Source organism: Halobaculum sp. D14 (assembly GCF_051195135.1).
GTDB lineage: Archaea > Halobacteriota > Halobacteria > Halobacteriales > Haloferacaceae > JBNTKA01.
In genome coordinates, this window is record NZ_JBNTKA010000002.1 from 330217 (window position 1) to 441672 (window position 111456).

Below are 111456 nucleotides of genomic sequence, written 5' to 3' on the forward strand. Positions count from 1 at the left end.
TTCGGCGCGCGCTACGGGCGCGTCGCTCGCCGGCGCGTCTCCGACATCGAAGACGAGATGAACAGTGCAACCGTCGACGGCGACTCCGTGAAGCGAGTCGGCACCGGCGTCTGGGTGAACGAGGAGACCGGCGAGAAGTTCACGGGCGGCGCGTACCGGCCGGAGACCCCGGGCGGCCGCAGCGTCAAGCGCAGCATCCGCGCGGCGCTCGAAGAGGAAGGGGACGCCGACGAGTAACCCAAGTACCTCCGTTACATATCTCCACCAGATGAGCTACAAGTGTTCCCGGTGCAAGCGCGACGTCGAACTCGACGAGTACGGCGGCGTTCGCTGCCCCTACTGCGGCCACCGCGTGCTCCTGAAGGAGCGCGCCCGCGACGTGAAGGAAGTCGACGTCAGGTAGCGCGCCGATGCCCGCGCCGACCGACCGCGGCGCCGACGACGCCGACGACGCGGACGTCGACCCCGCCGACTACGACCACCGGACCGTTCTCACGTTTCCATACGCCGACGAGCGGCGCGCCCGCACCGTCCACGACGCCGTCGCGGTCGAGCGCGGCGAAATCGACGACGACCGGTCGACCGCAGAGGCCGACCGCGTCGGCGACGCAGTCGAGGTGACCGTCCGCGCCCGCGACCTCGTCGCGCTCAGGGCGGGGACGAACACGTGGCTCCGACTGGTCGGCGTCGCGGAGGCGGTCGCTGACGACGCAGCGCCCCCGGATTCGCCGGCCGGGGGCGGTGCGGACGCCGCGGATTCGGCAGACGACTGAATAACCGGGTTTTTCACGCCGAAGCACGTCGGCCCACGTATGCAGGGTAATCTGCCGCCGGAGGCGCAGGAGAAGATCGAGGAACTGCAGGATCTGCAGGAGCAGGCCCAGCAGCTCGCCGAGCAGAAACAGTCCACGGAGTCGTCGCTGGCGGAGGCCCGGACGGCGCTCGACGCCATGGACGAAGTCGACGAGGACTCGACGATGTACCGAGAGGTCGGCGAGGTCCTCATCGAGACGAACTACGACGAGGCGTACGACGACCTCGAAGAGAAGGTCGACACGCTGGAGATGCGCGCCGAGCGCTTCGACAAGCAGGAGTCGAACGTCCAAGAGCAGTTCGAGGAGCTCCAAGAGGAGCTGCAGCAGATGCTTCAGGGCGGTGCGGGCGGCGGTCCGGCCGGCATGGGTCCGGGCGCCGGCGGCGCGTAAATGGCAGGCGACGACGCATCGGCCGACGACGAGCCGAGCGACGAGGAGGTCGTCCGGACCGCCGCGGAGGCGGCCGAGGGCGTCATCCTCTCGCGGTACAAGCAGGCTGATCTGCGGGACTTCGACGTCACCGTCACCTTCGAGGACGGCGTGCTCGACGTCGACGTCTACATCAATCCGCCCGAGGACGCCGACGCCGACGCGGACGCCGTCGCCGAGGAGGCGGCGCAGACCGCCGGCGACGCCGTCGACGACCTGTTCGACGAGGCGTAGGCGTCCACCTGCGTTTCTCGGCGGCCGCTTCTCGCGTGACTCATCGAGGAGCGGCGGCGCTGCCGGACGGCCGGTCGCCGGAACGCCTCGAATCCGGTCCGCGTCCCGCCGTTGAACGGTACTAGAGACTTTTGCCGGTACAGGACTATGATAACATATGGCAATACGAGGTGACGGGCCGAGCGCACTGAGCGGCTACCAGGAGCGGCTCCGGAGTCGCGTGCGCTGCGTCGAATGCGGCCGGGTCGACGTCGGCGCCGACTGGACGACCGGCTTCCGCGACGGACGCGTCGTCTACCGCCACGTCTGCCCGCGGTGCGGCGCGGTCGCCCGCCGCGAACTCAGCATGCTGGAGTGACGCCGACCGCGACCGGCTTCCCGTCGGTCACGGGGAGTCGGCGATGAGCGTCTCGTCGACGAGTTTGCCGACGGCGCGGCGGATGAGTTCGGAGACGGACTGTGGGGCGACGTCCAGTTGCTCCGCGAGGTCGGCCTGCGTGGCCCGCCGCGGGACGTCGAAGTAGCCGGCGTGGTAGGCGGTGGTGAGCGCCGCGTGCTGCCGGTCGGTGAGCGCGTCCGCGAACGGCCGGCCGTTCGGGTCCGCGTCGGTCCTGGCGACCCGCTGGACGTCGACGTCGACGTCGTGCGTGACGCAGTCGGCGAGGAACGACGACAGTTCGGTGCCTTCGGCGAACCGGACGGTGAACTCCCAGCCGTCCTCGGAGCCGCGGCCGGACAGAATCGTTCCGTTGGCGTCCCGAATCGGGCCGAGCACGCCGCCGTCGACGGACGACCAGGTGACCCGGTAGAGCGCGTCGTCGCTGTCGGCCGCGAGCCGCTCGACCGACGCCACCGACGGGTCCTCGTCGGCGGCGGCCTCGAATGCTGCGGTCGACGTATCGGTCACGTGAACGGTGGGAACGATCTGGTCTGCGGTCGGCACCAGTTCTTCGAGAACGACTTCGGCCCCGGTCGCGCGGAGCGTCGAGGTCAGCATGAATCCGGCGCTTGCTGTCGCGATGTCGACGACTCGGGCCATGCGGCGCGAATTGGTGCGCCGTGTTATAACACTCTCGCCCTTCGCTTCGGGAAAAATACCCGGTGTGAGCAGGTTTGTGGCGGGTTCGCCGGCGGCGGCTGCCGCTAACCCGGCCCCGAACCCGGCGCGTTCGCCGCGGCGACGCCCGAAATTATATGCGTGAGTGAGCGAGAGAAGGGGCATGGTCGAGGCGTTCGCCGTCGCGAGCGGGAAGGGCGGCACCGGGAAGACGACGAGCACGCTCGCGCTCGGGATGGCGCTCGCCGACGAGTACGACGTGACGGTCGTCGACGTCGACACGGGGATGGCGAACCTGCTGTTCCACGCCGGCCTCGACGACGCGCCGACGACGCTGCACGACCTGCTCGTCGCCGGCGCCGACGTCGACGTCGCCGACGCCACCTACGACCGCTACGGGATGCGGGTCGTCCCGTGCGGGACGAGCCTCGCCGCCTTCGAGCAGTCCGACCCGGCGCTGCTGCGCGACGTCGTCGCCGACCTCGCCGCCGACGCGGATGTCCTGCTGCTCGACTCGCCGGCGACGCTCGCCTCGAAGTCCGCGGTGCTGCCCGTGGTGCTCGCAGACCGCGTCGTCGTCGTCTCCCAGCCGACGATTCCGTCGCTGAGCGACGCCCTGAAAGTGCAGGAGTACGCGGAGTCGTACGGCACCGAAACCGCCGGCGTCCTGTTCAACAAGGTCCACGGCGACCTCGGCACGGTCGCCGAGCAGGCGGACCGCTACTTCGGCGGCGGCACGCTCGGCGTCGTCCCGGACAGCGACGCGGCCCGGCAGGCCCGCGACGCCGGCGAACCGCTGCTCGCGCACGCACCCGACAGCGAAGCCGCCGCGGCGTTCCGCGACGCGGCAGCCCGAATCGATCCGCGGCCGGGCCGCGCCGGCGACGTCGCCGACCGCTTCCGGAGCGCGGTCGTCCCGGAGCGGCCATGACCGAGCGACCGGGCCGCGCCGGCGACGCGCTCGCCGCCGAACCCGGCACCGTGCCCGACGCGGCCGTCAGCATCCCGGTGGGCGACGTCGTTCGCGCCCGCGTCGCCGCCGACGTCGCGGCGCCGCTGGAAGCCGCGCTCGACCGCGGCCTCACCGGCTACGCCGTGTTGCGCCCCGCAGAGGCGATGCTGTTCGGCGCGGACCGCCGCGGCGTCCTGACGTTCGCCGACGGCGTTCCGGTCGTCGCCTACGAGGCAGCCGCGGACGTCGCCGGCCCGGAGGCGCTCGCGGCGCTCGCCGGCGTCGGCCCGGTGCGCGCCGAACTGTACCGGCTCCCGGCGGCGGCGCTCGCGGCCGCGCACGACTGCGACGCGCTGCGCGTGGCGCCGGACGCGCCCGCCCGTGACCTCGCCGGCGACGACGACCTCGCGGCCCGCACCCGCGACGCCGCCCCGGACTCGCGGTCCGGCGCCGGGAGCCACGACGCGCTCGCCGCGTTCCTCGCCGACGAGGAGCGCGTCGCGGCCATCCAGCGGGAGGCCCGCGCCGAAGCCGAGGCGCGCGCCGCCGAGTGGGGACTCACCGACGAACTCGCCGACAGCGGCGACGGCGGCGACTCAGGCAGCGCCGGCCGCGCCAACGGCGACGATTCACGCCGCTCCGACGGCGGAGCCGACGGCTGACCGCTCGGCTGCGACGGCCCCGCCGCCGCTGTTCGGCGGCCGCCCGGGGGTCGCGTGAGCCACAGGACACAGGTGGCGGGGGCGGTAACCGTGGCGCATGGACTCCGCGCTGCCGGACCGGTCGCGTGCCGGGTGGTGGGCGGCGCTGCTCGGGGCGCTCGCGACGGTCGCGCTGTTCCTGTACGCGTTCGTCGGGACGCTCGTCGTCGGCCTGTTCGTCTACTACGCGGTCCGGCCGCTGCACGACGCGATTCACCGCCGGCTCGGCCTGTCGTCGTCGGGCGTCGAGGCGGCGCTGACGATGCTGGCGGTGGTGCTGCCGGCGCTCGCGGTCGTGGTCTACACCGGCGTCGTCGCGTTCCGCGAGTTCGCCGCGGTCGCCGGCGGCGACGCGGTGTCGGTGCTGCTGTCGATGCTCGGCGCGGAGCCGTCGTCGCTGCTGACGGCGGTCCGCCGCCCGATTCGGTTCCTCAGCCGGCTCGAAGACCCTCAGCGGTTCGGCGAGCGGCTCGCGGCGGCGCTCTCCACGGTGGCGACGGCCGGCAACGCCGCGCTGCACCTGTCGCTGTCGCTGACGTTCGCGTTCTTCCTGCTGCGCGACGGCGACCGGCTCGACCGGTGGTTCCGGGACCGGGTCGCCGACGGCGACAGCGGGCTGTGGGAGCTGCTCGCCGGCGTCGACGCCGACCTCGAACGGGTGTACTTCGGGAACGTCGCGACGGTCGTCCTCGTCGGCGTCGCCGCCGTCTGCGTCTACAACGGCTACAACGCCGTGGCGCCCGCGGCGGTCCGGCTGCCGGCGCCGACGCTGCTCGCGCTCCTCACCGGGCTCGCGACGTTCGTCCCGCTGGTCGTCGGGAAACTGGTGTACGTGCCGGCGACGGGCTACCTGCTCGGGGAGGCCGTCCGAACGGACGCCGCGGTCGCGTACCCGGTGACGTTCCTCGCGCTCTCGTTCGTGCTGCTCGACGTGCTGCCGCAGGCGGTGCTCAGGCCGTACCTCTCCAGCGGCTCGCTCCACACCGGACTGGTGCTGTTCGCGTACGTGCTCGGCGCCGCGTTGTTCGGCTGGTACGGGCTGTTCCTCGGCCCGCTGCTGGCGGTGCTGGTCGTTCGCGTCTCCACGCACAGCCTCCCGGGGCTGCTCACCGACGGCCCGCTTCGCGCGGGCGACGCAGACGGGGCAGCCGACGCTGACGACTCGGGCGACGCCGAGGGCAACGCGGACGCCGAGGGCAACGCGGACGCCGCGGGCGACGCGAACGACTCGGAGCAGGACTGACAGGCTTCGTCGCGGTCGACGAACTCCGCCGCGACCGACCCAGTGTCGTGGTCGCCGGTCGGTCGAGGACGGAAGAAGCGGTGGAACGGCGAGCGACGGAGCCGCGGACGGAGCGAACCGGTGGAGAGCGGAGGCGGTCGGAGGACCGTCGGAGGGACGGTGGAGGGAATCGGAGGGCGCGTGCGACTCGGCTCGGTCGCGTCCGGAACCGCGCCGTTACGGCTCGTAGTCGTGGCCGGCGACGGCCGCGACGACGTTGACGGCGACGAGTGCGGCGAACGCGGTGGTGTGCGAACCGGCGACGCCGGCGGCGAGCAGCGGGAGGTACGTCAGCGGGAGCAGCGACGCCGTCCAGAACGCGGCGGCGCGGGCGGGCTGCAACAGGCCGGTCTGTGCGGCGTCGCGGACGACGGCGGGGGCGTCGGTTGCGTGGCGAGCGAGCCGGTCTGCGGGGGACTGATTGGAGGTGGACATGGGTTCGTTCCAGTTCAGCCATGGACGGCCGACCCCATATACCGTCCAGACCGTTGGCGCCCCTTCGGCTCCGTTCACGCGGACGCCGCTGGTTTTACACGGTTTTCGCTGGCTCCGCGGACGGTTTCTCACGTTTTACGAACCGCTGAAAACAGACGAGACAGTTTATCGGACTATTTGAGCGCGTTTCGGTGGTTCGGCTCAGTCTTCGATTTCGGGGCCGGCCGAAGACAGCTCGATTTCCACGTCGCGGTCGTCGTCCTGCTCCGCGTCGCCGCCGCGCCGGAGCCGGCGGACCACGGCGCCCGCCCCGACGAGGAACGCGAGCCCGACGACCGGCGCGAGCCACGCGGCGCGCGACCGCCCGCTCGACCCGGATGCGACGCCCGGAGCGGCCGTGTCGCCGCCGCGGTTCCCCCCGAGTTCCTCGTCGTCGGGTGCGGGGAAACTGACGTCGCTGCTGAATTCGGGGTTGTCGACGTGGAGTTCGAAGAGCGTGAATCGGTCCATGGCCGAGAGACGCGCTCCGAGTAGATATAGCCGTAGTGAGCCGTGTCGACACGGCGGCACGCCGGCGTCCTGTGGCCGTCGACTGCTCCGGTGTCCTGGCGTCCGGTCGCGCCCCGGCGTCGTCAACGGCTTCTGGCGGGCGGTGTGTGAGCGGTCAGCGCGCTTTCCGGCGACCGTCGCCGGAACGCGAGCCTACTCACCGCCCCCTACGTTTCGAAACGTATGACCTCGCTCCAGCGGCCGCGTCTCGACCGGGCCACCGGGCTCGTCGGGCTGGCGGCCGTCACGCGGACGCTCGGCGGGGCCCTCCTCGGGACGTCGCTCGCCGTCTACGTCGGCCGGAACGGCTCGCCCGTCGCGGTGTCGCTGCTCGCCACGGCGTTCTCGCTCGGCATCATCCTGTTCGCGCCGGTGTGGGGCGCGCTCGCCGACGTCACCGGCCGGCGGAAGCTCATCCTCGTCGGCACCGGCGTCGGCGCGACGCTCGCCGTGACGCCGCTGCTCGTCGCGCCGTCGTTCGCCGGCACCGTCCGCGTCGGCCCGGTCGGAATCGCGGCGCTGTTCCCGGTCGCGATTCGGGGGCTGTACGCGGCGTTCATCGCCGGGTTCGGGCCGCTGATGCTGACGGTCGCCAGCGAACGCGGCGGCGCCGACGGCCGCGGGAAGTCCGTCGGGTCGTTCAACAGTTTCCGCGCCGCAGGCGCCGGCTCCGGCCAGTTCGTCGCCGGCCTGCTGCTCGGCGCGCTCGCCCCGACCGAACTGTACGCGGTTATCGCCGCGGTCTCTGCCGCAGCCACCGTCGCGGTCGCGCTCGTCGACACCGGCGACTCGCCGCCCGACCCGGACGCCGACTCGCTCGCCACCGAGGTCAGAACCCGGCTGCTTCCGCCGGCGGGCGACCGCGGCCACCTCCGGACGAACGGCCTCGGCTGGCTCTACCTCGGGCTCGGCGTCCGGCAGGCCACCGTCTCCGGGGTCGGCGCGCTGATGCCCGTCTACATCGTGACGACGCTCGCGCTGCCCGAGGCCTGGATGGGCGTGCTGCTCGCGTTCAACCCCGTCTCGCAGACGTTCCTCATGTACTACCTCGGCGGCGTCGTCGACGACGCGGGGCGGAAGCCGCTCATCACGCTCGGCATGGCCGGCTCGGCCGGCTTCGGGCTCGTCGTCGCCGCCGCGGTGTTCGCGCCCTCGCGGCTGCTCACCGCCGCCGTCGTCGCCGTCGGCTACGTCGTGCTCGCGGTCGCCTACTCCGCGATGTGGACCGGCGCGGTGGCGTTCGTCGGCGACGTCGCCCCCGAGAACCGCGAGTCCGAACTGATGGGGCTCGCGTCGACCAGCCGGTCGGTCGGCGGCGTCGTCGGCCCGCTGCTCGTCGGCGGCGCCGCCGAACTCGCCGGCTACCCCGCCGCGTTCGCCGCCGGCTCCGTGCTGGCGCTCGGCGCGTCGCTGCTCGTCGGCCTCCGCGTCACCGAATCCGCGCCCGCCGCGGTCCGCGGCGGCACCGCCAGCAGCGCCGACTGACCGCTCGCCGCGGGTGCCGTCTGCCCGGAGGGGAATCCCTTTGCCGGTGCCGCCGTAGCCCACTGGTATGCAGGACATCGACGGCGACACGGTGGTCATCACCGGCGCGAGCAGCGGAATCGGCGCGGCGACGGCACGCAGCCTCGCGGACGCGGGCGCGAACCTCGTGCTCGGCGCGCGCCGCGCGGAGCGACTCGAGACGCTGGCGGCCGACCTCGAAGCCGAGTACGGCGTGTCGGCGTCCGCGGCGCCGACCGACGTCACCGAGCGCGAACAGGTGGACGCGCTCGTGGAGGCGGCGGTCGAGCAGCACGGCGGCGTCGACGCGCTCGTGAACAACGCCGGCGTGGGGCTCGAGGGCGACGTGGAGTCGATGTCCGACGAGGACTTCCACACGATGATGGACGTGAACATCGACGGGATGTTCTTTGCGACGCGGGCCGCGCTCCCGCACCTCCGCGAGTCCGAGGGGACGCTGGTGTTCCTCGGCAGTTTCGCGGGGCAGTACCCGCGCCCCGGGAATCCGGTGTACGCGGCGACGAAGTGGTGGACCCGCGGGTTCGCCCACAGCCTCGAGGGCGTCGTCGGCGAGGACGGCGTCGCGGTCACGGTCGTCAATCCGACGGAGGTCCGCACGGAGTTCGCCTCCGAGCAGGGCGCCGCCTTCGAAGAGCAGTACGGCGAGGACGAAGCCACCAGCCCGGACGCAATCGCCGACGCCATCCGGTTCTCGCTCCAGCAGGACGCCACCGACACCGTGAGCGAACTGAACCTGTATCGGCGCGACAAGTTCGCCGGGTTCTGACCGGCTCGGCCACCCGACCCCGTTTAAGTAGTTCTCGTCACAACGGGTAGATACGAGGCGGAACGCGGCGCGACCGCGAGGGGACGTGCGCCGCACTTCTCGACTCCTCAACTCGACCACACCGCGAGCCACTGCGCCATCAGTCGTTTCGGACTGCGACGCCAGCGACACTTTTCGTTCCGAGAGCGTCGTGCCCGCTCGGTTTGGAATCTGAAGAACTCGGGCCGTCCTGTCGAACCGCTGAAAGGGAAATCCACGTAACCGAGTAGCGCGTACGGTCTCCCGTGCGACAGTTCCAGAGCCGAACCGACTGTCGGTCGCGGAGCCGACGAGGAACCGACGGGCGGAGCCGTGACGGCGGATTGCTACCCCGCGGCAGCGGGAGCCGCGGCGGGAGACGGGGCTGCGGCGAACCGGGAGGTGAGCGGCCGTGACGCTCGCCGACGCGGCGGTCGAGGGGCTTCGGCTCGCCGGCGAGATGTTCTGGGAGACGTGGTGGGCGCTCGTGCTCGGATTCACCATCGCTGGCGCCGTCGAGACGTTCGTCAGCGAAGAGCAGATGACGGCGGCGCTCGGCGGCGACGGCCTGCGCGAACTCGGCCTCGGCACCGCGTTCGGCGCCGCCTCCTCCAGCTGTTCGTTCGGCGCGGTCGCGACGACGAAGTCGCTGTTCAAGAAGGGGGCGTCGCCGGTCGCGAGCCTCGCGGCGTTCCAGTTCGCGTCGACGAACCTCGTCATCGAACTCGGGCTCGTCATGTGGATTCTGCTCGGCTGGCAGTTCGTCGTCGCGGACTACGTCGCCGGCCTCCTCCTCATCGTCCTGCTCGCCGCGACGTTCAAGTACGTCGTCCCGGCGTCGTGGTTCGAGGCCGCCCGGACGCACCTCCAGTCGACGGAGGGCGTCCGCGACCCGAACTGCGGCATGGAGGTCGACCCGACCAGCGACGACGTCGTCACGCTCGACACCGACGACGGCACCGAGTACTTCTGCTCGGAGTCGTGCCGGTCGGCCTACCGGGAGAGCCACGAGAGCGACGAGTCAGGCGGTCGGCGGCTGCTCACCGCGCAGGGCTGGCGGCTCGCCGCGAAGAACGCTATCGGCGAGTGGGACATGCTCTGGAAGGACATCGCCGCGGGCTTCCTCGTCGCCGGGCTCATCGGCGCGCTGGTGCCGCGGCAGTGGTGGACGACGCTGTTCGGCGTCGGCGCCGAAGGGACGCTCGGCTGGGTCGTCGCGTCGGCGGTCATCGGCGTCGTCGTCGGCGTCGTCACGTTCGTCTGCTCGGTCGGCAACGTCCCGTTCGCCGTCATCCTCTGGAACAACGGCATCGCGTTCGGCGGCGTCATGTCGTTCATCTTCGCGGACCTCATCGTCCCGACCATCGACGACGCCTACCGGCGCTACTACGGGCTTCGGCTCGCCGCCGTCCTGTTCGTCAGCATCTTCGTGACGGCCGTCATCGCCGGCGTCGCCATCCACTACGCCTGGAGCGGCCTCGGGCTGATTCCGCCGCAGGGCGAGGCCGGCGGCACCGCGCCGTCCGGCTACACGCTCTACTTGAACGCCGCGTTCACCGTCGTGTTCGCGGTGCAGGCGTACATCACGTTCGCCGGGGACGACGCCGACGACGGCGCCGGCCCCACCGACGCCGAGTCGGCGCACGCGCACTGACCGGTCCGGCGGGGAGTCGGCTTTTGTGCATCCGCGTGAAACCCCCGTCTAGACGCGGCCGTCACGAGACTCGGCCGTCGGCGCACGACCCGAATTCGAACCGACCCGGACTCGAATCGGACCTGACCCGAACCACGACGCTCCCACACACGACACAATGGTTGACCCAGTCCTCGCAAGCCGGCTTCAGTTCGCGCTCACCACGATCGTCCACATCATCTTCCCCGTGATGTCGATGGGGCTGGCGCCGTTCCTCGTCTACTTCACGTGGAAGGAGGTGCGCGGCGGCGACCCGGTGTACGAGCAGCTGCGGCGGTTCTGGACGAAGGTGTTCGCGGTGAGTTTCGTCGTCGGCACCGTCACCGGGCTCGTGTTGGAGTTCGAGTTCGGGACGAACTTCGCGGCGTTCTCGGCGTTCGCCGGCGACCTGTTCGGCGGGCCGCTGGCGACCGAGGGGATGATGGCGTTCATGCTGGAGGCGACGTTCCTCGGCATCTTCGTGTACGGCCGCGACCGGGTGTCCGACAGGCTCTACTTCGCGTCGAGCGTCGCCGTCGGGCTGGGGACGTGGCTGTCGGCGGTGTGGATTCTCATCGCGAACTCGTGGATGCAGACGCCGCGCGGCTACGAGGTCGTCGTGGAGAACGGCGAGCGCGTCATCCACCTGACGGACCCGATGGCGGCGTACTTCACGCCGCGGTTCACCTACATGTTCGTTCACATGCAGAACGCCGCCGTGGAGTCGGTGGCGCTGTTCATGGCGGGCGTCGCCGCCTACCACGTGTTCCGGCACCACGTCTGGGGCTACCCGGTGCAGCAGGTCGACTTCTGGGAGTCGACGCTGAAAATCGCGATCGTCGCGCTGGTCATCACGGCGCCGCTGCAGGTGCTCCACGGCGACGCGTACGCACGGCACGTCTTCGAGACGCAGCCGCAGAAGTTCGCGGCGATGGAGGCGGTCTGGGAGACCTCGTCGTACGTCCCTGAGTACATCGTCGCGTTCCCGACGAGCATCTCCGGGCTGTTCACGCCGCGCGCCAAGCACCTGTTCGGCATCGGCATCCCGGGCGGCGCGTCGTGGCTGGCGAGCGGCGGGAACCCGCAGGCGACGATTCGCGGCCTGAACTCCTTCGAGACGCAGGCGCCGCCGGTCGCCATCGTGTTCTGGTCGTTCCGCATCATGGTCGCGCTCGGCACCTGGTTCATCGTGCTGGCGTTCTGGGCGGCCTACCGGTGGTGGCGCGGCGAGCTCGTCGAGGACGACCTGCTGCACAAGGCGCTGATGGGGTCGTCGCTGCTCGGCTTCGTCGCCGTCGAGGTCGGCTGGATCGTCACCGAAGTCGGGCGGCAGCCGTGGGTGATACAGGGCGTCATGAAGACCTCCGCGGCTGTGTCGCCGGGGCTGACCGCCGCGGAGGCGACGCTGACGCTCGCCGGCTTCGCCGCCGGCTACCTCGCGCTGCTCACGCTGTACGTGTACGTCATCCTCCGCATCCTCCGCGGCGGCCCGCCGTCGCTCGACGAACTCGGCGCGACCCCGCAGCCGGACGCCGGCGGCACGACCAGTGACGCCGCCGCGGGCGACGCCGCTGCTGCCGGCGCCCCCGGCGACGCTCCCGAACCGGATTCGGCCGGGGGTGGCGACGATGACTGACGCTGCGCTGTTCGGCGCGCTCGCCGCACACCTCACCGGACTCGCTGCTCTGCCCGACGCGCTCGCCGCGCCGCTCGCGGTGTCGCTGTCCGACGGGCCGCTGTTCGGCCTGCCGCTCGCGGACCTGTGGTTCGCGCTGCTGTTCTTCCTGCTCGGGACGTTCCTGTTCCTCGACGGCTTCGACTTCGGCGCGGGCGCGCTGTTCGCCACCCGCGAGGACGACGAGCAGCGCGAAACCATCCTCGCCGCCATCGGGCCGTTCTGGGACGGCAACGAGGTGTGGCTCGTCGTCTTCGGCGGCGCGACGTTCGCGGCGTTCCCGCCGGTGTACGCGAACCTGTTCAGCCGGCACTACCTCCTGATGTTCGCGATTCTCGCGGCGCTGTTCCTCCGCGGGCTCGCCCCGGAGATGTACGAGCAGCGGCACGACGACGGCTGGCAGCGCTGGTGGGGTCGGTCGTTCGTCGTCGGCAGCGTCGCCGCGCCGTTCCTGCTCGGCGTCTTCGTCGGGAACTGGCTCGTCGGCGCCCGGAGCACGGTCACGCTCGTCGGCGCCGTCGTCGGCGTCGCCGTCGTCGCGCTCACCGTCGTCACCGGCGCCGCGTTCCTCCGGCTGAAGACCCGCGGCGCGCTCCGCGACGACGTCAGATGGTACGGCGAACGCGCCGCCGCGGCGTATCTGGTCGCCGTCGTCGCCGCGCTCGCCGCCGCCGCGGCCGCCGCTCCCCGCGTCGCCGCCGCGGTCACGGCCCCGGTCAGCGTCGCGCTCGTCGCCGTCTCCGTCGCCGCCACCGGCGGCACCGTCGCGGCGATGCGGCGGGACGCAGACCTCGTCGCGTTCGCGGCCAGCGGCGTCGTCGTGTACGCGCTCGCCGCGCTCGTCTGCGCGCTGCTGTCCCCCGTCGCCGACCCCGCCACCGACCTCACGGTCCAGGAGGCCGTCGTCTCCACCATCCCGCTGAACCTCATGTCGGTCGCGGCCGCCGTGCTGCTGCCGCTCGTCCTCACCTACTTCGGCGTGCTGTACAGCGCCTTCAGCGGCCCGATCGAAGCCGGCGACGCCTACTGACGCCGCACCGCGACGACCGCAGACTCAGGCGTCCGCGCCGCCGGCCGCGCCGCAGTCCGAATCGCCGCCTGCAGCGTCGGCGTCGGCATCGGCGTCGGTGTCAGCGGCCGCCGCGCCGCCGTCGACCGCCGTGACGCCGGTGAACTCGAAGCGGGCGCCGCCGGCGTCGCTGTCGGTGACGGCGACGTCCCAGCCGTGCGCGTCGGCGATGCTGCGGACGATGTTGAGGCCGAAGCCGGTGCCGTCGGGGTTCGTCGAGTAGCCCGCCTCGAACACCGACTCGCGGTCCGACTCGGGGATGCCGGGGCCGTCGTCGGCGACGTAGAAGCCGTCGGCGTCGTCGAGGCCGCCGACGGAGACGGTGACGTCGTCGCCGGCGTGTTCGACGGCGTTCCGGAACAGGTTCTCGAACAGCTCCCGGATGCGGCTCTCGTCGCCGGACACCGCGCCGAGCGACGGCTCGGTTTCGAGCGTCGCCGCCGCGGTGCCGGTCGTCGCCCAGGCGTCCGCCGCGACCGCAGCGAGGTCGACCCGGTCGAACTCGCTGACCGCTCGGCCGGTCCGCGCCAGCGTCAGGATGTCGTCGATGAGTTCGTTCATCCGGTCGAGCGCGTCCGCCGCGCGGCGCAGGTGGTCGCTGTCGCGGCGCTCCAGTTCGAGCGACACGAACCCCTGCGCGACGTTCAGCGGGTTCCGGAGGTCGTGGCTGACGACGGACGCGAACTCCTCGAGGTGCTTGTTCTGGTTCGCCAGTTCCCGCTCGCGCCTGCTGAGCTGTTCGCGCGCCGCCAGCGACCGCACGGCGTGGCCGATGGTTTCGCCGAGCTCGGTCAGCACCTGCCGCTCGGCCTCGTCGAAGACGTACGGCCGGTCCGCATAGAGGCTCAGGATGCCGAACACGTCGTCGCCGTCGACGATGGGGACGACGGCGACCGACTCGACGCCGTGCTCCGCGAACAGGTCGCGCCACGGCTCCATCGACGGGTCCGTCGTGACGTCCTGTGAGCACTGAATCTCGCCGCTCCGAATCGCCTTCCCGCCGGCTCCCTGCCCGTGTTCGTCGTCCGCTTCGACCGTGATGACGACGGACTCGTAGTACTCGTCGTCGAGCCCCGCCCACTCGTCCGGCCGGACGACGTCCGTCTCCGGGTCGTACCGCCCGATCCACGCCGACTCGTACGGCTCGGACTGCTGCAGCCGCTCGCACACCCGCCGTTCGAGTTCGCTCCGGCTGTCGGCGTCCACGATTTCCTGCGTCGCGATGCGCAGCGTGTTGTTGATGCGGTTCAGCTGGTCTACCTGCAGCTGCTGCTGTCGTCGCCGGGCGTCGTACACGCCGACGAGCGTCCCGAAGAGCGCGCCGAGCGTCGCCGCGTTCAGCAGCGTCAGCGTCGCGTCCACCGGCAGCGGCCCCCTCGTTAGGGCGTGCGAAACCAGCCACCCGGCCGCCGCGACCAGCACCGCCGCACCGACGGCGGTCCACGCCAGCGCCCACCCCACGAACTGGTCGGGGACCAGGGCGCCGCGCGCCATCCGCACCCCGGTGAGGACCAGCATCGCCGACAGCAGCAACGGGAGCACGCCGTCCACCACGGCCAGCGTCGGCGCGTCCCGCAGCACCACCGAGGTCCGCAGGTGAAACGCGGACAGAGCGACGCCGAACGCGGCCAGCACGAGGCCGCCCGTCCGAGCTGAGATGCGGTTCACTGTCAGGGTTATTTGTCGCATTCCCGGAAGAATCTACTCCTCCTTCTCGTCGCTTCGGCGGTATCTTCCGTGGAATCTGTATCACCTCCCGCGAATCCGCGCGCGGCTATCGGCGAACCGACGGGCCGGGCCGACCGGGGCGTCGGGTCACGGAACCGTGACGACGACGGTGAGTCGCGAGACGCCGCGCGGCTCGGTCACGGTCACGGTCACCGCGACCGCGACGACGTGAACGTCGCCGACGCGTCGCTGCGTGACGACGCCGTCGGTCGCCGCACAGCCCCCGAACTCGCGGTTCGGGCCGCCCGGGCAGTTCGTCGCCGACCACGTCGCGGCCGCGGAGGCGTTCCGGGCGACGTCGACCGCGACGGATTCGCGGAGCCGCGACCGCTCGATGGCGCGAAGGTCTCCGGCGGCGGCGGCGTCGAACGCGTCGAGCGCGGCGCCACGGTCGGACGCGGGATACGACCCGGAGACGCCGCGGGAGGCGTTCGCGACGGCGCGCTCGACCGCCGGCACCGTCGACGCCCCCGGCCGGGACGCCGCGTCGGCGTCGACGTCGGGGTGCGCGCTCAGCGACAGATACGCGAACGTCATCGGGACGAGCGCGACCGCGACGACCGCCGCGGCGACCAGCACCAACTGCCCGCGACTCCGGCCGCCGCCCGCTGGTTCGCCGGCGGTCACGCGAACCACACCTCGATGGTCACCTCGCCGCTTCCGGTCGGCACCACCGCTCGACCGATAGGGACGCGGCGCAGCCGCTCGAAGCCGACGGCACCGTACGCGGTCTCCACCCGGAACATGAGGTTGTCGCCGAGGATGCGTTCGACTCGGTGCCGCAGCGCGTCGCGCTCCCGGTCGAACGCGGCGGCCGACGCTCCGGCTTCCGCGAGCCGCGACGCGTCGACGTGCCGCGGTGGTTCCTCGGCGAGAACCGTCGCGGCGTCGGCGGCGTACGCGTCGAGTTGCGCCTCCGCGGTGCAGGCGTCGGGGAGCGCCACGCCGAACCCGGCGGTGACGGCGAGCAGCAGCGCGACGCCGACGGCGGCTTCGAGCGCCGGCAGCGAGAGCTGCCCCCGGTCCCGGTCAGGCATCGACGGTCACCTCCAGGGTCGCCTTCACGGTCCGCTCCGGGTACGACGACACCCGGATCGTCCCGGTCGCGTTCCCATCCACCGTGATGCGAGCCGTCTCGAACCGGGAGACTGCGACGGATTCGGTGCCGGCGAGTCCGCCGTCGCGGTGGAGGACGACGCGGCCGTTCACCCGGACCGTCTCGACGTCGGAGTCCGTGAAGTCGAACCGGAGCGTCCCGGTGCGGCGCGGGAGCGTCACGGCGCCGGCGGCGGCGTCGATGCTGCGGGTGCGTTCGGCGTCGGCGGCGACGAGGACGATGCGGCGGAACGCCGTGCCGCCGACCGGGTCGCCGCGTTCGACGACGGTTCGGCCGCCGAGCCGAACCCGGAACGCCGCGTCGGCGAGCGGCGGGACGAGGTCGACGAGCGCGTCCGCGGTGAGCGCGTCGACGGCGCCGCGGTCGAGGACGTTCGCCCGACGCGTCAGCGGCGAATCCGGCGCGACGACCCGGTCGGTGGCCGTCACCGCCGCGCGGCGCTCCACCGGGGAGCGGTCCGCGCTCGCGAGCGCCGCGTCCGCGAACGCGACCGACAGGCCGATTGCGGCGGTCAGCGCGACGAGCGCCGCCGCGAGCGCGAGCAGCGACGCCTGCCCGCGGCCCCCGGCCGGGAATCCGACGGCGGAGCGCTGCCTGCTCATCTGCTCACCAGCCGGACGCGCAGTCGGTTCGCGGACGATTCGACTGTGACCACCGTCTCCGCGCCGCTCTCCCACGTCCCGTCGACGACGACTCGGTCGGGGAGCGCGAGCGGCGTCGACGCCGCGACGCCCGGATTCGGGTGCGAGAGCGTGAGCCGTCCGCCGTCGGCGACGACGCGGTACGCCGCGCCGGCAATCGTCGGCGGCAGGTCGACGCGCCGTTCGACGCTGACGGCGGACGCGTCGACCGGAACCGGCACCGCGGCCTCGACGTGCGTCGCCGCGGCGGCGACGACACGGCCGGCCGCCTCGTCGCCCGCGGCGGCCCGGTACTCCGGCGCGACGCCGCCCACCAGCGACGCGGAGACCGCGCCGATGAACAGCAGGACGACGCCGAGTTCGAGCGTCTTCGCGACGGCCGGCGTGACGGCGCGTCGGTCACGCACTGCCGTACACCTCCAGGCGGAGCCGGTGGACGACGAGGTGCGCGCGCCGCTCCCCCGGGAAGGACGCGACGACGCTGGCGTCGCCGTCCCCGTCGAGGTCGCGCCGGTCGACGGACGCGCCGAACCGGCCGAAGTAGCGCTCCCACGCCGCCGGCGTCGCGGTTTCGACGGCGACGCGCCAGTTCCCACGCGGCATCGACGTCCGGTCGTGGCTCACCCGCGTGGAGAGCGTGAGTCGGCCGTCGCCGGACACGTCGACGCGTTCGCCGCCGAGCGCCGCGACGCCGACCACGACGGTGCCGGCAGAGACCGCGACCGGCGCGTCGCCGGTGACGACCGCGTTGCCCGGGCGGCCGCGGACCATCGCTCCGCCGAGGAACGCGACCCGGTGGGAGCCGGCGTCGTACACCAGCGCGTCCGCCGGTACCGCGGCGACGACGCCGGAGTCGTTGAGCAGCCGAACGGTTCGCGGCTCCGTGTACAGGCGGCCGGCGGTGAACGCGACGCGGCCGCTGTGCGGCCCGGTGACCGCCGCCGGTGCGAGCGCCGCGTCGACGTCGGCCGCGACCCGGTCCGCGTCGACGCCGGCGGCGTTCTCGTCGACGATGGCGCCGATGGTGGCGGTCAGCGCGGCGAGCGACAGCGCCGTGACGCCGAGCAGTAGCGCGACGCCGACGACGTGCGACTGCGCCCGCCGGTTCATGCCAGCCCCGCGCCCGCGAACCCGAGGTAGCACAGGACGACCAGCGCTCCGGAGTGGAGCAGCATCGCGTAGCCGCCGCGCTCGGCGGCGCCGGCGAACAGCCCCGACGCCAACACGGTCGCCTGCGTCACGACGTAGAACCGCCGCCGGGCGCGCGCCGGGTCGACGGCGTCCGGGTTCAGCGACCCCGCGCCGCCGACGCTGGCGAGCCCGGCGAGGTCCGTGAAGCCGCCGATGACCGTGACGTCGAGCCCGACCACGATAGCGACGACGAGCAGCGCCGTCGTCCAGCCGACCGCGACGTACACCTGCATGTTCCCGCGGAGCGCCTGCTTTTCGTGGTGCAGCCGGCCGATTTCGGTCTGCAGCGTCTCGAAGACGGCCTCCGCGTCGCTGCCGGCGTCGAGCGCGCCCGTCACGAGCCCCATCGTCTGCGCCGCCAGCGGCGTGCCGACCCGGTCGACGAACCGCTCCAGCGCGTCGGTCCTGAGGTCGCCGCCGGCCCGCCCGGCGAGCGTGAGGTTGAACGCCAGGTCGGCGACGTCCGGGTTCAACGGCCCGAGGTCGATGTCGCTGGCGACGTGTTCGACGGCGGCCGGCAGCGGCCGACCGAGGCCGACGTGGCCCGCGACGGCGTGGACGAAGTCCTTGATTTCGCGGTCCTTGGCGTCGTCGAGCCGCGCGCGCCGCACGGACACGAAGCCGACCGGGAGCGCGTACGCGGCGTAGCCGAGCAGCAGCGCGTTCACCGGGTCGTCGAGCGCCGACCACAGCGCGGCGGTCGCCGCGACGGCCGGCACCAGCAGGACCGCCGCGGCCGCCGCGGGGTTCGACGGCGCCGCGCGAAGCAGCGCCGCCGGCGTCCGCGGGGCGCGGTAGGAGACGTGCTGGTCGGACGGACGGAGCCGGCCGACCATCGCGGCCGCCCCGGCGCCGACGGCGAGCACGAACGCGGCGGCGCCGTACACGACGAGCGCGCGCAGCGTCGTCGTGCCGAGCGGCGTCACGACCGCCTCCGACAGCCCCGGCGCCAGCACGCTCAGCACCGTCAACACGACGACGAGCAGCGCCGGTAGCACCAGCATGACCACGAACAGCTCCGCGACGAGCTCCATGAAGTCCGCGTTGCGGTCGCGGGCCCGTTCGCGTCGGTGGCCGAGCATCCGCGACTCGAGCCGGAGGTAGTTCGACAGCGCGTCGTCGCCCTGCGTGGCGTGTTCGCGGAACTTCAAAAGGAACGGCGCCAGCGCGTTCCGCGACGGCGTGTCGCGGGCGACCCGGCCGAGCCCTGCGCGGAGGCTCCCGGTCAGCGTCGTCGTGTTCAGCGCCGCCCGGAACGACACCGCGGTCTCGCCGTACGCGTCGTTTTCGGCGATGCGACGCAGCATCTCGCGCGGTCCGTCGCTGCCCGACGAGAGCGCGTGCAGGTACCGCGCCGCGCCGGGAAGCGTCCGGTCGATGCCGGTCCGGCGAGCGGAGACGCGCAACCGCAGATACGTCCCGGCGAGCCGAATCGTCGCGCGTTTTGCGGCGAGCGCGACGCCCGCGGCGACCGCGCCGGTCGCGTACAGCCGCGGCATCGCCGGCACCGGGACGCCGGTCGCAGCGACGACGTCGGCCGCGGCGGCGAGCGTCGCCGCCGGCAGCGCCGACAGCACCACGAACAGCCACGTCGCCACGGCGAGACAGACCAGCCACGACAGGCCGTACGTCCGCGCGAGGAACACGTCGAAGCTCGTCCGCATCGCCGCGCCGCGGGACCGCTTCCGGTCGACGGCGTGCCGCCCGGCGTCCGCGTGCCGAGCGAACAGCGCGTACAGCGCCCGGTCCGGAACCGAGAGCCGGTAGCTCGCCGCGTCGCCCCCCGACTCGACGGCGCCGCCGGCGTGCTCAGTCACCGTCCCCCTCCGGCTCCGACGAGTCGCCGTCTCCGGGCAGGCCGCCGTCGGTGGCAGCATGGTCAGTGTCCGGTTCCGGACCCGTGTCCGTCTCCGGGTCTGCCCCCGGACCTGGGTCCGCGTCCGCGCCCCCTCCGCCCCGCTCGGCGAGCGTGCGGCGGACCCGTTCGACGGTCGCGGCCTCGTCGGTCCGGAGGTCGGCGAGGAAGTCGAACGTCTCCTCGAAGTCCGTGACGCCCGCCTCGACGAGGTACCTGACGTACCGGTGTTTCCGGCGGAACTCGGCTTCGACGTCGTCGACGGCGCGGTCGGTTCGGCGCGCGAGCCGGTGGAACACGCGGTGGTCGACGCGGCGGACCGCGTCGCCGAGTTCGGGGTGGCTGTACGCGTGCGAGAACGACCCGTCGGGGCCGCGGTCCACGACGCGGTTCCAGTAGACCGCCGTGTCGTTCTTCTCGACGACGCCGCCCGCGCCGCCGCAGTCGTCGAACGCCGGCGTCGACGCGAGCTCGACGGCCTCGCTCACGTACCGGTCGCCGTCGACGTGGTGCGGGAACACCACGAGGTCGATTTCGCCGAGCAGGTACGACGGGAGCCCCTGCTCGATGACGCGGTTCACCAGCGTCTCCACGGTCTCGGCGTGCGTCGTCCCGAGCACGCCGTGGCCGGTGTTCAGCGTCTCCGCGAACGTCCGGAACGACGCCGGCGTGTTTATCTCCGCGATGACCTCGACGTCCGGGTTGAGGTAGTTCGTCTCGGTCATCAGGTCCGCCATCGTCACGCGCTTGTACTCGTTCTCGTGGTCGCGCGTCGTCAGCGACACCCCGGTCTCGTGCGGCAGCCGCACCTCGCGGCTCCCCTCGTCGATCGAGATTGGCCGCGAATCGAACGGGATGAACGGCGTATGGGCGTTGAGAAGCGTCGTCTTGCCGGCGCCGGTCGGCCCGGAGAACAGCACGACGCCACCGTGTTCGTACAGCAACCACAGCAGCGTCACCAGCTCCGTCGACACCGCGTCGTCGGCGACCAGGTCAGCTGGCGTCAGGACATCGCTGGACTGCTTCCGCACGGACAGGTGCGGGCCGCCCTCGGAGATGACGGGGAGCGCGACCGCGGCGCGGATGGTGTCGGAGACGCCGGGCAGATTCAGGTTGACTTTCCCGCTCGGCGTCGACGCGTTCAGCTCCGTCCCGTCCATCGCGGCCAGCTGCGTGACGACGTTCACGAACTGCGCCTCGTCGTCGAACGCGAGGTTCGTCGGGACGCGGCCGTCAGCCGCGACGTCCCGGCGCGGCACCACCTTGACGCGCTCGCCGACCCGGTTCGCCTCGACGTCCTCGAGGTGCGGGTCGCGGAGCGGCACCGTCAGGATGCCTTCGCCGACGAAGTCGCGCATCACGTAGTACGTCAGGTCGTCGAGGCGGTCGGCGGCGAACCGGGAGTCGACCGGGGGCACCGACAGCCCGTACTCCGAGAGCGCGTCGCGGACGCGGTACCGCGCGGCGGCCAGCCACGCCCGCGTGTTCCGGGCGGTGAGGCGCCGCGAGAGGAACCGACGGGTGCGTTCGTCGACGAGCGCCGCCCTGTCGTCGACGACGGAGTCGACGTTGGCCTCCCAGATGCGCTCTTTGCACTCGTCGATGAGCGCCGCGTCGCCGGGCAGCAGCGGCGGCTCCCGGACCGCGTACTTCGTGGTGAACCGGTCGTCGCCGAGCAGGTGGTCGCGGTACACCTCGACGTCGACGGCGAACGCGTCGAACCGGACGGTGTACAGCCGGAGCCGCTCGCTGGCGACGCGGCCGGCGTACGGCGCGTCGACGGAGACGTCGGTGCGGACCGGCGCGAAGTCCGCGGTGTGGACGACGAGGGCGCCGTCGTCGGCCGGGCCGCCCGCGTCGGCGACCTCGATTCGGTCGTCGAGCGCGAGCGGCGTCACGTCGTCGAGCAGCCGGAACTCCCGGAGCGCGTGGTAGTCGATGCGGCGGCGGAGCGCCGGCGAGGCGTCGACGAGGCGGTCGATTGCGCGCTCGTACTTCGGCTCGAAGCCGCGCGCGGCGCGGTCGACGGCGCCGGCCCGCGTCAGCGGCCGGCGGTGCTGCCCGGCGTCGAAGTGAGCGGCGACGCGCCGCGTCGCGGCGTCGCCGACGACGCCCAGCGTCGGCTCGCGGGTCTCGTACCGGAACGTCCGGCCGGCGCCGCGGACCACGTCGCCGGCGGTTTCTGCGTCGCTGTCGCCGCCGCCGTCTCCGTTCGCGTGTGTGGCGACTGATGCGTCGGCGGCTGCGTCGTCGGAGCGAACCGTCGCGACGACGCCCGGATGCACAGCGTACTGTTCGTGCACGTCCGGCGCGTACCACGCGTCCGGGTCACCGGGCGGCGGTGGCGGCGGCACGTCCCGCCGGTCGGTCGATTGCATACGCCGTCTGTCACCTACCACACTATAAAATTTCGTATGTGAACAGGATTGATTCTATTTGGGGAGGCGCGGCCGAAGCCTCAGCCAGCCACCGGGCCTCATCGGAATACCTATCGAATATTTATCTCTATACCAGAACACAACGAAATCTGAGGTTTCGTCTCGGTTTTCGCGGATTCGAACGCGGAATCTTAAATATCGAGAATATCGGGGGTTCAAGCGCTAAATCTGCGTCTCTGGAATATTTCTCCCGGCTCGTTATGAGGATGCGCCTGTCGTGGCGTACTCGTTCAGCAGGCGGATATTTGGGTTATGTGGCTCCTAAACGACGAGTCGGTAATAACAGGTAAACTCTCGATAGCTAAAAACTATATTAATTCTGTTATATACTGCTCGTTGTTGTGTCTGGCCTCGCCACGTGGATTCACGGACCGCTCGTGCGACGCAGGGTTGGCGAGTGGCGCTTCGAGGTCAGCGGCGGCGGTCGCCGTGAGCGTGGGCCGGTTCGGTTCGCCGTCGCTCGATTCTCCTGCGGAACTATCGCGAATTTTCACCACAATACATATTTAGGTGGAACCAGAGCCGAGTGGTATGGTAACGTTAGACGACGTGTTCGTGATCGACGCGGTCACGCACGCGTACAACCAGACCGAGTCGAACTTCCGGGTGCCGCGGTACGCCGAGCAGATCGCGGAGATCGGCGTCGGCCTCGAACAGCAGATGCCGGCGGGGTACGAGCGCACCAGGGAGTCGTTCCTCGGCGACTGGCCGGTTCAGAACACCGAGAACGCGCTGTTCCGCGAGAGCCAGACGGACTTCGCGAACTTCCACCCGCAGTCGATTACGGTGTTCCACGACGGGCTGACCGCCGAGGAGAAGGCGAAGCAGTTCGTCGAGCGGAACCCGACGCGGGCGTCGGCGCTGGCGAGCATCGACGCCATCGGGATGGACGACCCGCAGGCGGAACTCACGCGGCAGGTCGAGGAGTTCGACCCGCACGGCGTCAAGGTGTACCCGTCGTACTGGGAGCAGGACGGCGAGCACCACGGCTTCAAGATGGACGACCCGGAGGTGGCGTTCCCGCTGTGGCAGCACGCGGCGGACCTCGGCCTGGACGTCGTCGCCGTCCACAAGGCGTTCCCGTTCGGCGCCGTTCCGGCGGAGTCGTACGAGGTCGGCGACGTCGAGGAGGCGGCGGCCAGCTTCCCGGAGCTGAACTTCGAAATCGTCCACGGCGGCCTGACGTTCGCCGAGGAGACCGGGTGGCAGATCGCGCGCCACCCGAACGTCTACGTGAACCTGGAGCTGACGCTGACCGAGATCGTGACGACGCCGACGTCGTTCGCGGACGCGATGCAAGACCTGCTGTTCGGCGGCGGCAAACAGGCCATCGACAAGATCCTGTGGGGGACCGGCGCGCCGCACTTCCACCCGCAGCTGCTGCTCGAACGGTTCTGGGAGTACGACTTCCCGGAGATGGAGAGCTTCAGCGGCAGCTTCCAGATTACCCAGGAGGACAAACGGAAGATTCTCGGCGAGAACTTCGCGGAAGCGCACGGCTTCGACATCGACGAACTCGAACGGCAGACCCGCGACGACGAGTACAGCGACGTCGAACTCGCGGACGAGCCGTGGTCGACGACGGAGTTCGAGGTGGCGGAATGAGCGCCCCGGCGTCGAACCCCGACGTGGACGGCGACGGCACCGGCGACGATGACGGCGACGCGGCACCGGGCCCGGACCGCGTCCGCGAGGCGCTCGAATCGGTCGTCGACCCGTGCAGCGCGGCGACCGGGTCGAACCTCGACATCGTCGAGATGGGGCTGGTGAAGTCGGTCGACGTCGCGGACCGCCACGTCGACGTGGAGATGCGGCTGACGACGCCGCTGTGCCACATGGTTCCGTACTTCGCCGAGGAGGTCGAGTCGGCCGTGGGCGACCTCCCCGGCGTCGACTCCGTCGAACTCACTACCGACGGCGGCTTCGAGTGGACCGAGGAGCTGATGAGCGACGAGGCGAAACGGCGGCGCCGTGCCGTCCTCGACGAACACCGCTCCCGGTTCGAAGCGGAGGCCGCCGAACGCGACGCGACTGACGGCTGAGCCGGCGACGACTCGCCGGACCACGCTTTTCTGGCGTCGTCGTTGTCGGTAGTCCGCGGGAATCCGCCGGGGGCGACGCGCGCCGCGGAGAGCCAAAGAACTATGCCGGTGTTGTCGATACCGTCAGGCATGCCCGAAATCATCGACGGCTACACCCACATCCTGACCGAGCCGTTCTACGACGCGCTCGTGGACAAGTACGGCTTCCAGGGGCTGTCCGGCCGGCCGGAGTTCCTGTTCGGCATCGACAAGCGGAAGGAGGACATGGCGGACTACGGCGTCGACAAGCAGGTCATCACGCTCGCGCTGCCGACCGTGTTCCGCGGGATGGACCACGACCTGGCGCTGGAGCTGACGCGGCTGGCGAACGACGAGATTCGGCGGCTGGCCGACGAACACCCGGACGACTTCATCCCGGTGGCGACGCTGCCGATGGTGAGCGAGGAGTTCCTCGCGGAGTTCGACCGCTGCGTCGACGACCTCGACATGGCGGGCGTCCAGATATTCTCGAACGTGGAGGGCCGGCCGCTCGACGACGACGTGTTCTGGCCGCTGTTCGAGAAGGCGGAGGCGACGGACACGCCGCTGTGGATGCATCCGCAGCTCTGGGAGTGGTACGACTGGGCGTCCGAGTACATGGAACACCGGCTGTTCGGCTGGCCGTTCGACACGACGCTGGCGCTGTCGCGGCTCGTGTTCGGCGGCGTCATGGACGCCTACCCGGACCTGAAACTGGTGTCTCACCACGGCGGCGGCATGGTGCCGTACTACGGCGAGCGCATCGCGATGTTCTACGAGCAGCGGCAGGCGTACCCGGACAACTACGCCAGCTTCCACGAGAACGCCGCCGTCCTCGACCGCCCCGCCGCCGACTACTTCAAGGACTTCTACGCCGACACCGCCGTCTCCGGCTCCGTCTCGGCGCTGGAGTGCGCCGACTCCTTCTTCGGGTCGAGCAACGTCATCTTCGGGACGGACTACCCGTTCAGCCCGGAGCGCGGCCGCCGCACAATCGACGTCTCCATCGACGCCGTCAACGACATGGACGTCCACGAGGACGCCCGCGAGGACATCTTCGCCGGCAACCTCCACAGCATCATCTGACTCGCCGGCCTCGGGGCCCGGGTCGATACTTCTGTTCTCGCCGCCGAGTCGCATCTGCTGAACGACCGGTCGTCGGCTGCCGCTGAGGAACTCGTAGGCTTGTCGCTGAACTGCCGACGGCGACCGCGGAAAACGGGTCGGCTCCGGGTTACTCGTCGGGGTAGTCAAGCCCTTCCCAGCCGGGCCCCTGCCCGATCCACTGGTGGCTGGTTTCGCCGCCGATTTCGGCTTCGGTCCACTCGATCGGCTCCCAGTCCGGCTCGAAGTTGAGGTAGCCGGGGCCGGCGAAGAACTCGATGCAGAGCTCGCTCGCCGGGTCGGAGACGTACAGGAAGTTCGCGCTCGTGATGGCGTGTTTGCCGGGGCCGCCGTCCGGCTCGATGCCGTGTTCCGCGAGGACGTTCGCGGCCTCCCAGAGGTCCTGCAGGCTGTCGAGGTGGTACGAGACGTGGTCGAACTGCGGCGCCTCCCCCTCCGGCAGCCGGTGGATGGCGAAGTCGTGCGGCAGCGGCGTCACGGAGAACCACCAGCCCCACAGTTCGTCGTCGTTCGTCCGGTACTGCTCGTTGATCTGGAAGCCGAGCGCCTCCTGCAGCCACTCGGCGTGCGCCGGCGACACGGAGTCTTGGACGTGTGCGTGGTCGATGCGGCGCGGCGAAATCCGGTTCCCGACGTGTTCGCCGTACACGCGGTTTTTCAGCCGGGACCGCTTCTCCTTCGGCGCCTCCGGCTTCTCGACGTCGTAGTAGAACTCGTACGGGTGGCCGAACTTCTCGACGCGGATGGCTTCGCCCTGTCCGCGCTCGTCGCCCTCGTCGACGTACGTGACGTCGTCGCCGTCGGCCTCCAGCCGCTCTGCGAGGTCGTCGAGCGCCTCCTGGCTCACCATCCGGAAGGCGACGTGGTCGACGCCGGTCTGGCCGGACTCGATGATGCTGAGCGTGTGGTGCTCCCAGTCGCGGAGGCCGCGGAAGTGCGCGACGCCGTCCGCTCGCTCGGTGAGCTGGAACCCGAGGACGTCCCGGAAGAACCACACCGACTCGTCGAGGTCCGGCGTGTGCGCGGCGACGTGGCCGAGTTTCGCGACCGCCGCGCCGTGCGCGGTCATCGGAGCCCTCCGGCGACGGCTCCCCGCCCCGTCCGCGCGTCTGCTGTACGTGATGCTGCCCTCGCTGCGGTCGTGTCCCTCATCGACAATCAACGACTACTCCAGACTAAACCATCATATATGTTTTGGGACGACAGTGCACCGCGGGGGCGATGCGGCGCCGGCGACGACGCACCGCCGACCATGTTCGGCGAAGTATCAGGAGAAAGGCTATATCGGCGGAAGTGGGGCGGCGGTGGCGACGAAAACCGGGCCGATGTCGGCTCGCTGGCCGCCCGTCGCGGGCGGACACCGCTCGCGCGTCGTCGGCGTCCAACGGCGCGGAGCGTGGCTGCGTCGCTCCGAGGAGCGGTCGGCGGCGAAGAAAGCTGGCCGGGAGTGTGGCTGTTCGTCGGTGCTGTGGCGCTGCTGTTTCGCCGCTGGTGTGCGTCGTCGGTGCGGTTCCGGCGGTGCCGTCGGCGGTCGTTTCAGGTCGGAATCGGGTAGACGAGGTCGCGGTACTCCTCGCCGTCCGTCTCAGGATAGACGAGGTGCTGTGCGCCCTCCTGCCACTGGCCCATCGGCGCGACGAAGTCGACGGGGCGGCCCACGTCGTCGAAGCTGAACTCGCCGCAGACCGACGTGAAGGTGCCGGAGCGGAGCGTCTCCTGGACCGCGGCCTTGTCGGTCGTGCCGGCTTCGAGGAACGCCTGCTCTGCGACCTGCGTCGCGTTGTACGTGGCGCCGACCATCACCGGGAGCGTCTCGCCGGAGCCGACGTCGTAGGCGTCGTGGTACGACTGCACGAGATCCGCGTTGCCGTTGCCGGTGAGGCCAGGTACCCAGCCCGGACTCATGCAGACGTACCGACCCTGCTCGCCGAGCGCGGAGTTCCAGCCGACGGTGTCGGCGGCGCGGACGAACTCCTGGAACTTCGGGGAGAAGTCCGCCTCGTTGATCTGCTTCATCGCGGTGATGCCGCCGACCGGCGTCTCGGTGCCGAGCAGCGCCTCGACGCCGGCGCTCTTCGACTGCTGGATGAGCGTCGAGAAGTCGCTCGCCGCGACCTGGTGCGTCTCGCGCAGCACGATGTCGTAGTCGCCCGAGAGCTGTTTCTCCCACTCGTCGGCCATCGCGACGCTCCACGACTCGTTCGGCACCCACAGCCCGACGTTCGTCGGCCGGTCGGCCTCCGGAATCGAGTCGAGGACGCGCTTGGTGGACGCGACGTGGTCTCTCGTCTGCGGGAACGGCGAGAACAGCCACTTCGTGCCGCTGTTCGTGTGGAGCTTCTCGTTCGACTGCGCGATGGCGATGAGCGGAATCCCCTTCTGCTCGGCGATCTGAATCTGGCTGCCGACGAGCAGGTCCGCGAACGTCGACCAGATCATGTCGACGTCGTTGTTCGAGATGATCTTGGTGAGTTTGTCGCGGACCGTCTTCGGGTCGCTCTGGTCGTCCTGCAGGACGAGGTTGACGTCGCCGAGCTCGTCGTTGTTGTTCATCCGCGCGGCGCCGAGTTCGTAGCCGCGCTTCAGGTCCTGGCCGACCGACGAGAACTGGCCGCTGAGCGGCACCGTCGCCGCGATGGTGATGGACTCCTGGCTCGACCCGCCGCCGGAGTCGGTGCTGCTGCCGCCGCCGCTGCTGTCTCCGCCGCCGTCGGCGGTGCTGTCCGTGTCGCCGCTGTCGTTCCCGCCGAGCGTGCAGCCGGCGAGTCCGGTCATGGCTGAAACGCCGGCGATGCCGCTGGCTCTGAGGAACGCTCGTCGCTGTCTTCGTGTCATTAGCTGACAATCGTCAGTATCTATATAACATTATAAATCATTCGGTGCGGTGGGTGCGCGCCGCCGACCGGCTCGGAAGCGGCGTCTCGACGGCGACTCAGGGAGTGAACACGGCGCGGCCTTCGACGTCGCCGTCGCGGAGCCGCCGCGCGACCTCGTTGATGTCCCCGAGGTCGTGCGTCGACGTCCGGACCGAAATCTCGCCGTCCTCGGCGAGCGCGACGAGCTCCTGCAGTTCGGTGTACGTCCCGACGAGGGTGCCGCGGAAGTCCACCTCCTGGCCGACGAGCGCCTGCGCCGGGACGTGGAGGTCGCCCTCGTAGCCGACGACGTGGTGGTCCCCGCCGGTCCGCAGCATCCCGAGCCCGTCCGACAGCGTGTCCTCGGAGCCGACGAAGTCGACCACCGTTCGGGCGCCGCCGTCGGTCAGGTCGTCGACGACCGCAGCGGCGTCCGCCTCGCGGGCGTTCACGGTGTGGGTCGCGCCGTGCGATTCGGCGAGCGCGAGCGCCTCGTCTTTCACGTCCACCGCGATGGTCCGCGTGGGGCTGATGGCGTGCAGCGCCTGCAGGCCGATGTGGCCGAGCCCGCCGATGCCGACGAGCACGGCGTAGTCGCCGGGGACCAGGTCGGCCGCCGCCCGCTTGACCGCGCGGTACGCCGTCAGCCCGGCGTCCGCGTGCGGCGCCGCCTCCACCGGGTCGAGCCCGTCGAGCTGGACGACCGACCGCGCTTTCGTCCGCAGGAACTCCGCGAAGCCGCCGTCGGTGTCGAGCCCCGTGAACACGTGGTCCGGGCAGTGCATGTCCTCGCCCTGCCGGCACGCCCGGCACGTCCCGCAGGACATCGGCGGATGAACGACGACCGAGTCGCCGGGTTCGACGGACGTGACGGCGTCTCCCACCTCGGTGACGGTGCCGGCGTTCTCGTGGCCCGGCGTGTACGGAAGTTCGGCGTCCGCGATGTCGCGCATCGCCCCCTCGACGATGTGGTTGTCGGTGTGACACCACCCGGCAGCCGCCACTTCGACGACGACGTCGTCGGGCGCTGCGATCTCCGGCCGGTCGACGTCCTCGACGGTGAACGCCTCATCGACGTTCGACGTGTACCGGTGTAGCCGTGCTGCTCTCATGAACGAACTCCCGTTTCGAGCAAGTGTAGTTAACAGTTACCACGGAAGGTGTGGTCGTGGCGGTGGCCGTCGCCTGCTCCGGCATCGCGGCCAGGTCGGCCGGCCGGCGAACCGACAGGAGCCCCGGTTCCGTGAGCCGTCGTCGACGCCGGCGACGACACGGAATCCGGTCGTTTTATACGAAATTACGGTCATCCGTGGGGTATGGACGTGCTTCACAGCGCAATCTGGGTGTCGGACATCGACGAGACGCTCGCGTTCTACGTCGACGCGCTCGGCCTCGAGAAGACCCGCGAGTTCGTCAGCGGCGAGGGCGCGCGGAACGTCTACGTCGCCGGCGAGAGCGACACGGAGATCCAGTTCAAGTACGACCCGGACCGCGAGCCGCCGGCGACCGACGACACCGCCTACGACCACGTCGCGGTCGCGGTCGACGACACCGACGCCGAGGTCGAACGGCTCGTCGAGGAGACCGGCTGCACCGTCCGGCGCGGCCCGCTCACCTCCGAGGGCGCCAACGCCCGCGTCGCGTTCATCGAAGACCCCGACGGCTACGGCGTCGAACTCGTCGAGGAGTTCGACGACTGAGCCGGCACCGGCCGGACTGCTTTTTCTGCGGCGTCGCCGCGCCGGAGACGCGCTTTCGACCGCGAAGCCGGCGGCTCGCGGACGTGAGAACCAGCCGCCGGCCGCGACGCCGCACCGACGCCGCGGACCGGCGGGCTGGGATATGGGAGGGGCCGTCTCGGAGTCGGCGTCGTCAGTCGTCGCCTTCGGCGGCGGCGGACTGCGACCCGGACTCCTCGGCGAGCCGTGAGGCGACGTCGGTGATCAGGTCCTCCTGGCCGCCGACGACCTCCATCTCGCCGAGTTCGATGAGCAGTTCGCGCGGGTCGACGCCGTACCGGTCGCTGGCGCGGCGGGCGTGCCGCAGGAACGACGAGTAGACGCCGGCGTACCCGAGGATGAGCGAGTCGTTGTCGAGCTCCGGCATCGTGTCCTCGGTCAGCATCGGCAGCAGGACGTCCTCGGCGGCGTCCATGACGCCGAACAGGTCCGGGCCGACGTCGTAGCCGGCCTTCTCCAGCGCGCCCACCAGCACCTCCATCTGGGCGTTGCCGGAGCCGGCGCCGAGCCCGCGGAGGCAGCCGTCGACGGTGACGGCGCCCGCATCGAGCGCGGTCAGCGTGTTGCCGATGGCGAGCCCCATGTTGTTGTGCGCGTGGAACCCGACGTCGATGGACAGCTCGTCCGTGAGCAGTTCGACGCGCTCGCGGACGCCGTCGGGGAGCAGCGCGCCCGCGGAGTCCATCACGTAGACGGCGTCGGCGCCGTACTCCTCCATCAGCTGCGCCTGCTCCAGAATCGTCTCCGGCTCCGCCATGTGCGACAGCATCAGCAGGCCGTTCGCCTCCAGCCCGCGCTCGGTCACGTACTCGAAGTGCTCCTGGGAGACGTCGGCTTCGGTGACGTGCGTGGCGATGCGGCAGATGTCGGCGCCGTGGTCGGCGGCCATGTCGAGCTCCTCGACCGTCCCGATGCCGGGGAGCAGCAGCACCGACAGCTCCGTGTCGGTGAGTTCGGGCGCGACCGCTTCGAGGTACTCCTCGGTGTCGGCGGCCGCCATCCCGTAGTTGATGGAGGAGCCGCCCATGCCGTCGCCGTGTGACACTTCGACGACGTCCATCTCGGCGTCGTCGAGCGCGGCCGCGACCCGCCGCATCTGGTCGGGCGTGAACTGGTGGTCGACGGCGTGCATCCCGTCGCGCAGCGTCATATCGACGAGCCGCGGCGACTCAGTCATCGAGCGCACCTCCGACGACGCGCTGCTCACCGGACTGTTCGACGATTCGTTCCGCTGCGCCGAGTGCTGCGCTTGTCATGATGTCGAGGTTTCCCGCGTACGGCGGGAGGTGCTGGCCTTCGCCTTCCACTTCGAGCTGCGTCGTCAACACGACGGTGTCGCCGAGGTCGAACCCGACGTCGGACTCGTCTTTGACGACCGGTTCGAGCGTCACGTCGTAGCCGGGGACGTACCCCTGAATCTCCGCCTCCATCCGGCCGACCGAGTCGCGGACCGCGTCGACGTCGACGGTGTCTGCGACCTGCGTGTGCACCGTGTTCCGCATCATGATCGGCGGCTCCGCCGGGTTCAGCGTGATGATGGCTTTCCCCTCGTCGGCGCCGCCGACCTCCTCCAGCCCGGCGGCCGTCGTCTGCGTGAACTTGTCGATGTTCTGCCGGGTGCCGGGGCCGGCGCTCTTCGAGGCGATGTGCGAAATCATCTCGGCGTACCGGACGTCAGCGATGCGGTCCACGGCGTGGACGATGGGGATGGTCGCCTGCCCGCCGCAGGTCACCATGTTGATGTTGGTGGTGTCGCCGACGACGTCGTCGAGGTTGACGACCGGCACCGTGTACGGGCCGACCGCGGCCGGCGTCAGGTCGATGGCGAACAGGCCGAGTTCCTCGTACACCGGCGCCTGCTGCTCGTGGACGGCGGCGCTGGTCGCGTCGAACACGACGTCGAACTCGTCGGCGTGCTCGCGGACGCTGTCCAGGCCGTCGGTGCCGACGTCGATACCCTCGTCGACCGCCGCCTGGAGCCCCTCCGATTCCTCGACCGGGAAGATTCCGATCATCCGGGCGACGTCGATGGTGTCGCTCCGGTCGAGTATCTTGTACATCAGGTCGGTCCCGATGTTCCCGGGACCCACGATTGCGGCATCTATACCCATGGCTCAACAAGCCACGGTCGAATATTTAACAGTACTGGTGGCCGCAGCACGCGCGCCGGACGTCGTTCGACGCACCGGTCCTCGTATCGACTGCCGTCGCTTCGGCTGTCGTCGCATCGGCTGTCTTCGCGGTCGACGTCTCGGCCGTCGCCGAAAAGAGCACCCGTCAGGGCCGGCGCTGCGTCCCCGTCAGAACGGGTACGAGCGCGGTTCGCGCTGGATGGACGTCCACGAGTCCTCGGTGAACTCCTGGAGGATCCAGTCGCCGTTGTAGCGGCCCATCCCGGAGTCCTTCTTCCCGCCGAACGGGACGTGCGGTTCGACGTTCACCGTCTGGTCGTTGACGTGCATCATCCCGACCTCGATCTGGTCGGCGACGTCGCGGGCGCGGCCGCGGTCCGCCGAGTGGACCGAGCCGGCGAGGCCGTACTCCGTCGCGTTCGCCAACTCGACGGCCTCCTCGTCGGTGCTGAACGGAATGATGGGGGCGACCGGGCCGAAGTGCTCGTTGCACGCCGCCGCCATGTCGTTCGTGACGCCGGTCAGGACGGTCGGCTCGACGAACAGGCCGTCGTGGCCGCCGCCGGTTTCGAGCGTCGCGCCCTCCTCGACGGTTCGCTCCACGTAGTCGATGATTTCGTCGCGCTGGGACTCGTTGATTATCGGGCCGATGACCGTGTCGTCGTCGCGCGGGTCGCCGATAGGGAGTTCGGCGGCGCGCTCGGCGAGCCGTTCCGCGTACTCGTCGTACAGCGACTCGTGGACCAGGTGGCGGTTGATGCTGATGCACACCTGCCCCTGGTTCCAGAACGACCCGAAGACGCCGGCGTCGACCGCCTGGTCGAGGTCGGCGTCCTCCAGGACGACGTGGGGGTTGTTGCCGCCGAGTTCGAGCGCCGGCAGCGCGAAGTGGTCGATGGCGTTCTGGCCGACGAGCCGGCCGACCTCGGTCGACCCGGTGAACGCGATGACGTCGCTGTCGGGGTGGGCCGCCGTCCGGTCGCCGGCGGTGGAGCCGGGGCCGGTGACGACGTTCAGCACGCCGTCGGGCAGCCCCGCGGCCTCGAACAGCTTCGCGATGACGAGGCCGCCGGTGACCGGCGTCTCGCCCGCCGGCTTCAACACGACGCTGTTCCCGGTCGCGATGGCCGGCGCGACCGCGCGAATCGACAGCTTCAGCGGGACGTTCCACGGCGAAATCACGCCGACGACGCCCTTCGGTTCGCGCCGCACGATGTTCTCCTTCCCCGGAATCTTCGACTGGTTGTGCCGGCCGGACATCCGGAACGCGAACGACGCCGCGTCGTGGACGAACGTCACCGCGCCGCCGTGTTCGATGGCCTGCCGGGACGGCGCCCCGCCGCTCTCCACGGCGAGCAGTTCGCAGATCTCCTCCTCGTAGTCGTCGAGCAGCTGCGCGGCCGTCCGCACCACGCGGGCGCGCTCGTCCGGCGTCGTGTTCGCCCAGTCCTCCTGGGCGTCGACCGCCGCCTCGTAAGCGTCGTCGACGTCGGCCGCCGTCCCCGCCGGCACCTGCGTGAACAGCTCTCGGGTCGCCGGGTTCTCTACGTCCATCCGGTCGCGGTCCGGGACCTCCCGCCACTCGCCGTCGATGAAGAGGGCGTCCCAGTCCGCGTCCACGGAGAACTCGCGTCCGTCTGTCTCGTGTTCGGGCATGAGTCGTCGGCTACGAGTTACGTTCACCTCTACTTATACGTGCGGGATGAGTCAGTCGGCGCCGCTGCACCGGGCTGCGTCGGTACGCCGGCGGGGAGCGGCAGGACTAAGTGACGAGTACGGCAGGTACCAGCCATGGGACTCAGCCAGTCAGAGGTCGATTCGTTCGCCGACGAGCTGTACGACGCCTACGTCGACAAGGAGCCGGTGACGCCGCTGTCGGAGGACGCGGAGTTCACGACCGACGAGGCGTACGAGATTCAGTCCGCGGTCGTCGACCGCGTCCTCGCGGGCGACAACGAGGTCATCGGCCGCAAACTCGGCCTCGTCAGCGAGGCGAAACAGGAGCAGATCGGCATCGACGAACCCATCTTCGGCACCATCACCGAGGAGAACGTCCTCGACGGCCCGATTCCGACCGAGGAGATGATTTCGCCGCGGCTCGAAGCCGAAATCGGCCTCGTCCTCGACGACGACCTCTCCGCGCCGGTGTCGACGACGGACGTCCTCACGTCGACCCGGGCGCTCGTCCCGGTCGTCGAACTCATCGAGAGCCGCTACAAGGGCTGGTCCATCCCGTCCGCACAGGACGTCATCGCGGACAACACCTCCACGGGCAAACTCGTCGTCGGCGAGACGCTCCGCGACGTCACGGACGTCGACCTCCCGCACGAGGGCGTCACCGTCACCGTGAACGGCGACATCGAGGCGACCGGTGTCGGCGCCGACATCATGGGGAACCCGGCCCGCGCCGTCGCGTGGCTCGGCGACCGGCTCGCCGACCTCGACCAGCAGCTCCGCGAAGGCGACCTCGTCATGACCGGCGGCATCTCCGCCGCCATCGACGTCGAACCGAACGACGTCTACACCGTCGAGTTCGGGAACATCGGCTCCGTCCACCTCCGCGCAGAGTAACGCTCAGGGTCGCAGCCGCCGACTTCCGACGGATTTTCTTCGAGAAAACGAACCGTAGCGTCCGGGGTGCGGGCGGCGAGCTACTTGTACTGGATGTCCAGCGACAGTTCGTTCGCGGTGCTCTGAACTTCGCCGACGAGTTCGTCGTCGAACCCTTCGGTGCCGAGCCGCCGCGTCGGCGCGGAGACGCTGATCGCGCCAAGGATTTCGTCGTCGGGCCGAATCGGCGCGGCGATGCAGGCGAGCCCCTTCGTCCGCTCTTCGTGTTCGGTGGCGTACCCCTGCTCGCGAATCCGTTCGAGTTCCTCCAGCAGCACCGACTTCTGCGTGATGGTGTTCTCGGTGGCCTTCGGGAGCCCCCACTGGTCGATGATGTCGTCGACGCGCTCCCGCGGGAGGTTCGCGAGGATGGCCTTGCCGATGGCGATGTTGTGGAGGTGGATGCGGTAGCCGAGGTGGGTGTCGAGGTTCACCGCGTACGCGCCGCGCGACTGATAGAGGTAGACGCCCTTCCCGTCCTCCTCTGTCATGAGGTTCACGAGCATCCCGGTGTCGTCGGCGAGCTGGTTCGCCTTCGACCGGCCGAACTGGTAGATGTCGTGGGTGCGGCGGACGTGCCCGCCGAGCGTGAGGAACTTGAGGCTCAGCCGGTACTCCTCGCCCGACTTGACGACGTAGCCGTGCTCGCGGAGCGTGCTCAGGTGGTTGTGAATCGCCCCCTTCGTCATGTCGAGCTCCGCTTCGAGCTCGTGGATGCGCGCGCCGTCGAGCGCCCGGAGCTGCTCGACGAGCCGGAGCGACTTCTCGGTCGTCCGCACCGGGTGGTTCGCTGGTTCGGTCATACGTGTGAATCGGTCGCACCGCACATATATGTTTTCACAGTCAAAACTCTCTGGCGGGCTGTCGCCGTCTCAGTCTTCGCCGACGTGCGCCGTCAGCGAGCCGACGGTGGTGAACTCCGCGGTGAGCGCGTCGCCCGGTTCGACGTCGACGGCCGGGGTGAGCGACCCGCTCAAGACGAGGTGGCCGGCGTCGAGTCGCTGGTCGAGGTCGGCGAGCGTGTTCGCCAGCCACGCGACCGCACGCGCGGGGTGGTCGAGCACCGCGGCGCCGACGCCGGAGGCCGTCAGTTCGCCGTTCCGGTACAGCTTGACGCCCTCCAGCGACAGGTCGGTCGCGTCCGCCGGGCTGAGTTCCTCGCCGGTGAGGTACAGCGCCGACGAGGCGTTGTCGGCGACGGTGTCGGGCAGCCTGATGTCCCAGTCGCGCACGCGGCTGTCGATGACTTCGAGCACCGGGACGACGCTCCGGGTCGCGTTCAGCACGTCGAGGTACGTCACCGGCGGTTCGAGCGGTTCGCCGATGAGGAAGCCGAGTTCCGGCTCCACGCGCGGCGCGATGAGGCCGTCGGCCGGAATCGTCCGCCCCTCGACGAACATCGTATCGAGCAGCCGGCCGAAGTCGGGTTCGTCGACGCCGAGTTGCTCCTGGATACCGTCGCTCGTCAGGCCGACCTTGTGGCCGGTTACCGACGCACCGTCGTCGAGTCGGCGGTCGATGAACCGCGACTGGACGTCGTAGGCGTCCGCCACCGTCAGGTCGTGCGTTGCCGTCAGCCGACTGATCGGCTCGGCCGACTCGTGCGCCTCGTACAGCGACTCCGCGAGTTCCTCGCGGACGTCCGCGTCGACTGGCATACTCACCCGGATACCGGCCACCGCCAAATAAATTCGTGTTCCCCGCAACTCCCGGCGCTGCGCCGGCGCCTCTCGCTCGCTCCTCCCGCCCGCGCGTCTCTCACATCCGGGACTGGACGGCCGGCATCCTCGTTTTCTATGTGGAAACACGGGGTTCTGCGGGCAGCGGTTTTTCCCGTGACTGCCGACCAGATAGACGTGAATCGCTCCGAGATCCGCTCTGTTCAGGTCTGAAAACCGGCGATGTGCCGCGTCGAGTGACTGCTGCTCTCCGGTGGCTCTCCCGCGACGCCAACCAGATTTTCCTTCTGAAAACGATATCGCGGGAGTCGGCACGCTCTGGGCATTACAACACTAACTCTGTAATAACGTGGCCGTCTCCCGACCGCAGCACGCTGGTTATCAAACTAATATAAGAAATATATCTATAGAATAAGTCTGTTAGTTCTTTCTCTGTCGGTTCGTGCCCCGAACTGCGGCTTTCGGCTCAAGAACCTCGACAAATTCGCAACTGTGGCTAACTTCGTGGGTATTTTCCGCTATTATCTACGAATAGTGGCTACTTCGAAGCAAGTGCCACTGATTTCCGCACAACCCTGGCTGGTCTGAAACGCTGAAAATCCGTATCGTGAGTGCATCCTAGATTGGGTTGGTCAGCTGACTATACCTGTGTCGATGACAAAATTAGTAGGGGTTGAAAGAAAACACGGGAATCAGATAGTTCGATTACTCTCCGACTCGGCGGATTGGTTACGGGTGCCGCCTGGGCTGGAGCCGCGGCTCACCGAGGGCGGCACTGCCGAGGAGAACGAGACGAGGTCGTTACCGCCGCGTCCAGTCGCGGGCGCGCTCCAGCTGGTCGGTCGCGGTGTCGAAGCCGTCGTCGGCGACGCCGTAGTAGCGTTCCCGGCCGACGGGCGTTCGGAGCCGCAGAACCCGGGTGTGCGCCGCGACCTCGAAGGCCGTTACTTCCCACCGCGAGTCGGCGTGCTGCCACGCGTCGAGCGCGGTCGCCTCCTCGTCGTCGACGACGCGGCTGCCGAGCTCCCAGGTGAGCTGTGAACTGTGCGGAATCGAAAACGGGAGTGCCGGGTGGGCCGAGCCGCCCTCCGTGGACGACTCGCGTGGCACATGCCCAGACATACCACGGACGAAGCGAACTGCGAATAAAGTCTATTCGGTTTTCGAGGTCTGACGGTGCGCGTCCACGGTCAGTCGTCGGCCGGCGGCGAGACGTCGGGGTCGCGGCCGCGGGCGTTCGCCATCGCGATTCGGAAGACGTCCCTGAGCGCGGCGCGCCGCTTCGCGAACAGCCCTGCGGCGAGGACCAGGTACAGCGCCGTGAAGGCGTACAGTAGCAGCAGGCTCAGTTCGTCGGCGCGCGCCTCGGTGAACAGCCGAATCAGGACGAACTCGCCGACGACCTGCGAGAGGAACAGCACGAGCAGCGCGACCGCCTCCCGCACCGAAATCTCGAAGTTGACGAGGATGGCGAGCGCGAACAGGCTCTGCGCCGCGGTCAGCCAGATTTCGGCGGCCTGCTTCGGCCCGAACGGCAGGATGCCGTACCGGCCGAGCGAGATGCTGTAGACGACCGCGAGCGTCCCGATGAGCAGCGTCCACTGGTTCAGCTTCGAGGAGATGAGCGCGTTGAACGACGCCGTCGTCCGCGCCTTGTTGACGAGGTAGGCCGTGATGACGAGCTCCGGGCTCTCGCTGGCGAGCGGCGCGATCCACTGAATCATGAAGAACGGCGGGATGCCGGCTTCGGTCCCCATGTGTTCGAGGCCGTGCGCGAACGGCTCGACGGCGCTGAAGATGAGGAAGCCGGCGTACGCGAACAGCGCCAGGACCGCCGGGATGCGCAGCGACTTCCGGAGCTCCTGGAGGTACGCCGGGACGCCGACGTGCGCCTCGTCCTGGTCGACGTCGCCGCGGAGCACGACGAGGATGTACGCGACGTACAGCCCGACGAGCACGATGGTGTCGAACGCGTCGATGCCGAGGCCGCTGCCGCCGATGGCGACCGGGACGATGAACGCGAACACGGTCGCCGCCGTCAGGAACATGATCTCCGTCGCGATGCTGCGGTCGAGCTGGACCGAGTCGGCGAGCGTGCCGCCGCGGTCGTTGATGGCGTGGTCGGTGGCGCCGCCGGCGGTTGCGCGGTAGATGGAGAACAGCGCGATGCCGGCCCAGCCGATGCCGATGAGGATGCGGTTCGCCCCGGTCATGTTCGCGACCGCGAGGTGCGCGGCGTCCGAGGCCGGATTCTGCCCGGCCTGCCACGCGTACAGCGCGTCGACCGCGTACTCCGGCGCGACCGCGAGCACGGCGAGGATGGCGAGCGCGAACGCGCGCGGCACGTCTTTCTCCGCGGTCTCGGCGCCCCACGCCAGCAGGAACGACGCGCCGAGCACCGCGGCGCCGCTGAGCGCGACGGTCACCAGTGTCGATTCGTAGCCGCCCACGAGGCTCCGGAGGAGCCACGGGAGCGTCAGCGTCACCGCTCCGCCGAGCATGAGCAGAATGTAGCGTCGAGTTTTCATGGATGTCGATGGCGTCTGCCACCGCGCGGCGTCGGCGCGGCGGAGTTGCCGTTACCGGCCATGCAGCGGTCGGCCACATAAAACACAAGTTATCGGTGATGCCGTCGGGAACGAACGGCAGGAGCGGCGAAGCGACCGAATCGGCTGTGTAGTGTGTTTGCCCGTCATTCGGCTGCTCACGGCGTCGACGACGCGGATACCTGCCGAAAGCGCTTGAACGAGCGGTGGCCGCTCGACCCCGGGCGGCAATCAGGCTGAAGTGCGTTCCGGCGGAACTGCCTGACGCGGTTCGTCGTGCCGACGTGGCTCGCCGAGGCCACCGGGCGACCCAGGGGCTTCTCGGAGGGTGTCCCTGTGCCGCCCCGCTTTCGGACCGATACGTACGTGAGGCGACGGCCGTCGAAAGGTTCAACCACCGGTTCCTGCTACGGGGTGGCGTGGTTGAACGCCGGACCGTCCTGACGGTCGGTTTCGCCCTCCTCGCCGTCCTCGCTCTGGCCGCCGCCGCGGCGACGCTCGACTCCGCAACGGCGACGCAGAACAGCGGCGGCTTCGGCGCCGGCGCGGCCGACGACAGGACCGGCGTCGGCGACGACACCGGCGCGGTCGAACTCGGCGGTGCAAGCGGCGGCACCGGCGGCGGCCTGTCGCTGTCGCTGTGTCTCCCGTTCCTCACGAAGTGGTGGGTGCAGACGCTCCTCCTGCTCGCCGTGTTCGCGGCGTTCGCCGGCCTCTACCGGTCGATGGGCTCCGCCGTCCTCTCGGGGCTGACCGTGGCGTCGCTGTCGCTTCCGTTCGCCATCCTCTACGTCGTGTTGACGTCGTGCGGGTCGGCGCCGACGCGATTCGGCGTACCGGGCGCGGCCGGCGGCAACGTCTCGCTCGGCAGCGGCGGCGGCAGCGCCGGGATGAACGCCGCCGGCGAGGCGGTGTCGACGCCGACGGCGCTCGTCGGTCTGCTGCTGCTCGTCGCAATCGTCGGCAGCGTCGCGCTGCTGTTCCTGTCGACGACCGACTCGGACGACCCGGACGTCGCCGACGAGGAGCCCGGCCTCCCCGAACCGGAGCGCGCGGCCGCCGTCGGGGCCGCCGCCGGCGCCGCCGCCGACCGGCTGGAGGCGGACGCCGACCTGGAGAACGAAGTGTATCGCGCGTGGCGCGAACTCACCGCGCACCTCGACGTCGACGGCCCGGACTCGTCGACGCCGGGCGAGTTCGCCGCCGCCGCCGTCGACGCCGGCATGAACCCGGACGACGTGTCCGCTATCACCGACCTGTTCGAGCAGGTGCGGTACGGCGACGCCGAGCCGACCCCGGAGCGCGAACGGCGCGCCGTCGACGCGCTCCGCTCCATCGAGGAGACGTACGGCGCCGGCGACGACGCGGGGGTCGCCGGCGACGACGCAGAAACCGCCGCGGGCGACGCGACCGACCGACCGACGGACGACGCGGACGGGGTGGACGAGTGAACCGCTCGGCGGCGCTCGGCCTGTTCGCCGTCGTGTTCGGGTTCGCGGTCGTCGCGCGGAACGGGCTGGCGGGCGTCATCGGCATCGGCGGCGTCGACCTGTTCGTCAGCGGCGTCGGGGCGCTCGCGGTCGTGCAGGGGCTCCGGTACGCCAACGAGGCCCGGCACACCGAGCACCGCGCCGTCGCCACCGCCGACGCGGAGGACCGGTACGAGGTGCCGTCGCCCGGCGACGACGTCGACGAGTTCGTCCGCACGGCGTCGGCGGCCTCGCACGCGAGCGTCCGGGAGCGGCGCGAACTCCGCGACCGACTGGGCGACGCTGCCCGGACGACCCTCCGGACCCGCGGGTCGGTCGGCAGCGACGACGACGTCGACGCCGCGCTCCGCGACGGTACGTGGACGGACGACCCGGTGGCTGCGTGGTTCCTCGGCGAGACGCCGCCGACCCCGGCGTCGGTGCGCGCCCGCAGCCTCGCCGGTTCGAACACTCAGTACCGGTTCGTGGTGCGCCGCACCATCGCCGCAATCGCCGCCGTGGAAGACGGCGTCGACGCTCCGCGGCCGGCGCCGTCGTCGATGCGGTGGCGGCTCGCCGAAGCCGCGGTCGAAGCCGGTCGGCGGCCGATTCGCGCCGTCCGCCGGCTCCGCGAGGTGAGTCGCTGATGCCGCGGCTCCCCGAACAGCTCCAGCCGGAGGGGGTGCTTCCGACCGGCCGGTGGGCCGGCGTCGCCGGGTTCGCGCTGCTCCCCGTCGGCCTCGGCGTCCTGCTGCGGCATCCGCCGCTGGTGCTCGCCGGCGCCGTCGCGGTCGCGTACGCCGCCTACGCGCACGCCGACACGGAGCCGGCGCCGTCGGTCGACGTCGAGCGGGAACTGTCGGACGACGCGCCCGACCCGGGCGACGAGGTGACCGTGACGCTGCGCGTCCGGAACGTCGGCGACGGCATCGTCCCGGACCTCCGCGTCGTCGACGGCGTCCCGCCCGGGCTCGCAACCGAGAACGACGAGCCGGCGCGGCTCGGCACGGCGCTGCGCCCCGGGAAGTCCGCGACGGTCCGCTACACCGTGACCGCGACCCGCGGCGCCCACGAGTGGGACCCGGTCCACGTCGTCGCGCGGAACGTCAGCGGGTCGACCGAGCGCGGCAGCCGGGTCGACGTCGAGACGACGATGCGGTGCCGGCCGGAGCTTTCGTCGTCGTCGTCGCTGCCGCTGCGCGGACTCACGACGCAGTACGCCGGCCGCGTCGCCACCGACGTCGGCGGCGCCGGGCTGGAGTTCCACTCGACGCGCGAGTACCGCCACGGCGACCCGGCCAAGCGCGTGAACTGGTCGCGGTACGCCCGCACCGGCGAGCTGTCGACGCTGCAGCTCCGCGAGGAGCGCGCCGCGACGGTCGTGCTGTGCGTCGACGCCCGCGAGGACGCCTACCTCGCGCCGACCGCGGAGGCGGCGAACGCCGTCGAACGCGGCGTCGACGCGGCGATGCAGGCCGCCTCCGCGCTGCTCGACAGCGGCGACCGCGTCGGCGTCGCGGCGTTCGCGGCCGGCGACTGCTGGCTGCCGCCCGGCTCCGGCGCCGACCACGCCGCCGAACTCCGCGACGTGCTGGCGACCCATCCGTCGCTCGCGCCGACGCCGTCGGAGGACCGGTTCCTCGCGACGACGTGGACGAAGCGGTTCCGGCGGCGCCTCCCGGCGGACGCGCAGGTCGTGTTCTGCTCGCCGCTCACCGACGACTACGCCGCGCTGCTGGCTCGCCGGCTCGACGCGTACGGCCACGCCGTCACCGTCATCAGCCCGGACCCGACCGCCGGCGACACGCCGGGCCGCCAGCTCGCGGCGGTCGAACGGTCGAACCGGCTGTCGCGGCTCCGCGGCGCCGGGCTCCGGGTGCTCGACTGGGGCGACGAGCCGCTGGCCGCGGAGCTGCAGCGCGCCGCCGCGAGGTGGTCGCAGTGACCGTGACGCGGTCGCCGCCGGCGCTCGGCGTCGCCGTCGCGGCGCTCCCCGCGGCCGTCGGGACGGCGTCGGTCGCGCTCGTCGCGCCGGCCGCCGGCGCCGTCGCAGCCGTCGGGTTCCTGCTGGTCGTCGTCGGGACGCGCGGCTCGTCTCGGCGCGTCCTCGGCTGGGGCGCCGTCGGCCTCGCGCTCGGCGTCCTGGCCGCCGGCACGGTCGGCGGCGCCGGGGCTGCGCCGTTGCTCGTCGGCGCCCTCGGCACGGTGCTCGCGTGGGACCTCGGCGAACACGCCGTCGGCGTCGGCGAGCAGCTCGGCGCCGAAACGGACGCGACCCGGACCATCGGCTTTCACGCCGCGGCCAGCGTCACGGTCGGCGCGGTCGGTGCGGCCGTCGCGTTCGGCGTCTACTCGACGGCGACCGGCGGCCAGCCGCTCGTCGCGCTGTTCTTCCTGCTCGCCGGCGCCGTCGCGCTCGTCAGCGCGCTCCGCTGACGGCGCCCCCGCGTCCGACCGTCACTCCGCGGCGGCGCCGGCGTCGCTGCCGCCCTGCTGGACCGTCGGGACTTCGACGCGGTCGAGCACCGCCTGCAGCACGTCCGATTTGGCGACGTCGTCGACCTTCGCGTCCGGCGTGAGCACGAGTCGGTGGGCGAGCACGGGCGCTGCGACCCGCTTGACGTCGTCGGGCGTGACGAACTCGCGGCCGGCGAGCACCGCGGCGGCGCGGGTCGCCTCGAACAGCCGCTGGGTGCCGCGCGGGGAGACGCCGACGTCGACGCGGCGGTCCTCGCGGGTGGCGCGGGTGAGCCGCGCCATGTACTCCAGGAGGTCGTCGTCGACGCGGACGGACTCGGGCGCGCCTCGGACGTCGACGACGCTGTCGGCGTCGAGCACCGGGTCGATGGAGGGATCCTGCTCGACGCGGCCGGCGCGCCGGCGCAGCAGCTCGATTTCGCCGTCGAGCTCCGGGTACCCCATCGACGTCTTGACGTTGAACCGGTCGAGTTGCGCCTCCGGCAGCGGGAAGTTCCCCTCGGACTCGACGGGGTTCTGCGTCGCGACGAGGAAGAACGGCTCCGGGAGCGCGTAGGTGTCGCCGTCGACGGTCACCTGCTCTTCCTCCATCGCTTCGAGCAGCGCCGCCTGCGTCTTCGGCGGCGCGCGGTTGATTTCGTCCGCGAGCACGACGTTCGCGAAGATGGGGCCCTCGGAGAACTCGAACTCGCCGGCGCTCTCGTCGAACACGTTCGTCCCGGTGACGTCCGACGGGAGCAGGTCAGGGGTGAACTGCACCCGCGAGAACGACAGGCCGAGCGCCGTCGCGACGCTGCGCGCGGTCAGCGTCTTCCCGGTGCCGGGGACGTCTTCGATGAGGACGTGGCCGCCCGAAAGCAGGCCGATCAGGATGTCCTCGAAGAAGTCGTCGTCTGCGATGATCGAGCCGCGGAGGGCGTCGAGCACGTCCGTGCAGGCCGCGCCCGCGTCGGGGATGTCCATGCGAGGTGTGGACGCGGCTTCGGTGTTAAACGTCCGGGTTGGCGGGGTCGCGGCGTCACTACGGGCGCTCCGTCGTGCGGTCCCGGCCGCCGAGCCGCCGACCGGAACCGAAACCGATTAACCGCAGCACCGCCGAGTGGGAACTGAGCCGAGGTAGCCTAGCCTGGCCAAGGCGGCAGATTCGAAATCTGCTGTCCATTCGGACTCGGGAGTTCAAATCTCTCCCTCGGCGTTCTCAGAGGCGCATCGTGACGAGCGGCGAGCGCGCCGTCCGCGTCCGTTCCCGTTTCAGGAGTCGTCGATGTACGGAGAGAGCGTCCCGGGTTCGTCGGTGTCGCCGCGGAGGCGACGCCGCCGCTTGTCGTAGGCGCCGTCGAGGTCGAGCAGCTGTCGCTGGCGGCTGACGAGGTAGGCGTCGACGTCGCTCCGGTCGGCCGGGTGGGCGGCGTGAATCCACACCGGGCGCGCGCCGGCGTCGGACAGCGAGGCCGCCCACGCTTCGGCGTCGTCGCGGTCACCGAACGCCCGCCTGACGCCGGCGTCGACGACGGCGCGGCCGACGGCGCCGTTCGCCTTCCGGGCGGACGGCTTCACTTCGACGACGTAACTCACGGCGGCGAGTACCGCCTCTTCGTACTTCAAACAACCCACCTGCGCCGGCGCCGCCGAACGGCCGGCAGCAGCGGTGCGCGGTCCGCCGCCGGCCGTTTCCTCTCGACCGGTCCGCGCAGAGGGGAACAGTCATAGTGGCCGACGGAACAGAGAACACCGTGCGACTGGTCCACTACCCGGCGGGGGGCGCCGCGGACGACGTCGAGGCGGATTCGGATTCAGATTCGGATTCAGGCCCGGATTCAGGCCCGGATTCGGACACGGGCTCGGAGCCGGATTCTGCGCCGCGGACGCTCGCCACCGACGTCGACGTGGCGGAGACGACGCTGGAGAAGGCGCGCGGGTTCATGTTCCGGCTCTCGGCGCCCGAGGGGGGCGCGCTGGTGTTCCCGTTCGACGACGTCGACACCCGCGACCTCCACATGCTGTTCGTTCCGTTCGCGCTCGACGCGGTGTGGCTCGTCGACGGAGAGGTGCGGACGGTGAAGCGCCTGCGGCCGTGGCTCGGCGTCGGCTGGGCCGCCGCCGACACGGTCGTCGAACTGCCCGCGGGCGCCGCCGCCGACGTGGAACCGGGCGACCGCATCGAACTCGTCGAAGACTGACGGGCGCGAAACAGCGGCGACACAGCGGGGAAGCGGCGACGCGGCAAGGGAGCAGCGGCACGACGGGACACCGAATCGGTCGGGCCGACAGATTGCGCCGTGCGGCCCGTCCGCAATTTTTGCACGTCCGACAGGTCCGTCTGTCCGGTCGGCGCGGTTTATCCCTCCGGGGGGCGGAGTGCCGTTGAGCCACTCATGACTCGTGGACGTTTTATTCGGGTGCGATGAGCCCCATTCAGACGTGAACCTTTCAGAACTAGACACAGTTTCGTTCCTCGACACGACGCTGCGCGACGGCGAGCAGGCGCCGGGCGTGTCGCTGTCGCCGGACGACAAAGCGCGCCTCGCAGAGCACCTGGACCGCGCCGGCATGGACGTCATCGAAGCCGGGTCCGCCTGCACCAGCGAAGGCGAACGCGAAGGCATCCGTCGGGTCGCCGACCTCGGCCTCGACGCGACCGTCACCAGCTTCGCCCGCGGCGTGCAGCGCGACATCGACCACGCGCTCGACTGCAACGTCGACGGCGTCAACCTCGTCGTCCCGGCGTCCGACCGCCACATCGAGACGAAAATCGGGACGACCCGCGACGAGGTCGTCGACGACACCGTCGAGCTCGTCGACTACGCCCGCGACCACGGCCTCTGGGTCGAGGTGCTCGGCGAGGACGGCTCCCGCGCCGACCTCGACTTCCTCGAACGCCTCATGGGCGCCGCGCTCGACGCCGGCGCCGACCGGGTCTGCTACTGCGATACGGTCGGCGCCGCCTCGCCCGAGCGCACCGCCGAGGTCGTCTCGCGGCTCGCCGCGCTCGGGCCGACGTCGACGCACACCCACGACGACCTCGGCCTCGCGGTCGCGAACGTGTTCGCGTCGCTGCGCGCGGGCGCCGACCTCGTTCACGGCACCGTCAACGGCGTCGGCGAGCGCGCCGGCAACGTCGCGCTCGAGGAGGTCGCCATCGCGCTCGACCGCTGTTACGGCATCGAGACGCTGAACCTCGAGGAGCTGTACGCGCTCTCGCGCGCGGTCGCCGACGCCACCGGCGTCGCGCTCCCGTCGAACAAGGCCGTCGTGGGCGGCGACGCGTTCGCCCACGAGAGCGGCATCCACACCGACGGCACCCTGAAGGACGACCGGATGTACGAGCCGTACCCGCCGGAGACGGTCGGCCGCGAGCGCCGACTCGTCCTCGGGAAGCACGCGGGCCGCGCCGGCGTCGCCGCCGCGCTCGCCGACCTCGGGTTCGAGCCGTCGGCCGACGAACTCGGCCGCGTCGTCGCGCGCGTGAAGGAACTCGGCGACCGCGGGAAGCGCGTCACCGACGCCGACCTCCGCGCGCTCGCCGCCGACGAACTCGGCCGGAGCCGCGACCGCGAGGTCGAACTGCTCGGGCTCTCGGCGACGAGCGGCGGCGAGACGCCCGCGGCGTCCGTCCGGCTCCGCGTCGGCGACGAGGAGCGCACCGCCGCCGGCACCGGGAGCGGCCCGGTCGACGCCGCGATGGCCGCCGTCCGTGAGGCGCTCGGCGACGACGACGCCCACCTCGAATCCTACCGGGTCGACGCCGTCACCGGCGGCACCGACGCCGTCGTCACGGTCGAAGTCGAGATGCGCCGCGGCGACCGCGGCATCACCGTCTCCGCCGCCGACGCCGACATCACCCGCGCCAGCGTCGACGCCGCCGTCGACGCGCTCGACCAGTTACTCGAAGACGAAGCCGTCGACGCGGACGGCGACGCTGACGGCGGCGCCGACGCCGAGGGCGACGACGCCGACGACGAGGCGGAAGCGCCCGCCGACGACTGAACTTCGGCGAGTCGCCGCCTCGTTTCGCGGCCCGTGTTCCTCGCCGCTCGGCCGTTCTCGCGTCCCGGCGTGATGCACTCCGAGCGAGCGGTACCGTTAACGGCGCTTCGCCCGAACGAGCCGACGACCGTGCCTTCGCCCTCCCTGCTCCGATTCGGCGTGGTCGGCACCGCGGTGCTCGCGGCGCTTCCGCTCGCGCTGGCCGCGCGGTACGTGTTCGGCGCGGCGCTGTTCCGCCGGACCGCTGACGTCCGCCCGCCGACCGAAGCCGAACGCGACCGGCTCCGACGCGCCGCCGAGACTGCTGGCGTCGACGCCGCTGACCGTCTCGATGCCGTCGTCTCGACCGAGTCGCGCGCGTTCGTCGGGCTCGCCGGGACGCCGCGTCGCCGGCTGCTGGTGCTGTCGGCGGCGGCGCTGTCGGACGCGACGGACGCCGAACTCGCCGGGCTGGTCGGCGTCGCCGCAGGTCAGGACGACGCCCGGCTCCCCGAACTGTACGCGGCGGTGCTGTTCGCACTCGGCGTCGCGTTCGCGGTCGCGGTCGGCGTCGACCCGTCCGGCTTCGGCTCCGTCTGGACCGCGGGCGCGGTGGTCGCCGGGCTGGTCGGCGCCGTCGCTGTCGCGTTCCCGCTCCTCCGTCGCCGGACGTACGCGGCTGACCGTGCGGCCGCGGCGCGCGTCGACGCCGACCGGGTCGCTGCCGCGCTCGCATTCGTCGACGCCCGTCGGCTTCCCGAGTGGGTTCCGGCCGCGCTCCGCCCGAAGCCGTCGCCGGAGCGCCGCCGGGCGCGACTCTGACCGTCGCGGACTCGGCCGCCTCCGTCGACTGCCGCCCGCACAGTTATGTCGCCGTCAGCCGTCGGTGCGGCCGTGCGCCGAGTGACGCTGGCGGCCGCGCTGCTCGCCGGGAAGGGGCTGGACGCGGCGTCGACGGTCGTCGTCCTCCGGCTCGTTGAGTCCGCCCGCGAGACCGTGCCGCTGTCGCGGGCGCTGATGGCGGAGTTCGGCCAGGTCGGCGGGATGGCGGTGCTGACGGTGCTGACCATGGTGGTCGTCGGCCTGCTCGCGGAGTCCGGCGTCGTCATCGCCCGCGTCGCCGACGACGCCCCGGAGTGGTACGTCCCGACGCTGCGCGCCGCCGTCTACCTCGGCTGCGCCGCCTGGTTCGGACTCGTCGGCGTCTGGAACCTCACGCTGCTGCTGTAGCGCGGCGGAACTCTGGATTTTCTCAGGGTTTTTGGGCGAACGCGACGGAGGTGGCGTATGGAGGAGACGCCGGACGGGACGCCGGTCGGCGTGGACGACCCGTACGAGCGCGCGGGCGCCTGCGACCACCTGACCGGCGACGGCCGCTGCCGGTACGCGCTGAACCACGCCGGCCACGACCCGGCGTTCGCGGCGGAGCGGCGCGCCGACGACTACGCCTGCCTCGTCGCCGACGAGGACGCCGACTGGCCGGACTGTCCGCACTACCGCTCGACCACCGACGGGAAGGAGTGCGCGCGCTGCGGGCTCGAAGAGGTGCGGATGGCGCACGACGCGACGCGGCCGCTCGTCGAGGAGCACCACCTGTCGTACGCGGACGCCGGCGACGCGGACGGCGACGGCGACGACCCCGCACACGAGATCACGGTCGGGCTCTGCCGGTGGTGTCACGCGAAGGTCCACAACGGCTTCGCCCGCGTCGACGACGACGCCGCGCCCGACCCGGAAGCCATCGCGGAGCGGGAGTCGCGCCGCGGGAAGGAGCTCGACGAACTCGGGTTCTCGACGGCCAGCGACCGCTTCGGCGACGACGCCGACGGCGACGCGGACGGCTGACCTCGGGCGACCGGCCTTCTGCTGCCGCTGCTCCCGCCCTTTCCCGCCCCGCGTCTTAGTAACCTAACCGCCGAAATCGGCGACTCAACGGGAATGATTAATAACTCGCACCGGCCAAGATAGTGTATGACCGTCGTCAGCGTCTCGATGCCGGAGGAACTCGTCGACCGCCTCGACCGCTTCGCGGACGAACACGGCTACACCGGGCGGAGCGAACTGCTCCGGGAGGCCGGCCGGAACCTCCTCGGCGAGTTCGAGGACCGTCGCCTGGAGGAGCGCGAACTGATGGCCGTCGTCACCGTCGTCTTCGACTACGAGACGACGAACGTCGAAGAGCGCATGATGCATCTCCGACACGAGAACGAACACCTCGTCGCGTCGAACTTTCACAGCCACGTCGGCGGCCACCTCTGCATGGAACTGTTCGTCCTCGACGGCGACCTGGAGGAGATATCGTCGTTCGTCGGCAAAATCCGGGCGACCCGCGACACGCTCTCGGTCGACTACTCCGTGATGCCGGTCGACGACTTCGGCGTCGACGCCGCGGCCGACGAAGCGAGTGACGGCGACGCGGATTCGGACCGCGACGGCGACGCGGATTCGGACCGCGACGCGGACACGGACGCCGCGGGCCGGGACGACTGAGACGGACGGCGGCGCTACTGTCGACGTCGCTTCCTCGGCGGCGGCACCGTCGACGTCGCTTCTCCACTGACTGCGCCGGGCACGTTCGTGCATCCCCGGTCGAAAAACGGACCGTTTTTCACCACGTCCGCGCAACACGGCGTATGAGCGAGCCGCGCATCGTGGTCATCGACAACCACGGCCAGTTCACGCACCTCGAAGGCCGGGCGCTCCGCGACGCCGGCGTCGACACCGACGTCGTCGACAACGAGACGCCGCCCGGCGACATCGACGCGGACGGCCTCGTCCTCTCGGGCGGCCCCGACATCGACCGCGTCGGCCGCTGCGCCGACTACGTCCGCCTCGACGTCCCCGTCCTCGGCATCTGTCTCGGCCACCAGTTCATCGCCACCGAACTCGGCGGCGCCGTCGAGAGCGGCGACTACGGCGGCTACGCCGACGTCGACGTCCGCATCACCGACCCGGACGACCCGCTCGTCGGGTCGCTCGCCCCCGAAACCCGGACGTGGGCCAGCCACGCCGACGAGGTCGTCGCGGTGCCCGACGGCTTCGCCGTCACCGCCGAGAGCGACGTCTGCGGCGTCGAGGCGATGAGCGACACCGACCGCGACCTCTACGGCGTCCAGTGGCACCCCGAGGTCTCCCACACCGAACGCGGCCAGGAGCTGTTCGAGAACTTCGTCGACATCTGCCGCTAGTCCGCCGGCGACGCGGTCGCGGCCACAGTCGGGGGTTGGTCGCGCCGCGCTGAAGTTCGCGCCGCGCTGAAGTACCGCCCTTTTTATTCACCGGCCGCCTCACTCTCGGCAACGACTATGACCGCGACGCAGAGCAACCTCGCCGGCCTCTCGCGGTTCATCTTCCGCGCGCCGTCGTGGTACACGAGCGTCGCGTTCGCGCTGCTTCTGGCGGCGGTCGCCGGCGTCGGCGCCTTCGAGAGCCCGGCGGTCGAGCAGGTGTGGCGCGGCGTCCTGTTCATCGGGCGGGACGCGTGGGAGGGCGTCTTCTTCATCGGGATTCCGACCGTGGTCGCGGCGTTCGGCACCGCGTGGGTCGACCGGTTCGTCGGCGGGAAACTCAGCCGGAACCGCTCGTCGCTGCTCGCGCTGGCCGGCGAGGTCCTCATCGTCGCGTTCCTCGTCGTCGCCGCGGTGCTCGCTCACCTGTCGACGGCGCTGAACCAGCGGTTCGTCTTCGACGTGCTCGTCGTCGCGCTGTCGTCGGTGTTCGCGCTGCGGCTGCTCGTCATCATGGCGGTGTCGCGGTCGTCGCTGCTCGTCGCGGCCGCGCCGGCGAGCATCCAGACCGTGGTCGCGGCCGTGCTGCTGTTCGTCTACAGCGGGACGCTGCGGTTCATCGAGGTCGGCGGCCCGCTGGTGCGCGCGCTGCTGTTGCCGTACCTGTCGCGGCCCGGCGAGGCGCCACCGGAGCTGTCGGCCATCAGCCCGGACCACTTCGTGCTGCTCGCGCTGACCTGCGCGCTGTACGCCGGCGCCGTCTGGACGTTCCTCTACGTCGTCGACCGGCCGTGGCGGAACTCGCTCGGCGTCTCCGTCCTTGACTTCCTCCGCGGCTTCATCGGCCACATCGCCGAGGGCTCCCGCGAACTGGAGGACTTCTTCGAGCAGCTCGGCGAGGAGGCCATCGTCCCGGTGACGGTGCTGGCGTTCCGCACCCCGGACGGCGAGGAGAAGGCGCGGTGGGTGCTGCCGATGATTCACCCGGGCCCGATGGGCGAAATCGGCGGCGGGAACCTCCCGGTCCGCGTCGCAGAGCAGGCCGACGGGCTCGGCTTCCCGCCGCACGCCACCGCAGGCCACGACTTCAACCTCGTCACGGAGCGGGAGGTGGACGTCGTCATCGACGCCGCCCACCGCGCGTTCGACCGCATCGACTACGCGACCGAGGCGTCCGAGAGCGTCCGCGGGGAGTCCGGCGAGGCGTCGATTCTCGGGCAGCTGTTCGGCGACGACGCGCTGCTCGTCTCGACGTTCGCGCCCGCGTTCGCCGACGACGTCGAGTACGCGGTCGGCCTGTCGGCGGCCGCGGAGGCGCGCACCACCGGCGTCGACGACGTGCTGCTCGCGGACGCGCACAACTCCAACAACGGCCTCGAAGGCCCCGACCTCGGCCACGTCACCCCCGGCTCGAAGCGGTCGTTCGACATGCTGCAGGCCGCCCGCGACGCCGGCGAGCGACTCGCCGCCGCCCCCCGCGGCGACCTCTCCGTCGGGACCGCGTGGGAGCGCACCGACTGGCGGCCCGCCGACGGCGTCGGCCCGCTCGGCATCCGCGTCATGGTCACCGAGGTGCGCGACGACACCACCGCCTACGTGCTCGTCGACGGCAACAACATGGACCCGGGGCTGCGCGACAGACTCGTCGACGCGGTCGTGAGCGACGGCGTCGACGACGCCGAAGTACTCACGACCGACACGCACGTCGTCAACACCGTCGAGGCGGAGAACCAGGTCGGCGCCGCCCTCGACTGCGACGAACTCGAAGCCGTCGTCACGGACCTCGTCGCCGACGCGCGCGCCGACGTCGAACCGGTCGAGGCCGGCATGGCGACCGAACACGCCGAGGTGACCGTGTTCGGCAACGACCGCACCGAGACGCTCGCCAGCCACGCCAACGCCGCCGTCTCGATGGGCGGCGCGCTCGCCATCGCCGTGACGCTCGCACTGCTCGCCATCTCCGTGCTGCTGTTCTTCGTCACCGGCGCGTAACCGCCCCGGCTTTCGCGGGCCGGCCGACCGCGTCAGCGACGACCTCGAATCACGGCGTCCGGCGCTCCTCGCTCCACGCCGCGGCGAGTTCCGGTAGCGGCGTCTCCGCGACGTCGACGAACTCGCCGTCGACCCGCCGGACGCCGCCGTCGGTGTCCGGGTCGCTGCCGACGTGCGTCAGCGACGCGGCGTCGACGCCGAGTCGGCCGGCGGCCGTCTCGAACGCCCGCCGATGCGGCTTCCGCCAGCCGCAGGCGGCGCTCGTGACGACGGCGTCGAAGTCGTCGCGCGAGAGCGCCGACCGGGCGAACACGCGGCCGGTCAGCTCCGGCACCGCGCAGTTCGTCAGCAGCGCCACCGGGCCGCGGCGCCGCGCGGCCGCGACGGCGTCCACGGCGCCGTCCCGTGTCTCCACGGCGGGGTCGTAGGCGGACACGACGGCGCGCCGCGCGGCGTTCCCGGGCGCGTCGACGCCGCGGGAGGCGAGCGCGCGACTCACGTGCGCCGGCTCCGGGACGGCCGCGCCGGCCGGCGCGTCGACGTGGCGTTCGCGGTACGCCGCCGCCCAGTCGTCCGGCACCGCGACGCCGCGCTCGCGGAGTTCACTGCCGACGGCCGCCGCCGGGTCCGCCGGCAACTCGGCGTCGACGAGCGTCCCGAACAGCGCGAACGACACAGACACGGCTCCGTGTCGGCGGCGCGTCCCGAAGAAGGTGGCGAGCGACCGGCGCGTCGGCGGAGTCGGTGCGTCGGCGGAATCGGTGCGTCGGCGGAATTTGTGGGTCTGCGTCGTTGCCGGCCGCGTCAGCCGAGCGACGGCGTCGGCACGTCGAGCGACGGCTCCGGCTTCGACGGCGTCGGCAGCGGCAGGTACGCCGACAGCCGGTAGTACTGGTAGGCGACCGCCGGGACCGCCATCGTCGCCAGCGACACGGACGCCGCGACGTAGTCGCCGTACTGGACGTTGATGTACGCGACGAGCAGCCACGACGCGACCCAGCCGAGCAGGACGGCGGCGACCGCGACCTCGACCGCGCCGGTGGCGAGCGTCGACGCGACGCCGCGGAGCCGCGAGGCGTCCTCCGAGTCAGTCCGAGTCATCGAGCCACGCCGGAATTGTAGCGTGAGACGGAAAAACGCGGCTCGGAGCTGTGGGGTCTGAAAACCGCCGCGTTCGGCGGGCGCTCCGCCGACGGATTCGGCGGTTCCGCCGCCGGCGACGGCGGAAACTGGCCGGGGTCGCGCGTTCTCGGCGCGGCGTCGCTACCCGACGACGTTCGATTCGAGGTCGCGCGGGAAGTACGTCAGCCACTCGACGCCGGACTCCGTGATCGCGATGGTGTCGGAGTGGCGGTAGCCGGCGTCCTCGGTGTAGATGCCGGGTTCGATTGTGTACACCTGCCCGGGCGCCATCTCCGCGTCGGCGTCGTCGACGTAGTCGTAGTCCGCCCAGCCGCGGTCGATGTACGGCGGTTCGTGGCCGCCGAGCCCGATGTTGTGGCCGACGTGGTGCTGTGCGAGGTCGGCGACGCCCTGCTCTTCGAAGTAGTCCCACACCCGCTGGTCGACGTGGCTGATGGGGACGCCGGGGCCGAGCGCGTCGATGGCGATGTCCTGCGCCTCCAGCATCAGTTCGAAGTAGTGCGCCTGGTCGTCGGTGTAGTCGCCGACGAACATGGTTCGCTCCAGTTCGGAGTGGTAGCCGTCGACGTTCGCCGACGCGCCGGTGACGAGCACGTCGCCCTCCGAGAGCCGCTCGTTCGGCGTGTGGCCGTGCGGCAGCGCCGTCTCCGCGCCGGAGATGTAGCCGGCGTGCACCGGGCCGCCGCCGCGGGTCCGCACCGCGTACCGGTCGCCGAGCGTGTCCAGCATCGACCGCGACGCCTCCGTCGACGCGCGCTGACTCACCGTGGCCGGGTGCGCGCCGACCTCCGTGAACTCCGCGAGTTTGCGGTGGCCGAGGTTCGCCCACTTCGCCGACTCGCGAATCAGGTCGACCTCGGCGTCGGTCTTCTCCCACCGCATCCGGTCGACCCACGACTGCGTCTCGACGTCGACGAACTCCGACAGCTGCGGCCCCTCGTAGCCCATGACCCCGGGCGCGCCGTCGGCGTCCGTCGCGACGGCGTCGGCGTCGAGGCCGCGGAGCATCTCGACGGCCGTCTCCAGCGGCGCGCCGCCGGGGTAGTCGAAGTAGTGGTGGACGGCGTCGATGCGCGGATTCGGCTCGACGCGCTCCACTTCGAGCCGCGGCACCGTGATCTCCAGCCGGTCGTCCGTGACCGCGAGCACCACCGGACGCTCGGTCTGGATGTGGTGGAACCCGGTGAGGTACTCGATGCTGGTCGCACCGAAGAACGTCGCCGCGTCGGCGCCGCTGTCGGCGAGCCGGCCGCGGACCTCGGCGAGCCGCGCGTCGAACTCGGATTCGGGGAGTCTCGTCGCCATACGCCCCGCGTCCGCCGCTCGCAGCATAAGCGTCCGGGAAGCGGCGGGCGACACGAGACGCGGTCTCCGGTGCGGTCCACACGGCGAGTGTCCGTCGACGCACCGGACGATAGAAACAATTTGAGACCGACTATTTCAGGTAATACCTACTTTACTGCCATTTTACTGTCTAACTATATGAAGAGAATTTGGATACTATCTTCTAACTTTTCACTATATTCCAGAGACAACGGGGAATTTATGATAAATTCTGTTTTTTAGAGGAGAAATATATTATAGGTGTACGTAGCGAAATATCTAATCAGAAGAATTTGATATACTGGAGTTTGATACTAGCGCCCTCCCAGTCTCGCATCCACCGGGTGGCCGTGTATTCGCATCGGTCGTTAGATTTCCGTCGAACGACCAATTCACATCTGTGTTCCTCCACACCGAACAATCCTGAGAAGACGCGAGATGGCGCCGGTCTCGGTGCTGGTTGCGCTCCTCTGTCTCTGTTCCCGTCCGATCGACCACCGACAGCACCGTATCGACGTGTAGCGGGAGCCTGCTCAACGGAGTGTGACCGGTTCAGGCACCCCCGTCTCACGAGGGCCAGCCGGCTTCGGGTCGTGGCCGTCCGACTGCCGACGAGCCGAGTCGTATTCGCGGTTCGACGTCGACGGCCGGCGGAGTGATTCGACGGTCTATCGAAATAGGGTTACAATCCTATTTCTGTAATGTTTTCCGCCGGCTGTGGAGTCCGTGTTCGGCGGTGCGGAACAGCGATGATTGTTCAGGACGAATTCTGGTGGAACGTCCGCTCTTTCCACCGTTTCGTTGAATATTCGTGATGGACTTCGGTAGTCGGCGAAATCGTTCGGTACTGCCGAACTGGTCGCTTCCTCGCTCACAAACTGTTTTCACATGTCAAACGTGCTTCGCCGGGGTGACAGCCGCGGTCTGAAGAGTTTAGTACGCTCGGCCGCTTCCGTCCACCATGACAGCGAACGGCGGGAAACACGGAGGAGGTGGCGGCGTGAAGTCCGACGAGCGGCTTTTCGCCATCGCCGAACACCTCCGAGAGTCCGGCGGGGCGGGCGTCACGGAACTGGCGAACCACACCGGGCTCGCCAAGAGCACGGTCCACGACCACCTCTCGACGATGCGCGACCACGGCTTCGTCGTGAAGGACGGAACCACCTACCGGCTCGGCCTCGAGTTCTTCGCGTACGGCCAGTCCGTCCGCACCCGCCACGACGTCTACGAGGCGGCCGCGCCCATCGTCGACGACCTCGTCGAGTCGACCGGCGAGATGGCGTGGCTGCTCACCCACGAGAACGGCCGCGTCATGTACCTCTACGGCGGCGCCGGGGAGACGGAGGTGAACGCGAACGCGCTCATCGGCTCGTGGGCGTACATGCACTGCAACTCCGGCGGGAAAGCCATCCTCGCACACCTCCCGGACTCGGCGGTCGAATCGGTCGTCGACCGCCACGGCCTCCCCGCCCGGACGCCGAACACCATCACCGACCCGGACGAACTCGCCGAGGAACTCGCCGCGGTCCGCGAGCAGGGGTACGCGCTCAACCTCGGCGAGGACCTCGAAGGCATCCACGCGGTCGCCGTCCCGCTGCTGTTCGAAGAGGAAGTCAAGGGCGCGCTCGCCATCGCCGGCCCCGCCCACCGGGTCAGCGAGGAGCGCTGTAAAACCGAACTCGCGGACAAACTCCGCGCCTCCACCAACGACATCGAACTGAACCTCGCCTACCGGTAACTCTCAGCCGGCGCCTGCGAGGACCGCCGCGTCGCCGACGCCTGCGAGGACCGCCTCGACCAGCGGCGCGACGTGACACTGTGTGGCCGTGCAGACGACGACGAACAGCGCCGCGGCGAACGGGTACGTCAGCGCCATCGCCGCCTGCACGGCCCGCCGCGATGACGCGACGACAGTCACGGCGGCCGCGGCGAGCGGAAACACGGCCGCTCCGGCCGCGACCCGCGGCAACACCCCGACCGCGGCGAATCCGGCGACGAGACCGCCGGACAGCGCGAGCACGCCAGCGGCGACCTGGGCGGCCCGGCGGTCGCCGACCACCACCGGAACGGTCCGCTTGTCGACGGTGCGGTCGAACGCGGCGTCGAGCCGGTCGATGGCGACCTTCTCTCCCGACAGCAGCACGGCGAACACCGCCGCCACCGCGAGCACCGCGGCGGAGACGGCCCCGGTCTGGGCCGCGAACCCGCCGACGAGCGCGGCGGCGATACCGACCGGGTAGTCGACCGTGACGGCGACCGTGTTCCGGTCGAGCACCGGTGCGTGCAGCACCGCGAGCGCCCACAGCGCCGCGAGACTGGCCGTCGCGACCGGGTCTGCGCGGACCCACAGCGCCGCGGCGGCGGCGACGACGAGCACGGTCCCGGCGGCTGCGGTCGACGCGAGGACGCGTCGGGGGAGCGTCGGCGGTTCCTCGCCGCGCCGGTGCGTGTCGACGTACTCGTCGACGACGTGCGCGACGTACAGCGCCGCCCCGACGCCGGCGGCGTGCAGCGCCGCGGTCACGGGGTCGGCGTCGGGCGCGAGCAGCGCCCCGAAGACGGACGTGGCGACGGCCGGCAGCATGAACGTCGGCTTCACCTGCGCGGCCAGCGCTCGCGCGACGCCGGCCGCGCCGCGGGCCTGCGCGCCCTGCGCATCGCCGCTTCGCCGGGGCATACCGACCGATTCGGCCGGCCGCCCAAAAAGGTGCGCCGGTCACGGACACGCGGCTCGCTCCGCGCCCGATTCGCGGCCGGTCGGGTTCGGTCACGCCGAACCGGGGCGGCGAAATCGGCGGCGGCGAACTCGGGGTATCGGAACTGTTAAGATTGTAAATGGGGTTTCCTCACACACCGCATTCACCTATGAAGTACTTAGAGGCGTTCGAGCGGACAGTGCGCTGTCACGGGGCGGACACGGCGATTCTCACCGACGACGGCCGGGAGTTCACCTACCGGGAGTTCGACGAGCGGAGCACCCGGCTGGCGGCCGCGCTCGAGGAGCGAGTCGGCGACGGCCGCTGCGCCGTGCTCGCGCTCAACAGCCCGACCGCCGTCGAGTCGATGATCGCGGGGCACAAGCGCGGCACCGCGACCGTGCAGCTGTCGTTCCGCGGCGAGGCGGCCGAACTCGTCGAGATGGCCGACACCGCGGACGCCGAGGCGCTCGTCTTCGACGACGCGAACGCCGACACCGCCCTCGCGATGCTCGACCGCGGCGAGTTCGACGTCGCGATTCACGCCGGCGACCGCGACGTCGACGCCGACGGCGTCGAGTCGTACGACGACGTGCTCGCGGCGGCCTCGACGACGCTCCCGGAGGCGCTTCCGCGCGACGGCCACTGCAGCGTCTTCTACACGAGCGGCACGACGAGCCGGCCGAAAGCCGTCGAGTTCGACGGCGAGCAGATGTGGCTCGGCGCCATCCAGGGCGTCATGGAGCACGGTATCGACGTCACCGACACCGCCGTCGTCACGACGCCGTGGTACCACATGGTCACCTCCGACGCGTGGCTCTACCCGCACTTCCTCGCGGGCGCGTCGGTCGTGCTGCACTCCAGTTTCGACCCCGCCGAGGTGCTCGAACTCGTCGAGGAACACGACGCGACCGGGCTGCTCGCGGTGCCGACGCAGCTCAACGCGCTCAACGACGTGCAGGCCGACGCCGGCTACGACACGAGTTCGCTGTCGTACATCCGGACCGGCGGCGCAATCGTCACCGAGGACCTCGTCGAGCGCACCCAGGAACTGCTCTCCGAGCAGCTGTACAACACCTACGGCATGACCGAGGCCGGCCCGGACCTGACGTTCGCACACCCGTCCGCGCAGGAGGAACACCCGGGGACCATCGGGAAGGAGGCGTTCTCGTGGGAGATTCGCGTCGTCGAGGCGGCGCCGGTCACGGAGCACCCCGACCCCGACGCGACAGTCGACCCCGGCGAACAGGGCGAAATCATCGCGCGCGGCCCCGGGAAGTCCGACGGCTACATCGACAACGACGACGCCCAGCAGAAGAGCTACTTCGGCGAGTGGCTCCGCACCCGCGACGTCGCCCGCGTCGACGAGGACGGCTACCTCTACATCGTCGACCGCGTCGACAACATGTTCACGAGCGGCGGCGAGAACATCTACCCCGCCGAGGTCGAGGAGGCGCTCGAAGACCACCCCGCCGTCAGCGAGGCGCTCGTCTTCGGCCTCGAAGACGGCCACTGGGGGAAGAAAGTCACCGCCATCGTCGTCACCGACGGCTCCGTCGACGACGACGACCTCGACGAGCACTGCGTCACCCACGACTCGCTCGCGAAGTTCAAGCGCCCCCGCGAGTACGCGCTCCGCTCCGAGCCGCTGCCGCGGACCGACACCGGGACGGTGAAGCGCGAACAGGTCATCGCCGAGCACTTCGAGTAAGCCGCCGCAGCGACCCGGCGTTTTCAGATTCACAACCTGTTTCGGTCAGCGACTCGCTCGGCGAGCGGCGAGTCAGAGAGCACGGCTCCGAGCGAGTCGAAGTAGACGGGAATGGGTGAGTCGAAGCGGTCGAAAGAATGGACAAGTCAGAACGCGAGCGTGAACAGGCCGAATTGAATCGGCAGCAGGAGTAGCAGGGTCACCGCAGAGCAGATGGCGGCCATCCGGACGAGTTCTCGGGTGTCCACGACGTCGAGTCCGAGGATGGCGACGAGGACGGCGGACTGGTACGGGAAGAAGTACGTGTTGAGCGCCACCGCCTCCGTGAGCGCGACCGGGAGAATCGGGACGCCGGCGGAGGCGGCGAACGAGATGAGTATCGGGGTGAGAACGCTCGCGACGGCGAGCCCCTCCATCACGAAGGTGAGCGCGAGCGCGGCGACGACGACGAACAGCAGGACGAGCGGCAGCGAGGCGTCGCTCGGGAGGTTCGAGAGGATGGCGTTGGCGGCGAGGTCCGTGAAGTCGGTGCGCTGGAGCCCTTCGGCGATGGCGAAGACGGCGCCGAGGAAGAACACGATGGAGAAGTCGGTCTCCTCGATGACGTCCACGCCGACGACGCCGACGCGCGGCGCGAACGCGAGCAGCGCGACGAGCAGCGCGCCGTACAGCGGGTGGAGGCCGTGGAGCCAGTCGGTCGCCCAGACCGCGACGCCGACGAGGAGGAACAGCAGCATCCGCCAGGCGCCTTCGAGCGTCTCCGCGTCCACCGCGGCGGCCGCGTCCGCGTCGGCGATGCCGTCGGCGCCGGACGGCCGGTACATGAGGTAGGCGACGGCCGTGATGGCGACGGCGCGGCCGACGCCCATCACCGGGCCGAGCCACATCGCCCACTCCACCCAGCCGATGGAGACGCCGGCGGTCGACTCGACGATGCCGGTGATGATGATGTTCGCGAGCGACCCGGTGAGCACGCCCGTCCCGGCGTAGTACGTGACGAACAGCGGCCCGAGGAACAGGCCGATACGCGGGCCGCGGTCGTCGAACACCTCGCCGATGGAGACGAGCAGCGGCCCGAGGATGAGCACCCGGACGAGCGACGACGGCACGAGGACGACGAGGCCGAGGCCGGCGGCCGACATCGCGCCGAGCAGGTACCGGTAGGCGACCCGCGCGTCCGACTGGCCCTTCGCCGGCATCGCGCGGAGCACGCGGCGTTCGAGCAGGTCGGCGAGGCCGCTGCGGCGCGTGGCCTCCCCGAGCAGGATGCCGAGGACGACCAGCCACGTCGCCGCCGAGTGGAACCCGACGAGCGCCAGGTCCGTCGAGAACGCGACGCCGATGAGGCCGAGGCCGACGAGCCCCGTGAACCACGGCGGCACCGGCGTCCCGACCCAGAGGCTCACGCAGAACAGCGTGATTGCGAGCATCGTCGCGGCGTCCGGGGACAGCGGCGCGAACGCGACCACGGCGGCCGCGGCGGCGGCGCCGACCGGCACGGAGAGCCACGCCGGGTCGACGTCCAGCGGCGTCCGGCGAGAGAGACCAGGGAGGCGTGTCATGTTCGAGTCACGTGGCTCCACGAATCCCCGTCTCATTTGTGTTGCGGAAGGGGCGACCGGAGCACCACGACAGGCTCCGGGAAACGCTTTAGCGCTCCGCCGACCAGCATCCGGACGCATGATTTCGGAAGTCACCGACGGCGTCTACGACCTCACGGCGACGGAACTGAACGGCGGCCGGTACCGCGTGTTCCTGTTCGACGGCGAGACGCCGACGCTCGTCGACGCGGCGTTCGAAGACACCGTCGACGTCGTCGCCGACGACCTGGCCGAACTCGGCGTCGACCCGGAGCGGCTCGTCGTGACGCACGGCGACGGCGACCACGTCGGCGGGCTCGCGGCGCTCGCCGACCGGTTCGACCTCGAAACGTGGGCGCCGGAGGGGACCGACGTCGGCGACTTCGAGCCGACCCACCGCTACGGCGACGGCGACGAAATCGGGCGGTTCACCGCGGTCCACACGCCCGGACACACCGAGAGCCACCACTCGCTCGTCGACGAGGACGCCGACGTCGCCGTCCTCGGGGACGCCGTGTTCGGCGCGGACGCACGCGGGCTCCCGGAGGGCTACTTCGTCCTCCCGACGGCGTTCTACTCCGCCGACCTGGACCGCGCCGACGAGAGCCTCGGCCGCCTGCTCGAGTACGACTTCGACGTCGGCCTCGTGTACCACGGCTCGTCGGTGACGGCGAACGCGAGCGAGAAACTCGACCGGTTCGTGAACTTCGTCGGGAAGCCGGAGTAGGGGACGCGGCTCGGCCCGTCGCGACGCGCGGCCGAGAGAGTCCGACGGAAGGTGCCTCGGAGTGCTCCCGCGGAAGCGACCCGAGAATGTTTTCTATTTGAAACCGGAGCGTCGTCGCCGTCGGGTCTGCCGTCTCGTCGCTGTCCGCCGGCGTCGACGCGGATAGCGCCGCAATCGACACGGATGGCGCCGTAGCCGGCGGGCGTCGTTTCGGATGTGAAAACAGGCGGTGGTCGGGCGGGAACCGCGAAAAGCGGCGCGTCGGGCCGCGGTCAGTCGCCGGCGGCGGGGGTGCCGTGGTCGCGGCTCGCGCTCTCGCCGAGGTACGCCTCGATGACGCGCTGGTCGTTCTGAATCTCCTCGGGCGTCCCGGTCGCGACGAGTTCGCCCTTGTCGAGGACGAACACGCGCTCGCTGACCGACATCAGCGCGCGCATCACGTGGTCGATGAGGAAGACGGTCTTCCCGCGGTCGCGGATGTCGCGGATGAGGTCGATCATCTCCTCGGTCTCCTCGGTGTCGAGGCCGCCGGCGACCTCGTCGAGCAGCAGCACCTCGGGGTCGGTCGCCAGCACCCGCGCGATTTCGAGCCGCTTCAGCGCGCCGACGCTGAGTTCGTCCGGTTCGTCGTGCGCCACGTGGTCGAGCCCGACGAACTCCAGGGCCTCGTGGGCGCGCTCTTCGGGGTCGTCCGGGTCGCGGCCGCCGAATTCGGCGCCGACCATCGCGTTTTCGAGCAGCGTCAGGTTCTCCAGCGGCCGAACGATCTGGTGGGTCTTCACGAGGCCGCGGTGACAGATCTCGTGCGGCTTCATCCCGGTGACGTCCTCGCCGTCGAGGGTGACCGTCCCCTCGGTCGGTTCGTGCACGCCGGTGATGAGCCTGAACAGCGTCGACTTCCCGGCGCCGTTCGGGCCGATGAGGCCGACCGCTTCCCCCTTCTCGATGGAGAAGGAGACGTCGTCGACTGCGACGACGCCGCCGAACCGCTTCGTGAGGTGGTCTCCTTCCAGCAGTGGCATGTTGACACTCGTTACCGAGCGGCTCGCTTAAACCTACTCCTCTGCGATGGACAACCGTTGGGAAAACGATTTGGTGACGTTGGCTCAACTGCGAGTGTGAACCTCTCACGCCTGTTTAGCCCGGAGACTATCGCGGTCATCGGCGCCTCCAAGACCGAAGGCAAAATCGGCTACGAGGCGATGGCCAACGCGGTGGAGTTCGACGGACGCGTCTACCCGGTCAACCCCTCGGCGTCGGGGACCGTCTTCGACAGGGAGTTCGTCGAGTCGGTCGCCGACGTCGACGACACCGTCGACCTCGCGCTGCTGTGCGTCCCCGGCCCGGTCGTCCCGGACGTCCTCGACGAGTGCGGCGAGGCCGACGTCGGCGGCGCCGTCATCTACGCCGGCGGCTTCGCAGAGGCCGGCGAGGACGGCGAACAGCTCCAGCGGCGCGTCGTCGACGCCGCGAACGAACACGACATCGCGCTGCTCGGCCCGAACACCAGCGGCTTCGTCGTGCCGCGCACGAACCTGCTCGCTTCCTTCGCCGGCGGCGTCGAACGGTTCCAGCCCGGCAACGTCGCCATCCTCGCACAGAGCGGCGGCGTCTCCCACCAGCTCTCGTTCCACGCGCTCCGGGAGGGCCGCGGCATCTCGGCGATGGTCGGCCTCGGCAACCGCGCGAACGTCGGCTTCGTCGAGGCCATCCGGCACTTCGACGGCGACCCCGCGACCGACGCGATCGTGCTGCACGTCGAAGGCACCGACAAGGGCCGCGCGCTCCTGGAGGCGTGCCGCGAGGCCGACACCCCGATTTCGGCGTACAAGGTCGGGCAGTCCGACGTCGGCGAGTTCGCCGAGTCCCACACCGGGGCGCTCACCGGCGACCACGAACTGTACACCGCCGGCTTCGCGCAGTACGGCGTCCCGACGGTCGACTCGACGGACGCGCTGCTCGACGCCGGGATGGCGCTCGCGAACTCGCCGTCGCCCGACGGCGCCAACGTCGGCGTCGTCACCGCGCAGGCCGGCCCCGGCATCATCATCGCCGACCGGCTCCAGCGCGCCGGCGCGACCCTGCCGTCGCTCGGCGAGGACACCCAAGAGCGCGTCGGCGAGATTCTGCCCGGCATCACGTACTCCGGCAACCCCGTCGACACCGGCCGGCCGATGCCGGAGTTCGGCGAGGTCGTCGAGGCGGTCGCGGAGGACGACGCCGTCGACGTCGTGCTCGTCTACGAACTGTTCGAGGAGGCGCTCGGCTTCCCGGTCGACAGCGTCGCGGGGCTCGCAGAGCGGGTGGACAAGCCGGTCCTGTTCGCCACCGAAGGCCCCGAAGCCAGCATGGCGGACGACGTCGCGGCGCTCCGCGACGCCGACGTCCCGCTGTTCACGTCTCCCGAGCGCGCCGCCGACGCGGCCGCGTTGCTCGCGCGGTACGCGGAACTCGGAGACGCCGCCGCGGCCGAGGAGGTGAGCGCCGATGTCTGAGGCCGGCTCGCCCATCGACGCCGCCCGCGCCGACGGCCGGACGACGCTGACGGAGGCGGAGGCGAAGCGGCTGCTCGCGGACGCCGGCGTGCCGACGACCGAGTTCGCGGTCGCCGCCGACCCGGCCGCCGCCGCGGACGCCGCGGCCGACCTCGGCTTCCCGGTGGTCGTGAAGGTGTCGTCGCCGGCGGTCACCCACAAGAGCGAGTGGGCGGACGGCGCCGGCGTCGCGCTCGGCCTCGACTCCGCCGACGCCGTGACGGCGGCCGCCGAACGCATCTTCGAGGCGGCCGACGAGGAAGGCATCGACGCCGAGGTGCTCGTCGAGGAGGCGCGCGACGTCGACGCCGGCACCGAGGTCATCGTCGGCGGCCTCCGCGACCCGTCGTTCGGCCCGGTCGTGCTGACGGGGCTCGGCGGCGTCTTCACCGAGGTGTACGAGGACACCAGCCACCGCCTCGCCCCGGTGAGCCGGGCGGAGGCCCGCGAGGCAATCGAGGAGCTGACGGCGGCGAAACTGCTCGCCGGCTACCGCGGCCGCGACCCGGCCGACGTCGACGCGCTCGCGGACGTCGTCGCGTCCGTCGGCGACCTGGTCGTCGCCCACGAGGAGATCGCGGAGGTCGACGTGAACCCGGTGCTGGCGACCGGCGACGGCGCCGTGGCGCTGGACGCGCTCGTCGTGCTCGAGGAGGTGGCGGAATGAGCGAACCGTTCGAGCGCGTCTGGACGGTCCGCTTCTCCGATACGGACCCGTTCGGCATCGCGCACTACCCGCGCATCATCGACGCGCTCCACGAGACCTCCGACATGTTCATGCAGGAGATCGGCTTCCCGTTCTGGGAGATCTCTCAAGAGCACGGCTACGGCCTCCCGCTCGTCGAGATGAACATGTCCTTCTCGAAGCCCGTGGAGGCCGGCGACGACGTCCTCGTCCAGTTGACGCCGGAACTCGGCTCCCGGAGCGTCCGGTTCGACTACGTCGCCACCCACGACGGCGAGGAGGCGTTCTCCGGGTACGAACAGCGCGTCTGCGCCGAACACGGCGGCGGCGGCTCCATCGAACTCCCGGACGACCTCCGCGCCGCCATGGAACCGTACGCCGCGGACGACGCCGCTGCGGACGACGCGAACGGCGACGACTGACTCGGCCCGCTTCTCCACTCCCCGATTTTCGAGCCGACTGCTGAACTGGCCTCAGCGTCGGTCGGCGTCTCTGACGGTGACGATATCCTTTTGCCTCTGCCATCGTCATGTCCTGACATGGCCGAGTTCGAGAACCCGTACACCGAGGAGAACCCGTTCGTCAGAGCGCACTTCGACTGCACGGACTGCGGCGGAAAGCTGTGGGAGTACGCGATTCAGGGGCAGATGGTGTGTGAGGACTGCCGGTCGGTGTTCCGGTCGAGCGACGTTTTCGAGGCGCAAACGTAGGCCGCGCGTCGGCGCCGCGCCCGGCCGCCCGGTTTCGCCGCGGAATCCGTCGGAGTCGGGCGTTCCCGCGCCGTGAACACGTCCAATAGGTTTATCATCAATCTGTGCCAACTGGTGACTATGAGCCAGCAAGAGCCTGAGCCAGAGGAACTCCTAGAGCTGAGTTCGGACACCCGGGAGATCCTCGAGGAGAACAACCTCCGGCCGCTCTGGGAGGTCGAAGACGACATGGGGAACGAGTCCGACGACCTCGAAGCGGACATCTGGAAGTGGGACGACGTCCAGGCGGCCATCGACGGCGTCGAGGCCGACGTCCCCATCGCCGACCTGCCGCCGGGGTTCCAGCGCCGCGTCGCGGTGCCGCTCAACACGGGCGGGTACAACAACGCGATTTCGAACACCATCTACGTCGGCGTCCAGACCGTCTCGCCCGGCGAGACCGCGCCGTCACACCGGCACTCCGCGAACGCGATGCGGTTCACCATCGACGGCAACGAGGACATGAAGACGGTGGTGGCCGGCGAGGAGTTCCCGATGGAGGACAACGACCTCATCACGACGCCGCAGTGGGAGTGGCACGACCACGTCAACGACTCCGACGAGACCGCGACGTGGCTCGACGTCCTCGACCTGCCGCTGTTCCTCGACTCGCTGAACACTCAGCAGGCGTTCGAGAACCACGAACTCGAACGGCAGCCGGTGACGAAGACGCAGGGCTACTGGGACTCCCAGTACGGCCGCGCCCGCCCCGCGAACGAGGACAAAGGCGACGACATCCCGGGGCCGTTCTCCGGGAACCGCGACGCGACGCCGCCGTACCGCTTCGGCTGGGACGACATGCTGGAGACGCTCCGGCAGCGCGCCGAGAACGACGAGCCTGACCCGAACGACGGCTACAGTCTCGCGTACGTGAACCCGGCGACCGGCGAGGAGCCGCTGTTCCCGACGATGTCCTACCGGGCGCAGCTGCTCCAGGAGGCGACCGATCCGCACTTCCACAACGCCGTCGAGATATACTTCGTCATCGAGGGCGAGGGCGTCACGCACGTCGGCGACGAGGCGTTCGAGTGGGGGCAGTGGGACATCTTCGTGGTGCCGCGCGACGAAATCCACCACCACGAACCGGACACCGACGAGGCCATCCTGCTCGGCATGACCGACCGCCCGGTGTTCGAGGCGTTCAACTTCTACGCCGAAGCCGAGCCGTCGTCGTAACCGCCCGTCTCGTCGACTCCGGCAGGGACGGTTCGCGCACGGATTTTTCGCTTCACGCTCTCCGCTTCGCTGTTCACAGTCCCCGACATTTTCGCAGTCCCCGGTATTTCCGGCGCCTCACCCCACCAGTCAGGGATGTATCAGGACTGAGGGAACCGAATGATTTTACATGGGTGACCGTCTTGAGGAGACATAGCATGGAGGACAACAGCAACTCCCAGTCGCGGCGACAGTACCTCAAGACGGCCGGCACGGCCGGCGCAGTCGGGATGTCCGGGCTCGCGGGCTGTACGCTGCTCGGCGGCTCCGGCGGCTCACAGACGCTCACCATCGGCGGCACGGTCCCGCTGACCGGGGCGTTCTCCTCGCTCGGGAAGGACGTCGAGCGCGGCTACCGCCTCGGCGTCGCAAAGATGAACGAAGTGCTCGACCGCGAGGTCGAAATCATCCTGCAGGACGACGAGAGCGACCCCGCGCAGGTCCGTCAGAGCCTCCAGCAGATCACCAGCAACAACGAAGTCGACATGCTGTGGGGGTCGTTCTCCAGCCTGCTGGTCACCGCCGGCAGCGCGTTCGCGGAGAACCAGGGGCTGCCGTTCCTCGGCGCCTTCTTCGCCTACGAGGCGCCCCACCGGACGGAGGGGTACGAGTGGACGTACGCGCCGTTCCCGAAGTCGCGCGACGTCGCGCGGTCGACGCAGGGGCTGCTCGGGCTCATCCCGGAGAGCGAGCGGCCGAGCCGCGTCGGCATCTGGGAGCCGAACTCGGGGTGGGGGACCGAGCAGTCCGACTACTGGGAGTCGACGCTCAGCGAGGCGGGCTACGACATCGTGATGCGCGAGAAGTTCAGCCTCGGCTCGGAGGACTTCTCGTCGCTCATCTCGCAGTCGAAGAGCCAGGACGTCCAGATTCTGCTGTCGGTGCCGACGCCGCCGGGCGGCATCACCGCCGTGAACCAGATGCAGTCGAACGACTACACGCCGGAGGTCCTGAAGTTCGTGCGTGCCGCCGACCCGTCCGCGTGGTGGTCCGCGCTCGGCCAGAAGGGCGCGTACGCCTGTATGTGCCCCGGCTGGGTGCCGGGCATGACCGGCAACGGCAACAGCGAGATGAAGAGCGCCTACGAGAGCGAGTACGGCCTCGAAGACGGGCAGGTCATCCCCGTCGCGGTCGGCGGCGCCTACAACGTCGCGCAGGTCGCGCTACAGTCCGTGCAGGCCGCCGGGTCGCTGTCGCCGGGCGACCTGCAGTCGGCGCTCCGTGACACCGACTTCGGGACGGTCATCGGCAACTTCAGCTTCCAGGACAACGGGCTCCCGGCCGAAGGCGAACTGACGGCGCCGACCGGCCAGTGGTGGGAGGGCGGTCAGCACACCGTCTACCCGGACGTCGACGGCGAAGCCGCCATCGACTTCAAGTACCCGATGACGCCCTGGAGCGAGCGGTAAGTACCGCCGCCGCCGCCCGCATTTATAATCATGTTCCTCTCCACTCACACCAATGCCGTCGACTGAACTCGTCCTGCAGATACTGGTCAACGGGCTGCTGCTCGGCGGCATCTACGCCGTCGCGGCCCTCGGCCTCTCGCTCGTGTTCGGGATCATGGACATCGTGAATCTCGCACACGGCCACATGCTGATGGTCGGCGCCTACGTCGCGATTCTGCTGTTCGCGGCCGCCGGCATCTCCCCGATCATCGGGATGTTCGTCGCGATGGCGCTGCTGTTCGGCTTCGGGATGCTGCTCCAGAAGTTCCTGCTCCAACACGTCGTCGACGAGGGCATGGAGCAGCCCATCATCGTCCTGTTCGGGCTGGCGCTCATCCTGCAGAGCCTCGGCCGCATCATCCTCGGAAGCGACGCCCGCTCCGCCGAAATCGGGATTCCGGGTCAGAGCATCAACGTCGGCCCGATTCTGCTGTCGTTCCCGCGGACCGTGACGTTCGTCATCGCGGTCGTGCTCATCCTCAGCACCTGGGCGTTCCTGCAGTACACGTCCACGGGCCGCGCCATCCGCGCGACCGCGCAGAACCGCGACGCCGCCCGCTACATGGGCATCGACACCGAACGCGTCTACGTCATCACGCTCGGCATCGGCACGGCGCTCGCCGGCGCCGCCGGCGCGCTGCTGTCGATGCTGTTCCCGATCACGCCGTTCGTCGGCTGGTCGTACCTGCTGAAGGCGTTCGCTGTCGTCGTCCTCGGCGGCGTCGGCAGCGTCGCCGGGACGCTCATCGGCGGGCTCATCCTCGGCGTCTCCGAGAACCTCGGCTCGCTGTACCTCGGCGGCGGCTTCCGCGACATCATCAGCATCACCATCTTCCTGGTCGTGCTCATCGTGCGGCCGCAGGGCCTCTTCGGCTCCAACGGAGGTGGCGGTGAATGAGCGGCGCGGACGACCTCGGCGACCGGTTCGGGACGCTGCGGGAAAACCCGCGGCGGCTCACGGTCGGCGTCGTCGGCGTGCTGCTGCTCGCCGCGGTGCCGTTCAGCACGACCGCGTACGTCACCGAGGTCATGTTCACCGGCCTGGTGTTCGTGATGCTCGGCGTGTCGTGGAACCTGCTCGCCGGCTACGCCGGCCAGGTGTCGCTCGGCCACGCCGCCTTCTTCGGCATCGGCGCGTTCGTCTCGGCGTGGCTGACGACGCCGACCCGCGCCGGCCTCCCGGCGGCCATCCAGTCGCCGGTGCTGCTCGCGCTGGTCGGCGGCGCCATCGCCGCGGCGCTGCTCGCGCTGGTCACCGGCCCGATCATGTTCCGGCTGACCGGCCACTACTTCGCCATCGGGACGCTCGCGCTGGCGGCGGTCATCCAACTGCTGCTGCTCGACCAGCGCCAGTTCTCCGGCGGCTCCACCGGCTACTACATCAAGGGGAGCCTCGGCGACACCGCGATGTACCTCATCGCGCTCGTCGTCACAATCGGCATGGTGGTCGCCTGCTACCGCATCGTCAACAGCCGGTACGGGCTCGGGATGCGTGCCGTCCACGGCGACGCGGACGCCGCGAGTTCGCTCGGCGTGAATCCGCTGAAGTACAAGATGTACGCGTTCGTCGCCTCGTCGTTCATGGCGGGGCTGACCGGCGCGCTGTACGCGCAGTACACGCTGTACATCAACCCCGAGTCGACGCTCGACGTCGTCTGGATGATCGACACGCTCGTCGTCGTCATCCTCGGCGGCATGGGGACGCTGCTCGGCCCGATATTCGGCGCCGCGCTGTTCCTCGGGCTCGACACGGGGCTGCGCGCCATCGCCGGCGAGTTCGCGACGACGGTCGAGGGGATTCTCATCATCCTCTTCATCGTCTTCCTGCCGGACGGCCTGTACGGCTACGTCCACGAGCACCTCCTCAGCGGCGACGACGCGGACGCAGAGACCGACGCGGACGCGGATGCGGACGCAGACGCGGACGGCTCCTGACCGGGCCGCTCCGCCGGCCTATTTTTCGCTGCGCTCACCGACTTTCAGGCCCCGGACTCGACGCTCCCCGTTCCGTCCAGTCGCGCTGAAAATCGGCTCCGGCGACCGGCCGCCGCGTTGCGTCGCCTGCTCAGCCGCCGAGGTAGGAGGCGGCGACGCGCTCGTCTTCGGAGAGCTCCTCGGCGGACCCGGACAGCGACACTTCGCCGGATTCGAGGACGTAGCCGCGGTCGGCGACCCGGAGGGCGTTGTGGACGTCCTGTTCCACGATGAGGACGGTCCGGCCCTCGTCGTTGATCTGCTCGATGGCGTCGAACACGTCGTCGACGAGGACCGGCGCGAGACCGAGGCTCGCCTCGTCGAGCAGGATGAGTTCGGGGTCGCTCATGAGGCCGCGGCCGATGGCGAGCATCTGCTGTTCGCCGCCCGAGAGGGTGCCGGCGCGCTGTTTCGCGCGCTCTTCGAGCCGCGGGAACAGGTCGTACACCTCCTGTCGGCGCTCCTCCATGCCGTCGCGGTGCGCGTACGCGCCGAGCGTGAGGTTCTCGCGGACCGTGCTGTCCTGGAAGATTTCGCGGCCCTCCGGGATGTGCGCGACGCCCTTCGGGACGACTTCGTCCTGCGGGAGGTCACCGATGGACTCGCCCCTGAACCGGATGTCGCCGGCCGCGGGCGTCAGCGGCCCGCAGATGGTTTTGAGCACCGTCGTCTTCCCGGCGCCGTTCGCGCCGAGCAGCGCGACGGTCTCCCCCTCCTCGACGCTGAGGCTGACGTCCCAGATGACCTGCACCGCACCGTACGACACGTCGATACCGTCGACTTCGAGTAATGCCATTGTCTATCATGGGGTAAGCCACAACGTGGTATAAGCCTACCTCAACGCGCTGCCGGACCGAGCACGTGCGCCTCGTCGTAGTGCGACCGGAACGCGAACCAGAGGCCGTGCCGGCCGACGATTCGCTCCCGCGTCGACCCGTCCGGCGCGCGGAGCGCGTCCCGCGTCGCCGTCCACGCCGTTCCGTCCGCGTCGGTGACGCCGTCGGCGGACCGTTCGACAGGCGTCGGCGGCGCCTCGTACACCGCGACGTCGCCGGTCGAATCGAGCAGCGCGACGACCCGGCGGCCGGCCGCGTCGCCGACGACGACGTCGTCGCCGAGGTCGTCCACCGGGACGACCCACGCCTCGCTGCCGTCGTCGGAGACGACGCCGTACACCTGCGTCTTCTCCGGGAGCGCGCCGTCGGCCTGCCGGACGCCGGGCTGGACGACGTCCTCGTTCTCCCAGTAGTGACGGAAGATGCCGAGGTCGCCGTCGTAGTGGCTGTAGTCGAAGTCGTAGCCGGTGTCGACGTCGAGCGCGAGCGTCTCCGGGTACTCGGCTTTCCACTCGCCCCACTCGGTCTGGGTCACCGACAGCACGTCGAGCACCAGGTCCGGGTGGCTCGCGAGGTACTCCCCGGCGATGGGGACGCCGGCGTGCTGGTCCCACAGCGTCTCGGTCTCCTCGTCGTACATCACCTTGTTGCCGGCGGCGAGCATCCCGGAGCTGCCGAAGGTGAGCGTGTCGCCGTCGACGCGCCGGTCGTACAGAATCGGGGCGTTACACAGCGTGCAGTACGTCAGGCTCACCGGGACGCCGCCGAGTTCGGCGTTCAGCAGCTCGTGCGGGAACAGCACCCACCGCGGCACCGCGTACGCGACGCCGTCCAGTTCGAAGCCGAACACGGTGTCGTCGTCTTCCAGATAGCGCTCGTAGTCGCCGTCCGCGTCGCTCTCGCCGGCGTTGCCGTCCGCGTCGGCGTCGACGGCGTCGCCGGGGACGAAATCCGGGGCGTTGAGCGCGGCGAGGTACGACCGGTCGCAGTTCCCCCACCGGACGTCCTGCAGGTCGACGTCCCGCGGCTCCGCATCCAGCAGCCCGCCGACCGGCGGCAGGTACGACCGGTAGAGCCGCAGTTTCCACTCGTCGAACCCCGCAAGCGGCTCGACGTCCTGCTGGGAGTACCACGACTCCCACTCGACCCAGGCGTGGTCGGAGTCGAAGCCGGCGTCCGTCAGTTCGTCGAGCGCGTCGCGCGCGCCCGGCCACCGGACCTCGGGGAGTTCGAGGTAGCGCGGCGGCGAGTGCGACCGGAGCACCTCGGGGAAGCCGAACCGCTCCCAGTCGTTCGCGATGCTGTCGATGACGAGCACCTCCAGCAGGTGCGGAACCACCCGCTCGTCGCCGCGCTCGGCGAGTTCTGCGACCGCGTCCGCGTGCTCGTCGGCGTCGCGGACGAGCAGTCGGTCGGTGAGTTCGCGGAGCTCGTCGGTGTCGGCGTCGGTGTCGGCTGAGTCGGCTGGCACAGTGGCTGTGGTATGCGGCAGCCCACCAAAAAGTCGGGTGTAGTCACCGGCGCGTGCCGGTTCGGCGCGGCCGTCGGCGGAGCGTTACTCCTGGCCGCCCTTCGTGACGTCGACGTCCGAGAACTTCACGTCGCGCTCGGTGACGTCGACGGTCATCGAGCCGACGTCCTCGATTTCGGCGTCGATGGTGTCGCCGTCGTGGAGTTCGCTGACGCCCTCCGGCGTCCCGGTCGTGATGACGTCGCCGGTCTCGATGGTGGCGCCGATGGAGGCGTACTGGACGATGTCGGCGCAGGTGTACACCATGTCGCTGGTGTTCTCGTCCTGCCGCGTCTCGCCGTTGAGCTGCAGCTCCATCTGGAGGTCCTGCGGGTCGTCGATCTCGTCGGCGGTGACGACGCACGGCCCGATGACGGTGAACGTGTCGTACGACTTCCGGTTCGAGCGGTCCTGGTCGCCGCGGACCGAGATGTCGAGCAGGATGGTGTAGCCGAAGATGTGGTCCCACGCCTCGTCGGCGGAGACGTCCTTCGCCTCCTCGCCCATGACGAACGCCAGTTCGATTTCGTGGTCGGTGCGGCGGTCGGAGAACGGCAGTTCGACGCCGTGGTCCGGGCCGACGACGCTCGACGGCGCCTTCAGGAAGTAGCCCTTGTCCTCGATGCTGAACCACTCCTCGGTGGTGATGTCGCGGTCCGCGAGCGCCTCCTCGATGTGGTTCTCGTAGTTCAGCGGCGCCGCGATGACCTTCCCGGGGCGCTGGACCGGCGAGGCGAGTTCGACCTCGTCGCGGTCGAAGTCGGGCTCTGCGTCCTCGTACTCGGAGGCGTCGTAGTCGCCACGGATGTACTCCACGAGCGGGTCGCGCGAGTCGATTTCGAGCCTGTCGGTCAAGTCGATGACGCCGGTGCCGTCGTCGGTCAGAAGACCCAGTCGGTCCTCGTCGAAGCTGACGAATCGCATGGACGTGTCTCCGGCCAGCGCGACCATAAATCATCCCGTTCGGCCCTGAGAGGGCGTTTTGTCGGGCTAAACACCGTGACGCTCCGGGAATCCGCGTCGTTGGCGTCGCGGACGCCCGCCGAAATCCGGCGAAATCTGCGGCGCCGACGCGGCCGGTCTGAGAGCGGCGGTACGGAGCGGCTCGGTCGCGCGGCCGCGTGCCGAAGCCGGCGGCGGAGCGGGCTCAGAAGTGGCTGTCCGTCCGGGTGAGGTCGACGTCGCCGGCGACGTCGTCGCGGAAGTGCTCGGCGAGTTCGTCGACCGTCCAGCCGCCGGGGGAGACGCCGACGCGGTCCAGCGTCGGCTCGGAGAACACGCCGACGCGGTCGCCGCCGGCGTACAGCGCGCAGCCGGTGACGTCGACCGCGGCGTCGCTGGCGAGGTACGCGACGAACGCGGCGACGCGCTCGGGCGGCATCTCCTCGCGCGTGTACGGCCGGTGCTCCTCCGGGACGGTCTCCGTCATCCGGGTGTAGGCGTTCGGGAGCAGCGCGTTCACGCGGACGTCCGACCGGTGCAACTCGGCGGCGGCACTCCGCACCAGTCCGAGGACGCCGGCCTTCGAGGCGGCGTAGTTCGCCTGCCCGACGTTCCCGCGGACGGAGCGCGCGCTGGCGGCGAGGTACGACCGCTGAGCGTCGAAGCCGTCGTCGCCGGCGTCGCGCCAGTGGCGCGCCGCGGCGCGAAGCACGGTGAACTGCCCGGTGAGGTTCGTCTCGACCACCGCGCGCCAGTCCGCCTCGTCGAGCGTGTGGCTGATGCCGTCCCGGAGGATGCGGACGAAGTTCGCGACCGCGTCCAGCCGGCCGTACTCCGCGACCGTCGCCTCGACCAGCGACTCGGCGTAGCCGAAGTCGGTGACGTCGCCGGCGTGCGCGACGGCGTCGCCGCCGGCGTCGACGATGTCGTCCACGACGGCCTGCGCCGCCGACGGGTCCTCGCCCTCGCCGTGGACCGACGTCCCCAGGTCGCTCACGACGACGTTCGCGCCCTCCGCGGCGAGCGCCCGGGCCGACGCCGCGCCGAGCCCGTTCGCCCCGCCGACGACGAGGCACGTCCGGCCGTCGAGCCGACTCATCGCCGCCCCCCGGCGTCGCGTCGACGGCCACGCCGCTGCCGCGTTCGGTTCCGCTGGCGCCGTCCACCGGGCCGCGTCGCTGCATCGCGTCGAGCCATGTCCGTGGGTTCGCGAACGCCGTATTGAACGTTGGGGAGCAGCGCCACAGGCGGAGCGTCCGCCCCGACAGCGGATGTCCCGACGGCGTGACGGGCGAGCGCGACAGCGAGCCGACACAGAACGACTATCTAACAGGAGTGGGACTGTCCACCATGGGCGATTCGGAGCCGTCGTGGGAGTTCACCGAGCGGGACGTCGCCATCCTGCAGGAACTGGCGGAGAACCCGCAGCGCTCCTCGCGGGAACTCAGCGAGGTGCTTAGCGAGGAACACGACATCGACGTGTCGCACGTCACCGTGAACAAGTCCGTCCGGTCGATGAAGGAGGCCGGCGTCTTCCGGGAGGCCATCATGCCGAACGACCGGTACTTCGTGTTCACGTTCCTGGAGTTCAAGTTCGACCCGTCGCACTTCGCCGAGGAGTGGCGCGAGACGATGGAGTACCTCCGCGGCCACAAGAACACGGTGCTGTACTGCCTGTCGGACGGCGAGTACCACTGGAAGACGGTGATGATGTTCCCGTCGCGGGAGGCGGAGACGCGGTGGCTCCACGACTTTTACAAGGAGCACGGCGCGCTCGTCAACAACATCCGGGCCTCGACCGTCTCGAAGGTGTTCACGTTCGACACCGACCCGTCGCTGTTCGACGCGCTCCGCGACGACTGACCGCGTCCGCCGCGATTCTCCGGTCGACGTGATTCCCTCTCACCGACGTGGCTCCACCCACCGACGTGGCTCCACCCACCGACGTGGCTCCCTCGCCGCCGAGGCATCTGTGCGGCCGAAGTTTTCGTGCCCTGACGGCGTCGTCGCCGGCGTCCACGCGCTGTGACGCCGCTACACGACGTTCGCCTGCCGGAGTGGTGTAGTTACCAAGCACTCACACAACAGCAGTTATCACATCAGTAGTTAACCAATCGCCCCGATTTCGGAAACAAGGAAAGAATTTACCACAAGATTGAATACCGACGTTAACTTCGGAGTAGTTGATGGTAGTCAGTGACATAGAGAACGTGACCGTGCTCGGAGCGGGGAGCATGGGGCACGGAATCGCGGAAGTCGCCGCGATTGCGGGCCACGACGTCGTCGTCCGCGACATCGAGCAGGAACTGGTCGACGAGGGTCTCGACAACATCGAGTGGAGTCTCGGCAAACTCGACGAGAAGGGGCAGATAGACGAGCCCGCAGAAGCCGTCTTCGACCGCGTCGAAGGCGAGGTCGACCTCGCCGCCGCCGTCTCGGACGCCGACCTCGTCGTCGAGGCGGTGCCGGAGAACATGGACCTGAAACGGGACACGTTCTCCTCGGTCGACGAGCACGCCCCGGCCGACGCGATTCTCGCGTCGAACACGTCCGGGCTCAGCATCACCGAAATCGCGGCGAGCACCGACCGGCCGTCGCAGGTCATCGGGACCCACTTCTTCAACCCGCCGGTGAAGATGGACCTCGTCGAGGTCGTCTACGGCGAGGAGACCAGCGACGAGACCATCGACGTCGTCCACGGCTTCGTCGACGACCTCGGGAAGACGGCCATCGACGTCAAGAAAGACGTCCACGGCTTCATCGTCAACAACGTCATGCTGCCGTTCATCGAGGAGGCGGCGTGGATGCTCGACGAGGGCGAGACGACGGTGCAGGACGCCGACGCCGCGATGGTGTACCGCCGCGGCTACCCGATGGGGCCGTTCGAACTCGCCGACTACACCGGCATCGACATCGCCTACCACTTCCGGCAGGACACCGACGTCCAGTCGCCGCCGCCCATCGCCGAGCAGGTGGAGGCCGACGAACTCGGAAAGAAGTCCGGGCAGGGCTTCTACGACTGGGAGGACGGCGGCCCCGACTACGGCCCCGACGACGGCGACGAGTTCGACACGCTCCGCGTCGAAGCCCGCATGATTAACGAGGCCGCGCGGCTCGTCGGCGACGACGTCGCGACGCCCGACGACGTCGACCTCGGCAGCCGACTCGGCGCCCGATTCCCGGAGGGCGCCTGCCGGCTCGGCGACCAGATCGGGCTCGACGCCGTCCTCGACAAGCTCCGGACGCTCCACGACGAGACCGGCGCGGACCGCTTCGAACCGGCCGACTACCTCGTCGAACTCGTCGAGGACGGCCACACCGGCGTCGACGCCGGCCAGGGCTTCCACGACTACCGCGGCGACGGCCCGTACCAGTACATCAACAAGCGCGTCACCGACCGCGGCGTCCTCGAAATCGAGTTCGACCGCACCGAGCGGCTGAACGCCTTCTCGGACACCATGTTCGGCGAAGTCGCGACGGCGCTCCGCAACGCCGACCTCGACGAGGTCTCCTGCGTCGTCTTCTCCGGCGCCGGCGACCGCGCGTTCAGCGCCGGCGCGGACATCACCGGGTTCATGACGTCGTCGCCGACCGAGATGATGGACGTCGACGAGACCATCCAGCTCATCGACGAGTTCGACCGGCCGACCATCGCGAAAATCGACGGGTTCTGCCTCGGCGCCGGCCTCGAAATCTCGCTGGCGTGCGACCTGCGGCTCGCCACCGAGGACTCCGTGCTCGGCGCCCCCGAAATCAACCTCGGGCTCATCCCGGGCGGCGGCGGCACCCAGCGGCTCACCCGCCTCGTCGGCGAGGGCCGCGCCAAGGAACTCGTGTTCCGCGGCGAACAGATCAGCGCCGACCGCGCCGAAGACTGGGGCATCCTGAACCGCGCCGTCCCCGCCGACGAGTTCGACGACACCGTCGAGGCGTTCGTCTCCGACATCGCCGGCGGCCCGAAGACGGCGCTGAAGGTCGCAAAGCGCGTCATCGACGACGGGCAGGACACCAGCCTGCAGGCGGGGCTCGACCTCGAAAGCCAGGGCTTCGGCCTGCTCACGACCACCGACGACATGGTGGAGGGCGTCACGGCGTTCAGAGACGACCGCGAACCGGAGTTCGAATGATGACCCGGAACGCTGCGGTCGTCGGCGGCGGCCACGCCGACTGGGGGAAGCGCGAGGCAACCTGGAAGGACCTCGTGCAGGAAGCCGGGAAGGCCGCGTTCGACGACGTCGGCGACATCGGCCCCGACGACGTCGAGGGCCTGTTCGTCGGCGCCGTCCAGCCCGAACGGTTCGCCTTCCAGACGCACGTCGCGCCGCTCGTCGCCGAACTGCTCGGCGTCGAAGTGACGAAGATGACGGCGCGCACCGAACTGGCGTGCGCGAGCGGGCAGGCCGCGCTCCGGTACGCGTGGCTCGCCATCGCCGCCGGCGAACTCGACGTCGCGCTGGTGCTCGGCGTCGAGAAGATGAACCTCGCCGAAGGCCACATGGAGGAGACGCAGTCGGGCATGACGAACGTGCTCGACCGCGAGTTCGACGGCGTCAACGGCCTGAACGCGCCGTCGTTCTTCTCGATGTACGCCCAGCGCCACATGCACGAGTACGGGACGACCCGCGAGCAGCTCGCGAAGGTCAGCGCGAAGAACAAGCGGCACGCCGCCAACAACCCGTACGCGCAGTTCCAGACGGCGGTGGACGTCGACGACGTCCTCGACTCCTACCCGGTCGCGCCGCCGCTGTGCCTGCTCGACTGCAGCGGCATCACGGACGGCGCCGCCGGCCTCATCCTCGTGAGCGAGGAGAAGGCGCGCGAACTCACCGACACGGCGGCGTACATCACCGGCAGCGGCCAGTCGTGCATGGCGAGCAACTCCATCAACAACCTACCGTCGATGTCCGCGTGGCCGCAGGCGACGAAGGCGGCCGAGCAGGCGTACGAGCAGGCCGGCATCGACGACCCGGTCCGCGAGCTCGACGTCGCGGAGATACACGACTGCTTCTCCATCAGCGAAATCATCGAGTACGAGGACCTCGGCTGGGTGGAGAAGGGCGAAGGCGGCCAGTTCATCGAGGACGGCCGCAGCGAACTCGACGGCGACATCGCCGTGAACCCGCGCGGCGGCCTGCTCGGCTGCGGCCACCCGCTCGGCGCCACCGGCGTCTCGCAGGCGCTCGAAGTGTACAAGCAGTTCACCGGCGACGTCGAGTCTGCGCGGCAGGTGCCGGACAGCCCCGAGACCGGGCTCATCCACAACCTCAGCGGCAGCGGCTCGGTGCACAGCGTCATGACTCTCGGGAGGGACCCACAATGAGCGACGACACGCCACGCAGAGAGACGATTTCGATCCCGGAGCAGATCGAGCTCCCCCGGCTGCTCGACTTCTACGAGCTGCAGGGCGAAGAACACACCCGCATCCACGAGTTCTACGACCGGCTCCGGGAGGGGTCGCTGTCGACGACGCAGTGTACCGACTGCGGCGCGACCCACTTCCCGCCGCGCGTCGTCTGCCCGGAGTGCACCGGCGACGACCTGACGTACGTGTCGCTGCCGCACGAGGGGACGCTGTTCGCGTTCTCCGCGGTGCGCGGCAGCGCCCCCATCGGGATGGCCGACGACGTCCCGTTCGTCACCGGCGTCGTCGAACTCGACGGCGTCGACGTCCGGCTGTCCGCCCGCATCGACGGCGCCGAGTACGACGACCTCGAACTCGGCGACCCCGTCGAACTCAAGGTGGTGGACATCGACGGACCGACCGACCAGGACCGGGTGTTCTACCGGTTCGAACCCACGGAGCGTGATTCGAAATGACGATGGACTACGACCTCACGATAACGAAGTTCCTGCAACGCGCACGAGACCTGTTCGACCACAAGGAGATCGTGACGGCGCTGCCCGACGGCGGCGTCCACCGCTACACGTACGGCGACGCCTACGAGCGCATCAGCCAGCTCGCGCACGCGCTCGACGACTACGGCATGGAGCCGGGCGACCGCTCCGGCGTCATGGCGGTGAACCACTACCGCCACTACGAGCTGTACTTCGGGCCGTCGTGCAGCGAACGCAGCATCCACATGGTGAACCACCGCCTCCCCGAACACCACCTGGAGGAGATAATCAACGAGGCGGAAGACCGGCTGATGTTCGTCGACCCGCAGTTCGTCGACGTCGTCGAGTCCGTCGCGCCGAACCTGGAGACGGTGGAGCAGTACGTCGTGCTCGGCGACGAGGACGACGTCCCCGACACCGACCTCGACCCGGTCGTCGACTACGAGTCGTTCATCGCCGGCTACGACACCGACTACGACTGGCCGCAGATGGACGAGGAGACCGAGAGCGCGCTGTGTTACACCTCCGGGACGACGGGGCTGCCGAAGGGCGTCCAGTACACCCACCGCGGCCAGTTCCTGCACACGCTGATGCACAGCCACGTCGACGTGTTCGCCATCAGCGAGTCCGACACCGTGATGCCGGTCGTGCCGATGTTCCACGTCAACGGCTGGGGGCTGCCGTACACGACGACGCTCACCGGCGCGAAGCTCGTGCTGCCCGGGCAGCGCACCGACCCCGGCGACCTCGTCGAACTGATTCGCGACGAGGCGGTGTCCATCGCCGCCGCCGTCCCGACGGTGTGGATGGAGGCGGACAAGCTCATCGAGGAGCGCGACGACCTCGGCCCGGAGACGCTCGAATCGCTGGACGACGTCCTCATCGGCGGGAGCGCGCCGCCGGACTCGCTGCTCGACAAGTTCGCGGACGTGTACGACGCGCCCATCAGCCAGGGGTACGGCATGACGGAGGCGTCGCCGCACCTCGCGAACACGCTCATCACGACCGAAGTCGCCGACCTGCCGCGGGACGAACAGAACGAACTCCGGAAGAAGGCCGGCGTCCCGGCGCCGGGCGTCCAGATGCGGCTCCGCGACGACGACGGCGAACCGGTGCCGCACGACGGCGAGACGCCGGGCGAGATTCAGGCGCGGGCGCCGTGGCTCATCGGCGAGTACTACGAGCGGCCGGAGGCGAACGGGGAGTCGTTCACCGACGACGGCTGGTTCCGCAGCGGCGACATTGGCACGATGGACCAGTACGGCTACCTCGACGTCGTCGACCGGATGGACGACGTCATCAAGAGCGGCGGCGAGTGGATCTCGTCGGTCGAACTGGAGAACGCGCTCATCGACGACGACCGCGTCGAGGAGGCGACGGTCATCAGCGTCCCCCACGAGAAGTGGCAGGAGCGGCCGTTCGCGTACGTCGTCCCGAACGGCGACGTGACCGAAGCGGACCTGCGCGAGGCGCTGCTCGAGCAGTTCCCGAAGTGGTGGCTCCCGGACCACATCGAGTTCGTCGACGAGATTCCGAAGACGACGACGGGCAAGTTCAACAAGAAGGTGCTCGTCGACCAGTTCGAATCGGAGTACGGCTCGCTCCCCATCGACGAGTAGGCGGCTCCGACGGGTCGGCTCGGCCGTCCCTTCGATTCTCGAACCCGCGTTTCGCGGCCGTGAACGACCGATCTCTGCGGGCGACCTCGTGGCCGTCCGGGCCGATTCGGGTGCGGGGCCGCCATCCCCGCTCCTGCCCCGCGTTTTCTAACAACTAATGTAGTCAAGCCGGATTCGCTTCATGAAGTTGCGAGAATCCGTGCTGGAGCAGCAATCGTAAACTAACGAAACAATTATTACCTTCTACTGTAAGCCTCTATCGTATGCGGAAGGCTACCAGACGGCAGACTCTCAAACGGCTCGGCGTGGGCGCATCAGCGGGTATCGCGGGCCTCGCTGGCTGTTCACGAACGAATGACGGCGGCTCGAACGGCTCGGGCGGCTCGGGCGGCTCGGACGGCACCGGAACCGCCGGGACGACGGTCGGCTCCACCGGCCCGATGGAGATCAACCTCGGCGTGTTCGCGCCCCAGAGCGGCGCGTTCGCGCCGTGGGGGCCCGCCATCAAGACCGGGACGCGGCTCGCGAAACAGGACCTCGAGTCCGATCTCGACGTCTCCCTGTCGCTGAACTTCTACGACACGCAGACCGACCCGAGCGCCGCGCTCGAAGCGATGAAGCGCGCCGTGACGGCCGACGGCATCGACTTCGCGCAGGGCGGGCTCTCGTCGGCGGTCTGCGCCAAAATCGGGACGTGGGCGTCGGACAACAGCGTCTCGTACATCGGGCAGGGCGCCTCCGACTCGCTCACCGGGTCGGCGTGCCAGCCGTACATGTACAGCGTCTACCAGTCGAACACGATGATGGCGAGCGCGGCCGCCCCCGACATGGCCGAAATCGCCGACAAGTGGTACCTGCTGTACGCCGACTACACGTGGGGGCAGACCGCACAGAAAGTCATCTCGAAGCGGCTGAAAGACAACGGCGCCGAGGTCGTCGGGAAGGACGCGACGCCGTTCCCGAACGACGACTACACGTCGTACCTGAACAACGTCGCGAACTCCGAGGCGAACGGCCTCGCGCTCGTCATCCCGGGGACGGACGCGACGCTCGCGACCAAGCAGATGATGAACAAGGGCATGACCGACCTGAAGCTCATGGTCCACCAGCTCGAGGACATGGTGTTCTGGGGGCTGAGCAAGAAGGCGACGTCGCTCGTCGACGTCTCCCCGATGGGCTGGGTGAACTCCATCGACGCCGGCGCCGACTTCAAACAGCGCGTCGTCGAGCAGGGCGAAATCGACCCGTTCGTGCGGCACGTCATGTCGTACACGGCCGCAGACCAGCAGGTCCGCGCCGCCGTCCGCGCCGGCTCGTCGAAGGCCGACGCCATCCGCGGCGAACTCGAAGGCCACAAGGTCGACAGCCCGGTCACCGACATCCACCCGGGTAATCTGACGTGGCGCGCCTGCGACCACCAGCTCGTCCAGCCGGTGTACACGGCGCAGGGCCGCGCCGTCGAGAACATGCAGGACGAGCCGTACAAGGCGTGGTTCGAGGTGCTCTCGAAGTTCGAAGGCTCGAAAGTGGCACGCGGCTGTTCCGCAAGCGCCTGCGACCTGTAGGCTCTCCACATGACTACGATGTTTTCTTCACTCCGTCTGGATACCGACAGGCTCTCGCCGTCCGGCGCGGCGGTCTGGGGCGTCATCGCGCTCCTGCTGCTGCTGTCGTTCGCGGTCCAGCCCGGGCTGTTCGTCGACCAGTTCATCGGCGGGCTCGTCTACGGCGTGAGCCTCATCCTCATCGCGCTCGGGCTCTCCATCATCCTCGGACTGCTCGGTATCGTGAACTTCGCGCACGGCGCGCTGTTCATGCTCGGCGCGTACTTCACGTACCAGCTGATGGCCGTCTGGGGCGTCTCCTTCTGGGTGGCGCTCGTCGTCGCCCCGATTCTCGTCGGGCTGTTCGGCGTCCTCATCGAGCGGCTGGTGCTCCAGTGGCTCTACGACGAGACGCCGATCACGGGGCTGCTCGCGACGTTCGGCGTCGCCATGATGATTCAGGAGGCGACCCGGGCGACCTGGGGCGGCACGCCGCTGTCCGTGCAGACGCCGACGGTGCTCACGATGGGCGCCGACCTCGTCGTCACGACGGTCGCGCGAATCCGGCTGTTCAGCGTCGCCGTCGCGGTCGTCGCGATACTCGGCGTCTACCTGCTCATCGAACGCACCGACTTCGGGCTCTCCGTCCGGGCCGGCGTCCTCGACCGCGAGATGGCGGGCTTCCTCGGCATCGACATGCCGAAGCGGTTCGTCGCGATGTTCTTCCTCGGGTCGTTCATCGCCGGCCTCGGCGGCGTCCTCCGCGGCACCGCCGTCGGCATGGACCCGATGATGGGACAGCAGTTCATCATCATCACGTTCGTCGTCGTCGTCGTCGGCGGCATCGGCAGCCTGTTCGGCAGCGTCGTCTCCGGCATCCTCATCGGTGAGGCGGTCTACCTGACGCCGCTTATCCTGACGTCGCTCGCGAAAGTGTCGGGCGTCGACGCGCTCGCCATCCCTGGCATCGGCGGACTGGTCCCGTACCTCGTCATGATCGTCGTGCTGATGGTGCGGCCGCGCGGCCTGTTCGGCCAGGAGGGGTTCCTCGAATGAGCCGAGCCGACGCCGCCGACGACGGCGGGCTCGCCGCCCGGCTCCGCGACGCCGACCTCGGGGCGCTGACGGTGCCGCTCGGCATCGTCGCTATCGCGGTGCTGCTGCGCCCCGTCGTGTCGCACCCGCTGCTGCTCGGCTACGCGCAGATCGCGAACTCGATGCTCATCTGGATGCTGGTCGTCGCGTCGTTCAACATCCTGCTCGGCTACACCGGGCTGCTGTCGTTCGGCCACGCCATGTTCCTCGGCATCGGGACGTACAGCGTCGCCATCGGCGTCGCGAAACTCGACGTGGCGTTCCTGCTCGCCGCGCCGCTCGGCATCCTGCTCGCGACCGCGATCGCCTACCTGGTCGCCCGCATGATCGTCCAGAAAGGCGAAATCTACTTCGCGATGCTGACGATGGCGTTCGCGAAGTCCGTCCACTTCATCGCGAACTACGACCCCGGCGGACTCACCGGCGGCACCACCGGCATCGCCGGCGGCGCGCTCCCGGGCTGGATCGAGACGGTCCGCGGCTTCAAGTACGTCGTCGTCGCCGGCTGGCAGCTCGACTGGTACTACGCTATCGCCATCGTGTTCACCGTCGCGATGCTGCTGATGTGGCAACTGGTCCGGTCGCCGTTCGGCCGGACGCTCGTCGCCATCCGCGAGAACCAGAAGCTCGCGCGCGCCATGGGCATCGACGTCCGCCGGTACAAGGTGTGGGCGTTCACGTTCAGCGCCGCGTTCGCCGCGCTCGCGGGCGTCCTGCTCGAAGTGAACGACCAGGGCGCGACGCTGTCCGCGCTGTCGATTCCGACCAGCGGCGACGTCATCCTGATGTCGGTGCTCGGCGGCGCGAACTACTTCTTCGGCCCGCTCGCCGGCGCGTTCGTCTGGCTGTTCGCCGAAGACTACCTCACCGAGTTCCACACGCTCGCGCTGCCGCTGTCGGAGTACCCGCTCGTCACCTTCGAGGTGTCCGGGCTGTTGACGTACTGGCAGTTCCTGCTCGGCCTCCTGTTCGTCATCGCGGTGCTCGTCTCGCCGCGGGAAGGCATCTGGGGACTCCTCCGGAACGGACTCGGGTCGCTGTACGGCCGCCTCCGAGGTGATGCCGAATGAGCGACGCAGACCCCGACGCTGCGGCCGACGGCGCGGCCGACGCAGACGTCGACGCCGACGCTGCGGCGGACGCCGACCCGGCTGAGACGGCCACCGAGCCAGCGACGCCGGCGGACGACCCGCGCGACGTCGCGCTCGGCACCGAGGGGCTGACGAAGCGGTTCGGCGGCATCGTCGCCGTCGACGACGTCGACCTGGCGGTCCGGTCGGGCGAGATGCGCGCCATCATCGGCCCGAACGGCGCCGGGAAGACGACGCTGTTCAACGTCGTCACGCACGCGCTCGAACCGACCGCGGGGTCGGTGTACCTCGACGGCGACGAGATCACCGACCTCCCGCAGGAGGAGCGGCCGCACATCGGTCTCGCGCGGTCGTTCCAGTCGAACGAGCTGTTCACGGAGCTGACCGTACTGGAGAACGTCCGCATCGTCGTGCAGACCGCCGAAGTCGGGCCGTTCCGGTTCGCGCTGCGCGGCGACGGCAGCGAGCAGTACGCCGACGACGCGATGGAGCTGCTCGAACGGGTCGGCATCGACGAACACGCCGACACCACCGCGAAGAACCTCTCGCACGGCGACCAGCGCCGGCTCGGCATCGCGATGGCGCTCGCCACCGAGCCGTCCGTGCTGCTGCTCGACGAACCGACCAGCGGCATGGGGCCGAGCGAGAGCCGCGAAACCATCGACCTCATCCAGTCCGTCCAGGACGAACTGGGGCTGACCGTGCTGATGATCGAACACGACATGGAGATCGTGCTGTCGGCGAGCGACCGCATCACGGTGCTGAACCAAGGCGAGGTGCTCGCCACCGACACGCCGGACGCGATTCAGGAGAACGAGGAAGTCCAGAACGCGTACCTCGGCGGTATGCGGGAGGAACTATGACGCTACTACAGGTAGACGGACTCGACGCGGGCTACGAGACGGGACAGGTGCTCTTCGGGGTCGACCTCGAAGTCGAACGGGACGAAGTCGTGTCGCTGCTCGGCCGCAACGGCGCCGGCAAGACCACGACGATGCGCTCTATCGTCGGTGCCGACGAGCCGACCGTCCACGGCGGCAGCATCACGTTCGACGGCACCGAGCTGCTCGACCGGCCCGCCCACCGCATCCCGGAGCTCGGCTTGAACCTCGTCCCGGAGGGCCGCCGGTGCTTCCGTGACCTCACCGTCACCGAGAACATCCGGCTCGCCGCGAACCACGCGCCGAACCCGCGCGACGTCGAGGAGATGTTCGACCGGTTCCCGGAGCTCGACGACATGCGCGACCGGCCCGCGAAGAACATGAGCGGCGGCGAACAGCAGATGCTCGCCATCGCGCGCAGCCTCGTCGCCAACCCCGAGATGATTCTGCTCGACGAGCCCTGCGAGGGGCTCGCGCCGTACATCGTCCGGCGCATCGAGGACATCATCCAGGAGATCAGCGAGAACGAGGGCGTCACCATCCTGCTCGTCGAGCAGAACGTCGCCGTCGCGCTCGCCACCGCCGACCGCCACTATCTCATCGACGAGGGGCGCATCGCCGACGAGGTCACCACCGAACGGCTCCGCGAAGACGACGAACTCCGCCAGCAGTACCTCGGCGTCTGAACGCGGCTCCGCCGCTGCTCGCGGCTCGCGGCCTTTCTGTCCGCTCGGCTCGACGCGTCGACAGCGACGGCTCGTCAGCGAAGCGGCGACGGCGAGACACCGGCAGCGTCGCCTCCGGCGGTCGGCGTCGAGTCGGCAGCGAACCCGTGGTCGGCGTCGACTCCGACGGGCACTGTTTCCGAGAGCCGTCGTTTCGGCCGTGAAAACAGGGGTGGTCCGGGCTGTTGCAGCGGCGGGCCGCGGCCTAGCCGTCGTAGTCGAGGTCGTCGAACAGGTCGGGGTCGGCGCCGAACTTCAGGACGTTCGTCATCACGGACGTCCGGACGTTCGAGACGCACCGGCCGTAGTCCTTGTAGAACTGGTGGAGCCAGCGCTCGCCGGCCTCCCGCGACGGGAACAGCATGATGGACTTCCACTGGTACTCGCCGTCCGAGAGGAAGTACAGCAGCGTGTGCTCGTCGTCGCGGATGTGTTCCATCGTCTCGCGCCACTCGTCGGCGAAGTACTCGGGGTTGAACTTGAACTCGAACAGTTCGAAGACGAAGTACCCCTCGTTCGGAACGATGGCCTCCCGGAAGACGCCCGCCTCGCGCATCTTCCGGACGGACTCGTTCACGGTGACGTACGAGACGTCGATGTCGTACTCCTCGGCGAGGATGTCCGCGAGCGCCCGAGAGGAGACCTCGGGGTCCGCCGCCAACTCCCGCAGTATGGCGATGTCGCGGTCCTTGAATTCGTGCGTGGGCTCGTCCGCCGCCATCGACCACTCATTCGGCCGGGCCGGCATAAGACTCGTGATTCGGCTCGCCAACTGGCGCTAACAAATTTAGGGAATAATCAGTGGACGCAAACAGCGAGCGATAATTTACGGAAATGTTTTACAATATGCCGAAACTCTCCCCGTATGGAGCTGTTGGAGGAGTCGGTCGTGCCGCCGGAGGCCCGCGACGTGAAGCGGCGCGCCCGCGAGTTCGCGGAGACGCACATCGAACCGAACGCGGCCGACTACTTCCGGTCGGGCGACTACCCGACGGACGTCGTCGAGGCCGCCCACGACGCCGGGCTGGTCGCCCAGGAAATCCCGGAGGCGTACGGCGGTCACGGCCGGCCGCTGTCCGCCGTCGTCGCGACCATCGAGGAGTTCTTCCGCGCGGACGCCGGCATCGGGCTGGCGCTCGTCGGACAGAGCTTCGGCACCGCCATCGTCGAGGAGTTCGGCAGCGACGCGCAGAAGGAGGCGTACCTGCGGCCGGTCGCCGAGGGCGACGCCACCGCCGGCATGGCCATCTCCGAACCGGACACCGGCAGCGACCTCGCCGGCATGACGACCCGCGCGGAGCGGGACGGCGACGAGTGGGTCATCGACGGCGAGAAGTACTGGATCGGCAACGGCGTCAGCGGCGACTGGATATCCGTCTACGTCCGCACCGAGGACGGCGACGACCGCCACGGCAACCACTCGCTGCTCGTCGTGCCGACGGACGCCGACGGCTACCACGCCGAGCACGTCCCGGAGAAGATGGGGATGCGCGCCTCCGAGCAGGCGCACATCACCTTCGACGACTGCCGCGTCCCCGCGGAGAACCTCGTCGGCGAGCGCGGGGACGGCTTCCGGATGGTCGCGGAGTTCTTCAACCACGGCCGCGCCCGCGTCGCCGGCCACGGCATCGGCCTCGCCGCGGCCGCCATCGAGGAGGCGTGGGAGTTCGTCCACGACCGCGAGGAGTTCGGCCGCCACGTCAGCGACTTCCAGTCCGTCCAGCACGACCTCGCCGACATGCGCACCGAGTTCGAGGCCGCGCGGTCGCTGCTGTGGCGCACCGTCGACCGCATGGAGTCCGGCGAGGACGCCGAACTCTGGGCGTCGATGGCGAAGACCAAAGCCACCGAGACCGCGACCGACTGCGCCGAGACCGCGGTACAGCTCCACGGCGGCCGCGGCATCCTCGACGACCGCCGCGTCGCCCGCGTCTACCGGGACGCCCGGATGCCGGTCATCTACGAGGGCGTCAGCGCCATCCAGCGCGACATCATCTACCGGAACTTCTGACCGCGCGGCCGACGGTTCTCGTCCGTCCTCGACCGCCGCGCTGCGGCCCTCACCGCACCGCGAGAGACGTGTAAAATCGCTTTCAGAACGGCGTGCCACGCGCACGCGTGCTAATTGCTGGGAACAACCAAAACCGCTATACACGTACCATCGCAACCGGGTAGTATGGCTGAGAGTCACGAGGAGCCACCAGTGGTTATTGCCGGTGCCGGGCCGACCGGGATGACCACTGCGCTCGCGCTGAACGCGAGAGGCGTACCGACGACGATCCTCGAAGCGGACCCGAAAGACCGAGAACGGCCCGGAAGCCGCGCCATCTACGTCCACGGCGCGACGCTGCAGACGCTCGAACGGGTCCACCCGGGGCTCGGCAAGCGGCTCGCCGACGCCGGACTGGTCTGGCCGACGCGCCGCACCGTGTGGCGGAACAAGGAGGTGTTCTCCCGGACGTACGACAACCCCGGCGGCTCCGGCGACCTCCCGCACTTCACGAGCCTCCCGCAGGTCGACACGGAGGACTTCATGTACGAGGCGCTCGACGAGGCCGGCATCGACATCCACTGGGACTCGGCGGTCGAAACCGTCGACTCCAGCGAGGACGGCGTCCGCGTCGAGACCGAAGACGGCGACGTCTGGAACGCGAAGTACGTCGTCGGCGCCGACGGCGCCGGCTCCACCGTCCGCAAGGAGATCGGCTCGAACTTCGAGGGGACGCAGTCCGAGAACTCCTTCATCATCGCCGACGTCGAGGAGGACCCGGAGAACCCCCGCGACCTCGAACGCGTCTTCCACTACGACCACCCCGCGGTCGACGGCCGGAACGTCCTGCTCGTCCCGTTCCAGGGCGGCTGGCGCGTCGACATCCAGTGTAAGCTCACCGACGACGCCGACGAGATGGCGACGGAGGAGCGCGTCAGCGACATGGTCGCGAAGACGCTCGGCGAGCGCTACCGCGACCGCGTCAGCTGGGTGTCCTCGTACAAGTTCAAGCAGGTCACCGCGGACTCGTTCATCGACGACCACCGCCGCGTCCTGCTCGCCGGCGAGGCCGCACACCTGTTCGCGCCGTTCGGCGCCCGCGGCATGAACTCCGGCGTCGCCGACGCCGACGAGGCCGCCTCCGCCATCGCCGTCGCGGAGCGCAGCACCGTGAAGGCGACCGCCGACGTCGAGGTCGAACTGTACGCGGCGCGCCGCGAGAAGGCCGCCGAGTACAACAAGAACGCCGCCGGGCAGGCGCTCGAATACCTGCAGGGCGACGACGTCACCACGAAAATCAAAAAGGAGGTCGCCTCCCGCCTCGCCGACCACTGGGAGGACGCAGGCGAGTGGCTCGACGACGCGCCGTACGGCCCGCACACGGCGCCGCCCATCACCACCATCGGCCAGTACTGAGCCGCCCGCACCGGACCGCCCTCTCCACGCCGCTCGACCATTTCTGGCTCCGTTTCGCCGCGCCGTCTGCGGGTCGACTCCAAGAACGGTACCGACGCGTTTCCGCCGGTCGGACGCTCCACCGACTCGGGTCAGTGCGGTCCAGCACCCCGCCGTTCGAGGCTCCGTTTCGCCGCGCCGTCTGCGACTCGGGGTTCCAGAACCGGGTCGGTGTTCACGGCGTCACGGCATCGCTCCTTCACGGCGTCACACCTTCACGGCTTCACGAGCACCTTGATGGCGTCGCGTTCGTCCATCGCCCGGTAGCCCTCGGGGACGCCGTCGAGGTCGACGGTCTTCGTGAAGATGGGCGACGGGTCGAGCGTGCCGCCGAGCACGTCGTCCATCAGTTCCTCGGCGTACGCGCGGACCGGGGCGACGCCGCCGCGCAGCCCGATGTTGTCGCCGAACATCGACAGCACGTCCAGCCCCGCGTCCGCGACGCCGTGCGGGACGCCGACGTAGCCGACGGTGCCGCCCGGGCGACACACCTGAATCGCGGTGTCCATCGCGGACGCCGCGCCGACGCACTCCATCACGTGGTTCGCGCCGCCGTACGTCAGTTCCGTGGCGCGCTCTGCGGCCTCGTCGCCGCGGGCCGCGACGGTTTCGGTGGCGCCGAACTCCTCGGCGAGTTCGAGCCGGTCCTCGTGGTGGCCCATCGCGATGATGCGTTCGGCGCCGAGTCGGCGCGCCGCGAGCACGCCGCACAGCCCGACGGCGCCGTCGCCGACGACGACGCAGGTGTCGCCCTCCTCGACGCCGGCGCTGACGGCGGCGTGGTGGCCGGTCCCCATGACGTCCGTCAGCGGCAGCAGCGCCTCGAGCGTCTCCTCGTCGTCGGCGTGGCGGTCCGGGACGCGGACGAGCGTGCCGTCGGCGTGCGTCGACCGCACGTACTCGCCCTGGCCGCCGCCGTTGTCGCCGCCCCACGAGTCGCGGTCGACGCAGGAGGTGTGCAGCCCCTTCCGGCAGAACTCGCACTTCCCGCAGCTGATGGCGAACGGCGCGATGACGCGGTCGCCCGGCTGTACCGACCGGACGTCGTCGCCGACCTCCTCGACGATTCCCATCGGCTCGTGGCCGACGCGGGAGCCGGCTTCCCGGTCGCTCTCGCCGCGGTAAAACCAGAGGTCGGAGCCGCAGACCGCGGTGTGGGTGACGCGGATGATGGCGTCGGTCGGCTCGTCGATTTCGGGTTTCGGTACCTCCTCGACGCTGATGTCGCCCGGTCCGTTGTACACTGCTGCGCGCATGCTCCTCACGTCGGCGCCCAGTTCAAAAAGTCTCCCTCACCGCGTCGGCTCCGGACGCTCCGCGGACCCCGTTACGGTTCCGGGTACCTCAAGTTGCCGTTCGTTGATGAATTCTCCCGTTGCCGACCCATTTTTCGTCTCGGACACAGAGACACACACGCACATGCCCGAAGATTTCTCGATCGACGCCGACTGGAACGCGCTGTACGTCGACGGCGAGTGGACCGAGTCCGCCGGAGACGAGACGATCGCGGTCGAAGACCCGTCGACGCGCGAGGTCGTCGCGGAGGTACCGGCGGCCGTCGAAGCCGACGTCGACGCCGCGTACGAGGCCGCGGCGGCGGCGCAGGACGAGTGGGGGTCGGCGCCGCCCGCCCGACGCGAGGAGGCCGCGCAGGCGTTCCTCGACGCGCTCGAAGAACACAAAGACGAGGTCCTCGAACTGCTCGAATACGAGGCCGGCGGCGGCCCGGCGTACGGGGAGACGTCCATCCACATCGCCTCCGACCAGGCCGCCGAGGCGACGACGCTGCCGCGGCGGATGAAAGGCGAACACGCCCCGTCGAACATCCCCGGGAAAGAGCACATCGTCCAGCGGGAGCCGGCGGGCGTCGTCACCGTCATCTCGCCGTGGAACTTCCCGCTGAACCTCTCGATGCGCGCCGTCGCGCCGGCCATCGCCGCCGGCAACCCGGTCGTGTTGAAGCCGTCCACGAACACCCCGATTACGGGCGGCCTGCTGTTCGCGAAACTCGTGGAGGACGCCGGGCTCCCGGACGGCGTCCTGAACGTCGTCACCGGCCGCGGCTCCGAAATCGGTGACCGCGTCGCCGGCCACCCCGAGAGCGACGTCGTCGCGTTCACCGGCTCCACGCCCGTCGGCCGCCGCGTCGCCGCGACGGCCGCCGAGAACCTCGCACAGCCAGCGATGGAACTCGGCGGGAACAACGCACACGTCGTCACCGGTGACGCCGACGTCGACGCCGCCATCGACAGCGCCGTCTTCGGGTCGTTCGTCCACCAGGGCCAGGTGTGCATTTCTATCAACCGGCATCTGGTTCACGAATCCATCTACGACGAATACGTCGACAAACTCGTCGAGCGCGCCGAGTCGCTCCCGGTCGGCACGGCGCACGACCCGAGCACCGTCGTCGGCCCGATCATCGACGAGTCCCAGCGCGACGAGATGCTGCAGTACGTCGAGGAGACCGTCGACGCCGGCGCCACCCTCGAAACCGGCGGGCACACCGTCGACCTCGACGGCGTCGACGACTCGCTCGTCGTCGCGCCGACCGTGCTGTCGGACGTGACGAACGACATGTCCGCCGCGTGCTTCGAGCACTTCGGCCCCATCGCGCCGGTCATCCCGTTCAGCGACGTCGACGAGGCGGTCGAACTGGCGAACGACACCGAGTACGGCCTCTCCGGCTCCGTCCACGCGGGCGACGTCGGCGCCGGCAAACGCATCGCCGACCGCATGGAGACCGGCCACGTCCACGTCAACGACCAGCCCATCAACGACGAGGCGCACGTCCCGTTCGGCGGCATCGGCGCCTCCGGCATGGGCGGATACAACAGCGACGCGTTCCTCCGCGAAGTCACGAAGACGAAGTGGATCTCGCTGCAGCACGAAGACCGCGACTACCCGTTCTAACGCGCTGACGCCACCCGGCGGCCTCGACGCCGCCGTTCACTTCTCCGGGAGTCCGTCGCCGCTTCGAGCCTCACCCGCGATTCGAGTCAGCGACGACGCAACTGGACGCCGGCCCGCAACCGACCCACTGGAGGTGCCACACCCCTCCGAATAAACTCTTTTTCGCTATATCGAATCTAGGGTCGGAGTGTCGTCATCCACGGGGTCATCTTTTCGACGGGAGCCACCGCCGAACAGGAGTCAGAGAACAGTCGAAACGGACGGGAGAACAGTTGAAGGGCCTGGCTCGCCCCGAGTCCGGGCCGGTTAGTCGTCCGCGACAGCGGGCGAAGCCGGTTCTTCCCCGGGGATTTCGGGCCGATCGGACCGCGGCGCCCACTCCAGTTCCTCCTCGTAGTGGAACGCGCGGTGGTCCTGCGTCGGGTCGACGACCGTCAGCGAGAGCCAGCCGTTGTCCAGCAGTTCGGTCAAGTCCCCGTTGTCGGCCAGGACGTCGGTGACGCGGTCGACTGGCGCGTGGACGACCGTCGAGAGGCGGAGCGGCTGGTGGTGCGGTTCGTCGTCGGCAGCCATCAGCGACTGCAGCGGGAGGCCGGTCATCAGGTCGCCGCCGTTGCCCTGGTAGACGCCGACGTTCCCGACGGGGTTCTGGGTTATCTTCGACCCGCTCCCGTAGACGGCGTTGTCGACCGTCGAGAAGTAGTACTGGGCGTTGATCCACTGGGTGACGACCATCGGGCCGGTGAAAATCGCTTCGAGCGCGTCGCCGTCGGGGTCCGTCGACCAGTCGTACGAGTGGAGGAACGCGCGACCGTCGAGGTCGACGTCGCTCGTCAGTTCACGGGGGCCGACGACGAAGCCGGCGTTGCCCGCCAGCCCCCACTCCGGCCGGGTCTCCGCCCAGTCGGCGGCGCGGCGCTCGGTCTCGCTGACGGCGGCCGAGCCGTCGGCTCCCATCGTCTCGGCGCGCTCTGCGGCCGCGCCCTCGCGCGCCGCGGCGAGGTCCGCGCGCAACTGGTCGAGGTCGTCGGCGTGGCTCTCGGGGACGTCGCCGTCGAACAGTTCGATCTCGTCGGTCGTCGTGTTGTGCTGGGCGGCGAGGAAGACGGTGTCTTCCGGGACGTCGTGGCCGCGGTCGCGGAGTTGGGCTCTGACGTCGTCGTCGTTGCAGATTTTCGCGAGGACGCGGGCGTTCGGGCCGCCGGGGTTGCCGGCACAGGCGCCGCAGTCCAGGCTGGAGTCGTAGGGGTTGTTGGCGGTCTCGCTGGCGTGGCCCGCGAAGACGACGAGCCGACCGAACCGCTCCCACCCCATCAGGTCGAACGCGGTCGCGGCGTACTCGACTTTCTCCTCGGTGGTCAGCCCCACCGGGAGGTCGCCGGAGTACGTGTACTGGTGGTCGACCAGCGGCTCGCAGAACTCGTCTTCGTCGGGCACCGCCTCGTCGGCAGCGTCGAACAGGTCGCGGACGCGTCCGGGGACGAGCGTCCGGGCGGCGAGCGAGAGGCCGTAGCCGCTCCCGGCGGTCTCGACGTAGCCGTAGGCGGTCGCCGCGTTGGCCTCCAGTATCTCGACGACTTCGTCGGCGGCCGCGCGGACGCTCGACCAGCGGTCGTGCCGCGCCTGCGTCTCGTCGTCGACCGGGACGTCGGTGACGTGGTGCTGCGGGTCTTGAATCGGCGGGCAGGCGTCGACCGACACCTCGTCGTCGTATCCCTGGTACTCCATGGGGACGCCGAAGAAGCCGGCGTAGCCGTGAGTCTCGTAGTCCCCCGCCGCCTCGATGTGCCGACGAATGACTTCCGAGCGGGTGTCGATACAGAAGACCAGTTGGGCGTCCGGACGGTCCTGCGTGTCGCCGTCGGCCACCGACCGGCTCTCGGCGGCGACGGTCCCGACGAGGTCCTCGCGGTACGTCGACTCCCACGCGCGCAAGAACGGCAGAGCGGGGTTGTCGGCGGGGGCGTCGTCGTCGGCGTCGTTCGAGGGTTCGATGTCGGCTCCGACGGCGTCCAGCAGCGCCAGCCGCGCCGCGAGGTACCCGTCCAGCGAAATCGGGTACGTCGACTGCCACGCGCCACCGTCCTCGGCGCGCCGCTTGATGAACCCGGTCCAGCCAGGGAGCGCAGTCAGTTGCGCTTCGAGGATGCGGACCCACTGGCTCTCCGGGTACGACTGCAGCACCGCCTCGACGGCTTCGACGGGCGCTTCGGGCAGGTCAGCGACGACCCCCTCGTCGGGGACGTCGCGGTCGTACTCGGCCATTCCGCGGAAGGCAGCGTAGAACCCGGCTTCGCGGTTCGGCATCGACCAGTGGGCGCTCCCCTCTTCGAGGAAGGCCGACAGCCACTTCGTCAGCACCCGGTCGACGTGGTCGACCGCGGTGTCCGTCTCGCCGTCTCCGCCGTCCTTGGCGTCTCCCGCGTCCTCGGCGTCGGCCATGCGGTCGAGCAGCGTCTCGGGGTCGGCGTCGTAGCCAGCCTCGGCGAGTTCCGCTTCGAGTATCCCCGTGTCTATCTGTCCGCGTTCGAGCGCGGTTCTGAACGTCTCGGCGCTGGGGTAGCCGCGGCCGCCCAGCAGGTCGGCGGCCCGCTCGACCGCCTCGCCGAACGGCCGGTCTTCGAACCCGGAGAGCGGGTTGGCGGTCACGAACGAGTGGATGGGCCAGAGGGGGCCGACGGCCGTCGCCGCTTCGTCGATACTGTCGCGGATGGCTGTTTCAGTACTCATTGTACTCCTCCGTGGACGTCAAGAGGGTGTCGGACGCCGGCTCAGTCGCGTTCAGCAGCGCCACGTAGAGCCGCTGGCTGTGCTCGTGGACGCCGGTCTCGATGCCGACGTAGATGCCGACGAAACTGACGGCGATGAGGCCGTGGAGCAGAGTCAGTTCCGTCGTCGCCGTGCTGACCGTCAGCAGCCCCGCGACGCCCTCGTAGACCACGGCGTAGACGACGATGGCGGGGAGGAAGACCACCGGGACGGCCGCGTAGCGGGCCGTCGCCGGAAGCGACGTGTGCTGAATCGCGCTCCGGGAGGCGTGCAGCGTCGTGACGACGACGAAGAAGGTCAACAGGAGGCCGCTGTCGGCCTCCGTCCCTTTCCCCGTCAGCACCGCGAACGCGACGCCGCCGACGACTCCGGTCAGGAGCGCAACGACGACGCCGACGGCGCTGGTCACGCGCCCCACGGTGTGTTCGGTGGTTTCGCTCGGGCTGGTGTGTTCGACCTGCTCCCCCGAACTGAGGAACTGGTAGGCCTTGTAGAAGCCGTGCAGGATGAGGTGCGTAATCGCGGCCCCGAAGAAGCCGAGGCCGGCCTGCATGATCATGAACCCCATCTGACCGACGGTCGAACAGCCGAGTTTGCCCTTGATGCTCGTCTGGACCGACTTCAGGAGCTTCCCGCCGATGGCGCTGAGCCCGCCGACGGCGACCACCGCGAGCATGACTGCGGGCTCGACGGTGATGACCGGGGCGAAGCGGGTCAGGAGGACGCCGCCCGCGTTGACGAAGCCGGCGTGCATCAGCGCCGACGCCGGCGTCGGGGCGGTCATCGACGAGAGGAGCCAGCTCTGGAACGGAATCAGGGCGGACTGTATCATCGCCGCCAGGACGAGCGCGGCGGCGGCGACCAGCCACGTCGGGCCGCCGAGCGTGTCGGCCGCCGCGCCGATTCCGGAGACCGTCGTCGCGCCGGTCGCCAGCCACAGCGCCGTCAGCGCGACGCCGAGGAGCGCGCTGCTGGCGAGGAAGTACCTGCGGGCGAGCGCCGCGGCCGCCCGCGCGTGGTCCCAGCCGCTGACCGTCCCGATGAGTTCCGCCATCAGCAACCCCATCGCCAGCCACAGGGCTCCGAACAGGGCGACGTGGTCGGCAGCGACCAGCCCCATCACGGCGACGGTGAAGCCGAACGTCGCCGCGAAGAACTTCGTCTCGTGGGCGCTTCCGGCGACGTAGCGACGCGAGTAGCTGTGGACGATGCCGCTGAAGAAGGTGACGACCACCCACATCAGCACGGTCAGTCCGTCGACGGCGACCACGCCCGGAATCCCCCACGCGCCACCGACTCGGAGTCGGGCGACGAGGGCGACGACGCTCGCGGCAAACAGCGACCACACGAGCCACGTCGATACAACGGGAACGGACGGCGATTCCGCCGTCGTGTCCGGGAGCGCTCCGACCGTCGGCTTCGAACTGTTTCCTGACATCGTTCAGCCCATCGCACGACCATTCCCGGCGTCCGCGCCGGGCTTCGAGTCCGCTTCTGGTCGTCTCTACCCGACACCAAGAACGAATCGTCTATTAACTCTGTCTATATTCACAATACGTTCGATATTCTATTATCAAAGAACGTGATGGTTATGTCGGGGCCGGTGAGCGACGCGGGAGCGGCGCTCTTCGTCCGCTCTGGCGACTCGGACGGTCCGGTCTTTCCGGCCGAACTGGGACGTGGAATCGACGAGGGCGCGACTCGCCGGTATCGGGCCCGTCGCCGGTCAGGCGTCGTCCCCCGTCCGGCTCTCGGCGTCGAACTTCCCGAACGGCGTCGTCTCGTGGGTCCGCACGAGCACCTCGTCGGCGACGGTGAGCCCCATGTCCAGGAGTTCCTGTGCGACGGGCGTGATGTCGCTGTCCGACTCGCCGACGACGGTGACGAGGAGGTTCTGCTCACCGGTGACCAACTCCTGAACCGAGATGACGCCGTCTATCTCCAGGATGTCCGGGATGAGGTCGCCCCGTTCGGGAATCGAGGCGGTACAGTAGAGCAGCATTCGGAGCGGATACCCCGACCGCTGGTAGTCGACGCTGGCGCTGTACCCCTTGATTACGCCCTCGGACTCGAGTCGCTGGATGCGCTTGCGGACGGTGCTGTCCGAGGTGCCGGTCCGCTCTGCGATGTCGCCCGACGACGTGTTCCGGGCATCCTCCTGCAGTGCGTACAGGATCGCCCTGTCGACGCCGTCGATTTCCTCGTCGCCCATGTCGACGTCTCCGCGACAGAGCCACTTTACTTGTCCGTCGGCGCCCGCAGTTACCAGCGCTGGTGGACGTGGCCTTCGACGTACTGCTCGTAGACGTCGCGGACGGCGCCGTGCAGTCGGTGCGGAAGCGGGTCGCGGTCGGCGGCGGCGACGTTCTGCCGGATGTGTTCCGGAGAGGTCGACCCCGGGATGACCGCGGAGACGGCGTCGAAGTCGAGAATCCAGCGGAGCGTGAACTGCGCGAGCGTCGCGTCGTCCGGGACGTGCGGCTCCAGCGCCTCGACGGCGTCGACGCCGGCGCCGAGCGGCACGCCGGCGAACGTCTCGCCGACGTCGAACGCGTCGCCCTCGCGGTTGAAGTTCCGGTGGTCGTTCTCCGGGAACTCGGTGTCGCGGTCGATGGCGCCAGTCAACAGCCCCGACGCGAGCGGGACCCTGACGATGACGCCGACGTCGCGCCGCTTCGCCTCCTCGAAGAACAGGTCCGCGGGGCGCTGCCGGAACGGATTGAAGATGATCTGGACGGTTTCGACGCCCGGGTACTCGATGGCTTTCAGCGCCTCCTCGACGCGCTCGACGCTGACGCCGTACTGCGCGATTTTGCCGCGCCGCCGCAGGTCCGCGAGCGCGTCGAACACGTCGGGCTGGTAGTAGACGTCCGTCGGCGGGCAGTGCAACTGGAGGAGGTCCAGCGTGTCCTCCCCGAGGTTCTCCCTTGAGCGGTCGACGAACCGCTCGAGGTTCTCGGCGTCGTACCCGTCGGCGGTGTGCGGGTCGAGTCGTCGGCCTGCCTTCGTCGCGACCGTCACGTCGTCGTGGGCGTCGCGTTCGTCCAGCACCGACCGGATGTGCCGCTCGCTGCGGCCGTCGCCGTACACGTCCGCGGTGTCGAGGAAGTCGATGCCGGCGTCCAGCGCGGCGCGGACCGCGTCGCGGCCAGCCTCGTCGGGGACGTCGCCCCAGTCCCCGCCGATGTTCCACGTGCCGAGTCCGACTTCCGTGACTTCGCCGACTGCTCCGAGTGAGCGACGTTGCATACCCGGTGGTGGTGGCGCCGATGTAAGATGGCTGTGGTGCCGGCACGGCGACGCCCACGAACGCGACGACGGGGCGTGAGTGGAGTTGCCCGGTGCACTGCGGGTCGAAGTCTCGCGACGAGCCGACGGACTAGTGTTGTGACTAGTGCGAGCGGGCAGGCCCGCGCGTGAGACTGAATCCGTATCGGACCGGCCTCGTCGCTCTGCGCCGTCCGCGTCGACGGCTGTGGCGTGTATTACGTGGCGGGCGGGAGGAGCGCCGGGGACAGTTTGATATGCCGGGTGCGTGTATACGCGGCCAATGAGCAAGATCACGTTCCGCGCCGACGACGAGCTCGTGGCGCGCCTCGACCGGTTCGAGGCGTCCAAGAGCCAGGTCATGCGGGAGGCGCTTCGCGCCTACCTCGACGGCGCGGAGTCGGCCCAGCCCGCCGACGGCGGGGGCGACGCCGACGCTGCGGACGGCGGCGGCGACGCCGACCCGGTCGACGACGCGCTCGCGGCGCGCGTCGACGAGGTCATCGAGGAGCGGCTCGGTGCGTTCCTCGACGGCCGCTCCGGTGGCGGTCACGCCCGCCCCGGCGAGCCGGCGGTGTCGCTCACGGTGAACGTCGACGGCGCGGACGACCGCGCGGTTTCGGTGGAGGAAGGAGCGGCGACCCGGTCCGAGTCCTCGGTCGACGACTCCCGGTCAGCGGGCGGTGCTTCGCGGGACGCCGAGTCCGTCGGCGACGTCGACGCCGATTCGGTCGGGGACGAGTCGGCGGCCGACTGCGTTCAGTGTGGCGAGTCGCTGGACGATTCGCACGCGTTCTGTCCGAACTGCGGCGAGAAGACGCCGGAGCGGGCGGTGTGTGCGTGCGGCGACGAGGTCCGGTCGGACTGGGCGTTCTGCCCGAGCTGCGGCCGGCGGACCGCGGCGGCGGACGTCGTCGATCGTCGGTGACAGCGCGGCACGGCGGGCGTTGACGCGTGTAAGACGGGGGCGCGGACAGCGTCTTACACTGCCCGGTATCTTTATATGTGAAGGGTCTGTTGATACTGCTGCGTAAGACGGCTCGTCTTACGGGCTGCAGGGCGCGGGCGGGGAAGCCGCCCCGACGGTCCGTACCGCACGTACCGCGTGCTCGCCGTCTTACCGGGGGAATGCAAATGGAGCGTGTGACTCTACGAATCCCGAAACAGCAGATCGACGAAGTCGAACAGATGGTCGAGACCGGCGAGTTCCCGAATCGCAGCGAGGCGATTCGCTCCGCCGTGCGCGAAATGCTCAACGAGCAGGACGGCACCGGCGACCGGACCCGCAACGACCAGAGTAAACGCAGCTGGGCCAAGGTGTAATTAAATGCAAGATATCGTCCAGGACGCGCTTGAAAACGCGGAAGCAGAACAGCGCAGCATGGCGGAGATGGACGGAGACGACGACGAGTTCGGGGAGCCCCGAATCGTCATCGTCGGTGCCGGCGGTGCCGGCAACAACACCATCAACCGGCTGTACAACATCGGTGTCGACGGCGCGGAAACGGTCGCCATCAACACCGACAAGCAACACCTCAAGATGATCGAGGCCGACACGAAGATCCTCGTCGGCAAGTCCCTGACGCAGGGGCTCGGCGCCGGCGGCGACCCCTCGATGGGCGAACGCGCCACGGAGATGGCGCAGGGAACCATCAAGGAGGTCCTCGGCGACGCGGACCTCGTGTTCGTGACCGCCGGTATGGGCGGCGGCACCGGCACCGGTGCGGCGCCCGTCGTCTCGAAGATCGCGAAAGAGCAGGGCGCCATCGTCGTCGGCATGGTGTCGACGCCGTTCAACGTCGAACGCGCCCGCACCGTCAAAGCCGAAGAGGGCCTCGAGAACCTCCGGAACGAGGCCGACTCGATCATCGTCCTCGACAACAATCGGCTGCTGGACTACGTCCCGAACCTTCCGATCGGGAAGGCGTTCTCGGTGATGGACCAGATCATCGCCGAAACCGTGAAGGGCATCTCCGAGACCATCACGCAGCCGTCGCTCATCAACCTGGACTACGCGGACATGTCCACGATCATGAACCAGGGGGGCGTCGCCGTGATGCTCGTCGGGGAGACCCAGGACAAGAACAAGACGCAGGAAGTCGTCAACGACGCGATGAACCACCCGCTTTTGGACGTCGACTACCGCGGCGCCTCCGGCGGACTGGTCCACATCACCGGCGGCCCCGACCTCACGCTGAAAGAGGCCGAGGGCATCGCCGACAACATCACCGAACGGCTGGAAGCGAGCGCCAACGTCATCTGGGGCGCCCGCATCCAGGAGGAGTACAAGGGGAAAGTGCGCGTCATGGCCATCATGACCGGTGTCCAGAGCGCACAGGTGCTCGGTCCGAGCACTCAAAAGCAGGCTGACAAGTCGCGCGCCAGCATCGAAGGCGACACGTCGGAGATCGACTTCGACGCGAAATCGAACGCCGAAGCCGCGACGAACGGCTCCGGCTCACAGGCCGCCTGGCAGTCCGACGGCGGCCGCGACGCCAGCGAGCAGAACAACGGGCTCGACGTCATCCGCTGAACCCTGATTCGGCGCGTCGACGTCGACGCCACGCACAGCCACCGACCGCGGACGACCGCGACCGTTGCCCGGTTCGGCCGTCCGTCGACGCCGCAGCCCGGTCACGCCGCCGACCCCTGAATCGGCGGTGACACGGGGCGTACTTCTTCGGACGCCGACCGCTCAGCGGCCGCTCGTCCGCTCCGCGAACCGCGTCCGTCAGACCGCCTCGACGGCCTCGACCAGTTTGCACTTCCGGCAGACGTCGCCGGTCGTCTTGGAGCCGCACCGCTCGCACTCGTCGAGTTCCTGCGCGTCGTCGCCGCGGTAGCGGTCCCCGGCGACGTCGGCGAGTTCCTCGTAGCCCGAGAGGATGGAGTGGCGGGTGCCGGGGTGGTTCTCCTCGAGTTTCAACAGGAGCTGCTGGATTTCGCCGCGGTACGCCTCCTCGGCGTGCGGGCACTCCGTGATGTGCGCCGGGAGGTCCTGCAGGTGACAGTAGAGCGCGACCTCCTTTTCGGGGATGTCGCGGAGCGGCTTGGCGCGCGGCACGAACTCGTCCGTGTCGCGCCGGTCGTCGAACGACCCGAGGCTGGCGTCGAAGTGCTTCGCCATCTGCGTGACGTCGCCTTCGAGGAAGTTCATGAGCGCCGTCTGCGCCTCGTCGTCGAGGTTGTGGCCGGTGAGGAGCTTGTCGGCGCCGAACTCGTCGGCGTAGCTCTCCAGCAGGTCGCGGCGGAACACGCCGCAGTAGGCGCACGCGGCCATGTTCTCGGGGTCCTTCTCGACGACGTCGTCCATCTGGACGCCGAGTTCGTCCTCGTACGTCACGGTTTCGTGCCGCACGTCGAGGTCGGCGGCGAGTTCCTCGCAGGCGTCGAGCGACTCGTCGCGGTACCCCTCGATGCCCTCGTGAATGGAGAGCGCCACCATCTCGACGCGCGGGTCGTCGCTGAAGGTGTCGTCGAGAATCTTCGTGAGGACGACGCTGTCCTTCCCGCCCGACAGGCCGATGACCCACCGTTCGGGGTCGTCCGGGGTCGCGTCCCGGCCGAGCAGGCTGTCCTCGCGGATGCGCCGCCGCACCCGCTTTTCGACCGACCGGCAGAAGTGGCTCTCACACAGGTGCGCGCCGGAGTAGGCGGCGTGCATCACCGCGTCAGCGCCGCACTTGTCACAGTCCATTACCGGCGGCTTACGCGCCGGCCCGGATACCGGTTTCGTCCGGACGAGGTGCGGAACTGCGGCTCCGCGTCGACCCCGACCTCGCTCTCTGAAACCGCACGAAGGTTCAAATCGGAAGAGGCGGCCAGGCCCCTCGATGCGGTAGCGACGACGGCGCCGTGGTTCGCGGTTGTGCGGCCGGACACGGCGCATCCTGCCTCGAGCACGGCCGCCTGTTCGCCACTCGTTCCGTAGCGACTGCGTCCCCGTGCCCCAGCGACTGCGCCGCTTCGCCGTCCGGCCGAGTCGACGCGTAAGAGGCTTCCCGACGCGCCGCCGAGCGGGAAGCATGGACCGCGAAGCCGCCCTCGACCGCGTCGACCGCATCATCGACACGGTCGAGTCGGAGCCGATGCCGGTGCCGATTCGGGAGCTGTGGGTGTACGGCGATGTCGCGCTCGGCCTCGACCCGATCGACCGGCTCGACGTCTACGTCACGAAAGACCTGCACCTCCGCGGCGACGCGGACGCCGAAGCCGAGTTCGTCGACTCGCACGGCGTCAGGGGCGTCGGCAAGTCCGTCTCCGCGGAGTGGGCGCGCGAATTCCCGGGGCACCTTCGCGCGAACGACAACGGCCACGCCGCCCCGGAGCAGTGTCTCGCCGCGCACCTCCTGCCGGACGACGAGCCGGTGCACCTGGAGGTGTGCAACGCGCCGTTCGACAAGAACGTCCGGCAGCGGCTGAAGGGGGCGCTGGCCCGCGACGCCTACGAACAGATTCTCGACCCGCGCGGCGTCCAGTTGTGGGCGGACGGGCAGCGCGCCGACGAGACCATGGAGAAGCTCCGCGGCGGCGAACTCCCGTTCCCGACGCTCACCGGGGCGCTGGAGATGCTCGGCGTCGACGACGACCGCGCGGCGGAAGCGGCCGACGCCGTGGAGTCGTACCGGGAGGCTCAGCAGGGTGCCACGGTCCGCGGCGACGTCGTCTAGTCGCGGCTTCGCCTCGGAACCGTTCGGTCTCAGACGCGCCCGACGGTGACGTCGAACGGGACGACCTCGACTCGTTCGTACTCGTCCGACTGCATCTGTTCGACCACGTTCCGGCCCATGCTGCGCCACTCCCGCCGCAGTTCGTCGTACGCGTCCGGCCCGAGCGCCTCCCGGAGCTCGGTTTCGTGGTCTGCGAGGCCGGCGCCGCTCGCCTTCCGCGCCGCCCCCTTCAGGTCGGCCTCGCTGTACGGCGGTTCGACCCGTTTCTCGTGGACGTAGCGACGCGTCCGGAGGTCCGACAGCCCGGCGTCCGCGAAGAACTGCCTGACGCGGTCGCCGAGCGCGACGTTCGTCCCGACGCCGCCGATGTACGCCGACCGGACCCGCTGTTCGAGCGCCGACTCCGCCGCCGCCGTCGAGGAGACCGCGACGTCCGCGTTGTTCGGCTCGACCGCCGCGACGAGGTCCGACGACACCCGCGCGAACTCCGCGACAGCGGCCGCCGGGTCGGGGAGGTTGATGAGCAGCGCCTGACAGACGACGAGGTCGAAGGCGTCGTCCGGAAACGGGAGCCGCATCGCGTCCGCGGCGCAGTACGACAGGTCCGTGCGGTCGCGCGCCACGGCGAGCAGGTCGGTGTCGGCGTCGACGCCGACGACGTCCGCGTCGGCGGCCTCGTCCGCGAGCACCTGCGTGAGTTCGCCGGTGCCACAGCCGACGTCGAGGACGCGGCTCCGCGACGGGAGGTCCAGCGGGTCGAGCGCGGCGCGGCTCTCCGTCCACATTCCGCGGCGGGTCCGGTCCAGGTACTCCGGCGAGAAACGACGCATTCGGTCGTGTCCGGATGCGGCGAGCGCAGTGAAAAACGCCGCGGGTCGAACCGCTCCGGGCCGAGTCGACGCGGGCCGCGGCGGGCCGGTGCAGACGCGACTGACTCGCCTCGGCGACGCCGAGTTTCCGGTTAGACCGACGATTCGAGGTCGTACAGGTCGCCGTACTTCTCGGCGACGTAGTCGACGAAGTAGTCGGCGGTGAAGTCCTCGCCGGTGGCCTGCCGGACGAGTTCGTTCGTCTCGTATCGGCTGCCGTGCCGGTGGACGTTCTCGCGCAGCCACGCGTGGAGGTCGTCGAACTCGCCGTCGCGAATCTTCCCGGTGAGGTCGTCGATGTCGTCGTCAGCTGCGTCGTACAGCTGCGCGGCCATCACGGAGCCGAGCGAGTACGTCGGGAAGTAGCCGAAGTTGCCGTGGCTCCAGTGGATGTCCTGCAGGCACCCCTCGGCGTCGGTGTCCGGCCGGATGCCGAGGTACTCCTCGTACTTGTCGTTCCACGTCTCCGGGACGTCTTCGACGTCGAGGTCGCCGGAGATGAGCTCCCGCTCGATTTCGAACCGGACGACGATGTGGAGGTGGTAGGTGAGTTCGTCCGCCTCGATGCGGATCGGGTTGTCCTCGTACACCTGGTTCGCGGACTCGTACGCCTCCTCGACGGTGGCGTCCGTCTCGGGGAAGTGCTCGAGGAAGGTCGGCATGATGAGATCCCAGAACGGCTTGGACCGGCCGACGTGGTTCTCCCAGAGCCGGCTCTGGCTCTCGTGGACGGAGAGGTCGCGGGACTCGCCGAGCGGCGTCCCGAACTCCTCTTTCGGCAGCCCGAGGCTGTAGAAGGCGTGGCCGAACTCGTGGACCGTCGCCATCAGCGCTCCGAGCGGGTCGGACTCGTCGAACCGCGTCGTGACGCGGCTGTCGAACTGGTTGCCGGAGGTGAACGGGTGGCTCGACGTGTCGAGCCGGCCGTGCTCCCAGTCGTAGCCGAGCGTCGACAGCACGTCGCGCGAGAGCGCCTCCTGCTCGTCGGCGTCGAAGTGCCCCTCGAAGGCGTCGGTGGTGACGTCCGCGTCGCTCTCGCGGATTTCGTCTATCATCGGCACCAGCGTCTCCTTCAGCGTCTCCAGAATCTCCTCGGCCTGCGACAGCGGCAGGCACGGCTCGTAGTCGTCGAACAGCACCGCGTACGGGTCTCGGTCCGGGTCGATGTGTTCGGCGTACTCCCGCTTCAGTTCGACGAGCCGTTCGAGGTGCGGCGCGAACTGCTCGAAGTCGTCGTCGGCCTTCGCCTGCTCCCACGCGCCCAGCGCCTCCGTCGACGCCTCGGAAATCTGCTCGACGAGGTCGCGCGGGACGGCCGCGGCGCGCTCGTATTCGCGGCGCGCCTCGCGCAGCACGGCCTGCTGTTCGTCGTCCAGGTCGAGATCCTCGCAGGCGTCGAGCAGCTCCTCGGTGCGGTCGTCCGTGAGCATGTCGTGGCTCACCGACGACAGCACCGACAGCTGCTTCGAACGGGCGGGCGTCCCGCCCTCGGGCATCATCACCTGCTGGTCCCACCCGAGGACGCCGCCGGCGCTCTGCACGGCGTTGATTCGCTTCAGTCGCTCCGTGAGCTCCTCGTACGGGTCGGCCGTCTCGGCCGTCGCAGCGTCAGTAGCCATCAGCGTCGCTTACGCGCCCCCGGCCTTCAAAGGCGCGTTCCCGGCGGTCCGCGGTGCGTACACAGCCGAGACTCGACGCGGTGACCGACCGGTCGTAGTCCGGTCAGGCGCCGGGTTCGTCGACGGCGCGGACGGATTCGAACTCGCCGTCGGCGATGGCCGCGGCGACGGCGTCGGTGTCGACGTCCGGGGTCTCCCGCGGGTACTTCCGGTGGAAGTAGCCGACGAGGTTCTCGACGTCGCGGGTCAGCAGTTCGTCGGCGTTCTCGTGGTCGATTTCGACGGACTGCGGCCAGTCGAAGATGACGACGCCGTCGTCGCTGACGGCGACGTTGTACTCGGAGATGTCGGCGTGGACGTAGCCGGCGCGGTACGCCGCGTCGACCTCCCGCAACACCAGGTCGAGCACGCCGACCACCTGCTCGGACTGCAGTTTCGCGTCCGCCAGCTCCGGCCCCGGGAGCTTCTCCATGATGATGGCGTGGCGGTTGTGGTCGACCGGACGCGGCACCGACACCTGCGGATACAGGTCCTCGAGCGCGCCGTACTCGCGTTCGGCCGCCTTCCGCGCCGTGTACTGCCACGACACGTGGTGGTTGTCGGCGGTGTAGTCGCGGCCCTTCCGCACCTCCCGGAAGTTCGTGTACCCCTCCCGGTGGAACTTCAGCGCGAACGGCCGGAACGACTCCACCTCGTAGACGTCGCTCTCCTTCCCGACGCCGAGCGGCGCCCCCATCCCGGAGATGGTCTCCCGCTCCGCGAACGTCCGCAGCGCCAGCGCGTCGTACCCCTCGAAGGTGAGCTGGTACCCCTCGTACTGAATCGTCTTCCGCTGAATCAGTCCCCGGTCCGCACAGCGGTCGATGCGGTAGTCGACCTCCTCTTCGGTGAGGTCGGCGTACTCGGGGAGCTTCTCCCGGTTCACCCACTCGGAGAACCGCATCCCCTGCTCGACGCCGGAAAGCAGATAGAAGTCCGCCGGCTCGAGCTCCGCCATCACCTCCGCGACGTTTCCGACCATGTACGGTATCGTGGGCGGTGCGGCGGTAAAAGGAGTCGGTCAGCCGGCTCGACGCCGACCGGCGCGCCGAGTGTTGTCTGCGTCGACGCCGAACGTCGTTCGCGTCGTCACGAAGTGTCGTCCGCGTCGACGCTACTCGGCGGCGGGGCCGCGAAACCGCGGGAGAGCGGGGTGCGGCCGCGACGGCTGCGGCGGTGAGCGCAACGGCTTTCCCCCCGCGCCGGCAGGAGCCGACATGGCTCTCGACGACCGCGAGTGGCGGCTCATCCGCGAGGAATCGCGGCCCGGCCCGGTCACGATGGCGCTTGACGAAGTCGCCGCGGAAACGGCCGCCGGCGGCGGCCCTCGAACCGTCCGCGTCTACCGGTGGGAGCCCTCGTGTTTGTCGCTCGGCTACCGACAGGACCCCGACTCGGTCGACTGGGCGCACTGCCGCGACGCCGGCGTCGACGTGACGCGCCGGCAGACCGGCGGCGGCGGCATCTACCACGACGACAGCGGCGACATCTCCTACTCCGTCGTCGCGCCCGCCGCCGAACTCCCCGGGAACCTCATGGACTGCTACCACCTGCTCTGTGAGCCGGTGCTCGACGCGTTCTCGCGGCTCGGCGTCGACGCGGACTACGCCGACGAGGAGCGGCCGGCGCTCCACCAGCCCGCGTGCTACCTCCGGGAGCTCCACCCGGCACACGACCTGCTGTCGGACGGCGGCGCCGGCCGGAAGCTCTCCGGGAACGCCCAGTACCGCCGCGACGACGCCGTCATCCAGCACGGCTCCGTCACCTACGAGTCGACGCCGGCGGCCCACCTCGACTGCTTCGCCGACCCCGGCGTCGACGAGGCGGCGTTCGCCGACCGCGTTGCCGGCATCGCGGACCTCGTGGACGCGTCGCGTTCGGACGCCGTGGCGGCGTTCGAGGCGGCGCTCGCGGCGTGGAGCGACGCCGACGAGGGGTCGTGGACGGACGACGAACTGGCGCGCGCCGAGCGGCTCGCCGACGAGAAGTACCGGAGCGACGACTGGGTGCGCCGGACGCCGGGCGGACGCTGAGGCGCCCGCGGTCAGTGGCCGTCGCCGGCGCGGTCAGAACTCGGGGGCGTCGTCGAGCCCGAGTTCGTCGACGATGGCGTCGTGGATGTCGCTGACCGGCGGCGTGTCACGGGTGGCGTCGAGCCAGTGGTCGGCGAGCCACCGGTACCGGATTTCGCGGTTCCCGTCGACGAGAAAACAGGAGCGGCGCGAGCGGGCGAACAGCCCGAACGCGCGGTAGCGAACGCCGAACGCCGCGGAGATGTCGAGGTTCGTATCGGAGTACAGCGGGAACCCGAGGTCGAGCCGCTTGATGAACTGGCGGTGCAGCCGCGGCCCTGACTTCGAGACGCCGACGACGCGGACGTCGTCGCCGGAGGCGAACCAGTCGAAGTCGCGGAACGAACACCACTCGTCGATGCAGTCCGGGCTGAAGTCCACGGTGTAAAAACACAGCAGCACCGGCTGCTCCAGCAGGTCGGAGAAGCGCGCCTCCCCGACGGAGCCGTTCGGCGTGACGAACGGCGCCGTGAAATCCGGCGCGGTGTCACCGACTGACAGCGGCTCGTCGACGTCGTGTTCGGCGCGCGAACCCATGTGGCGACGGAGAGGGGTTCGAGCGGCTTAGTCGATTCGGCAGCGGCGCCGTCGCGGCTCGCCGGACGACCGGTTCCGAAGCGGCTTTGCCGGCAGGCCACCGACTCCTCTGCATGAGTCAGCTCCGAATCGGCGCACACGAATCCATCGCGGGCGGCGTGTACAACGCCGTCGACGACCTCGTCGACGACGGCGGGAACTGCGGCCAGATATTCACGCACTCCCCGCAGGTGTGGCAGGACCCGAACATCGACGACGACGAGGCCGAGCGGTTCCGCGACGCCAGCGACGAACACGGCGTCGGCCCGTGGGTCATCCACTCGTCGTACCTCGTGAACCTCTGCACGCCGAAGGAGGACCTCCGCGAGAAGTCCATCGACTCGATGCAGAAAGAGGTGGACGCCGCCGCGAAACTCGACATCCCGTACGTGAACGTCCACCTCGGCGCGCACACCGGCGCCGGCGTCGACGGCGGCCTCGACAACGCAGCCTCGGCGCTCGACGAACTCGACGTCCCGGACGGCGTCACCGTGCTCGTCGAGTCGGACGCCGGCAGCGGCACCAAACTCGGCGGCGACTTCGAACACCTCGCCGAGGTCATCGACCGCACCGACCAGGACATCGACATCTGTCTCGACACGGCGCACGCGTTCGCCGCCGGCTACGACCTCTCCACGCCGGAGGCCGTCGACGACACCGTCGCCGAACTCGACGACGTCGTCGGGCTCGAACACCTCGAGTACATCCACCTGAACGACTCGAAACACGAGTGCGGCACCAACAAGGACGAACACGCCCACATCGGCGAGGGCCTCATCGGCGAGGACGGCATGCGCGCGTTCATCAACCACGACGACCTGCTCGACGTCCCGATGGCGCTCGAAACCCCGACGGAGGACGGCAAGTCGTTCGCGTGGAACATCCAGCGCGTCAAGGAACTCCGCGAAGCGTAACTCCGCGAGTCGCCGCAGCAGGCCGCGGTGCTCCGGTGCGGCGCGTCACCGCGACTTCGCCCCTTCGCCGGCCTTTCCTTTCGACCTTCGCCGCTGCTGTGCCTCGACGCAGCACTTCGGTTCTCGCGGTTTTCGAAGCGTGTCCCGCCGATTCTCGGGTCGAGAGACTCGCCAGAAGACCTATGTGGTGGTGTGCTATACCATGGCATGTATGGCGTCGGCACCGCACACCGACGACGAGCTGTTCGATGAGTTCCTGACCAGCCGCGGTCACGAGACGGAGGCTGCGGACTGGGAGGAGTCGTATAACAAGAAACAGTGTCCGGACTGCGGCGGGCTCCACGAGCCGGACGCCCACGAGTGTACGGTGTGCGGCTGGCGACCGACAGGGTCGTAGCCGACAGGTCGCCGCGGCGGCGACCCGCGAACTCGTTTTTCGGCGGCGCTGAGCCGTGAGCCGACTGGAAGCCGAAGCCACGGGGCTTATGAGCCGGGAGCGTGTGGAGAGGCACAATGAGCGACCCGACGGTCACCCGTCTGTTCGGCGGCCCCGGCAGCGGGAAGACGACCGCCCTCCTCGACCGCGTCGAAGCCATCCTGGACGAGGGGGCTGACGTCCGCGACGTCCTCGTCGTCTCGTACACCCGCGCCGCCGCCGCCGAGATCCGCGAGCGGCTCGCCGAACGCATCGACACGACGCCCCGGCACCTCCAGGGGAACGTCTGTACGATGCACGCGAAGGCGTACGAACTGCTGGACCTCTCCCGCGGCGACGTCGTCGGCGAGGACGAAAAGGAGGCGTTCTGCGAGGAGTACGGCGTCGAGTTCGAAGACGAGTACAGCGGCGGCGGCCGCCGCACCGCCCGGTCGACGACGCTCGGCAACAAGGTCATCGCGACCTCCCAGTGGCTCCAGCGCACCGACCGCGACGTCGCCGACTGGTACGACGTCCCGTTCCAGTGGGACGTCGAGGAGGTCCGGCTCCCGCCCGAAATCGACCCGAACGCCCAGGAGGGCAACAAGTACACGCCGACGTGGCCCTCCGACGACGACCGGCTCGACGTCCCGGAAGCCATCCGCGCGTGGCGCGCCTACAAGGGCGACAACGACCTCGTCGGGTTCGCCGACATGCTCGAACGCGTCAAGCAGCGGTCGCTGCTCCCGGACGTCGACTACCTGATCATCGACGAGTTCCAGGACATCACGACGCTGCAGTACGACGTCTACGAGGAGTGGCGGCCGCACGTGAAGCAGTGTCTCATCGCCGGCGACGACGACCAGGTCGTCTACGCGTGGCAGGGCGCCGACCCGGACCTGCTGCTCGACACCGAGGTGCACGAAGACGAGGTGCTGCCGAACTCCTACCGGCTCCCGTCGAACATCCTCCGCGTCGTCAACAAGGAGATCCGCCACATCGACAAGCGCCAGGAGAAGGACCTGAAGCCGCGGAAGGAGGGCGGCAGCGTCGAGGCCGTCGAGTCGCCGTCGATGCTCGACCTCGTCCGGAACGTCCGCGCGACCGTCAAGGAGACCGACGACGACACCGTGATGGTGCTGTTCCGGGCGCGCTACCAGATGTTCGACTTCATCGACGAGTTCATCTCGGAGGGCATCCCCTTCTCGTGTCTCACGGACCAGCGGATGTGGACCGACCGGCTCACAGACTACGTCCGCGCCGTCGAAGCCGTCGAGAACGACGAGGTGCTGACGGCGCTGCAGGGCCGCCGGCTCGCCGACATCCTGCAGGACTCCGCGTTCGGCTCGAACGACCGCGACGAGTTCTACGACTTCCTCGACGACGTCGAAGAGACCGCCGACGAGGACGACCTCGCCGAGATTCCGCTGTCGCCCGAGGACGTCACGGACTTCGTCCCGTTCATGCCCGACGGGCCAGCGGCGGCCGACATGGCCCGGAAGATCACGAGCTTCCAGCGGAAGTCGATGAAGGCGTACTTCGCCGGGTCGTACACCGGGATGGACCCGAGCAGGGTCCGGCTCGGCACCATCCACTCGGCGAAGGGCCGCGAGGCCGACCACGTCTTCGTCAACACCGACCTCACCGAGAAGGTCGTCGAGCAGATGGCGGCGCAGGCCGCCCAGCAGGACCTCGACGTCCCCGGCATCCCGCCCGGCGAGGAGTTCACGAAGTCCACCGACCCGGTTCCGGTGCTCACCGACAACGAACGCCGCGTCTTCTACGTCGGCATGTCGCGGGCCCGCGAGCGCCTCGTCCTGATGGAGAACCTCGTCAACGGCGCGCCGACGCTCCCCATCTCGGTGGTGCTGTTCAACGAACTCCGCGAGGAGCCGCCGGCGGAGCTCGTCGACGAGGTCATCGACGAGCAGGAGGCGCCCGAACCGGAGCCCTGACCGTGCCGCCCGAGGACTCCGCGCCGGACGCCGGCAGCGACGCCGAC

Annotated in this window: 108 protein-coding genes and 1 tRNA gene (2 of these 109 cut by a window edge); 65 read left to right on the forward strand and 44 right to left on the reverse strand. The window is 69.8% G+C overall.

Going from position 1 to position 111456, the window contains the following annotated elements; genetic code table 11:
* The 6 genes from ACQUST_RS07445 to ACQUST_RS07470 form a co-directional block, all read left to right on the forward strand.
* A protein-coding gene (locus ACQUST_RS07445; RefSeq protein ID WP_435126910.1) for a 50S ribosomal protein L37ae crosses the window boundary here: on the forward strand, window positions 1-237 show its 3' portion. It extends 42 nt beyond the left edge of the window; 237 of the gene's 279 nt are visible here — the last part of the coding sequence; the start codon falls outside the window, past its left edge; it ends in the stop codon at window positions 235-237.
* A 31-nt stretch (window positions 238-268) separates the two neighbouring features.
* Window positions 269-403, forward strand: coding sequence for a DNA-directed RNA polymerase subunit P (locus tag ACQUST_RS07450; protein ID WP_435126912.1), 135 nt, complete (start codon window positions 269-271; stop codon window positions 401-403).
* A gap of 7 nt (window positions 404-410) precedes the next feature.
* The gene (locus ACQUST_RS07455; RefSeq protein ID WP_435126914.1) at window positions 411-773 is read left to right on the forward strand and encodes a KEOPS complex subunit Pcc1; all 363 of its coding nucleotides are present in this window, start codon (window positions 411-413) and stop codon (window positions 771-773) included.
* A gap of 39 nt (window positions 774-812) precedes the next feature.
* On the forward strand, window positions 813-1205 hold the full coding sequence (locus tag ACQUST_RS07460; RefSeq protein WP_435126916.1) for a prefoldin subunit beta: 393 nt from the start codon (window positions 813-815) through the stop codon (window positions 1203-1205).
* Window positions 1206-1478, forward strand: a complete 273-nt coding sequence (locus ACQUST_RS07465) for a DUF3194 domain-containing protein (protein WP_435126918.1) — start codon at window positions 1206-1208, stop codon at window positions 1476-1478.
* Between the two features lie 157 nt (window positions 1479-1635).
* The gene (locus tag ACQUST_RS07470; RefSeq protein ID WP_435126920.1) at window positions 1636-1836 is read left to right on the forward strand and encodes an HVO_0649 family zinc finger protein; all 201 of its coding nucleotides are present in this window, start codon (window positions 1636-1638) and stop codon (window positions 1834-1836) included.
* Between the two features lie 27 nt (window positions 1837-1863).
* Here ACQUST_RS07470 and ACQUST_RS07475 read toward each other — a convergent pair whose 3' ends face one another.
* The gene (locus ACQUST_RS07475; protein ID WP_435126922.1) at window positions 1864-2517 is read right to left on the reverse strand and encodes a helix-turn-helix domain-containing protein; all 654 of its coding nucleotides are present in this window, start codon (window positions 2515-2517) and stop codon (window positions 1864-1866) included.
* 181 nt (window positions 2518-2698) lie between these two features.
* On the opposite strand from ACQUST_RS07475, the gene ACQUST_RS07480 reads away from it, so the two are divergent.
* The 3 genes from ACQUST_RS07480 to ACQUST_RS07490 all read left to right on the forward strand — a co-directional run bounded on the left by ACQUST_RS07480 (window position 2699) and on the right by ACQUST_RS07490 (window position 5431).
* Window positions 2699-3466: a P-loop NTPase gene (locus tag ACQUST_RS07480; protein WP_435126924.1), complete on the forward strand. Its 768-nt coding sequence runs from the start codon at window positions 2699-2701 to the stop codon at window positions 3464-3466.
* The gene (locus tag ACQUST_RS07485) at window positions 3463-4149 is read left to right on the forward strand and encodes a hypothetical protein (protein ID WP_435126926.1); all 687 of its coding nucleotides are present in this window, start codon (window positions 3463-3465) and stop codon (window positions 4147-4149) included. Before ACQUST_RS07480 ends, ACQUST_RS07485 begins: the two co-directional genes overlap by 4 nt.
* A 97-nt stretch (window positions 4150-4246) precedes the next feature.
* Complete coding sequence (locus tag ACQUST_RS07490; protein ID WP_435126928.1) at window positions 4247-5431, forward strand: AI-2E family transporter; 1185 nt, start codon at window positions 4247-4249, stop codon at window positions 5429-5431.
* A 216-nt stretch (window positions 5432-5647) separates the two neighbouring features.
* Here the strand turns inward: ACQUST_RS07490 and ACQUST_RS07495 are convergent, their stop codons facing one another.
* Both ACQUST_RS07495 and ACQUST_RS07500 read right to left on the reverse strand, forming a co-directional pair.
* A complete protein-coding gene (locus ACQUST_RS07495; RefSeq protein ID WP_435126930.1) occupies window positions 5648-5905 on the reverse strand; it encodes a hypothetical protein in 258 nt (85 codons plus the stop codon).
* 201 nt (window positions 5906-6106) lie between these two features.
* Window positions 6107-6415 (reverse strand): hypothetical protein, encoded by a 309-nt coding sequence (locus tag ACQUST_RS07500; RefSeq protein WP_435126931.1) that lies wholly within the window; start codon window positions 6413-6415, stop codon window positions 6107-6109.
* Between the two features lie 222 nt (window positions 6416-6637).
* On the opposite strand from ACQUST_RS07500, the gene ACQUST_RS07505 reads away from it, so the two are divergent.
* The 5 genes from ACQUST_RS07505 (at window position 6638) to cydB (ending at window position 13139) form a co-directional block, all read left to right on the forward strand.
* Entirely contained in the window at window positions 6638-7939 is a 1302-nt protein-coding gene (locus ACQUST_RS07505; protein ID WP_435126933.1) for an MFS transporter, read from the forward strand.
* Window positions 7940-8006: 67 nt separating this feature from the next.
* The gene (locus ACQUST_RS07510) at window positions 8007-8744 is read left to right on the forward strand and encodes an SDR family oxidoreductase (RefSeq protein ID WP_435126935.1); all 738 of its coding nucleotides are present in this window, start codon (window positions 8007-8009) and stop codon (window positions 8742-8744) included.
* 430 nt (window positions 8745-9174) lie between these two features.
* Window positions 9175-10416, forward strand: coding sequence for a permease (locus ACQUST_RS07515; RefSeq protein WP_435126937.1), 1242 nt, complete (start codon window positions 9175-9177; stop codon window positions 10414-10416).
* A 157-nt stretch (window positions 10417-10573) separates the two neighbouring features.
* Window positions 10574-12070, forward strand: a complete 1497-nt coding sequence (locus tag ACQUST_RS07520; protein WP_435126939.1) for a cytochrome ubiquinol oxidase subunit I — start codon at window positions 10574-10576, stop codon at window positions 12068-12070.
* Complete coding sequence (gene cydB, locus ACQUST_RS07525) at window positions 12063-13139, forward strand: cytochrome d ubiquinol oxidase subunit II (protein WP_435126941.1); 1077 nt, start codon at window positions 12063-12065, stop codon at window positions 13137-13139. The genes ACQUST_RS07520 and cydB overlap by 8 nt, the downstream gene beginning before the upstream one ends.
* A gap of 24 nt (window positions 13140-13163) precedes the next feature.
* Here the strand turns inward: cydB and ACQUST_RS07530 are convergent, their stop codons facing one another.
* From ACQUST_RS07530 to ACQUST_RS07565, 8 genes are all read right to left on the reverse strand, one after another.
* Window positions 13164-14846: a GAF domain-containing protein gene (locus tag ACQUST_RS07530; RefSeq protein ID WP_435126943.1), complete on the reverse strand. Its 1683-nt coding sequence runs from the start codon at window positions 14844-14846 to the stop codon at window positions 13164-13166.
* A gap of 147 nt (window positions 14847-14993) precedes the next feature.
* Entirely contained in the window at window positions 14994-15542 is a 549-nt protein-coding gene (locus tag ACQUST_RS07535) for a DUF7261 family protein (RefSeq protein WP_435126945.1), read from the reverse strand.
* On the reverse strand, window positions 15530-15943 hold the full coding sequence (locus ACQUST_RS07540) for a DUF7262 family protein (protein ID WP_435126947.1): 414 nt from the start codon (window positions 15941-15943) through the stop codon (window positions 15530-15532). Before ACQUST_RS07540 ends, ACQUST_RS07535 begins: the two co-directional genes overlap by 13 nt.
* On the reverse strand, window positions 15936-16625 hold the full coding sequence (locus ACQUST_RS07545; protein WP_435126949.1) for a DUF7263 family protein: 690 nt from the start codon (window positions 16623-16625) through the stop codon (window positions 15936-15938). The genes ACQUST_RS07540 and ACQUST_RS07545 overlap by 8 nt, the downstream gene beginning before the upstream one ends.
* The gene (locus ACQUST_RS07550) at window positions 16622-17071 is read right to left on the reverse strand and encodes a DUF7266 family protein (RefSeq protein ID WP_435126950.1); all 450 of its coding nucleotides are present in this window, start codon (window positions 17069-17071) and stop codon (window positions 16622-16624) included. Before ACQUST_RS07550 ends, ACQUST_RS07545 begins: the two co-directional genes overlap by 4 nt.
* Window positions 17064-17774 carry a DUF7289 family protein gene (locus ACQUST_RS07555; protein WP_435126951.1) on the reverse strand — a complete coding sequence of 237 codons (711 nt, stop codon included), beginning with the start codon at window positions 17772-17774 and terminating at the stop codon, window positions 17064-17066. Before ACQUST_RS07555 ends, ACQUST_RS07550 begins: the two co-directional genes overlap by 8 nt.
* The gene (locus ACQUST_RS07560) at window positions 17771-19732 is read right to left on the reverse strand and encodes a type II secretion system F family protein (RefSeq protein ID WP_435126953.1); all 1962 of its coding nucleotides are present in this window, start codon (window positions 19730-19732) and stop codon (window positions 17771-17773) included. Before ACQUST_RS07560 ends, ACQUST_RS07555 begins: the two co-directional genes overlap by 4 nt.
* Window positions 19665-22088 (reverse strand): type II/IV secretion system ATPase subunit, encoded by a 2424-nt coding sequence (locus tag ACQUST_RS07565; protein WP_435126955.1) that lies wholly within the window; start codon window positions 22086-22088, stop codon window positions 19665-19667. The genes ACQUST_RS07560 and ACQUST_RS07565 overlap by 68 nt, the downstream gene beginning before the upstream one ends.
* Window positions 22089-22679: 591 nt before the next feature.
* Here ACQUST_RS07565 and ACQUST_RS07570 point away from each other — a divergent pair.
* The 3 genes from ACQUST_RS07570 (at window position 22680) to ACQUST_RS07580 (ending at window position 25294) form a co-directional block, all read left to right on the forward strand.
* Complete coding sequence (locus ACQUST_RS07570; RefSeq protein WP_435126957.1) at window positions 22680-23753, forward strand: amidohydrolase family protein; 1074 nt, start codon at window positions 22680-22682, stop codon at window positions 23751-23753.
* A complete protein-coding gene (locus ACQUST_RS07575) occupies window positions 23750-24190 on the forward strand; it encodes a metal-sulfur cluster assembly factor (protein ID WP_435126959.1) in 441 nt (146 codons plus the stop codon). Before ACQUST_RS07570 ends, ACQUST_RS07575 begins: the two co-directional genes overlap by 4 nt.
* Window positions 24191-24319: 129 nt before the next feature.
* On the forward strand, window positions 24320-25294 hold the full coding sequence (locus ACQUST_RS07580; RefSeq protein ID WP_435126961.1) for an amidohydrolase family protein: 975 nt from the start codon (window positions 24320-24322) through the stop codon (window positions 25292-25294).
* A gap of 148 nt (window positions 25295-25442) precedes the next feature.
* Here the strand turns inward: ACQUST_RS07580 and ACQUST_RS07585 are convergent, their stop codons facing one another.
* The 3 genes from ACQUST_RS07585 to ACQUST_RS07595 all read right to left on the reverse strand — a co-directional run bounded on the left by ACQUST_RS07585 (window position 25443) and on the right by ACQUST_RS07595 (window position 29300).
* Window positions 25443-26402: a VOC family protein gene (locus ACQUST_RS07585; protein ID WP_435126963.1), complete on the reverse strand. Its 960-nt coding sequence runs from the start codon at window positions 26400-26402 to the stop codon at window positions 25443-25445.
* A gap of 467 nt (window positions 26403-26869) precedes the next feature.
* Complete coding sequence (locus ACQUST_RS07590; protein WP_435126965.1) at window positions 26870-28168, reverse strand: ABC transporter substrate-binding protein; 1299 nt, start codon at window positions 28166-28168, stop codon at window positions 26870-26872.
* A gap of 97 nt (window positions 28169-28265) precedes the next feature.
* Window positions 28266-29300 (reverse strand): NAD(P)-dependent alcohol dehydrogenase, encoded by a 1035-nt coding sequence (locus ACQUST_RS07595; protein ID WP_435126967.1) that lies wholly within the window; start codon window positions 29298-29300, stop codon window positions 28266-28268.
* 204 nt (window positions 29301-29504) lie between these two features.
* On the opposite strand from ACQUST_RS07595, the gene ACQUST_RS07600 reads away from it, so the two are divergent.
* The gene (locus tag ACQUST_RS07600; RefSeq protein ID WP_435126969.1) at window positions 29505-29888 is read left to right on the forward strand and encodes a VOC family protein; all 384 of its coding nucleotides are present in this window, start codon (window positions 29505-29507) and stop codon (window positions 29886-29888) included.
* A gap of 172 nt (window positions 29889-30060) precedes the next feature.
* Here ACQUST_RS07600 and dmpG read toward each other — a convergent pair whose 3' ends face one another.
* The 3 genes from dmpG to ACQUST_RS07615 all read right to left on the reverse strand — a co-directional run bounded on the left by dmpG (window position 30061) and on the right by ACQUST_RS07615 (window position 33715).
* The gene (gene dmpG, locus ACQUST_RS07605; protein WP_435126971.1) at window positions 30061-31104 is read right to left on the reverse strand and encodes a 4-hydroxy-2-oxovalerate aldolase; all 1044 of its coding nucleotides are present in this window, start codon (window positions 31102-31104) and stop codon (window positions 30061-30063) included.
* Window positions 31097-32038: an acetaldehyde dehydrogenase (acetylating) gene (locus ACQUST_RS07610; protein WP_435126973.1), complete on the reverse strand. Its 942-nt coding sequence runs from the start codon at window positions 32036-32038 to the stop codon at window positions 31097-31099. The genes dmpG and ACQUST_RS07610 overlap by 8 nt, the downstream gene beginning before the upstream one ends.
* A 189-nt stretch (window positions 32039-32227) precedes the next feature.
* Window positions 32228-33715, reverse strand: coding sequence for an aldehyde dehydrogenase family protein (locus ACQUST_RS07615; protein WP_435126974.1), 1488 nt, complete (start codon window positions 33713-33715; stop codon window positions 32228-32230).
* A 135-nt stretch (window positions 33716-33850) separates the two neighbouring features.
* Between ACQUST_RS07615 and ACQUST_RS07620 the strand changes: the two genes are divergently transcribed.
* Entirely contained in the window at window positions 33851-34630 is a 780-nt protein-coding gene (locus ACQUST_RS07620; protein ID WP_435126976.1) for a 2-keto-4-pentenoate hydratase, read from the forward strand.
* Window positions 34631-34710: 80 nt separating this feature from the next.
* Here ACQUST_RS07620 and ACQUST_RS07625 read toward each other — a convergent pair whose 3' ends face one another.
* From ACQUST_RS07625 to ACQUST_RS07640, 4 genes are all read right to left on the reverse strand, one after another.
* Complete coding sequence (locus tag ACQUST_RS07625) at window positions 34711-35472, reverse strand: IclR family transcriptional regulator (protein ID WP_435126978.1); 762 nt, start codon at window positions 35470-35472, stop codon at window positions 34711-34713.
* 69 nt (window positions 35473-35541) lie between these two features.
* The gene (locus tag ACQUST_RS07630; RefSeq protein WP_435126980.1) at window positions 35542-36327 is read right to left on the reverse strand and encodes a 2-keto-4-pentenoate hydratase; all 786 of its coding nucleotides are present in this window, start codon (window positions 36325-36327) and stop codon (window positions 35542-35544) included.
* Between the two features lie 822 nt (window positions 36328-37149).
* A complete protein-coding gene (locus ACQUST_RS07635; protein WP_435126982.1) occupies window positions 37150-37470 on the reverse strand; it encodes a hypothetical protein in 321 nt (106 codons plus the stop codon).
* Window positions 37471-37538: 68 nt separating this feature from the next.
* Complete coding sequence (locus tag ACQUST_RS07640; RefSeq protein WP_435126984.1) at window positions 37539-38876, reverse strand: sodium/calcium exchanger protein; 1338 nt, start codon at window positions 38874-38876, stop codon at window positions 37539-37541.
* Window positions 38877-39313: 437 nt separating this feature from the next.
* On the opposite strand from ACQUST_RS07640, the gene ACQUST_RS07645 reads away from it, so the two are divergent.
* From ACQUST_RS07645 to ACQUST_RS07660, 4 genes are read left to right on the forward strand one after another with little or no spacing between them, the layout of a single operon-like run.
* Complete coding sequence (locus ACQUST_RS07645) at window positions 39314-40345, forward strand: DUF4129 domain-containing protein (protein ID WP_435126985.1); 1032 nt, start codon at window positions 39314-39316, stop codon at window positions 40343-40345.
* A complete protein-coding gene (locus ACQUST_RS07650; RefSeq protein WP_435126987.1) occupies window positions 40342-41010 on the forward strand; it encodes a DUF7269 family protein in 669 nt (222 codons plus the stop codon). The genes ACQUST_RS07645 and ACQUST_RS07650 overlap by 4 nt, the downstream gene beginning before the upstream one ends.
* Window positions 41010-42308, forward strand: coding sequence for a DUF58 domain-containing protein (locus ACQUST_RS07655; protein WP_435126989.1), 1299 nt, complete (start codon window positions 41010-41012; stop codon window positions 42306-42308). The genes ACQUST_RS07650 and ACQUST_RS07655 overlap by 1 nt, the downstream gene beginning before the upstream one ends.
* Entirely contained in the window at window positions 42305-42799 is a 495-nt protein-coding gene (locus ACQUST_RS07660; RefSeq protein ID WP_435126991.1) for a DUF7519 family protein, read from the forward strand. The genes ACQUST_RS07655 and ACQUST_RS07660 overlap by 4 nt, the downstream gene beginning before the upstream one ends.
* A gap of 21 nt (window positions 42800-42820) precedes the next feature.
* Here the strand turns inward: ACQUST_RS07660 and ACQUST_RS07665 are convergent, their stop codons facing one another.
* Window positions 42821-43804, reverse strand: coding sequence for an AAA family ATPase (locus ACQUST_RS07665; protein WP_435126993.1), 984 nt, complete (start codon window positions 43802-43804; stop codon window positions 42821-42823).
* 147 nt (window positions 43805-43951) lie between these two features.
* On the opposite strand from ACQUST_RS07665, the gene ACQUST_RS07670 reads away from it, so the two are divergent.
* Window positions 43952-44036: transfer RNA gene (locus tag ACQUST_RS07670), tRNA-Ser, on the forward strand.
* A gap of 56 nt (window positions 44037-44092) precedes the next feature.
* Here the strand turns inward: ACQUST_RS07670 and ACQUST_RS07675 are convergent.
* Window positions 44093-44446, reverse strand: coding sequence for a hypothetical protein (locus ACQUST_RS07675; protein WP_435126995.1), 354 nt, complete (start codon window positions 44444-44446; stop codon window positions 44093-44095).
* A gap of 128 nt (window positions 44447-44574) precedes the next feature.
* Here ACQUST_RS07675 and ACQUST_RS07680 point away from each other — a divergent pair, with 128 nt between their 5' ends.
* The 8 genes from ACQUST_RS07680 to ACQUST_RS07715 all read left to right on the forward strand — a co-directional run bounded on the left by ACQUST_RS07680 (window position 44575) and on the right by ACQUST_RS07715 (window position 52026).
* A complete protein-coding gene (locus ACQUST_RS07680; protein ID WP_435126997.1) occupies window positions 44575-45021 on the forward strand; it encodes a DUF192 domain-containing protein in 447 nt (148 codons plus the stop codon).
* Window positions 45022-45262: 241 nt separating this feature from the next.
* Entirely contained in the window at window positions 45263-46828 is a 1566-nt protein-coding gene (locus tag ACQUST_RS07685; protein ID WP_435126999.1) for a 2-isopropylmalate synthase, read from the forward strand.
* A 129-nt stretch (window positions 46829-46957) separates the two neighbouring features.
* The gene (locus ACQUST_RS07690) at window positions 46958-47629 is read left to right on the forward strand and encodes a hypothetical protein (protein WP_435127001.1); all 672 of its coding nucleotides are present in this window, start codon (window positions 46958-46960) and stop codon (window positions 47627-47629) included.
* 72 nt (window positions 47630-47701) lie between these two features.
* On the forward strand, window positions 47702-48037 hold the full coding sequence (locus ACQUST_RS07695; RefSeq protein WP_435127002.1) for a hypothetical protein: 336 nt from the start codon (window positions 47702-47704) through the stop codon (window positions 48035-48037).
* Between the two features lie 57 nt (window positions 48038-48094).
* Entirely contained in the window at window positions 48095-48652 is a 558-nt protein-coding gene (locus tag ACQUST_RS07700; RefSeq protein WP_435127004.1) for a DUF7097 family protein, read from the forward strand.
* Between the two features lie 126 nt (window positions 48653-48778).
* Window positions 48779-49297 (forward strand): ribbon-helix-helix protein, CopG family, encoded by a 519-nt coding sequence (locus ACQUST_RS07705; protein ID WP_435127006.1) that lies wholly within the window; start codon window positions 48779-48781, stop codon window positions 49295-49297.
* A 143-nt stretch (window positions 49298-49440) separates the two neighbouring features.
* Entirely contained in the window at window positions 49441-49995 is a 555-nt protein-coding gene (locus tag ACQUST_RS07710) for a GMP synthase subunit A (RefSeq protein WP_435127007.1), read from the forward strand.
* A gap of 117 nt (window positions 49996-50112) precedes the next feature.
* Window positions 50113-52026, forward strand: a complete 1914-nt coding sequence (locus tag ACQUST_RS07715; RefSeq protein ID WP_435127009.1) for a DUF2070 family protein — start codon at window positions 50113-50115, stop codon at window positions 52024-52026.
* Window positions 52027-52075: 49 nt separating this feature from the next.
* Here the strand turns inward: ACQUST_RS07715 and ACQUST_RS07720 are convergent, their stop codons facing one another.
* The 3 genes from ACQUST_RS07720 to ACQUST_RS07730 form a co-directional block, all read right to left on the reverse strand.
* Window positions 52076-52708: an HAD family hydrolase gene (locus ACQUST_RS07720; protein WP_435127011.1), complete on the reverse strand. Its 633-nt coding sequence runs from the start codon at window positions 52706-52708 to the stop codon at window positions 52076-52078.
* A gap of 122 nt (window positions 52709-52830) precedes the next feature.
* Window positions 52831-53127 (reverse strand): hypothetical protein, encoded by a 297-nt coding sequence (locus ACQUST_RS07725; RefSeq protein WP_435127013.1) that lies wholly within the window; start codon window positions 53125-53127, stop codon window positions 52831-52833.
* A gap of 162 nt (window positions 53128-53289) precedes the next feature.
* On the reverse strand, window positions 53290-54474 hold the full coding sequence (locus tag ACQUST_RS07730; RefSeq protein ID WP_435127015.1) for a M24 family metallopeptidase: 1185 nt from the start codon (window positions 54472-54474) through the stop codon (window positions 53290-53292).
* 979 nt (window positions 54475-55453) lie between these two features.
* Here ACQUST_RS07730 and ACQUST_RS07735 point away from each other — a divergent pair.
* Window positions 55454-56230 (forward strand): IclR family transcriptional regulator, encoded by a 777-nt coding sequence (locus ACQUST_RS07735; protein WP_435127017.1) that lies wholly within the window; start codon window positions 55454-55456, stop codon window positions 56228-56230.
* Window positions 56231-56233: 3 nt separating this feature from the next.
* Here the strand turns inward: ACQUST_RS07735 and ACQUST_RS07740 are convergent, their stop codons facing one another.
* Window positions 56234-57169, reverse strand: a complete 936-nt coding sequence (locus ACQUST_RS07740; RefSeq protein ID WP_435127019.1) for a UbiA family prenyltransferase — start codon at window positions 57167-57169, stop codon at window positions 56234-56236.
* 188 nt (window positions 57170-57357) lie between these two features.
* Here ACQUST_RS07740 and ACQUST_RS07745 point away from each other — a divergent pair, with 188 nt between their 5' ends.
* Window positions 57358-58899: a class I adenylate-forming enzyme family protein gene (locus tag ACQUST_RS07745; RefSeq protein WP_435127021.1), complete on the forward strand. Its 1542-nt coding sequence runs from the start codon at window positions 57358-57360 to the stop codon at window positions 58897-58899.
* Window positions 58900-59045: 146 nt separating this feature from the next.
* On the opposite strand, the gene ACQUST_RS07750 is transcribed toward ACQUST_RS07745, so the two are convergent.
* A complete protein-coding gene (locus ACQUST_RS07750; RefSeq protein ID WP_435127023.1) occupies window positions 59046-60461 on the reverse strand; it encodes an SLC13 family permease in 1416 nt (471 codons plus the stop codon).
* A 118-nt stretch (window positions 60462-60579) separates the two neighbouring features.
* Between ACQUST_RS07750 and ACQUST_RS07755 the strand changes: the two genes are divergently transcribed.
* Window positions 60580-61206 (forward strand): MBL fold metallo-hydrolase, encoded by a 627-nt coding sequence (locus tag ACQUST_RS07755; protein WP_435127024.1) that lies wholly within the window; start codon window positions 60580-60582, stop codon window positions 61204-61206.
* A gap of 272 nt (window positions 61207-61478) precedes the next feature.
* Here ACQUST_RS07755 and ACQUST_RS07760 read toward each other — a convergent pair whose 3' ends face one another.
* A complete protein-coding gene (locus ACQUST_RS07760) occupies window positions 61479-62228 on the reverse strand; it encodes an ABC transporter ATP-binding protein (RefSeq protein ID WP_435127026.1) in 750 nt (249 codons plus the stop codon).
* A 96-nt stretch (window positions 62229-62324) separates the two neighbouring features.
* On the opposite strand from ACQUST_RS07760, the gene ACQUST_RS07765 reads away from it, so the two are divergent.
* From ACQUST_RS07765 to ACQUST_RS07800, 8 genes are all read left to right on the forward strand, one after another.
* Window positions 62325-63701 carry a CoA-binding protein gene (locus ACQUST_RS07765; RefSeq protein ID WP_435127028.1) on the forward strand — a complete coding sequence of 459 codons (1377 nt, stop codon included), beginning with the start codon at window positions 62325-62327 and terminating at the stop codon, window positions 63699-63701.
* Window positions 63694-64407, forward strand: a complete 714-nt coding sequence (locus ACQUST_RS07770; RefSeq protein WP_435127030.1) for an acetate--CoA ligase family protein — start codon at window positions 63694-63696, stop codon at window positions 64405-64407. Before ACQUST_RS07765 ends, ACQUST_RS07770 begins: the two co-directional genes overlap by 8 nt.
* Window positions 64404-64847 (forward strand): acyl-CoA thioesterase, encoded by a 444-nt coding sequence (locus tag ACQUST_RS07775; protein ID WP_435127032.1) that lies wholly within the window; start codon window positions 64404-64406, stop codon window positions 64845-64847. The genes ACQUST_RS07770 and ACQUST_RS07775 overlap by 4 nt, the downstream gene beginning before the upstream one ends.
* Window positions 64848-64964: 117 nt before the next feature.
* Complete coding sequence (locus tag ACQUST_RS07780; protein ID WP_435127034.1) at window positions 64965-65135, forward strand: hypothetical protein; 171 nt, start codon at window positions 64965-64967, stop codon at window positions 65133-65135.
* A 120-nt stretch (window positions 65136-65255) separates the two neighbouring features.
* On the forward strand, window positions 65256-66350 hold the full coding sequence (locus tag ACQUST_RS07785; RefSeq protein WP_435127036.1) for a cupin domain-containing protein: 1095 nt from the start codon (window positions 65256-65258) through the stop codon (window positions 66348-66350).
* Window positions 66351-66547: 197 nt separating this feature from the next.
* A complete protein-coding gene (locus ACQUST_RS07790; protein WP_435127038.1) occupies window positions 66548-67798 on the forward strand; it encodes an ABC transporter substrate-binding protein in 1251 nt (416 codons plus the stop codon).
* A 52-nt stretch (window positions 67799-67850) separates the two neighbouring features.
* Window positions 67851-68735 (forward strand): branched-chain amino acid ABC transporter permease, encoded by an 885-nt coding sequence (locus tag ACQUST_RS07795; RefSeq protein WP_435127040.1) that lies wholly within the window; start codon window positions 67851-67853, stop codon window positions 68733-68735.
* Window positions 68732-69772: a branched-chain amino acid ABC transporter permease gene (locus ACQUST_RS07800; protein WP_435127042.1), complete on the forward strand. Its 1041-nt coding sequence runs from the start codon at window positions 68732-68734 to the stop codon at window positions 69770-69772. Before ACQUST_RS07795 ends, ACQUST_RS07800 begins: the two co-directional genes overlap by 4 nt.
* Before the next feature lie 130 nt (window positions 69773-69902).
* On the opposite strand, the gene ACQUST_RS07805 is transcribed toward ACQUST_RS07800, so the two are convergent.
* The 4 genes from ACQUST_RS07805 to ACQUST_RS07820 all read right to left on the reverse strand — a co-directional run bounded on the left by ACQUST_RS07805 (window position 69903) and on the right by ACQUST_RS07820 (window position 74198).
* Window positions 69903-70607, reverse strand: coding sequence for an ABC transporter ATP-binding protein (locus ACQUST_RS07805; RefSeq protein ID WP_435127044.1), 705 nt, complete (start codon window positions 70605-70607; stop codon window positions 69903-69905).
* 41 nt (window positions 70608-70648) lie between these two features.
* Window positions 70649-72118: a DUF3179 domain-containing (seleno)protein gene (locus ACQUST_RS07810; protein WP_435127046.1), complete on the reverse strand. Its 1470-nt coding sequence runs from the start codon at window positions 72116-72118 to the stop codon at window positions 70649-70651.
* Window positions 72119-72202: 84 nt separating this feature from the next.
* The gene (locus ACQUST_RS07815) at window positions 72203-73081 is read right to left on the reverse strand and encodes a fumarylacetoacetate hydrolase family protein (protein ID WP_435127048.1); all 879 of its coding nucleotides are present in this window, start codon (window positions 73079-73081) and stop codon (window positions 72203-72205) included.
* A gap of 223 nt (window positions 73082-73304) precedes the next feature.
* Window positions 73305-74198 (reverse strand): SDR family oxidoreductase, encoded by an 894-nt coding sequence (locus ACQUST_RS07820; RefSeq protein WP_435127050.1) that lies wholly within the window; start codon window positions 74196-74198, stop codon window positions 73305-73307.
* Window positions 74199-74449: 251 nt separating this feature from the next.
* On the opposite strand from ACQUST_RS07820, the gene ACQUST_RS07825 reads away from it, so the two are divergent.
* From ACQUST_RS07825 to ACQUST_RS07870, 10 genes are all read left to right on the forward strand, one after another.
* The gene (locus tag ACQUST_RS07825; protein WP_435127051.1) at window positions 74450-74962 is read left to right on the forward strand and encodes a winged helix-turn-helix domain-containing protein; all 513 of its coding nucleotides are present in this window, start codon (window positions 74450-74452) and stop codon (window positions 74960-74962) included.
* 323 nt (window positions 74963-75285) lie between these two features.
* Window positions 75286-77226 carry a 3-hydroxyacyl-CoA dehydrogenase/enoyl-CoA hydratase family protein gene (locus tag ACQUST_RS07830; RefSeq protein WP_435127053.1) on the forward strand — a complete coding sequence of 647 codons (1941 nt, stop codon included), beginning with the start codon at window positions 75286-75288 and terminating at the stop codon, window positions 77224-77226.
* Window positions 77226-78419 carry a thiolase C-terminal domain-containing protein gene (locus ACQUST_RS07835; RefSeq protein WP_435127055.1) on the forward strand — a complete coding sequence of 398 codons (1194 nt, stop codon included), beginning with the start codon at window positions 77226-77228 and terminating at the stop codon, window positions 78417-78419. The genes ACQUST_RS07830 and ACQUST_RS07835 overlap by 1 nt, the downstream gene beginning before the upstream one ends.
* Window positions 78416-78916, forward strand: coding sequence for a Zn-ribbon domain-containing OB-fold protein (locus ACQUST_RS07840; RefSeq protein WP_435127056.1), 501 nt, complete (start codon window positions 78416-78418; stop codon window positions 78914-78916). The genes ACQUST_RS07835 and ACQUST_RS07840 overlap by 4 nt, the downstream gene beginning before the upstream one ends.
* A gap of 2 nt (window positions 78917-78918) precedes the next feature.
* Window positions 78919-80553 (forward strand): long-chain fatty acid--CoA ligase, encoded by a 1635-nt coding sequence (locus ACQUST_RS07845; RefSeq protein WP_435128150.1) that lies wholly within the window; start codon window positions 78919-78921, stop codon window positions 80551-80553.
* 263 nt (window positions 80554-80816) lie between these two features.
* A complete protein-coding gene (locus tag ACQUST_RS07850) occupies window positions 80817-82118 on the forward strand; it encodes an ABC transporter substrate-binding protein (RefSeq protein ID WP_435127058.1) in 1302 nt (433 codons plus the stop codon).
* Window positions 82119-82136: 18 nt separating this feature from the next.
* Window positions 82137-83153, forward strand: coding sequence for a branched-chain amino acid ABC transporter permease (locus tag ACQUST_RS07855; RefSeq protein ID WP_435127060.1), 1017 nt, complete (start codon window positions 82137-82139; stop codon window positions 83151-83153).
* The gene (locus ACQUST_RS07860) at window positions 83150-84262 is read left to right on the forward strand and encodes a branched-chain amino acid ABC transporter permease (RefSeq protein ID WP_435127062.1); all 1113 of its coding nucleotides are present in this window, start codon (window positions 83150-83152) and stop codon (window positions 84260-84262) included. The genes ACQUST_RS07855 and ACQUST_RS07860 overlap by 4 nt, the downstream gene beginning before the upstream one ends.
* Window positions 84259-85146, forward strand: coding sequence for an ABC transporter ATP-binding protein (locus tag ACQUST_RS07865; protein ID WP_435127064.1), 888 nt, complete (start codon window positions 84259-84261; stop codon window positions 85144-85146). The genes ACQUST_RS07860 and ACQUST_RS07865 overlap by 4 nt, the downstream gene beginning before the upstream one ends.
* Window positions 85143-85850 carry an ABC transporter ATP-binding protein gene (locus tag ACQUST_RS07870; protein WP_435127066.1) on the forward strand — a complete coding sequence of 236 codons (708 nt, stop codon included), beginning with the start codon at window positions 85143-85145 and terminating at the stop codon, window positions 85848-85850. Before ACQUST_RS07865 ends, ACQUST_RS07870 begins: the two co-directional genes overlap by 4 nt.
* 244 nt (window positions 85851-86094) lie before the next feature.
* Here the strand turns inward: ACQUST_RS07870 and ACQUST_RS07875 are convergent, their stop codons facing one another.
* The gene (locus ACQUST_RS07875) at window positions 86095-86610 is read right to left on the reverse strand and encodes a winged helix-turn-helix domain-containing protein (protein WP_435127068.1); all 516 of its coding nucleotides are present in this window, start codon (window positions 86608-86610) and stop codon (window positions 86095-86097) included.
* Between the two features lie 144 nt (window positions 86611-86754).
* On the opposite strand from ACQUST_RS07875, the gene ACQUST_RS07880 reads away from it, so the two are divergent.
* Entirely contained in the window at window positions 86755-87900 is a 1146-nt protein-coding gene (locus tag ACQUST_RS07880; RefSeq protein ID WP_435127070.1) for an acyl-CoA dehydrogenase family protein, read from the forward strand.
* Window positions 87901-88065: 165 nt separating this feature from the next.
* Window positions 88066-89295 (forward strand): FAD-dependent monooxygenase, encoded by a 1230-nt coding sequence (locus tag ACQUST_RS07885; RefSeq protein ID WP_435127072.1) that lies wholly within the window; start codon window positions 88066-88068, stop codon window positions 89293-89295.
* 254 nt (window positions 89296-89549) lie between these two features.
* On the opposite strand, the gene ACQUST_RS07890 is transcribed toward ACQUST_RS07885, so the two are convergent.
* On the reverse strand, window positions 89550-90590 hold the full coding sequence (locus tag ACQUST_RS07890; protein ID WP_435127074.1) for a zinc-dependent alcohol dehydrogenase family protein: 1041 nt from the start codon (window positions 90588-90590) through the stop codon (window positions 89550-89552).
* 163 nt (window positions 90591-90753) lie between these two features.
* On the opposite strand from ACQUST_RS07890, the gene ACQUST_RS07895 reads away from it, so the two are divergent.
* Window positions 90754-92244, forward strand: a complete 1491-nt coding sequence (locus ACQUST_RS07895; RefSeq protein WP_435127075.1) for an aldehyde dehydrogenase family protein — start codon at window positions 90754-90756, stop codon at window positions 92242-92244.
* A gap of 306 nt (window positions 92245-92550) precedes the next feature.
* Here ACQUST_RS07895 and ACQUST_RS07900 read toward each other — a convergent pair whose 3' ends face one another.
* From ACQUST_RS07900 to ACQUST_RS07915, 4 genes are all read right to left on the reverse strand, one after another.
* Entirely contained in the window at window positions 92551-94974 is a 2424-nt protein-coding gene (locus ACQUST_RS07900) for a DUF2309 domain-containing protein (protein WP_435127077.1), read from the reverse strand.
* Window positions 94964-96451 (reverse strand): proton-conducting transporter transmembrane domain-containing protein, encoded by a 1488-nt coding sequence (locus ACQUST_RS07905; protein ID WP_435127079.1) that lies wholly within the window; start codon window positions 96449-96451, stop codon window positions 94964-94966. Before ACQUST_RS07905 ends, ACQUST_RS07900 begins: the two co-directional genes overlap by 11 nt.
* Before the next feature lie 288 nt (window positions 96452-96739).
* Entirely contained in the window at window positions 96740-97225 is a 486-nt protein-coding gene (locus ACQUST_RS07910) for an Lrp/AsnC family transcriptional regulator (protein ID WP_435127081.1), read from the reverse strand.
* A gap of 50 nt (window positions 97226-97275) precedes the next feature.
* The gene (locus ACQUST_RS07915; RefSeq protein WP_435127083.1) at window positions 97276-98262 is read right to left on the reverse strand and encodes an aldo/keto reductase; all 987 of its coding nucleotides are present in this window, start codon (window positions 98260-98262) and stop codon (window positions 97276-97278) included.
* A gap of 301 nt (window positions 98263-98563) precedes the next feature.
* Between ACQUST_RS07915 and ACQUST_RS07920 the strand changes: the two genes are divergently transcribed.
* The 3 genes from ACQUST_RS07920 (at window position 98564) to ftsZ (ending at window position 100813) form a co-directional block, all read left to right on the forward strand.
* A complete protein-coding gene (locus ACQUST_RS07920; RefSeq protein ID WP_435127085.1) occupies window positions 98564-99208 on the forward strand; it encodes a double zinc ribbon domain-containing protein in 645 nt (214 codons plus the stop codon).
* Window positions 99209-99414: 206 nt separating this feature from the next.
* Complete coding sequence (locus tag ACQUST_RS07925) at window positions 99415-99603, forward strand: ribbon-helix-helix domain-containing protein (RefSeq protein ID WP_435128151.1); 189 nt, start codon at window positions 99415-99417, stop codon at window positions 99601-99603.
* Window positions 99604-99607: 4 nt separating this feature from the next.
* On the forward strand, window positions 99608-100813 hold the full coding sequence (gene ftsZ, locus ACQUST_RS07930; protein WP_435127087.1) for a cell division protein FtsZ: 1206 nt from the start codon (window positions 99608-99610) through the stop codon (window positions 100811-100813).
* A gap of 198 nt (window positions 100814-101011) precedes the next feature.
* Here ftsZ and ncsA read toward each other — a convergent pair whose 3' ends face one another.
* Window positions 101012-101977, reverse strand: a complete 966-nt coding sequence (gene ncsA / locus ACQUST_RS07935) for a tRNA 2-thiolation protein NcsA (RefSeq protein ID WP_435127089.1) — start codon at window positions 101975-101977, stop codon at window positions 101012-101014.
* Between the two features lie 328 nt (window positions 101978-102305).
* On the opposite strand from ncsA, the gene ACQUST_RS07940 reads away from it, so the two are divergent.
* Window positions 102306-102950 carry a DUF7095 family protein gene (locus tag ACQUST_RS07940; protein WP_435127091.1) on the forward strand — a complete coding sequence of 215 codons (645 nt, stop codon included), beginning with the start codon at window positions 102306-102308 and terminating at the stop codon, window positions 102948-102950.
* Between the two features lie 29 nt (window positions 102951-102979).
* On the opposite strand, the gene ACQUST_RS07945 is transcribed toward ACQUST_RS07940, so the two are convergent.
* From ACQUST_RS07945 to ACQUST_RS07955, 3 genes are all read right to left on the reverse strand, one after another.
* Window positions 102980-103780 (reverse strand): class I SAM-dependent methyltransferase, encoded by an 801-nt coding sequence (locus ACQUST_RS07945; RefSeq protein ID WP_435127093.1) that lies wholly within the window; start codon window positions 103778-103780, stop codon window positions 102980-102982.
* Between the two features lie 131 nt (window positions 103781-103911).
* On the reverse strand, window positions 103912-105438 hold the full coding sequence (locus tag ACQUST_RS07950) for a carboxypeptidase M32 (RefSeq protein ID WP_435127095.1): 1527 nt from the start codon (window positions 105436-105438) through the stop codon (window positions 103912-103914).
* Between the two features lie 103 nt (window positions 105439-105541).
* Window positions 105542-106459 carry a serine/threonine-protein kinase RIO2 gene (locus ACQUST_RS07955; protein ID WP_435127097.1) on the reverse strand — a complete coding sequence of 306 codons (918 nt, stop codon included), beginning with the start codon at window positions 106457-106459 and terminating at the stop codon, window positions 105542-105544.
* A 235-nt stretch (window positions 106460-106694) separates the two neighbouring features.
* Between ACQUST_RS07955 and ACQUST_RS07960 the strand changes: the two genes are divergently transcribed.
* Complete coding sequence (locus ACQUST_RS07960) at window positions 106695-107510, forward strand: lipoate--protein ligase family protein (RefSeq protein WP_435127099.1); 816 nt, start codon at window positions 106695-106697, stop codon at window positions 107508-107510.
* A gap of 33 nt (window positions 107511-107543) precedes the next feature.
* Here the strand turns inward: ACQUST_RS07960 and ACQUST_RS07965 are convergent, their stop codons facing one another.
* Window positions 107544-108086, reverse strand: a complete 543-nt coding sequence (locus tag ACQUST_RS07965) for a peroxiredoxin family protein (RefSeq protein WP_435127101.1) — start codon at window positions 108084-108086, stop codon at window positions 107544-107546.
* Between the two features lie 113 nt (window positions 108087-108199).
* On the opposite strand from ACQUST_RS07965, the gene ACQUST_RS07970 reads away from it, so the two are divergent.
* From ACQUST_RS07970 to ACQUST_RS07985, 4 genes are all read left to right on the forward strand, one after another.
* Entirely contained in the window at window positions 108200-109039 is an 840-nt protein-coding gene (locus tag ACQUST_RS07970) for a deoxyribonuclease IV (RefSeq protein ID WP_435127103.1), read from the forward strand.
* Window positions 109040-109250: 211 nt separating this feature from the next.
* A complete protein-coding gene (locus ACQUST_RS07975) occupies window positions 109251-109436 on the forward strand; it encodes an HVO_0416 family zinc finger protein (RefSeq protein WP_435127105.1) in 186 nt (61 codons plus the stop codon).
* Between the two features lie 116 nt (window positions 109437-109552).
* Window positions 109553-111409: a UvrD-helicase domain-containing protein gene (locus ACQUST_RS07980; protein WP_435127107.1), complete on the forward strand. Its 1857-nt coding sequence runs from the start codon at window positions 109553-109555 to the stop codon at window positions 111407-111409.
* Between the two features lie 2 nt (window positions 111410-111411).
* A protein-coding gene (locus tag ACQUST_RS07985; RefSeq protein WP_435127109.1) for a M24 family metallopeptidase crosses the window boundary here: on the forward strand, window positions 111412-111456 show its 5' portion. The gene runs 1140 nt beyond the window's last position; only the first 45 of its 1185 coding nucleotides appear in the window; it begins with the start codon at window positions 111412-111414; its stop codon lies beyond the right edge, outside the window.

Bases quoted from the DNA above. Each gene is read 5' to 3' on its own strand.
- dmpG (WP_435126971.1), bottom strand. From the start codon at position 31,104: ATGACTGAGTCGCCGCGGCTCGTCGATATGACGCTGCGCGACGGGATG.
- ACQUST_RS07665 (WP_435126993.1), bottom strand. From the start codon at position 43,804: ATGGACATCCCCGACGCGGGCGCGGCCTGCACGGACGTGCTCGACGCC.
- ACQUST_RS07705 (WP_435127006.1), top strand. From the start codon at position 48,779: ATGACCGTCGTCAGCGTCTCGATGCCGGAGGAACTCGTCGACCGCCTC.
- ACQUST_RS07600 (WP_435126969.1), top strand. From the start codon at position 29,505: ATGGACGTGCTTCACAGCGCAATCTGGGTGTCGGACATCGACGAGACG.
- ACQUST_RS07500 (WP_435126931.1), bottom strand. From the start codon at position 6,415: ATGGACCGATTCACGCTCTTCGAACTCCACGTCGACAACCCCGAATTC.
- ACQUST_RS07715 (WP_435127009.1), top strand. From the start codon at position 50,113: ATGACCGCGACGCAGAGCAACCTCGCCGGCCTCTCGCGGTTCATCTTC.
- ACQUST_RS07920 (WP_435127085.1), top strand. From the start codon at position 98,564: ATGAGCAAGATCACGTTCCGCGCCGACGACGAGCTCGTGGCGCGCCTC.
- ACQUST_RS07485 (WP_435126926.1), top strand. From the start codon at position 3,463: ATGACCGAGCGACCGGGCCGCGCCGGCGACGCGCTCGCCGCCGAACCC.
- ACQUST_RS07540 (WP_435126947.1), bottom strand. From the start codon at position 15,943: ATGCCTGACCGGGACCGGGGGCAGCTCTCGCTGCCGGCGCTCGAAGCC.
- ACQUST_RS07475 (WP_435126922.1), bottom strand. From the start codon at position 2,517: ATGGCCCGAGTCGTCGACATCGCGACAGCAAGCGCCGGATTCATGCTG.
- ACQUST_RS07770 (WP_435127030.1), top strand. From the start codon at position 63,694: ATGTCTGAGGCCGGCTCGCCCATCGACGCCGCCCGCGCCGACGGCCGG.
- ACQUST_RS07840 (WP_435127056.1), top strand. From the start codon at position 78,416: ATGAGCGACGACACGCCACGCAGAGAGACGATTTCGATCCCGGAGCAG.
- ACQUST_RS07890 (WP_435127074.1), bottom strand. From the start codon at position 90,590: ATGCGCGCAGCAGTGTACAACGGACCGGGCGACATCAGCGTCGAGGAG.
- ACQUST_RS07455 (WP_435126914.1), top strand. From the start codon at position 411: ATGCCCGCGCCGACCGACCGCGGCGCCGACGACGCCGACGACGCGGAC.
- ACQUST_RS07700 (WP_435127004.1), top strand. From the start codon at position 48,095: ATGGAGGAGACGCCGGACGGGACGCCGGTCGGCGTGGACGACCCGTAC.
- ACQUST_RS07980 (WP_435127107.1), top strand. From the start codon at position 109,553: ATGAGCGACCCGACGGTCACCCGTCTGTTCGGCGGCCCCGGCAGCGGG.
- ACQUST_RS07825 (WP_435127051.1), top strand. From the start codon at position 74,450: ATGGGCGATTCGGAGCCGTCGTGGGAGTTCACCGAGCGGGACGTCGCC.
- ACQUST_RS07830 (WP_435127053.1), top strand. From the start codon at position 75,286: ATGGTAGTCAGTGACATAGAGAACGTGACCGTGCTCGGAGCGGGGAGC.
- ACQUST_RS07845 (WP_435128150.1), top strand. From the start codon at position 78,919: ATGGACTACGACCTCACGATAACGAAGTTCCTGCAACGCGCACGAGAC.
- ACQUST_RS07760 (WP_435127026.1), bottom strand. From the start codon at position 62,228: ATGCCACTGCTGGAAGGAGACCACCTCACGAAGCGGTTCGGCGGCGTC.
- ACQUST_RS07885 (WP_435127072.1), top strand. From the start codon at position 88,066: ATGGCTGAGAGTCACGAGGAGCCACCAGTGGTTATTGCCGGTGCCGGG.
- ACQUST_RS07450 (WP_435126912.1), top strand. From the start codon at position 269: ATGAGCTACAAGTGTTCCCGGTGCAAGCGCGACGTCGAACTCGACGAG.
- ACQUST_RS07955 (WP_435127097.1), bottom strand. From the start codon at position 106,459: ATGGTCGGAAACGTCGCGGAGGTGATGGCGGAGCTCGAGCCGGCGGAC.
- ACQUST_RS07620 (WP_435126976.1), top strand. From the start codon at position 33,851: ATGGGACTCAGCCAGTCAGAGGTCGATTCGTTCGCCGACGAGCTGTAC.
- ACQUST_RS07545 (WP_435126949.1), bottom strand. From the start codon at position 16,625: ATGAGCAGGCAGCGCTCCGCCGTCGGATTCCCGGCCGGGGGCCGCGGG.
- ACQUST_RS07860 (WP_435127062.1), top strand. From the start codon at position 83,150: ATGAGCCGAGCCGACGCCGCCGACGACGGCGGGCTCGCCGCCCGGCTC.
- ACQUST_RS07940 (WP_435127091.1), top strand. From the start codon at position 102,306: ATGGACCGCGAAGCCGCCCTCGACCGCGTCGACCGCATCATCGACACG.
- ACQUST_RS07950 (WP_435127095.1), bottom strand. From the start codon at position 105,438: ATGGCTACTGACGCTGCGACGGCCGAGACGGCCGACCCGTACGAGGAG.
- ACQUST_RS07585 (WP_435126963.1), bottom strand. From the start codon at position 26,402: ATGACCGCGCACGGCGCGGCGGTCGCGAAACTCGGCCACGTCGCCGCG.
- ACQUST_RS07785 (WP_435127036.1), top strand. From the start codon at position 65,256: ATGAGCCAGCAAGAGCCTGAGCCAGAGGAACTCCTAGAGCTGAGTTCG.
- ACQUST_RS07805 (WP_435127044.1), bottom strand. From the start codon at position 70,607: ATGGCATTACTCGAAGTCGACGGTATCGACGTGTCGTACGGTGCGGTG.
- ACQUST_RS07895 (WP_435127075.1), top strand. From the start codon at position 90,754: ATGCCCGAAGATTTCTCGATCGACGCCGACTGGAACGCGCTGTACGTC.
- ACQUST_RS07865 (WP_435127064.1), top strand. From the start codon at position 84,259: ATGAGCGACGCAGACCCCGACGCTGCGGCCGACGGCGCGGCCGACGCA.
- ACQUST_RS07510 (WP_435126935.1), top strand. From the start codon at position 8,007: ATGCAGGACATCGACGGCGACACGGTGGTCATCACCGGCGCGAGCAGC.
- ACQUST_RS07975 (WP_435127105.1), top strand. From the start codon at position 109,251: ATGGCGTCGGCACCGCACACCGACGACGAGCTGTTCGATGAGTTCCTG.
- ftsZ (WP_435127087.1), top strand. From the start codon at position 99,608: ATGCAAGATATCGTCCAGGACGCGCTTGAAAACGCGGAAGCAGAACAG.
- ACQUST_RS07745 (WP_435127021.1), top strand. From the start codon at position 57,358: ATGAAGTACTTAGAGGCGTTCGAGCGGACAGTGCGCTGTCACGGGGCG.
- ncsA (WP_435127089.1), bottom strand. From the start codon at position 101,977: ATGGACTGTGACAAGTGCGGCGCTGACGCGGTGATGCACGCCGCCTAC.
- ACQUST_RS07560 (WP_435126953.1), bottom strand. From the start codon at position 19,732: ATGCTGCCACCGACGGCGGCCTGCCCGGAGACGGCGACTCGTCGGAGC.
- ACQUST_RS07850 (WP_435127058.1), top strand. From the start codon at position 80,817: ATGCGGAAGGCTACCAGACGGCAGACTCTCAAACGGCTCGGCGTGGGC.
- ACQUST_RS07880 (WP_435127070.1), top strand. From the start codon at position 86,755: ATGGAGCTGTTGGAGGAGTCGGTCGTGCCGCCGGAGGCCCGCGACGTG.
- ACQUST_RS07610 (WP_435126973.1), bottom strand. From the start codon at position 32,038: ATGGGTATAGATGCCGCAATCGTGGGTCCCGGGAACATCGGGACCGAC.
- ACQUST_RS07965 (WP_435127101.1), bottom strand. From the start codon at position 108,086: ATGGGTTCGCGCGCCGAACACGACGTCGACGAGCCGCTGTCAGTCGGT.
- ACQUST_RS07615 (WP_435126974.1), bottom strand. From the start codon at position 33,715: ATGCCCGAACACGAGACAGACGGACGCGAGTTCTCCGTGGACGCGGAC.
- ACQUST_RS07460 (WP_435126916.1), top strand. From the start codon at position 813: ATGCAGGGTAATCTGCCGCCGGAGGCGCAGGAGAAGATCGAGGAACTG.
- ACQUST_RS07470 (WP_435126920.1), top strand. From the start codon at position 1,636: ATGGCAATACGAGGTGACGGGCCGAGCGCACTGAGCGGCTACCAGGAG.
- ACQUST_RS07870 (WP_435127066.1), top strand. From the start codon at position 85,143: ATGACGCTACTACAGGTAGACGGACTCGACGCGGGCTACGAGACGGGA.
- ACQUST_RS07925 (WP_435128151.1), top strand. From the start codon at position 99,415: ATGGAGCGTGTGACTCTACGAATCCCGAAACAGCAGATCGACGAAGTC.
- ACQUST_RS07625 (WP_435126978.1), bottom strand. From the start codon at position 35,472: ATGACCGAACCAGCGAACCACCCGGTGCGGACGACCGAGAAGTCGCTC.
- ACQUST_RS07960 (WP_435127099.1), top strand. From the start codon at position 106,695: ATGGCTCTCGACGACCGCGAGTGGCGGCTCATCCGCGAGGAATCGCGG.
- ACQUST_RS07915 (WP_435127083.1), bottom strand. From the start codon at position 98,262: ATGCAACGTCGCTCACTCGGAGCAGTCGGCGAAGTCACGGAAGTCGGA.
- ACQUST_RS07490 (WP_435126928.1), top strand. From the start codon at position 4,247: ATGGACTCCGCGCTGCCGGACCGGTCGCGTGCCGGGTGGTGGGCGGCG.
- cydB (WP_435126941.1), top strand. From the start codon at position 12,063: ATGACTGACGCTGCGCTGTTCGGCGCGCTCGCCGCACACCTCACCGGA.
- ACQUST_RS07750 (WP_435127023.1), bottom strand. From the start codon at position 60,461: ATGACACGCCTCCCTGGTCTCTCTCGCCGGACGCCGCTGGACGTCGAC.
- ACQUST_RS07570 (WP_435126957.1), top strand. From the start codon at position 22,680: ATGGTAACGTTAGACGACGTGTTCGTGATCGACGCGGTCACGCACGCG.
- ACQUST_RS07575 (WP_435126959.1), top strand. From the start codon at position 23,750: ATGAGCGCCCCGGCGTCGAACCCCGACGTGGACGGCGACGGCACCGGC.
- ACQUST_RS07780 (WP_435127034.1), top strand. From the start codon at position 64,965: ATGGCCGAGTTCGAGAACCCGTACACCGAGGAGAACCCGTTCGTCAGA.
- ACQUST_RS07520 (WP_435126939.1), top strand. From the start codon at position 10,574: ATGGTTGACCCAGTCCTCGCAAGCCGGCTTCAGTTCGCGCTCACCACG.
- ACQUST_RS07740 (WP_435127019.1), bottom strand. From the start codon at position 57,169: ATGCCCCGGCGAAGCGGCGATGCGCAGGGCGCGCAGGCCCGCGGCGCG.
- ACQUST_RS07480 (WP_435126924.1), top strand. From the start codon at position 2,699: ATGGTCGAGGCGTTCGCCGTCGCGAGCGGGAAGGGCGGCACCGGGAAG.
- ACQUST_RS07755 (WP_435127024.1), top strand. From the start codon at position 60,580: ATGATTTCGGAAGTCACCGACGGCGTCTACGACCTCACGGCGACGGAA.
- ACQUST_RS07900 (WP_435127077.1), bottom strand. From the start codon at position 94,974: ATGAGTACTGAAACAGCCATCCGCGACAGTATCGACGAAGCGGCGACG.
- ACQUST_RS07725 (WP_435127013.1), bottom strand. From the start codon at position 53,127: ATGACTCGGACTGACTCGGAGGACGCCTCGCGGCTCCGCGGCGTCGCG.
- ACQUST_RS07970 (WP_435127103.1), top strand. From the start codon at position 108,200: ATGAGTCAGCTCCGAATCGGCGCACACGAATCCATCGCGGGCGGCGTG.
- ACQUST_RS07710 (WP_435127007.1), top strand. From the start codon at position 49,441: ATGAGCGAGCCGCGCATCGTGGTCATCGACAACCACGGCCAGTTCACG.
- ACQUST_RS07580 (WP_435126961.1), top strand. From the start codon at position 24,320: ATGCCCGAAATCATCGACGGCTACACCCACATCCTGACCGAGCCGTTC.
- ACQUST_RS07820 (WP_435127050.1), bottom strand. From the start codon at position 74,198: ATGAGTCGGCTCGACGGCCGGACGTGCCTCGTCGTCGGCGGGGCGAAC.
- ACQUST_RS07465 (WP_435126918.1), top strand. From the start codon at position 1,206: ATGGCAGGCGACGACGCATCGGCCGACGACGAGCCGAGCGACGAGGAG.
- ACQUST_RS07795 (WP_435127040.1), top strand. From the start codon at position 67,851: ATGCCGTCGACTGAACTCGTCCTGCAGATACTGGTCAACGGGCTGCTG.
- ACQUST_RS07790 (WP_435127038.1), top strand. From the start codon at position 66,548: ATGGAGGACAACAGCAACTCCCAGTCGCGGCGACAGTACCTCAAGACG.
- ACQUST_RS07875 (WP_435127068.1), bottom strand. From the start codon at position 86,610: ATGGCGGCGGACGAGCCCACGCACGAATTCAAGGACCGCGACATCGCC.
- ACQUST_RS07655 (WP_435126989.1), top strand. From the start codon at position 41,010: ATGCCGCGGCTCCCCGAACAGCTCCAGCCGGAGGGGGTGCTTCCGACC.
- ACQUST_RS07835 (WP_435127055.1), top strand. From the start codon at position 77,226: ATGACCCGGAACGCTGCGGTCGTCGGCGGCGGCCACGCCGACTGGGGG.
- ACQUST_RS07640 (WP_435126984.1), bottom strand. From the start codon at position 38,876: ATGAAAACTCGACGCTACATTCTGCTCATGCTCGGCGGAGCGGTGACG.
- ACQUST_RS07855 (WP_435127060.1), top strand. From the start codon at position 82,137: ATGTTTTCTTCACTCCGTCTGGATACCGACAGGCTCTCGCCGTCCGGC.
- ACQUST_RS07505 (WP_435126933.1), top strand. From the start codon at position 6,638: ATGACCTCGCTCCAGCGGCCGCGTCTCGACCGGGCCACCGGGCTCGTC.
- ACQUST_RS07800 (WP_435127042.1), top strand. From the start codon at position 68,732: ATGAGCGGCGCGGACGACCTCGGCGACCGGTTCGGGACGCTGCGGGAA.
- ACQUST_RS07730 (WP_435127015.1), bottom strand. From the start codon at position 54,474: ATGGCGACGAGACTCCCCGAATCCGAGTTCGACGCGCGGCTCGCCGAG.
- ACQUST_RS07905 (WP_435127079.1), bottom strand. From the start codon at position 96,451: ATGTCAGGAAACAGTTCGAAGCCGACGGTCGGAGCGCTCCCGGACACG.
- ACQUST_RS07945 (WP_435127093.1), bottom strand. From the start codon at position 103,780: ATGCGTCGTTTCTCGCCGGAGTACCTGGACCGGACCCGCCGCGGAATG.
- ACQUST_RS07565 (WP_435126955.1), bottom strand. From the start codon at position 22,088: ATGCAATCGACCGACCGGCGGGACGTGCCGCCGCCACCGCCGCCCGGT.
- ACQUST_RS07595 (WP_435126967.1), bottom strand. From the start codon at position 29,300: ATGAGAGCAGCACGGCTACACCGGTACACGTCGAACGTCGATGAGGCG.
- ACQUST_RS07495 (WP_435126930.1), bottom strand. From the start codon at position 5,905: ATGTCCACCTCCAATCAGTCCCCCGCAGACCGGCTCGCTCGCCACGCA.
- ACQUST_RS07630 (WP_435126980.1), bottom strand. From the start codon at position 36,327: ATGCCAGTCGACGCGGACGTCCGCGAGGAACTCGCGGAGTCGCTGTAC.
- ACQUST_RS07555 (WP_435126951.1), bottom strand. From the start codon at position 17,774: ATGAACCGGCGGGCGCAGTCGCACGTCGTCGGCGTCGCGCTACTGCTC.
- ACQUST_RS07635 (WP_435126982.1), bottom strand. From the start codon at position 37,470: ATGTCTGGGCATGTGCCACGCGAGTCGTCCACGGAGGGCGGCTCGGCC.
- ACQUST_RS07910 (WP_435127081.1), bottom strand. From the start codon at position 97,225: ATGGGCGACGAGGAAATCGACGGCGTCGACAGGGCGATCCTGTACGCA.
- ACQUST_RS07815 (WP_435127048.1), bottom strand. From the start codon at position 73,081: ATGCGATTCGTCAGCTTCGACGAGGACCGACTGGGTCTTCTGACCGAC.
- ACQUST_RS07735 (WP_435127017.1), top strand. From the start codon at position 55,454: ATGACAGCGAACGGCGGGAAACACGGAGGAGGTGGCGGCGTGAAGTCC.
- ACQUST_RS07590 (WP_435126965.1), bottom strand. From the start codon at position 28,168: ATGACACGAAGACAGCGACGAGCGTTCCTCAGAGCCAGCGGCATCGCC.
- ACQUST_RS07775 (WP_435127032.1), top strand. From the start codon at position 64,404: ATGAGCGAACCGTTCGAGCGCGTCTGGACGGTCCGCTTCTCCGATACG.